This is a genomic window from Actinoallomurus soli, assembly GCF_024055715.1.
GTDB lineage: Bacteria > Actinomycetota > Actinomycetes > Streptosporangiales > Streptosporangiaceae > Actinoallomurus > Actinoallomurus soli.
Genome location: NZ_JAMXMV010000001.1, coordinates 400,214 through 511,866, shown reverse-complemented (window position 1 = coordinate 511,866; position 111,653 = coordinate 400,214). Strand labels below are relative to the sequence as shown.

The following is a 111,653-nucleotide window of genomic DNA, read 5'->3' as shown; positions in this document are numbered from 1 at the left end:
AACGCCTGAAGCGTCTCGAAGACCATCCTGCCGATGAGGAAGAGCAGGAAGAGGTACAGCGGGATGCTCAGGTAATTTCCAAGGTTCACGAACACTCTCGCTTGTGGCTGTCAGCTCTGATTGAAGAACCCTCGTTCTGCCATACGGGCCTTGTCCTCGGCGGTCACCTCGACATTGGCTGGGGACAACAGGAACACCTTGTTCGTAACACGCTCGATGCTTCCGTGCAGGCCGAATATGAGACCAGCCGCGAAGTCGACGAGACGCTTCGCGTCACTGTCGACCATCTCGGTGAGGTTCATGATCACCGGGGTGCCCTCCCGGAAGTGCTCGCCGATCGTGCGGGCCTCGTTGTAGGTCCTGGGGTGAAGCGTAGTGATACGAGCGAGGTCGGACACCGCGGACTCCCCAACTGGGGGGCGCCGCTCGGGTCCGAACGGCTTCTGCTCCTCCACAGCGGGCACCTGGACTCCGGTAGGCTGCCCGGCGGAATCGTCGGAACCGCGCTCGGCCCGGCGCCGCTCGACGGCCTCGTCGTCGTAGACGTCGTAGTCATCGTAATCGTCGTCGTAGCGGTCGTCCTCCACGAGGCCGAGGTAGACCGCCATCTTGCGCATCGCGCTGGCCATACGCCCCCTCCGTCGTCCGCCGACAGGAGATCCCTGCGGGAAGCTTCCGCTAGCTGATCGGTTACGTTTGAGCGCGGACTCCAAGGTCCACGGTGGGGACATTACCTGACGATTGCCCGTCGTCCTCCGAGCAACGCCGTACCGACTCGCACGTGTGTCGCACCACACGCGATCGCTTCTTCCAAATCGCCGCTCATTCCGGCAGAAATCATGCTCGCTCCCGGATGAGCCGCGCGCAGGGCGGCGGCGACCTCCGCGAGCCGGCCGAACGCCGCCGCCGGATCGCCGCCCAGGGGCGCCACCGCCATGACGCCCCCGAGGGTGAGGCCGGGTGCGGAGGCGATCGCGTCGGCCAGCGCCGGGACGCCGTCGGGCCGGGTGCCGCCCCGGCCCTCGGCGTCGTCGAGCGCCACCTGGACGAGACAGCGGAGCGACCGGTCCATCCCGGTCGCGGCGCGGGACAGCGCCGTCACGAGACGCTCCCGGTCGACGGAGTGGACGACGTCGGAGTAGGAGGCCACCGAGCGGGCCTTGTTGGTCTGCAACTGCCCGACGAAGTGCCACGTGAGCGGCAGATCACGGCAGTCGGCGGCCTTGGCCGACGCCTCCTGGTCGCGGTTCTCGGCGACGTCGGTGACACCCAGCCCGGCCAGCAGGCGAACGTCCGAGGCGGGGAAGGTCTTCGTCACCGCGATGAGGGTGACCTCCGCGGCGGAGCGGCCGACCGCGGCACACGCCTTGGCGACGCGTTCACGGACGGCCGCGAGGTTGGCGGCCAGGTGCTCTTCTCGGCTGGACATCACTGGTCGTGCATCACTGGCTGGGCATCGTCACTTGAGGAAGTCGGGGACGTCGAGGTCGTCGTCCTCGTCGAAGACGACGGGGCGGCGGCGGATCGGGTCGGTGCCGAGGCGCGCCGCGGTCGGCTCGGTGGCCGGCCGCGGCACCTTAGGGCGGACCGCTGACTCGCCGGAGGCCGGGCGCGGCGGCGTCGCTCCGCCGTCGGTCGCGCTCTCCGCCGGCTTTTCGGCCACCGGCTCGGGCTTGGTGTCCGCGGGCTTGGACGGCTCGGCCTTCGGCTGGTCCGGCTTCGCCTCGACCGGCTTGCCCTCCACCGCCGGCGAGGACACGCCCGGCTCCCGGTGCGGAGCGGGGGCCGGAGCCGGTACGGCCGAGACCCGCGGCGGCGCGGGCGGTGGCGTGGCGGGCGGGGTGACCGGGCGGGGCGGCGTCACGGGCGGGGTCGCCATGGCGGGGCGGGGCGGCGACAGCCGCTTCGGCTCCGCCTGGGGCACCGGGGCGTTCTGCGGCCGGATCTCGTCGAAGCCCGCGGCGATCACCGTCACCCGGACCTCGTCGCCCAGGGCGTCGTCGATGACGGCGCCGAAGATGATGTTCGCGTCGGGCGCGGCCGCGTTGGACACGAGCTGCGCCGCCTCGTTGATCTCGAACAGGCCGAGGTCGGACCCGCCGGAGATCGACAGCAGGACGCCGTGGGCGCCGTCGATGCTGGCCTCCAGCAGCGGGCTGGAGATGGCCATCTCGGCGGCGGCGACCGAACGGTCGTCCCCGCGTGCGGAGCCGATGCCCATGAGCGCGGAGCCGGCTCCGGACATCACCGACTTGACGTCGGCGAAGTCGAGGTTGATCAGACCCGGCGTGGTGATCAGGTCGGTGATGCCCTGAACACCGGAGAGGAGCACCTGGTCGGCCGCCTTGAACGCGTCCAGCACGCTCACCTGGCGATCGGAGATCGACAGCAGCCGGTCGTTCGGGATGACGATGAGGGTGTCGACCTCGTCGCGGAGCGTCTCTATGCCGGCCTCGGCCTGCATCGCGCGCCGCTTGCCCTCGAAGCTGAAGGGGCGGGTCACCACGCCGATCGTCAGCGCGCCCAGGGAGCGGGCGATGTTGGCCACCACCGGAGCGCCTCCGGTGCCGGTGCCACCGCCCTCTCCGGCGGTGACGAAGACCATGTCGGCCCCCTTGAGGACCTCCTCGATCTCCTCGCGGTGATCCTCGGCCGCCTTGCGCCCGACGTCGGGGTTGGCGCCCGCGCCGAGACCACGGGTGAGTTCACGGCCGACGTCGAGCTTGACGTCGGCGTCGCTCATCAGCAGCGCCTGGGCGTCCGTGTTGATGGCGATGAACTCGACACCCTTGAGCCCCTCTTCGATCATCCGGTTGACGGCGTTGACGCCGCCGCCGCCGATGCCGACGACCTTGATGACCGCCAGGTAATTCTGCGGTGCTGCCACGACGAGGGGCCCTTCCGCTCGCTCTATCGAACCGGCCGGCGTACCACCGCTCCGGTGTTTCTTACTGAATCCACCTACATTGTTGGGCCGGAACCCTCACCCTCAAGTTGAGACTTAGAGTTATGTCAACCTAGGGCTGATACGGACAGTAGGGGCGCCCCACTGCAGGGTCAACTAACCCGGCCCTGAGTACACCGGCGTGTCGCGACACCCCAGTCATCCCACTTCATCCGATCCGGTGCGCGCCGTTCCCACCGGTCGCGCGAGGACAAGTGTCCCGCGCCTGAGGATCGTTCGCTACTCGAAGGCACCGGAGCGCGGCCGCCGCGCCCTCCCCACGCCTTCCGGCTACTTCGTGGTGACGACCTCCGGGGAGCTGACGTCGATCGTCTGGACCCCCCGCCGCGGCGACGCGCCCAGCAGGCCGTGCAGCAGCCGGAGCTTCTCCGGCCCGCGCTCCGCGGCGCCCCACACGACGGTGACGCCGTCCGCCAGCCGCAGGCTCACCGCCTCGGTCGACGGGACGTCCACACCGACCACCTGGCGGCCGAGCCACGAGGGCAGTCCCTGGACCACGGACAGCCCGGCCCGCAGCGCCGGGTCGCTCTGCGTGGGATTCGCCACATCGATCACCGGCAGCCCGCGCGGGCGCGCGGCGGACGTGACGACGGTCACGCCGTACCGGTCGATCTGGAGGTACCGGTTGCCGCGCTGGGCGACGACGATCGGCGTCCGCTCCCGTACGACGATCCGGACCGTGGTCGGCCACCGGCGTTCGACGCGGGCGGTCTCCACCGCCTGCACCATCTCCACCCGATCGCGGACGACGCCGGTGTCGAGCCGGGCCAGGGGCTCGCCCAGGCGCACCCGCGCCGCGGCGAGCACCTCCTCACGAGAGACGAGCCGCTCACCGGTCACGTCGATGTGCCGGACGACGAGCAGCCGTGAACCCAGCAGGACCCAGGTCGCCGTCCCGAGCACGCCCGCGACGAAGAGGCCGACGAACAGGACCTTCCACCGGTTGGGACGACGGCGGGCGGGCCGCGACGGCCGGACCGGCGCGCCCGCGTCCGGAACGCCGGGATCCGTTCCCACGGCGCCCGGCACGTCCTCGGCCTCCATCGTCACGCCTCCTCACTCGTTCCGCGACGCCCGCGACCGAGCGGGAGTCCGCCCCGGATGAGCCGCCGCTCAGGCGCCGAGCAGCCGGAGGATCTCCGGACCGAGCCTGGTCACGTCGCCGGCGCCCATCGTGATGATGACGTCCCCGGGAGCGGCCATGGCCGCGACACGCCCGGCGACCGCGCTTTCGTCGGGCTCGTACGTCACCCGTCCGTGCGGGACCGCCTTGGCGACCAGCTCCCCCGTCACGCCCGGGATGGGGTCCTCGCGCGCCGGGTAGACGTCGAGGACGACCGCCTCGTCGGCGAGCCCGAGCGCGGCGCCGAACTCGTCGGCGAAGAACCTGGTGCGGCTGAACAGGTGCGGCTGGAAGACCGCGACGATGCGGCCGCCGCCGAGCTCCTCGACGTAGTCGCGGGTGGCCCGCAGGTCGGCGGCGAGCTCGGTCGGGTGGTGGGCGTAGCTGTCGAACACCTTGACGCCGCCGATCTCGCCCTTCGGCTCCAGCCGTCGCCGCGCCCCGCCGAAGCCGGCCAGGCCCTCGGCGACCGCGGCGGCGTCGACGCCCAGCTCGACGGCCACGGCGTACGCCGCGGCGGCGTTCTGGGCGTTGTGGCGGCCGGGGACGGCCAGCGTGAGCTCCCGCCCCGCCACCGTGAACCGCGAGCCCAGCCCGCGCGGCGTGAAGCCCTCGACGCGGTAGTCCGCGCCGGGCGCCTCGCCGTACGTGCGCACGGTGAGCCCGCGCCGCGCGCCGGTCTCGCCCAGAGCGCGGGCCCCGGGGTCGTCGGCGCAGACGACGAGCAGGCCGCCCGGCTCGATCCGCCCGACGAAGTCGGCGAAGGTCTCCTTGACCTGCTCGAAGCCGCCGTAGTTGTCGAGGTGGTCGGCCTCGACGTTGGTGACGATCGCGGCGTGCGGCGTGAACATCAGGAACGAGCCGTCGCTCTCGTCGGCCTCCGCGACGAACAGATCGCCGGAGCCCTCCCCCGCGCCCAGGCCGGTGGTGACCAGCTGGCCGCCGATGCAGTACGACGGGTCGGCCCCGGCGTGCTGCAGGGCGACGGTCAGCATCGAGGTGGTCGTGGTCTTGCCGTGCGTGCCCGCCACCGCGACGGCGCGGCGGCCGGCCATCAGCGACGCCAGCGCCGCCGCGCGGTGCAGGACGCGCAGCCCCCGCTCGCGGGCGGCGGCCAGCTCCGGGTTGGTCTCGCGGATGGCGGTCGAGACGACGACCGTGGCGGCGTCGCCGAGGTGCTCGGCGGCGTGCCCGACGTACGTCGTCGCGCCGAGCTCCCGCAGCTCGCGCAGCAGGTCGGAGTCCTTGGCGTCGCTGCCGGAGACCGGGATGCCGCGTCCCAGCATGATGCGCGCGATCCCGGACATGCCCGCGCCGCCCACTCCGACGAAGTGGACCCTGCCCAGCCGGTCGGCGGGAACGACCTCCACGGGCGTGACGAGACTCATGCGGGAACGACCTCCACGGGCGTGACGGGACTCATGCGGTCGGTCCCTGCGCGACGACGCGGGCGACGAGGCGGGCCAGGGCGATGTCGGCGTCCCGGCGGCCCATGCGCGCGGCGGCCTCGGACATCACCGCGACCCGCTCGGCGTCGCCGAGGATGGGCAGGACGTTCGCGCGGATCCAGTCGGCGGTCAGCTCGCCGTCCTCGATGAGCAGGCCGCCGCCTCCCCGGACGATCGGCTCGGCGTTGAGCCGCTGCTCGCCGTTGCCGATCGGCAGCGGGACGTACGCCGCGGGCAGCCCGACCGCGGTCAGCTCGGCGCAGGTGATGGCGCCGGCCCGGCACATCGCGAAGTCGGCCGCGGCGTACGCGAGGTCCATCCGGTCGCAGTACGGCAGCATGATGTAGGCCGGGTCGTCGGGGGTGAACTCCGGCTCGGCGAGGTTCTTCGGGCCGACGATGTGCAGGATCTGGATGCCGGCCTGCCGCAGCTGCGGGACGGCCTCGCCGACCGCCCGGTTGAGCGAGCGGGCGCCCTGCGAGCCGCCGAACACCAGCAGCGTCGGCAGGTCCGAGCGCAGGCCGAAGTGGGCCCGCGCCTTGTCGCCCATGCCCAGGCGGTTCAGCGTGGAGATCTCGCGGCGCAGTGGGATGCCGACCACCTCGGCGTGCGGCAGCGGCGTGTCGGGGGCCGCCACCGCGACGTGCTCGGTGAAGCGGGCGCCGAGCCGGTTGGCCAGGCCGGGCCGCGGGTTCGCCTCGTGCACGACGATGGGGATCTTGCGGCGGCGCGCGGCGAGGTAACCGGGGGTCGCGACGTACCCGCCGAAGCCGACCAGCACCTCCGCCTGCGTGCGGTCGAGGATGGCCGCCGCGGCGTTGATCGCGCCGGCGAGCCGGCCGGGCACGGTCAGCAGGCGGGGCGTGAGCGTCCGCGGCAGCGGGACCGGCGGGATCATCGCGAGCTCATAGCCCCGCTGGGGCACGATGCGGGACTCCAGGCCCCGCTCGGTGCCCAGACAGGTCACCTGAACGCCGGGATGCTCCCGGCGCAACGCGTCGGCGAGGGCCAGGGCGGGTTCGATATGTCCGGCTGTGCCGCCACCGGCCAGGACAACCCTCATGCTCGCGCTCCTGCTCTAATCGACTCGCTCCGTCACGGGTGCAACACCCTCAGCGCTTTGCCAGGCCCAGCCAGCTTAGAGCCATCACGGCCGGTCCCGGACCACGTGCGGCGAGGGCCTGCCGGGCGCCGGGCTCGCGCTTGGCGAACGACAGCAGCATGCCCAGCACGAACAACGTCGGGATGAGGGCGGACCCACCGTACGACACGAGAGGCAGCGGAATGCCCGTAATGGGGAGGACGCCGATCACCGCGCCGATGTTGATGATGGCCTGACCGATCAGCCAGGCGGTCGCGCCGGACGCGGCGAGCCGCATGAACGGGTCCTTGACCCGCCGGGCGATCCGCAGGCCGGCGTACGCGAGCACGCCGAACAGGCCGAGGACGATGAGCGTGCCGATCAGGCCGAGCTCCTCGCCGATGATGGCGAAGATGAAGTCGGTCTCGGGGTGGGGCAGGTAGTTCCACTTCGCCCGGCCCTCGCCGAGCCCGGTGCCGAGCACGCCGCCCGAGGCGATGGCGTACAGGCCCTGGAGCCCCTGGTAGTTGGTGGTGAGCTGGTTGCCGGACTGGTCGAGGAAACCGGTGAGCCGCGCCAGGCGGTACGGCTCGACGAGGATGAGGATGGCGACCAGGACGCTCGTGAGACCGGCCATGCCGACGAAGAGCCGGCCCGGCGCTCCCACGACCCACATGAGCGACAGGAAGATGATCAGCAGCACCATGGTCGTCCCGAGGTCGCTGCCGAGCATGATGAACAGCACGAGGACGCCCGTGCCCGGCAGCAGCGGGATCAGCAGCTGCCGCCAGTCGGTGAGCTGGCGCAGCTTCTCCTTGCGGGCCAGCAGGTCGGCGCCCCACAGGACGAGGGCGAGCTTGGCCGGCTCCGAGGGCTGCAGCTGGAACGGGCCGCCGAAGCTGATCCACCGCTGCGCGCCGTTGGCGCTCTGCCCGAGGCCCGGGGTCAGCGCGACCGCGAGGGCCAGCGCCGACAGCAGCATCAGGGGGTAGGCCGCCGTGCGGAAGGTCTTCGCCGGGAGCCGGGCGGCGAGCCACATCAGCGGCAGGCCGATGCCGACCCACAGCGCCTGCTTCTCGAAGAGGGTGAACGCCGACCCGGTGTTCTGGTACTGGCGGACGCTGGAGGCCGACAGCACCATCACCATGCCGAGGGCCAGCAGCAGCAGCGAACTGCCGAGCACCAGGTAGTACGAGGTGAGCGGGCGGTCGAGCAGGCCGGCGACCCCGGACGCCCAGGCGCGCGGCCCCGACCGCGGCTCCTCCTCGTCGACGTAGGCCCCGCTCAACGGTCGGCTCCCCTCCTCATGCGGTCCCCGCGGACGCGGGGCTCACTCGGCGAGCCGCCCCACGGCCGCCGCGAACGCCTCTCCTCGCGCCGGATACCCGGTGAACATGTCCATGCTGGCTCCCACGGGTGCCAGCAGCACGGTGTCCCCGGGCCGCGCCAGCCGGGCCGCCTCGGTGACGACGCGGTCCATCGCACCAGTGTCGGTGTCGGCGACGTCCACGACCGGGACATCCGGGGCGTGTCGTGCGAGTGCCTCGGCGATCCGCGCGCGGTCGGCGCCCATCAGGACCACCCCGCGCAGCCGGTCCGCGCACGCCTGGACGAGCTCGTCGACGTCGGCGCCCTTGAGGAGCCCGCCGGCGATCCACACGATCGAGCGGAAGGCCGCCAGGGACGCGGCCGCCGCGTGCGGGTTGGTGGCCTTGGAGTCGTTCACGTAGTCCACGTCGGCGACCGTGGCGATGTGCTCGATCCGGTGCGGGTCGGGCCGGAACCGGCGCAGGCCCTCCCGTACCGCCTCCGGCGGCACGCCGTACGCGCGGGCCAGCGCGGCGGCGGCCAGGGCGTTGGCGACGTTGTGCGGGGCGTAGGGCCGGACGTCGGCCAGCTCGGCCAGCTCGACCGCCTCGCGCACCGGGTCGCCCGTGAACGCCCGGTCCACGAGGAGCTCCTCGACGACGCCGAGCCGGCCGGGGCTGGGCACGCCGAGCGTGAAGCCGATGGAGCGCTCGGCGTCCGCTCCGAGGCGTACGGACCACTCGTCGTCGGCGTTGACCACGGCGAGGGTGCCCGGCGCGAAGATCTTGCCCTTGGCGGCGGCGTACTCCTCGAAGGAGCCGTGCCAGTCGATGTGGTCGGGCGCGACGTTGAGGACGGTCGCGGCGAGCGGGCGGACCGAGCTGGACCAGTGCAGCTGGAAGCTCGACAGCTCGACGGCCAGCACGTCGTACGGCTCCGGGGACGCGCCCTCGCCGCCGGCGACCACCTCGACGATGGGGGTGCCGACGTTGCCGACCGCGATCGTCCGGTGCCCGGCCGCCTCGAGCATCCGCGCCAGCATCCGCACGACGGTGGTCTTGCCGTCGGTGCCGGTGATGGCCAGCCAGGGCGGCGCGTCCGGCCCGCGCAGCCGCCAGGCGAGCTCGACCTCCCCGATGACCTCGACACCGGCCTCGGCGGCGGCCCGCAGCAGCGGGGCGGTGGGACGCCAGCCGGGGGAGGTGACGACCAGCTCGGTGCCCGCCGGCAGCGTGTCGCCGTCGCCCAGGCGCACCGTGACGCCGGGAACGGCGGCCTTGGCCAGCAGCGACTCGTCGTCCCGCGCGTCGACGAGCGTGACGTCGGCGCCGCGGGCGGCCAGGACGCGGGCGGCGGCGCGGCCGGACAGGCCGGCGCCCGCGACGCACACCCGCAGGCCGTTCCAGGCGGTCATCAGTTCGGCATCCATTCGATGTAGAACAGCGACAGACCCGCCGCCACGCACAGCAGGGAGATCAGCCAGAACCGCACCACGATCGTCGTCTCGGCCCAGCCGGACAGCTCGAAGTGGTGCTGCAACGGCGCCATCTTGAAGACCCGTTTTCGGGTCAGCTTGAACGACCCGACCTGGATGATCACCGATAGCGTGATGAGGACCGGCAGCCCGCCGAGGATGATGAACAGCAGCTCGGTGCGGGTCATCACGGCCAGGCCGACGATCACGCCGCCGAGGCCGAGCGAGCCGGTGTCACCCATGAAGATGCGGGCCGGCGGGGCGTTCCACCACAGGAAGCCCACGAGAGCGCCCAGCACGGCCGCCGCCACGACCGCCAGGTCCAGCGGATCCCGGACCGTGTAACAGGTCGGACCCAGCCCGACGTAGAAGCAGCTGTTGCGCAGCTGCCAGTTGCCGATCAGGACGTACGCCCCGAGCACCGTGCCGACCGCGCCGCCCGCGAGGCCGTCCAGGCCGTCGGTGAGGTTCACCGCGTTGGACGTGCCCGCGATCATCAGCAGCGCCCAGATCACGAAGAGGTACGGGCCGATCGGCGGGCCGAAGTCGCGCAGGAACGACAGGTACGGATTGGCCGGAGTGGCCCCGTAGGCGTTCGGGAAACGCAGCGACAGCAGCGCGAACACCACGCCGACGATGATGATGCCGATCATCTTCGCGCCGCTGCGCAGGCCCAGACTGCGCTGCTTGAAGACCTTGATGTAGTCGTCGACGAACCCGACCAGGCCCAGGCCGGTCATCAGCAGCAGCACCAGCGCCCCGGACACCGTCGGCTGGGTCCCCGTCGCCACGTGGGCGACGAAGTAGCCGATCAGCGACCCGATGATGAACACGGTGCCGCCCATGGTCGGGGTGCCCCGCTTGCTGAGGTGCGCCTCGGGCCCCTCCTCGCGGATCATCTGGCCGTACCCGAGACGGCGGACCACGCGAATCCACACCGGCGTGCCGAGCAGCCCGATGATCAGGGAGAGGGCCGACGCGACCAGGATGGTCCTCACGCCTCCTGCCCCCCTTCGGGCATCTCCAGCACTGCCTGGGCGACCTTCTCCAACCCGGCGACGCGCGAGCCCTTCACCAGCACGACGTCACCCGGCCGCAGTCTCTCGCCCAGCGCGGCCACCGCCGCGTCGGCATCCTCGACCCGCACGCCTTCTCCCGTCCATGACCCCACTTGTCCAGCACCCTTCAGCACGGACGCGGCGGTCTCGCCGACGGCGATCAGACCCGTCAGGCCGCCCCGCGCCGCGTGGGTACCGATCCTCTCGTGCTCACTCACCGTCGTCGCACCCAGCTCCGCCATTTCGCCGAGCACGGCGAAGGCGCGCCGGTCACGGGCCATGTGGACCAGCGTGTCGAGCGCGGAGCGTACCGACTCGGGGTTGGCGTTGTACGCGTCGTTGATGACGGTCACGCCGTCGGGCCGCTCGGTGACCTCCATCCGCCAGCGGCTGGCCGGCGTCGCCTCCGACAGCACCTCGGCGATGTCGGCGGCCGGCATGCCCAGCTCGTGCGCGACGGCGGCGGCGGCGAGCGCGTTGCTCACCGTGTGCGCCCCGTACAGCCGGAGCGCGACCGGCGCGGAGCCCCCCGGCGTGACCAGGGTGAAGCGCGGCCGGCCGGCGTCGTCGAGGGACTCGTCCTCGGCGCGCACGTCCGCCTCCGGCACCCGGCCGAACAGCGTGATCCGCGCCGAGGTGCGCGCCGCCATCGCCCGTACGAGGGGGTCGTCGGCGTTGAGCACGGCGACGCCCTCCGGCGACAGCGACTCCACCATCTCGCCCTTGGCCTTCGCGACGACCTCGCGGCTGCCGAACTCGCCGATGTGGGCACTGCCGACGTTCAGCACGACGCCGATGTCGGGCCGCGCGACGCGCGCGAGATGGGCGATGTGCCCGAGCCCGCGGGCGCCCATCTCCAGCACGAGGTAGCGCGTGCCCTCGTCGGCGCGCAGGACGGTGAGCGGGTGGCCGATCTCGTTGTTGAACGACCCGGGCGGCGCGACGGCCGGCCCGAGCCGTCCGGTGAGCCGCGCGAGAAGGTCCTTGGTCGAGGTCTTGCCCGCCGACCCGGTGACGCCGATCACGGTCGTCTCGGGCAGCCGGTCGACCACCGCGCGGGCGAGCGCGCTCAGGGCGGTCAGGACGTCGTCGACGACGACCGCGGGCACGCCGACCGGCCGTTCGGCGAGCACGGCCGCCGCGCCGGCCTCCGCCGCCTGTGCGGCGAAGTCGTGCCCGTCCGCGTGCTCCCCGCGGAACGCGACGAACAGCGCGCCGGGCTCGGCCTGGCGCGAGTCGATGACGACGGGTCCGCTCACGACCGTCTCAGGTGACGCACCGTCCAGCCTGCCCCGGGTGATCTCCGCGATCCTCGCGAGCGAGAGTGGGATCAAGTCTGCTCCTTGCCGGAAGTCCGAATCGTCCGTCGGTGCCGGGGCGCGCGGCGCCGCGCGCGCTCACCGGTCATCGTGTCGCTCCCGGCGTTCGCGCAGCATGCGCCGCATGACCTCGCGGTCGTCGAAGGGGAGGACCGCACCGCCGACATACTGCCCCTGTTCATGACCTTTGCCGGCCACGACGACGACGTCGCCGCGCCGGGCCCGGCCGGCCGCGAGAGCGATCGCCGCGGCCCGGTCGGGCTCCACGATCACGTGCGCGCGCTCGCTCTCCGGCACGGTGAGTATCCCCTCGACCATAGCGGTGAGGACGGCCCAGGGGTCCTCGGAGCGCGGGTTGTCGTTGGTGAACACCGCGACGTCGGCCAGACGGGCGGCGAGTTCTCCCATGACAGGACGTTTGCCGGTGTCGCGGTCGCCGCCGCAGCCGAGCACGATGATCAGGCGCCCGTCGTCGGCGACGAGCGGCCGCAGGGTCTCCAGGACGGCCTGGACGGCCCCGGGCTTGTGCGCGTAGTCGACCAGCGCGGTGAACTCCTGGCCCTCGTCCACGCGCTCCAGCCGCCCGGGGACCCCGGCGATGCCGCCGACGCCGCGCACGGCGGTCTGCAGGGCGATCCCCGACTCGACCAGCGCCACGACCGCGCCGAGCGCGTTGGCGACGTTGAACGGGCCGGGCAGCGGCAGCCGTACGTCGGCCTCCACCCCGCCGGGGCCCACCACCCGGAAGTCGCTGCCGTCGGCGCGCAGGCGGACGTCGGCCGCGCGCCACTCCGCGCCGGCGGCACCGGACGGGGAGAAGGTCGTGATCGGGATGCCCGCGCGCTCGACCAGCCGCCGGCCCCAGGAGTCGTCCACGTTGACGACGCCGATCCGGCTGTACTCCGGGGTGAACAGCCGCGCCTTGGCGGCGAAGTAGTCCTCCATCGTCGGATGGTGGTCGAGGTGGTCCTGGGACAGGTTCGTGAACACGGCGACCTCGTAGAAGGCGCCGCCGACCCGGCCGAAGTCCAGGGCGTGACTGGAGACCTCCATGGCCGCCGCCGTCACGCCGCGCTCGCGCATCAGCGCGAACAGGCCGTGCAGGTCGGTGGCCTCCGGTGTCGTCAGCGCGCTGGGCAGCACCTCGCCGCCGACGCGGATCTCGATCCCGCCGACCAGGCCCGTCTCGTGACCGGCGGCCCGCAGCCCCGCCTCCAGCAGGAACGTGGTCGTCGACTTGCCGCTCGTGCCGGTGACGCCCAGCAGGGTCAGGTCGCGCACGGGGTCGCCGTAGACCCAGGACGCGACCCTGCCGAGCACCGCGCGCGGGTCGTCCACGACGAGCACCGGCAGTCCCGACTTCTCCGCCCGGATCCGGCCCTCCCGGTCGGTGAGGATTCCGGTGGCGCCGGCCTCGGCCGCCTGCGCGGCGAAGACCGCGCCGTGGAAGCGGCTGCCGGGCAGCGCGGCGTACAGGTCCCCCGGCAGGACCTTCCGGGAGTCGTGCGTCACACCGGTGACCATCCCCTGCGGCGGCTCGGTCGCCTCGCGCAGGCCGAGGAGGGAGATGAGCCCGGACAGCGGGCGGGCGGGAACGGTCTTGGGTCGCATGAGATCGGGATCGGGTCTGTTGGACACGGCGGAGAGGGTACCGCCGGTCACCCCTGGTCTGGGGTGATACGGATCTTCTGGGACCGGCCCGAGCTCGGCGGGACGCGCCGGCTCTGCAGCGCGAAGCTCATCACATCCTTGAACACCGGGGCGGCCACCTCACCACCGTAGTAGCCGTTCTGCGGCTTCTGCAGCACGACCTCGACGACGAGCTGCGGGTTCTCGGCCGGGGCGAAGCCGACGAACGTCGCGGTGTACCCGCCGCCGTCGTAGTTCCCGGTGCGGGGGTTGACGCGCTGCGCGGTGCCGGTCTTGCCCGCGACGCGGTAGCCGGGGATCTGCGCGGCGGGCGCGGTGCCCTCCTTGGTGATGACCCCTTCGAGCATCTTGGTGATCTCGGCGGCGGTCGTGCCGCTGATCACCCGGTGCTGGGCCGGCTTGGCCGCCGGGGTGAGGTTGCCGTGCTCGTCGGTGGTGCCGGCGACGAGGTTGGGGGTCACGCGGATCCCGTGGTTGGCGATCGTGGCGTAGACGCTGGCGACCTGCAGCGCGTTGACCGAGACCGACTGGCCGAACGCGAGGGAGTAGCGGTCGGTGCCCCACCACTGGCTCGGCGGCTTCAGCGAGCCGGCCGCCTCGCCCGGCAGGCCGATCCCGGTCTCCTGGCCGTACCCGAACGCCCGCATGTACTGGTAGAGCTGCGTCGGCGACAGCCGGTCGCTGGCCATGATGGTGCCGACGTTGCTGGACCTGGCGAGCACGCCCCCGAAGGTGAGGGGCTCGGTCTTGTGCGGCTCGGAGTCGTGGAACGTCCGGTCGAACTTCGTGATGTGGTCCGGCACGTCGAACACGGTGTCCGGCGTGACGTGGCCGGCCTCCAGCGCCGCCGCGGCGGTGACCACCTTGCTGGTGCTGCCGGGTTCGAAGTCGTCCTGCACGACCCGGTTGCCCCAGTCGCTCTCGGGGTACTTGCCGTAGTTCGCCGGGTCGAAGGACGGCGCCGTCGCCATCGCCAGGATCTGACCCGACCGGGGATCCATGACGATGACGCTGCCGCTCTGGGCCTTGGTCGCCTTGACCTGCTTGGCGATCGCGTCCTGCGCCTTCCACTGGATGTCCTGGTCGAGGGTCAGCCGCAGCCCCTTGCCGGGGATCGGCTTGAGCTGCTGGTCCTCCCCCATGGGGATCCGCTGGCCCTTCTCGCTGACCTCGACCTTCTGCCAGCCGTTGCGGCCCTTGAGCAGCTTGTTCATGCTGGACTCCAGGCCCGCGGCGCCGTCGCCCGCCGCGTTGACGAAGCCCACGACGTTCGCGGCGAGGGAGCCGCCGGGGTAGTCCCGGCGGTACTCCTGCTGCGTGCCGATGCCGGGGAGGTTCATCGCGGTCACCATGCGGGCGCGGTCCGGCTGGACGTGGTGGATGAGCTCCCGGTAGCGGTCCATGTTCGACCGGGGGGTGAGCTTCTTGAGCAGCGTGGCCGGGTCGAGCCCGAACATCGACGCGAGCGTCGTCGCGATCTTGTTCCGGAGGTCCGTGTGGTTCTTCTGCTCGTACTGCTGGATCATCGACGGGTCGGCGTAGATGACGCGGGCGTCGACGGTCTCGGCGATGGGCTGGCCCTGCGAGAACGTGATGGCGCCGCGCACCGCGGGCAGCGGGACCCGGTTGAGCCGCTGGCGGATGGCCGCCTCGGCGTAGCCCTTCGACTCCAGGCCCTGGAGCTGGACGAGACGCCCGGCGAACAGCGACAGCACGAACGCCACGAGCAGCAGGCCGACGTTCAGCCGCTTGATCGGGTCACGCCGGACGATGCGGCGCCGCAGCAGCGCCGGCCGTCGCGGCGGGCCCGGCGGGCGGCCGCCGCGGGCACGCCGGGCGGCGGGGTCGGCGCCGCCCCGGACGCTCGGACGCCCGGTGGACGCCTGCCCACGACCGGTCTGGCCACGGGCGCCCTGCCCACGGGCACCCTGGCCACGGCCGGTCTGCCCGGGGCCGCTCGTGCGGCGCGGACCTCCGGGCGGGGAAGGAGCGGCCGGTCCGCGGCCACGCCGGGAGGTCACCGCGTGCCGCCTCCCTGCCGGGGAGCGGCCGTGTTCGTCTTCGGGGCGCTGCCCTGGCGCTGCGGAACGGCGCCCTGGCGCGGAGCGGCCTTCGACGTGCCGGTGGTGCCCTGGCCCGGCGCCGGACCGCCGGCCGGCGGCACGAGCGCGCCGGGCGCGCCGGTGACGGCTCCGGCCGCGGCGGCGGCCACCGCCTCGTCGGATACGCCCTGCGGCGGGGCGCCGACCTCGGTCACCCGTCCCGTTCGCGCGTCGATGAAGGCGGTGCCCTGTGGGTCGACCATGCCGAGACTGCGGGCCTTCTGGTGCAGCACCCCCGGATCCTGCTCCCGTGCGATGTCGGACTTCAGCGCCTGCTCGCGCTCGCCCAGCTGCCGGTTGTCGCGCTGCAGCTCGCTGAGCGTGAAGGCGTCCTGGGCGAGGACGGTGTTGAGCAGCAGGAGGCTGACGAGCGCGCCGCCGAGCAGGCCGACGACGAGCAGGACGAACGGCGCGCGGGCGCGCGGTGGCGCGGACGTCCGTGGCCGCCGCGTGGCGGACTCGGGCCGAGTCGCCGGTGAGCGGCTCGGCGCCGTGCGCGTCCGCTCGGGCGGCCGGGTCGCCGGCCTCCTGGCCGCCGTCCGCGCGGCGCCGGTGTTCGCCGGAGCACTCGCCGAGGTGCCGGTGGTCCGGTCCGCGGCGCTCGCCCCCCTGGACGCGGTCTTCCCGCTCGCTGCGACGCGCGCCCGCGCGCCGGCGGGCGCGGCCTTCGTCTTCGCCTTGGCCGTCTTCGCCCTGGCCGCCTTGGTGGTCTTCGTGGTCTTGGCCGCCTCGGCCGACTTGCCCGGCGGCTTGGCCGGCTTGGCCGTCCTGGTGGACGTGCCGCGCGGTGCCGCCTTCTCCTTCCGGCCGGCGTCCCTTCCGGCATCGCCCGACCGGACGGGCGCGTCCGCGCGCCGACGGCGACGCCGGGTCTCCGGCGGCGGAGTCGTGATGGTCATGCGATGCCTCCTGCTCCACTCCGCCCGCTCGGCGGCTTCTCACCGAGGGGCATCGCGCCGATGCCTCGCGGACGTCGCTCCGCCCGGATCCGCTCGGCGGCACGCAGGCGTGCCGAGGCGGCCCGGGGGTTGATCGTGGTCTCGTCGTCGGCCGGTCGCTCCGCCCCCCGGGTGAGGAGACGGAACCGGGGCTGCGCCTCCGGCAGCGGGACCGGCAGGTCGGGTGGGGTGGTGTCGGTGGTGCGCTCGGCCAGCGCGCGCTTGACCAGCCGGTCCTCCAGCGAGTGGTAGGACAGGACGGCGATGCGCCCGCCGACGGCCAGGGCGTCGAGGGCGGCGGGCACCGCGCGCTCGAGGGCGGCCAGCTCGCCGTTCACCTCCATGCGCAGGGCCTGGAAGGTGCGCTTGCCCGGATGCCCGCCGGTGCGCTGCGAAGCGGCGGGGATGGCGCCGCGGACGACGTCGACGAGGCGGGCCGTCGACGTGAACGGGGCGCGCCCCCGCTCACGGACGATCGCCTCGGCGACGCGTCGCGCGAACCGCTCCTCGCCGTAGTCGCGCAGGATGCGCGTCAGGTCGGCGGCCGAATAGGTGTTGACCACCTCTTCGGCGGTGAGCCGCTGGGTGCGGTCCATCCGCATGTCGAGCGGTGCGTCGTAGGAGTAGGCGAAACCGCGCTCGGCCTCGTCGAGCTGCGGGGACGAGACCCCCAGGTCGAAGAGGACGGCGTGCACGTGCGGAACGCCCAGGTCGGCCAGGACCCGCGGGATCTCGTCGTACACGGCGTGCACGAGCGTGAACCGGCCGGCGTACGGCTCCAGGCGGCGCCGGGATCGCTCCAGCGCCGTCGTGTCGCGGTCGAGCCCGATGAGCCGCGCCCGCGGGTGCGCGGCGAGGATGGCGGTGGCGTGCCCGGCGAGGCCCAGGGTGGCGTCGACGTAGATCGCGTCCTCATCGGAGGGCGCCGACAGGGCCGGTGCGAGCAGCGCCAGGATCCGGTCGAGCATGACCGGTACGTGGCGCGCGCGCGAGCCCTCCTCGCGCTCGTCGTCGCCGTGCATGAAACCCCCCTCAGGACGCCACTGCTCGCGGACAGCGCTGAGACCGCGCTCGCTGTCGCCCGCCACCCCTGAGAGAGAATCGATCAGGAACGATCAAGGCGGCCGGTGTGGCCGTCTGCCCCGTATGGAAGACGCCACCCCTCCTGCTCGGCGGCTCACCGCTCAATGGCTTACGCCGGCCCCCTTCGGGATTTCGCCCGGCCAGGTCCCCATCCGCTGCTCCGTGAGGAAGAGCTGTGCAACGGCCATCTGGCACCGGGGAAGGTGCGCCAGCTGGGAGCGGGTGGAGACCTCGCCGAACGGATCCGATCACCGGCGATGGTGCGTCAAAGAATCCCGGGCAGCACCTCCTCCGACAGGTCGGAGAACTGTTGCTCCTGGTCGTCCAGGTAGGTCTCCCACGCGGTGGCGTCCCAGATCTCCAAGCGCGTGTTGGCCCCGATGACGGCGCAGTCGCGGGTCAGGCCCGCGTAGCGCCGGAGCGTCGGCGGGATGGTGATCCGGCCCTGCTTGTCGGGGACCTCGTCAGAGGCGCCGGCGAAGAAGACCCGGCTGTAGTCCCGCACTGCCTTGGCGGTGACCGGTGCGGTGCGAAGCGCCTCGGTGATGCGCTGGAACTCGGCCTCGGGGAAGACGTAGAGGCAGCGTTCCTGGCCCTTCGTGATCACCAATCCCCCTGACAGCTCCTCGCGGTACTTCGCCGGCAGGAACAGTCGTCCCTTGTCGTCCAAGCGCAGGGTGTGAGTGCCGAGGAACATCGGCCCCCACCTCCCGCTTCGCGGGGTCGATGCCCTCCCCCACGGCGCCCCACTGTACTCCACTCTCCCCCACGGTCAACGACCAAAACACCGGTCACGCGGCATCTCGCCCCGCGTACGGCCAGGTCAGAAGAGGGCGCCGCCGGGGGGTGCCACAGACCCCGTCAGAGCCGCCCGGCGCGTCGGTCAAGACCCGTCGGCGGCCCCTCGGGCGGGGCCGGGGAGCGCCGGGTGGGGGAAAGTGGAGGACCGCCGAGGTCACGGTCCGCCACCGGCCGGACACCCGCCGCGCCGGTGGGGTCGAGACGCCGCCGCGAAGGAGTCTCACGCGCTGCCTAAGAGATCGCCGCGGTCATTCCTCAGCCATCGCCGTGACCGGCCCCGACGACGTACTGTCAGTACGACATATCGGGTGGGAGTGCCCATCCACGGCCGGTGTGGCGATGCGACACCCGGCCGTACGGGTGGCCCGAGGAGGGGTAAGTGTCAGTAAGCACGCACGGCGGGATCGGCCGGGGACTGGACGGGCTGGCCCAGATCTCGAGCAAGATCCTCGGAGCCATCGAGTCCGTCATCGAGGGCAAGCCCGACGTCGTACGCCTCGCGCTGACCGTTCTCCTCGCCGAGGGCCACCTCCTCATCGAGGACGTCCCCGGCGTCGGCAAGACGATGCTGGCCAAGGCGCTCGCCAAGTCGATCGACTGCTCGGTGCGGCGGGTGCAGTTCACACCGGACCTGCTGCCGAGCGACATCACCGGGGTCAGCGCCTACAACCAGGAGCTCCGGGAGTTCGAGTTCAAGCCCGGCCCGGTGTTCGCGAACATCGTGGTGGGCGACGAGATCAACCGCGCGTCGCCGAAGACGCAGTCCGCGCTGCTGGAGTGCATGGAGGAGCGCCAGGTCACCGTCGACGGCCGCACGTACCCCCTGGACGCCCCGTTCATGGTGATCGCCACGCAGAACCCGGTGGAGATGGAGGGGACCTATCCCCTCCCGGAGGCCCAGCGGGACCGGTTCACCGCCCGGATCGCGATGGGCTATCCGGAACCGGCCGCGGAGCTGGAGATGCTCGACGTGCACGGCGGGCCGTCCCCGCTGGACCGGCTGCAGCCCGTGGCCCGGGACGGCGACGTGCGGGCGATGATCGAGGTGGTCCGCGAGGTGCACGTCGCGCCCGGGTTGCGCGGGTACGCCATCGCGCTCGTCACCGCCACGCGGAACCACCCCGAGCTGCGCCTGGGCGCCTCACCGCGGGCGACGCTCCAGCTCGTCCGGGCCGCCCGCGCCTACGCGGCCCTGGACGACCGGGATTACGTCCTCCCCGACGACCTGCAGCGCCTCGCGGTGCCCGTGCTCGCGCACCGGCTCCTGCCGACGGCCGAGGCCCAGGTCCAGCGCCGGTCGGCCGAGCAGATCGTCGCCGAGCTCGTCGAACGCGTCGCGGTCCCCGATCACCGGCGCTGACATGGCGGGGACGCTGAGCGCGCTGACGACGCGGGGCCGTTCGTTCGTCGCGGCCGGGGCCACCGCGATCGCGTGTTCGTTCGTCCTGGGCGAGCGGGACCTGCTCCGCGCCGGCCTGCTCATCCTGGCCCTGCCGCTGCTGTCCGTGCTGGTGGTCTCGCGGACCCGCTACCGGCTGACCTGCTCGCGCCGGGCGAGCCCGACCCGCTTCGCCGCGGGCGGCGAGGCCCGGGTGAACGTCCTGCTGGAGAACGTCTCGCGGCTGCCGACCGGGATCCTCCTCGTCGAGGACCAGGTGCCGTACACGCTGGGCGGGCGCGCGCGGTTCGTCATCGACCGGATCGAGCCGGGCGGCGCGCGGGAGATGGCCTACCGGGTACGGGCCGACGTCCGCGGCCGGTACCCCGTCGGGCCGCTGACCGTACGCCTGGCGGACCCGTTCGGCCTGGTCGAGCTGGCCCGGTCGTTCTCGGCGGCGGACGTCATCACCGTCACGCCCGCGATCGTGCCCCTCCCGGCGGGCCGGCCGACCGGCTCGTGGACGGGAGGCGGTGAGAGCCGGGCCCGGCTGGTGGCCGGCGCCGGGGAGGACGACGTGACGCCGCGCGAGTACCGCCACGGCGACGACCTCCGGCGGGTGCACTGGCGGTCGACGGCGCGCCGCGGCGAGCTGATGGTGCGCCGCGAGGAACAGCAGTGGCAGACCAGCGGCACCCTGTTCCTCGACACCCGCCGGACGGCGCACTGGGGGAACGGCCCCGGCGCGTCGTTCGAGCAGGCGGTGTCCGCGGCGGCCTCGATCGGGCTGCGGCTCGGGCGGGAGGGGCTCGGCCTGCGGTACGTCACCGACGAAGGCGTGGCGCTCGCCCCCTCCGCGACGTTCGAGGGGACGCTCCTGGACCTCCTCGCCGTCGTCCGCACGTCGCGGGGCCGGTCGCTGCGGCCCGGCCTGGCGGCCGTGCGCGAGACGGCGAACAAAGGCGACGGCCTGATCGTCGGAGTGTTCGGACGGCTCACTCCGGAGGACGCCCGGGAGATCGCCGGGGCCGGGCACGGGACCGCCGCCCGCGTCGCCGTGGTCATCGGGGAGGAGGGCGCGGACCCGGAGGTCGCCCGGCTCCTGCGCGCGGCGGGGTGGCGGATCGTCCCCGTCCCCTCGGCCGCCGCGCTGCGGACGGCATGGCCCGACGACGGGGGACGGCCCGGGCGGCCGGAGCGGACGGAGGCGCGATGAGGATACGGCTGACGATCGTGGCCTGCGTGGCGACGCTGCTCGCCTCGATCGCGCTCTACCCGCTGTTCAAGACGGCGGGGTGGTTCGGCAGCGGGCTGGGCGCGGTGCTCACCGTCGGCGGGGCGGGCCTGCTGACCCGGCGCTTCCGCCTGCCCGCCGTGGCCTGTCTCCTGATCTCCGTCGTGGCGCTCGTCTTCTACCTCAACGTGCTGTTCGCCGCCGGCGACGCGTTCCTCGGAGTGGTCCCGACCCCCCGGTCGCTGTCGTCTCTGGCGGAGCTGGCCCGCGACGGGTGGCAGGACTCGTTCCGCTACGCCCCGCCCGTGCCGGTGCTCCCGGGAGTGGAGCTGCTGAGCACCGGCGGCATCGGGCTGGTCGCGATCCTCGTCGACCTGCTCGCCGTCCGCCTGCGCCGCGCCGCCCCGGCCGGTCTGCCCCTGCTGGCGATGTACGCGCTGCCGGCGCGGTTCCGCGAGGAGAGCGCCGGCTGGCTGGTCTTCCTGCCGGGCGCGGCCGGATACCTCGCGCTCCTCGTGGCCGACTCCCGTGACCGCCTCTCCGGCTGGGGCCGCCCGGTGTTCTCCCGCCACTGGTCGGACGACGTGCGGCTCCGTGACCGCCCCGACTCGAGCCCGCTGGCCGTGACGGGACGGCGGATCGGGCTGACCGCCGTCGTCCTGGCGGTCGTGGTCCCCCTGGCGGTGCCCGACGTCGATCCGCACTGGCTGCCCGACGCGGACGGAAACGGCCCGGGCGGGCTCACCACGGTGACCACCCCGGATCCGCTGGTCAGCCTGAAACGCCAGCTCGTACGGGCGGACGACGCCGTCGTCCTCACCTACCGCACGTCGGACGACGCGACACCGGACTACCTGCGGATGTACTCGCTCGACCGGTTCGACGGCGACGGGTGGACGTACTCCACGATCCACGGGGACAAGAACGCGCGCGTCGACGGCAAGACCCTGCCCGCGGCGCCGGGTCTGAACCGGGACTCCTCCCTCCTCCGCCCGGTGACCACCAGCGTCAGGATCGACGCGCACGTACGCGGCATGAGCGTCCTCCCGGCCCCCTACCCGCCGACCAAGGTGTCGATCAAGGGCGACTGGCGGGTCGACGCCCCCACGCTGATGATCTTTTCGCCGCACGAGACGGCGGGCGGCCGGGCCTACACGGTGTCGAGCGTGCGTCCCTCGCCGACGTACCAGCAGCTGGAGGCCGCCGTCCCGGTTCCCGACGACGTCGCCTCGCGCTACCTCGCGGTGCCGGCCCCGATGTCGGTGGGGAGGGACGTCATCGCGCTGGCGCACCGGTTGACCGCGACGGCGTCGACGCCGTACGACCGGGCCGTCAAGCTGCAGGAGTGGTTCACCAAGCCCGGCAACTTCAAGTACAGCCTCGACGCGCCCTCCCCCCGTAACGCCGGGGCGCTCCGCGACTTCCTGTTCGGCAGCCGGACCGGATACTGCGAGCAGTTCGCGGCGTCGATGGCGCTGCTGGCCCGGATCGTCGGCATCCCCGCGCGCGTCGCGATGGGCTACACCTCCGGTGAGCGGCAGGCGGACGGCAGCTGGATCGTACGGACCAAGGACACGCACGCCTGGCCCGAGCTCTACTTCGCCGGCGTCGGCTGGCTGCGGTTCGAGCCGACCCCGGCGGGCGGTACGGGCCAGGGCAGCGCGACCGTGCCGGAGTACACCAGCCCGCTGCTGCTCCCCGGCGCGCCGACGAGCGGTTCCACGAGCCGGCTGCCCTCGACGGGTCAGGCCACGGGCGGCCGCTCGACCACCGGCCACGGGTCGGTTCCGCGTCGCCGCGCCGACCCGCTCGACCCGGCCGGCGCGGCCGGACCGCTCGCCGCGCCCCGCCACGGCGGCCCGCCGATCGGCCGGCTGCTGGCCCTGCTGGCGCTCCTTCTCCTCCTGGTCTCGGCCCCCGCGGCGCTGCACCGCCTGGCGCGGGTCCGCCGCTGGGCGCGCGCGGCCACCGAGGCCGACCTGGCGCACGCGGCATGGGAGGAGTTGCGGATCGCCGCGGTGGACCACGGGCTGCCGTGGCGGACCGGGGACAGTCCCCGGGCGGCGGGGCGACGGCTCACCGAGGCGCTGTCGCTGGACGAGCCGTCCGCCGAGGCCCTGAACCGGCTCGTACGGGCCGAGGAGCTCGCCAGGTACGCGCCGGCGCCCGGCCCCGGCGCGGGCCTCCGCGAGGACGCGTTCACGGTACGGGCCGCGTTCGCCGCCGCGGCGGGCCGGCGCGGCCGGTGGCGGGCCCGGGTGCTGCCGCCGTCCTCGGCGGCCTTCCCGCGCGGCGTGGCCGGCCGGGCGCTCGACGCCTTCGACCGGATCGACTCACTCGTCCTGCGCCGGCGACGCCACTCCGCGGGCTGACCGCCCGGCGGACCCGGCAGGCCGTCCGCTCAGGGGCACGCGGTCGGCGAGTCACCGCCCGAGGGCGTACCGGGGGGAAGCGCGTCACCGCCCGGCGGTGTGCCGGGCGGTGACGTAAGTCTTCGGGGGTCAGAGCTCTCCGTGGCGGCGGCGCCAGCGCTCTTCCAGACGCTCCATGAACCCGCCGCCGGCCGCCTTCTGCCGCCTGCCCCGCCTGCGCGGTGCCTCGGCCACGCCGTTCATCCGCTTCCAGCTGGTCAGCCCCCACGCGCAGCAGGTGACCATGAGCAGGAACCCGGCCACGCTGATCACGATGCTGATCGGCATCGTGTTCACGATGACGCCTGCCAACACCACGAACAGGCCCAGTGCGGAGCCGATCGCGGCCTTCCAGATCCTGCGCCTGTAATGCACCTGCGGATCGGTCGAGCGGACCGCCGAAGCGAACTTCGGATCCTCGGCGTACAGCGCGCGCTCGATCTGGTCGAGCATGCGCTGCTCGTGGTCAGAGAGCGGCACGGCGCCTCCCAAAGACAGCCCCGCGAGGGGGAATCCCACGCCGGACGGGGACATGGCTATCGGTGATATGCCCAGAATACGAGCCCTGACGACCGGGGGAAAGAAAACGTTCGCCTGTGGACAGGAGGATCGTCAAGTCATCACCCCTGATCACTCGGCGTCGTCACATGTTTCACATGAGCCTCACTGGTCGTCACCGGTCTCTCGACCGTGGCGAGCATCACGCCCGCCGTCCGGGCGGACCAGGGCGGCGGGGCGTACGGCGCCCGCGCCGAACCGGCGGACGGCCAGGTCCATGGCCGCCTCCGCCTGACGCCAGCCGACCTCCGGCTCGTCCAGGGTCAGCTGCCGCGGGGTCGTCGCGGCGGGCACGAGGTTCTCGACCCGCACGCCCACCAGCCGCAGGGGGACGCCCTCCAGCCCGGACGCCTCGTACAGCGCGCAGGCGGTCGCGTAGACCTCACGCGCCACGTCGGTCGGCTCGGGGAGCGTACGGGCGCGGGTCAGGGTGGTGAAGTCCGGCCTGCGGAGCTTGACCGCCACGGTGCGGCCCGCCTGGTCGCTTCCGCGCAGCCGCGCGCCCACCCGGTCGGAGAGCCGCAGCAGCTCGCGCCGGATCGCCTCCGGGTCGGCGATGTCGTGGTCGAAGGTCTCCTCCGCGCCGATGCTCTTGTCCGGCACGCTCGCCGTCACCGACCGCGGGTCCCGGCCCCAGGCCAGGTCGTGCAGGTGCCGGCCGGCCGCCTCGCCGACCTCGCGCCGGAGGGTGTCGACCGGCGTCCGCGCGAGGTCGCCGACCGTGCGCAGGCCGAGGCGCCGGAGGGTCTCCTCGGTACGCTCCCCCACGCCCCACAGGGCCGCGACGGGCAGCGGGTGCAGGAAGTCGACGACCCCGTCCGCCGGCACGACGAGCAGGCCGTCCGGCTTGCACCGGGTCGACGCGAGCTTGGCCACGAACTTGGTGCTCGCGACCCCGACCGAGCAGGTGATGCCCTGCCGCGCGAAGACCTGCTCCCGGATCATCCGGCCGATCTCGGCGGGCCGGCCCAGCCGGCGCAGCGCCCCCGCCACGTCGAGGAACGCCTCGTCGAGCGCGAGCGGCTCCACCAGCGGCGTGATCGAACGGAAGATCTCCATGACGCCCGCCGACACGGCGGCGTACCGGGCGTGCCGGGGCGGCAGCACGACCGCCTGCGGGCAGAGCCGCCGGGCGCGGCTCATCGGCATCGCCGAGTGCACCCCGAACGCCCGGGCCTCGTACGAGGCGGCGGCCACGACACCGCGCGGCCCCGCCCCGCCCACGACGACCGGGCGGCCGCGCAGCTCCGGGTGCTCCAGCAACTCGACACTGACGAAGAAGGCGTCCATGTCCACGTGCAGGACCGTGCAGCCGGTGTCGTCCCCCGGCGGCCCGGGCTGCGGCCCCGGCCGGTGCAGCTGCTGCTTCCTGCTCAATGGTCGCTCACTGGAGACTACCGGCGGTAGGCCAGGGCGTGGAGCTGGGTGGCGACGTCCTTCAGGACGGGGTGCATGGAGACGGCACGCTCCAAGGCGACGAGCTCGTCGGCGGCCCCGCGCTCGCCGTCGATGATGCCGCTGGGAACCAGGTCGGCGAACACCCGGACCCCGTGCACCGGCCCCGACCGCAGGCCCGCCGCGTCGATCAGCTCGGCCAGCATCCCGGAGGTGAACCGGCGCGGAACCGGGTCACGGTCGCCCCAGCGGCCCTGCGCGCTGGACAGGACGCGGCGGGCGTCCTCGAAGTGCCCGGCGAGCGCCCGGTGGAGCACCGCGGCGACCTGGTTGGCGGCCAGCACGCTGACCGCTCCGCCGGGCCGTACGGTGCGGGCGATCGCGGCCAGCGCGGTGGCCGGGTCGTCGACGTACTCCAGCACGCTGTGGCAGATGACGAGGTCCGCGCTGTCCGGGCCCACGACGTCCAGCAGGCCGTCGGCGTCGCCCTGCGCGGCACGAACCGCGACCCCGGCCTCGGCGGCGCGGCGCTCGAGGCCGGCGAGGGCGTCCGGGCTGGCGTCGACGACCGTGACGCGGTGCCCGAGCTCGGCCAGCGGCACGGCGAACCCGCCGGTGCCGCCGCCCGCGTCGACGACGTCGAGCCGGTCGCGCCCCGACTCCTTGGCGGTCTCGTCGAGGACATCGCGCAGGATCTCCCACACGACGGCGGTGCGCGTCGACCGCGATCGCGGACGATCGGTCACGGCTCCCCCTCCCGGCTCGGCGCTTCCCCGCCCACCCTAAGACCTCACAGGGCCAGGGAGGGCTTCAGCTCCAACAGCCGCGACAGCAGGCCGTTGACGAACCGGGGCGACTCATCGGTGGACAGGTCGGTGGCCAGGGCGACCGCCTCGCTGACGGCGACGCCGTCGGGGACGTCCTCGCTCCACAGCAGTTCGTACGCGCCCAGCCGCAGGATGTTGCGGTCGACGATGGGCATCCGGTCGAGCGTCCAGCCGACGGCGTACGTGGCGATCAGCTCGTCGAGGCGTTCGCGGCGTGTGGCCACGCCCTCGACGAGCCGGTCGACGAAGTCCTGCTCGGCGAGCCGGTGCTCCGCCTGCCGGGTGCGCCGGTCGAGGACCTCGACCGGCGGCTCACCGCGGACCTCGGCCTCGTAGAGGATTTCGAGGGCGCGTCTGCGCGCCTTGCTCCGTGCGGCCACGGATCAGGCACGACCCAGGTAGTCGCCCGAGCGCGTGTCGACCTTGATCTTCTCGCCGGTCGTGATGAACAGCGGGACCTGGATCGTCGCGCCCGTCTCGACCGTCGCGGGCTTGGTGCCGCCGGTGGAGCGGTCGCCCTGCAGGCCGGGCTCGGTCTCGGTGATCTCGAGCACCACGGCGGCGGGCAGCTCGATGTAGAGCGGGGTGCCCTCGTTGAAGGCGATCACGGCGTTCTGCTCCGGAAGGAGGTAGTTCGCCGCGTCGCCGACCGTCGCCGCCGGGATGTGCGGCTGGTCGTAGGTCTCGGTGTCCATGAAGACGAAGTCCTCACCCTCGCGGTAGAGGTACTGCATCTCCCGCTTGTCGACGTTCGCCACGTCGACCTTGGTGCCGGCGTTGAAGGTCTTGTCGACGACCTTGCCGGACAGGACGTTCTTGAGCTTGGTACGGACGAACGCGCCGCCCTTGCCAGGCTTGACATGCTGGAACTCCTGGACGGTCCACAGCTGGCCGTCGAGGTTCAGCGTCATGCCGTTCTTGAGGTCGTTCGTCGTCGCCACTGTGTGTCGTTCTCCCGCTTCGGCGGTCTGCCGCGTCTAGATGACGAGCAGGTCCTTTGTCGTCTTGGTGAGCAGCTCCGGACCGTCCGCACGGACGACGAGGGTGTCCTCGATGCGGACCCCGCCGCGACCGGCGACGTAGACGCCGGGCTCGACGGTGATGGGAACTCGATCCATCAGTTTACCGGTCTTGTCATACCCCATGAGCGGTGCCTCGTGGATCTCCAGGCCGACACCGTGCCCGAGCCCATGCGGGAAGTCGTCGCCGTGCCCGGCCGCCTCGATCACACCGCGGGCCGCGGCGTCGACCTCCTTGGTCACCGCGTCCGGGCGCGCCGCCGCGACGCCCGCCGCCTGGGCCGCGGCGACGAGCTCGTAGATCTCGCGCTCCCACGCCCCGGCCTCGCCGATCGCGACGGTCCGGGTCATGTCGGCGTGATAGCCGCCCCGCAGGGCGCCGAAGTCCATGGTGACCAGGTCGCCGCGCTCGATCGCGCGCTCGGACGGGACGTGGTGCGGGATCGCGCCGTTGGGGCCGCTCGCCACGATGGTGGCGAACGCCGGCCGGTCCGCGCCGAGGTCGACCATGGCGCGGTCCAGGGCGATCGCGATCTCGCGTTCGGCGACGCCGGGGCCGATCGTGGGCAGCACCGCGTCGAAGGCCTGGTCGGTGATGGCGCAGGCCTCCGCGAGGAGGACGATCTCCTCCTCGTCCTTGACCATCCGGAGCTCCTCCACGGCGTGGCCGAGAGGGACCAGCTCCGGCGCGTCCGGCTCCCCGGCGAGCGCGTCGCGCGCCTCGACGGTGACCTCGTGCGCCTCGAACGCCAGCCGGCCCGTCACCCGTCCGGCCAGCACGCCCGCGGTGGCCCGGTCGATCACGCACTCCAGCTCCGGGCACACGCGCGTGGCCGTGCCGGCGTACCGGCCGTCGGTCGCCAGCACGGCGGTCCCGTCGGCGCGCACGAGCAGCGCGGCGTTGGAGCTGGCCAGCCCGGTCAGGTAGCGCACGTTGACCAGGCGGGTGATGAGGGCCGCGTCGGCCCCGCGGGCGGCGACGAGCCCGGCCAGCCGCGCGCGGCGGGCCTCGTGGATCTCCGGCATGCCCCGAACTCTACGCCCGCGCCGCGGGGCGGAGCCGCCGAGCCCCGAGCACACCGCCCCGTCCCCCGCGCGCTTCGCCGGGCGCCCGCCCCGCCGACCGGGACGCGCCGCTGAACACCCGCACCGACCGCGCGGGCGCGCGATCGCGGCGGCCCGCGTGGTCAGACGGAGGCGGCCAGCTCCCGGACCCGCTCGATCAGCTTGACGCGGGACTCGTGGTCGCCCGCCATCGGCGCGACGTTGAGCGTCGTGACGCCGGACTCCTTCAGCGCCGCGAGCCGGTCGCGGACGAAACCCTCCGAGCCGATCAGGGAGGTCTTCTGCAGCAGCTCGTACGGCACCTTGGCGGCGGCCTCGTCCTTCTTCCCGGCGAGGTAGAGGTCCTGGATCTCCTCGGCCTCCTTCTCGTAGCCGTAGCGCCGGGCGAGGTCGTTGTAGAAGTTGCGGCCCTTGGCGCCCATGCCGCCGATGTACAGCGCGGCCATCGGCCGGCCGAGGTCGAGCAGGCCGTCGACGTCGTCGCCGATCGCCAGGAACGCCTGCGCGACGATGTCCAACTCGCCGAGCGCGGGGTCGCGCTTGGCCTTGCCGCGGGCGAGCGCGTCGCCCCAGACGTCGCCGGCCTTCTCGGGGACGTAGAAGATCGGCTCCCAGCCCTCGGCCAGCTCGGCGGTCATCTCGACGTTCTTCGGGCCGAGGGAGGCGATGAAGATCGGGATACGCTCGCGGACCGGGTGGTTGATCAGCTTGAGCGGCTTGCCGAGGCCGGTGCCCTCCTCGGCGGGGAGCGGCAGCTTGTAGTACTTGCCGTCGTAGACGACGCGTTCGCGGCGCCAGACCATCCGGCAGATCTCGATGATCTCCCTGGTCCGGCCGATCGGCGCGGTGTACGGGACGCCGTGCCAGCCCTCGATGACCTGCGGGCCGGACGCGCCGAGGCCGAGCACGAACCGCCCGCCGGAGACGTAGTCCAGGCCGGCGGCCGTCATGGCGGTCAGCGTCGGGGTCCGCGAGTACAGCTGGAGGATGCCCGAGGCGATCTGCAGGCGCTCGGTCCGCGCCGCGATGAAGCCCATCTGGCTGACGGCGTCGAAGCTGTACGCCTCCGGCACGAACACGATGTCGAGGCCGGCCTTCTCATAGTCCGCCAGCTCGTCGACGGTCTCCGTGAAACCGCCCGCGTAGTTGAGGGACATCCCGATCCGCATGGCGCCGCACCCACCCATCCTGACCTGAACCGCCGAGTAACAGAATCACATTCAGTCATACCGTACCGGCGCGGGCGCGGCACCTCCGGCGTCAGCCCTCGCTCTCCGCGAGGAGCTCGGCGATCGCCTGCAGCGCCAGCACGTACGACAGGAACCCGAAGCCGGCGATCGTGCCGGTGGCGACCCCTGCGACCACCGAGTTGTGGCGGAACTCCTCCCGTGCCGCCGGGTTCGACAGGTGCACCTCGATCAGCGGGGCGGTCCGCTGGGCGATGGCGTCGCGCACCGCGTACGAGTAGTGGGTGAAGGCGGCGGGGTTCAGCACGACCGGGATCCGGCCGTCGGCCGCCTCGTGCAGCCACGAGATCAGCTCGGCCTCGTCGTCGGTCTGGCGCACCTCGGCGTGCAGGCCCAGCCGCCGGGCGGTGTCCCGGCACAGCGCGGTGAGGGCCTCGAAGTCCGCGGCGCCGTACACGTCGGGTTCGCGGCTGCCCAGCCTGCCGAGGTTGGGCCCGTTCAGGACGAAGACCTCACTCATCGACCGCCCGTCCTCCGTCTCTCCTCCGATGGTCACCGGGTCACCCGCTCGTACGCCCGTACGAGCAGGTCCTCGTCCGGATCCTCCAGGCGGCCCGGCTCGGCGACTCCGTCCAGGACCACGAAGCGCAGCCGCGCCCCGCGCGCCTTCTTGTCGATCCGCATGGCGTCGCGCAGCGAGGGCCACACGTCGGGCGAGTAGGAGGTGGGCAGGCCGACGGCGGTGAGGATCTCCCGGTGCCGTTCGGCGTCCGTGTCGCCCAGGCGGCCGGCCAGCCGGGCCAGCTCGGCGGCGTACACCATGCCGATCGCGACCGCGTCGCCGTGCCGGAAGCGGTACTCCTCGACCTTCTCGATCGCGTGGCCCAGCGTGTGGCCGTAGTTCAGGATCTCGCGCAGGCCGCTCTCCTTGAGGTCCTCCGACACGACCCGCGCCTTGACGGCGATGGCCCGCTCGATGAGCTCCAGGGTGTGCGGCCCGTCCGGCCGGCCGGCGGCCTCCGGATCATCCTCGACCAGCTCCAGGATCTTCGGGTCGGCGATGAACCCGGCCTTGATCACCTCGGCCAGCCCGGCGACGTAGTCGGCGCGGGGCATCGTCACGAGCGTCGTCAGGTCGCACAGGACGCCCGCGGGCGGATGGAAGGCGCCGACGAGGTTCTTGCCCTCGGGAATGTCGATCGCGGTCTTGCCGCCGACTGCGGCGTCCACCATGGCCAGCAGCGTCGTCGGCAGCAGCACGACCCTGACGCCCCGCAGCCAGGTCGCGGCGGCGAACCCGGCCAGGTCGGTGGTCGCGCCACCGCCGACGCCGACGACGACGTCGGTACGGGTCATGCCGAGCCGGGCGAAGTCGGACCAGAGCCGCGCGAGCACGGCGACGTCCTTGCCGGCCTCGCCGTCGGGGACGGGGAGGGCGTGGACGTCGTAGCCGGCCTCGGCGAGCGCACCGCACACCGGGCGGGCGATCTCCGGCAGGCCCTCGGCGTGCACGACGGCGACCGTCCTGGCCTCGCCGACGAGCGCCGGGAGCCCCCCGAGCACGCCGGTGCCGATGACGACGTCGTACGGCGTGTCGCCCCCGACGTGGACGCGGGTCACGAGAGCCCCTTCACGATCTCCTCGGCGATGTCGGCGGGTTCCCGGCCGTCCGTGGCGACCGTGAGCGCGGCGAGGCGCTCGTAGACGGGCCGGCGCTCCTCCATCAGCTTGCGGAACTGGCTGCGCGGGTTCAGCACGAGCAGCGGCCGCGCCGCCGCCAGCCCGACCCGCTTGACCGCGTCCGACAGCCCCACCTCGAGGTAGACGACCCCGTGCCCGGCGAGGTCCTCCTGCGTGCCCGGGTCCAGGATCGCGCCGCCGCCGAGGGCGATCACGCCGTCGTGGGTCGCGAGGGCGTCGCGCACGGCGGCGCGCTCCAGCGCACGGAAGTGCTCCTCGCCGTCGTCGACGAAGATCTCCCCGATCGGCTTGCCCGCCGTGGCCTCGACGTCGTGGTCGGTGTCGCGGAACGGGACGCCGAGGCGCTCGGCGACGATCAGGCCGACGGTGGTCTTGCCGGAGCCGGGCGGGCCGATAAGGACGATCTTGGAGTTCACTTGATCACCAGCGTTGAGAGGTAGCCCTGCAGATTACGCGCGGTCTCCTCGACGGAGTCACCGCCGAACTTCTCGACCACGGCGGCGGCCAGCACCAGCGCCACCATCGCCTCGGCGACGACCCCGGCGGCGGGGACCGCGGTGACGTCGCTGCGCTGGTTGATCGCCTTCGCCGGCTCGCCCGTCTTCACGTCGACCGTGTCCAGCGCCCGCGGCACGGTCGAGATCGGCTTCATCGCGGCCCGGACCCGGACCGGATCGCCGGTGGTCATGCCGCCCTCGATGCCCCCGGCGCGCGAGGTGCGGCGCCGGACGCCGTCGGGGGTGTTCTCGATCTCGTCGTGCGCCTGCGAACCCGGACGGCGCGCGGTGGTGAACCCGTCGCCGACCTCGACGCCCTTTATCGCCTGAATGCCCATCAGGGCGCCGGCGAGGCGGGCGTCGAGCCGCCGGTCCCAGTGCACGTGACTGCCCAGGCCGGGCGGCAGGCCGTGGACGACGACCTCGACCACGCCGCCGAGCGTGTCGCCGGCCTTGCGGAGCTCGTCGATGTGGGCGACCATCGCGGCGCTCGTCTCCGGATCGGCGCAGCGCACCGGGTCCGCGTCGATCCGCTCGAGGTCGTCCGGGCCGGGCACCACGCCGTCCGGCGCGGCGATCTCGCCCAGCGCCACCACGTGGCTGACCACCCGGGCGCCCGCGACCTGGGCCAGGAACGCCTTGGCCACCTCGCCGATCGCGACGCGCGCGGCGGTCTCGCGGGCGCTGGCCCGCTCCAGGATCGGCCGGGCGTCGTCGAAGCCGTACTTCTGCATGCCGGCCAGGTCGGCGTGGCCGGGCCGGGGCCGGGACAGCGGGGCGTTGCGCGCCTGCGCGGCCAGCTCGTCCGGGTCGACCGGATCGGCCGACATGACCGTCTCCCACTTCGGCCACTCCGTGTTGGCGACCTCGATCGCCACCGGACCGCCCTGGGTGCGGCCGTGCCGGATCCCCCCGACGATCGTCACCTTGTCCTGCTCGAACTTCATGCGGGCGCCCCGCCCGTGTCCGAGCCGGCGGCGGCGCAGCGCCTCGGCGATGTCGGCCGAGGTCACCTGCACCCCGGCGGGCAGCCCTTCCAGGATCGCGACGAGGGCCGGGCCATGAGACTCCCCCGCGGTCAACCAGCGCAGCATGAGGTGAATCCTTCCATCCCCACGGAAGGCTACGCGCACATGTCCGCAGCGTGAGACGAACCCACTGACACCGCCGTCACGACCGCAGCGGGTTGCGGACGACGACACCGGGGAACCGGGAGAAGTCCCGGTCCATGGTCCACAGCTCGCGTACGCCGTTACTGGCGCAGAGGGCGACGATTCGGGCGTCATGGACCAGTGGCCCAGCGACCTTGCCCTCTCGCAACGTGGCACGGAGGGTCTCCCAGTAGCCGATCCCCTCACCCAGGAGCGCCAGGGACGGCGATCCCAGCCAGGCATCGATCTGCTCTACGGCCTGGTCGGTCGTGCTGGGCGGCGCGTAGATGCGGGGATGCGTCACGACCGAGAAGAATTCATGGACACACGGCCACGGAATCGCCCACGATGCTCGCCCCTCCGCCAACTCGCGAAGGCGCGCAGCCGCGACAGTGTGGAACTCGCTGTCCTGCCGATGCGCGTAGACGAGGATGTTGGTGTCAACGGCGATCACAGTCGATCCCCGTACGCCATGGCGCGCAACTCGGCCCACGAAGCCGTCCGCGCCTCCGGCTGAAGCCCGTCACCACGCACTGAAGCGTCCGGGAGCACGTAGCGACGTCCTTGCTCGCGCCGCGCGAGAACCGCCCGCAGACCCTCCTCGATCATCGATTTGAGCGTGACCCCCTCCTCGTGCGCTATCCGGCGAGCCTCCCGCAGCAGATCATCGGAGATGTCCACGGTCGTCTTCATATGGCGAACCATACCCATGAAGCCATACCGCCATACTCGAACACACTCTGCATGCGAGTGAACACATGACGTCAAAGGAACAGGGTCGATGTCAGGGGTCAGGAGAAGCGGCGGAAGGGGAAGCGGCGGCGGGGGAAGAAGAAGCGGCGGCCGCGGACCCGGGGCAGCCCGACGGCCGGCGGCCGGACGGCCCGGTCGACGCAGATGACACGGCGTCCGTTCCAGTCCACGCCCTCGAAGTAGGGGTCGAAGTGGCAGCCCATCGCGAGTTCGGGCCAGCCGATCCACCCGGTGAACTCCAGGTGGGGGTTCTCCCGGAACGGCCGTCGGCGGCGGAAGAACCGATCCTCGAACGGGGAGTTGCTGTTCTGTGCGTTCGCGCCGTTGTCCTCCGGCGCGATGACGACGGTGTCTCCGCCGCCGGCCGTGGTCGCCGGGCTCGGAGAGTTCGTCGGGCTCGGAGACGGGGACGGCGTGGTCGTCGGACTGGGTGACGGGGCCGGCGACGCGATGACGACGTTGTCCCCGCCGCCGGCCGTGGTCGCCGGGCTCGGGGACGGGGCCGATGGCGCGATGACGACGGTCTCTCCGCCGCCGGCCGTGGTCGCCGGGCTGAGAGACGGGGCCGGCGCCGCGTGCGGGCCCTGTCCCCGGCGCGCCGGTCCGGCCGAGGAGGTGGGGTACGCGGCGGCCGGTGCCGTGTCCCACGACGCCACGGCCGTCAGCAGCCCGGCCGTTCCGGCGGTCAGCACGGCGATCCACCTGCGAGCAGTCAATTGTCGCCCCTCATCCGTTCGATCCCGATGCGACGGGTTCAGCGCTCGGGCACGTCGCGCGGTCGGCATACCCGTCCGGAGCGACAGAGGAATTCATGCGACGGCAAAAGGGCGGTCCCGGCGGTCTCAGCCGTGCGCGAGCACCGCGACCAGCACTCCGGCCAGCATGAACGGCCCATACGGGATCTGGGTCTTGAGCGTCGCGCGGCGGCCGGCCAGCAGCGCGAGCGACCACACCGCCGCCAGCACGTATCCGGCGCCCACCCCGAGAACCCACGTCGGGAGGCCGAGCCAGCCCAGGTAGAGCCCGAGCACGCCCGCCAGCTTCACGTCGCCCAGGCCGATCTGGTTCGGTGCGATGAGCCACTGCAGCGCGTACAGCGCGAAGAGCACGACCATGCCGAGCAGCGCGTGCGTGAACCGCGTGCCGCCCCGGTCGGTGAAGAGGGCCGCGAGGCCGAGCAGCAGCAGGCCGGCGGCGTACGACGGGAGCGTCACCGGGTCGGGCAGCCGCTTGAGCGCGACGTCGATGAACGTCAGCGCGACGCCGACCACGGCGAGGTAGCCGAACGCCGGGAGGTCGGGTGCCGGGCCGACCCGCCACACGACGAGCGCGAGGACGACCACGGCGACCGTGACGACGGCGAGCCGCCGCCGGAGCACCGGCTCGGCCCAGTCGGGAGTGGTCACCGGGCAATCTAACCGCGCCCGTCGGAAGTGGTCACCCGGGCGATCCGACCGCGCCCGTCGGAAGTGGTCACCCGGGCGATCCGACCGCGCCCGCCGGGGGTCGTCGCCCGGGCGGTCTAGCCGCGGGTGACGCCGATCTCGACGCCTCCGGTGACGTGGCCGCGGAGGCGTTCGGCGAGACGGTCCGCGGCGGCCCGTACCTCCTGCGCCCCGGCGCCCTCGGCCAGCCGGAGGCGTACGGCGAGCTCGGCCCGCTCGCCGGGCTCCACGCGCACACCGGTGATGCCGGGCAGGCCGTCGACCGCCCCGTGCACGGCCATCAGGACGTCGGGGTCCTCGTGCGGCGCGGTGATCGCGCCGCCGTTCGCGAGCACGTGCAGCCGGGCGCCCTCGATGGCGTACGGGACGGGGCCCGCCACGTCGACGACGAGCGCGTCGGCGGACTCGCCGACCGCGGCCTGGCACGCCTCCCGGGCGTGCACCGCGACGGGCCGGGCGTCCGGGCGCCAGCGGGCGAGGCTGTCGGTGGAGGTGAAGGCGAGGACCGCACGCCGGCCGTCCTGCCCGACGAGGGTGGGGAGCGCCATCTCGCTCTCCTTCTCCCGCCGCAGGCCGTCGACGGTCTCGTCCTCGGTCAGCACCGCGACGACCGGGACGAGCAGGCGGGTGCCGGCGAGCGCCGCGAGCACGGGACGCTCCCCCGCGCGGCCCTCGGCATAGTCGCTCAGCGCCCGCGCGACCTCGGCGGGCGTCGTCCCGTCGTCGTCGGGGAACTGCGGCTGCGGAATGCGGTGTCCGGACACGGCAGTCCAGCGTATCCGAGTGCCGGCGGCCGGCCCTCAGAGCCGGTGCAGACGCTCGACGGCCTCGTCGATCACCTCGTCGCGCTTGCAGAAGGCGAACCGGACGTACGGGTCGCCGGCGTCGGAGTCGTAGAACACCTGCGTCGGGATGGCGACGATGCCGGCACGCTCGTGCAGCGCGGTGACGAACTCCCGCCCGTCGCCGAACCCGAGCGGGCGCACGTCGACCTGCGCGAAGTAGGTGCCCTGCGGCCGGAACGTCGTGAGCCCTGCGGCGGCGAGCCCGTCACTGAGCCGGTCGCGCTTGGCCCGCAGCGCCACGCGCAGGTCCTCGGCCCACTTCCCCTCCTCGCGCAGCGCGTAGGCGACCGCGCGCTGGTACGGGGCGCTCGCGGTGAACGTGACGAACTGCTTGACCGTCTGCACCGCCCGTACGAACCGCGGCGGGGCGGTGGTCCAGCCGATCTTCCAGCCGGTGACGGAGAAGGTCTTGCCCGCCGAGGAGATGGCGACCGTGCGCTCGCGCATGCCGGGCAGGGTCGCGAGCGGCACGTGCGCGGCCGGGCCGTCGTAGGTCAGGTACTCGTAGACCTCGTCGGTGACGGCGATGAGGTCGTGCTCGCGGCAGACGTCCGCGACGACCTCGAGCTCCTCCCGGGTGAACACCGTTCCGGTCGGGTTGTGCGGGGAGTTGAGCAGCAGCACGCGGGTGCGCGGCGTGACGGCGGCGCGCAGCTCCTCCGGGTCGAACGTGAACCGCCCGCCGTCGGGCCGCAGCGTGACCGGCCGGCGTACGCCGCCGGCCAGGGCGATGATCGCCGCGTACGAGTCGTAGTAGGGCTCGAACACGACGACCTCCTCGCCGGTCTCGACGAGGGCGAGGATCGCCGCCGCGATCGCCTCGGTGGCGCCGACGGTGACCAGGATCTCCTCGGCGGGGTCGTAGGTCAGGCCGTAGCGGTCCGCGCGCTGCGCGGCGACGGCCTCCCGCAGCTCCGGCAGCCCGGGGCCGGGCGGGTACTGGTTCGCGCCGCCCATGATGGCCGCGGCCGCGGTCTCCAGCATCGTGGCGGGGCCGTCGGTGTCCGGGAAGCCCTGCCCCAGGTTGATCGCCCCGGTGCGGATCGCCAGCGCGGTCATCTCCGCGAACACGGTGGTGCCGAAGCCCTGCATGCGGGCGACGAGCGGGTCGTTCTCAAGGGTCACCGGATCAGCGTAAGTGAACGAGGCTCCGGCGCCGGAGATCGATACGGTGGAGGGAGGACGAGATGAGGAGGCCCGTCATGCGGATCGCCCTGTGCCAGATCCCGGTCGGCGACGACCCCAAGGAGAACCTGGAGCATGTCCTGGAGGCGCTCGCGGTCGCCTCGGAGGCCGACCTGGCGATCTTCCCGGAGGCGGTGCAGGTGCGGTTCGGCCGCGCCATGGCCGCGGCCGCCGAGCCCCTCGACGGCCCCTGGGTGACCACGCTGGCCGAGGCCGCGCGCCGGCACCGTACGGCCGTGATCGCGGGCGTCTTCGAGCCGTCGCCGGACGGCCGGGTGTACAACACCGCCGTCGCGATCGACACCGACGGCCGGCGGGCCGGCGCCTACCGCAAGATCCACCTCTTCGACGCGTTCGGGTTCCGGGAGTCGGAGCTGATCGCTCCCGGGGACACGCCGGTGGTCGTCGAGCTGGCCGGGGCGCGGATCGGTCTGATCACCTGCTACGACCTGCGCTTCCCCGAGTTGGCCAGGGCGCTGGTCGATCGCGGCGCCGATCTACTCGCCGTGATCGCCTCCTGGGCCCAGGGCAACTTCAAGGAGGAGCACTGGGTCACGCTCGTCCGCGCCCGCGCCATCGAGAACACCGTCTGGACGGCCGCCGTCGACAAGGCCCCGGACCCGCCGCACGCGCAGGGCGGCGCGATCGGGGTGGGACGCAGCCTGCTCGTGGACCCGATGGGCACGGTCCAGACCGACCTGGGGCCGTTCCCGGGCGTGCGCGTGGTGGAGATCGACGACGTCGTCACCGAACACGTGCGGAAGACCCTCCCGGCGCTGGAACACCGCCGCCCCGACCTGTTCGCCTGACCCGGTACTGCAGGGCGACCAGGACCAGCCCGATCAGGAGCCAGGCGCCGCCGACGATCTTCGCCATCGTGGTCGCCGACACGATGATCCAGATCGAGACGGCGGCGCCCGCGGCCGGCACGAGCAGGTGCGGCAGCCAGGCCCGGCTCCGGTGGCGCACGACGAAGTAACCGGCCACCGATGCGTGCAGCAGGGTGAAGGCGACGAGGGCGCCGATGTTCACGATCGAAACGAGCACGTCGAGGCCGTTGGACAGCCAGGCCGCCCAGATCGACACGACGGCCGCCACGCCCGCCGTCGTGAGGAGGGCGGCCCGTGGCACGCGGGTGCGGGAGTCGACGGTGGCGAGCGCCTTGGGCAGGCCGTGGTCGCGGGCCATCCCGTACATCAGCCGGGAGGCGGCCGCGACCGCCGACATGGCGGAGAACGCCGGCCCGATGCCCTTCACGATGACGAACGTCAGGTGGAGCCAGGACCCGAAGGCCACGTCGGTCATCGTGTAGAAGGCCGTGCCCTGCTCGGCGGGCGCCCCCGCGAGGTGGCCGGGGCTCATGGGCATGAGCAGCCCGGCGAGGTACGTCTGCACGACGAACAGCAGACCGGCGAGGCCCAGGCAGAACAGCACCGCGCGGCCGACCTGGCGCTCGTCGCCGGTGTTCTCCTCGGCGAAGGAGGCGATCCCGTCGAAGCCGAGGAAGGACAGCACGGCGACGGAGACGGCGCCCATGACGGCGGGCGCGGTCATCCCGCCGGCGCCGCCGAACGGCGACGTCCACGGCCGGGAGGGCCCGTGCGTGATCAGGACGACGATCGCGGCGACCACGAAGACCGCGAGGAGCAGGATCTCGATCACCAGCACGACGAACCCGACCCGCGCCGCGACGCGCACGCCGGCCAGGTTGAACGCGGTGGTCAGGACGAACGCGACCGCGGTGAAGACCCAGGCGGGCACCGAGGGCACCTGCGAGTGCAGGGCGATCCCGCAGAACAGGTACGCCACCGCGGGGATCAGCAGGTAGTCCAGCATCGCCATCCAGCCGGCCAGCAGGCCCGCGGGCCGGCCGAGCCCGGCGCTGGCGTAGGCGAACACCGAGCCGGCGTTCGGGACCCGGCGCGACATCTGCGCGTACGACAGGGCGGTGAAGCCCATCGCGATCGTCGCGACCAGGTAAACGAGGGCGACCGCCCCGGAGCTCTTGGCGTCGAGGACGCCGAAGACGCCCACCGGCGCGAGCGGGCCGATGAAGAGCAGTCCGTAGACGATGAGGTCGCGCAGCGACAGGCTGCGGCGAAGTGCCTGCGGCTCCAAGAAAGGTCTCCCGGGGGAATCGGATGTAGCCGTATGTCGGAATGTATCCGCCCGCGATTCGGGACCCCAAAGCGTTTTACCAGGTCAAGGGGTTGACATGACCTGGAACCGCCTCATCGCCCCCGTCAGTCCCAGTGGACCCGGCCGCGCCCGGCCGGCGGGTCGGCGGTCCTCGGCGGCCACCTCCGGAAGGCGGCTCCCGGCGGGCGGGTCGCCGGCCTCGGACCGCCTCCAGAAGCGATCCCCGGCCGACGGGTCGCCGGCCTCAGGCCGTCTTCGGAAGCGATCTCCGGCCGACGGGTCAGCCGGACTTGGCGGCCACCTCCGCGAGGGCGTTGCCGAAGAACTCCCGTGACTGCGCCCCGGACACCGCCCAGGTGCCCTCGAAGACGAAGAACGGGACCCCGGTGACACCGATCGTCCGCGCCACCTCCAGCTGCGCGCCGACCGCCGCGTCGCCCTCCCCCGCCGCGAGGCGCTCCGCGACGTCCGACACCCCGGCCTCGGCGGCGAGCTCGGCGAGCGTCCCGTGGTCGTTCAGGTCCCGGCCCTCGGCGTGGTGGGCGCGGAACAGCCGGCCCACGACGGCGTCCTGGACGCCCGCCTCACCGGCCAGCGCGATCACCCGGTGCGCGTCGCGGGTGTTGGCGCTCAGCGCCTTCTCCGGCGCGTACGGCAGGCCCTCGGCCGCCATCAGCTCCCGCATCCGCGCGTGCGCCTCGGCGACGCGGTCGGCGCCGCCGAACTTTTTGGCGAGGCTGTCGTTCATCAGCCCGCCGCCCGAGGCGCCGGGATCGAGCTGGTACGGCCGCCAGGTGACGTTCACCTCGCCGCCGAAGTCGCGGGCGGCGGCCGTGAACCGCGCCCGGCCCAGGTAACACCAGGGGCATACGACATCCGAGAAAATCTCCACGTTCACAAAGGATCGCAACCGCCCCGGCGGGCCGCGCATTCCACCGGCCCCACAGCGGTCACAGGTGGATACGCTTGGGAACTCGATATCACCGACAATGAGAGACATCCCCATGGCGCTTGAGCGACCCGAGATCGACTTCCCCGAGGGCGAGCCGCCCGCCGACCTGCAGATCACCGACATCACGGTCGGCGACGGTGCCGAGGCCACCCCCGGGTCGACCGTCTCGGTGCACTACGTCGGCGTGGCGCACTCGACCGGCGAGGAGTTCGACGCCTCGTGGAACCGCGGTGAGGCCTTCAGCTTCCCGCTCGGGGCAGGCCGCGTCATCCAGGGCTGGGACCAGGGCGTCGCCGGCATGCGGGTCGGCGGGCGCCGCAAGCTCGTCATCCCGCCGCACCTGGGCTACGGCGACCGCGGCGCCGGCCGCGCGATCAAGCCGGGCGAGACGCTGATCTTCGTCGTCGACCTGCTGGGCGTCAGCTGACGCTCTCCCGCAGGCCCGGACCACGGCCCCGTCACCGGAACCCCGGTGGCGGGGCCGTGGCTCGTCCGGCGGTCAATGCGCGATCCAGACGTGCCGCCGCACCGTCGCGTCGTCGGGGATCATCGCGAGGATGCCGGTGGCGAGGTCGGCGCGGGAGATGTGCACCCCGCCCCGGATGCTGCGGTCGGTCGCGGTGCGGTACCGCCCGGTGCCCTCCTTGTCGGTGAGCCGCGGTGGCCGGACGATCGTCCAGTCGAGGTCGCCACCGCGGACCTCCTCCTCGGCCCGGCCCATGTCGGCGAAGTTGTTCCGGAGGATCCGCTGCAGGATCGGTTTCGCGACGTAGCGCGTCAGGGGGCCGTCGCCGGGGTCGGTGACCATGCCCGCGGCGCTGACCATGAGGAAACGGCGGGCGCCGGTCCTGGTCATCGCCGCGATGATGCCGCGGGCGGCGTCCTGGCAGACGGTCGTCGGGCCGGTGCCGCGATGGCCGAGCGCGGAGACGACGGCATCGGCTGCGGCGACGGCGGGCGTGATGGCGGCCGGGTCCATCACGTCGGCGGTGACCACGTCGAGGCGATCGCGCGCGGGGACGTCGAGCCGCGACGGGTCGCGTACCACGGCCGTCACCTCGTGACCGCGCTCCAGCGCCTGCCGGACCAGTTGGGTGCCGGTTCCCCCGGTCGCCCCGAAGATCGTGAGTCTCATGGATCGTCCGCCCTTCGCGGTCGGTGAGCGTAGAGTCGGCGAGTGGGTGAGTGAGTGCTTACTAACCACCATAATGGAGCAAAGCTCGCAGACCAAGGGGGACCGTGACGACCCGGGATCGCATCCTCGACGCCGCCGCCGGCCTGATGCGCGAACGCGGCGTCGCGCGCACCACCACCAAGGAGATCGCCAAGGCGGCAGGCCTGTCCGAGGCGGCCCTCTACAAGCACTTCAGCGACAAGACGGAACTGATGCTCGCCGTCCTGCGCGAGCGGATGCCCGGCTTCGCCCGCATGGCCCCGCGCCCCGGCACCGGGAGCGTCGCCGAGACCGTCGCCGCGCTGACGCGGGCCATCGCCGACTTCTACCTGGAGGCCCTGCCGATGCTCGGCTCGCTCCTGGGTGATCCGCGGCTCATGGCCGCCCAGCGCGAGTCGCTGCGCCAGTACGGCGCCGGGCCGGAGCACCTGGTCCGCCGGTTCGCCGCCTACCTGCGCGCCGAACGCGACCTCGGGCGGATCCCGGCCGGCGCCGACACCGACGCGGCCGCCGCCCTGCTGACCGGCGCCTGCTTCCAGCAGGCGTTCCTCCAGTACTTCACCGAGGGGCCCGACGCCAGGCCGGTGCCGGACGCGACGGTGAACGCCCTGAGCACCACACTGCTGCGCTCCCTCGGCGCGGGCTGAACCGCCCCTTCCCTCCCTCCCACCGCCCCGCGGCCCGCCACCGCCCGGGAAGTGAAGAAGGTTCGCTCGAACCTGACCGCCACTTTCGGGCATCAACCCCTATGCGGATACTTAAGATCCACTGAGGGGAAGCTGGGATGGATGCGTGAAATGCGGTTGATCGCGTCGTGCGTGCTGGCGGCGGCGATCGGAGTGGCCTCCGGCGTGTGGCCCGACGTCCGGGGACGGGTCGAGGATTCTCACTCGCAGCCCGCGGGTCCGCCCGCGATGGCGCAGGTCATGGCGCCGCCGCACTGGCCCGCGCCGAAGCCCGGCACCTGGCAGGTGTCGTACGAGCGGCGCGGTGACGGCCTGCCGCCGGTGGTCGACCGGATCAAGACGAACGACAAGGTCGTCTTCATCACCATCGACGACGGCTGGGAGCACGACACCCGCTTCGTCGAGGAGGTCCGGACACAGCGGGTGCCGATCATGGTCTTCCTCACCGACCAGGCGGCACGCACCGGCTATGAGTACTTCTGGGCGCTGCAGCACGCCGGCGCGGCGATCCAGGACCACACCATGGACCACGCCGCGCCGTACAACGACATGCGGCGGCTGTCCTCGGAGGCGCAGCACCGGCAGATCTGCGATTCGGCCGACATCGACGCCCGGCAGTACGGGCGGCGGCCCCAGATCTTCCGGCCGCCCGGCGGATCGTACGACCAGGTCACCCGGACGGCGGCCCGCGACTGCGGGATGAAGTCGGTCGTCATCTGGTCCGTGGAGTTCTACAACGGCCTGTCCGGGAAGCTGGCCCGCATGGACGGCGGCTCGGACCTGCGGGCCGGCGACATCATCCTGATGCACTTCCGCCCCGGCCTCGCCGGCGACTTCCAGCGCCTGCTCACCTGGATCCGGCAGGCGGGACTGCGGCCCGCGGCGCTGCAGAACTACCTGCCCCGTTCGCTGGGCGGAGAGGCGGCGGGGTGAGCCATCCCACGTCCACACCCCGGCACGAACAGGTTGGTACCCCCTCGAATCGGGACAGCCTGGTAACCGACGTATCGCCGTTCCAGAGGAACATCCGATGCCACAACTGCGTACTCTGACCGCGGCCGCCCTCGCCGTGCTCACCGCGGGCGGCCTGGCGGCCTGCCACAACGGCGCCCGCACCAGAACGGCCGCGCCGGTCGCCTCACGAGGAGCGGGTGACGGCGCACCGAGCCAGACCCCCGGCCACGGGCCGCCGTCCTCTCCGGCTCCCCCGTCCCCCTCCGCGTCGCCTTCGGCGTCGGCGACGCCGAGCGGATCGCCCACCGCGACCTCCCCCTCGCCGATCCCCCGGTCGCGCGACGGACTGCCCCCGGTCATCAGCCGCATCCCGACCCAGGACAAGATCGTCTTCATCACCATCGACGACGGCTGGGAGAAGGACGCCGACTTCGTCCGGCTGATCCGCGACGAGCGGATCCCCGTGACGCTGTTCCTGGCGAACATGGCGGTCAAGAAGGACTACGGGTACTTCCGCGAGCTCCAGCAGGCGGGCGCGCTCATCGAGGATCACACGATGACGCACCCGTACATGCCCAAGCTGTCGTACAAGCGGCAGAAGCAGGAGATCTGCGACGCGGCCGACATCTACACCAAGCAGTACGGCGCGCGCCCGACGCTGTTCCGCGCGCCGTACGGCTCGACCGACCACGACACGCTACGGGCCGCGCGGGACTGCGGGATGAAGGCCGTCTTCTTCTGGCGCGAGGTGGTCAGCAACGGGAGCATCGCCTACCAGGTGGCCGGCAAGCTGCACCGGGGCGACATCATCCTGGTGCACTTCAACCCGAACATGACCGCCGACTTCAAGCGGATGCTCCGCTCGATCAAGAAGCAGGGGTTCACTCCGGCCGCGGTACGTGACCATCTCCCCCCGCAATATTTCGAGTAGCGCGATGGGCCGGGGTATGGGGGAGAGACGACGAGACGGTCTCGCGGACGACGGCCGCCAGGAGGCGCGGGTGGAGTTGAGCATGTCGGCCTACGTGGTGCTCGGCCTGATCGCCCGGCACGGCCCCATGACCCCGTACGAGCTGAAGGCGCGGGTCGAGGAGAGCGTCGGGTTCTTCTGGCCGATCCCCCACGCTCAGCTCTACCGGGATCCGCCCCGGCTCGCGGAGCTGGGCCTGCTGCGCGAGGAGGCCGAGGAGGGCGGCAGACGGCGGCGCTTCTTCCACCTCACCCCCGAGGGCGAACGGGCGCTGCGCGCGTGGCTGGCGGCGCCCGAGGCGCCCCCGGCCGACAACCGCGACCCCGCGCAGCTCAGGCTGGCGTTCGCCGACCTCGGTGAGCCGGAGGATCTCCTGCGCCTCGCCCGCAGCCAGGCCGAGCGGCACCGGGACAAGGTCGAGCGGTACCGCCGGCGGCGCGCGGCACTGGACGCCGACGGGCCGGGCCGGTCCTGCGACCACACGCTCTCCCTCGGCATCCTCCACGAGCAGGCGCACGCCGCCTTCTGGGAGACCATCGCCGCCGCGGCCGACGACGAGGACGAGCTCCCGGACCCGTCCCCCCGCGACCGCTGGCGCGACAACTGACGCCGGCGCGCCCAGGCGAGCCCGCGCCCTGAGACGACGGCCCGCCGGGACGACGACGGCCCGCTGAGACGGGCGGCGCGTTCAGACGGGCGGCGCGTTCAGACGGGCGGCGCGTTCAGACGGGCGGCGCGTTCAGACACCGACCGGGTGCCAGACGGTCTTCGTCTCCAGGAACGCGGTCATCCGCGCGGTGCCGGGGTCGGCGGACCAGTCGGCGTCGCCGGGGCGGTGCACCCGCTTGAGGTTGTCCGCCGCCGCCCGCTCGCAGTCCGCCGCCAGGTCGCCGGGCGCGCCGGTCAGGTCGATCGCGTTGACGTCCTGGTGCGAGGCCAGCCAGGGGGCCAGCTCGGCGCGGTGGCCGGTGAGCAGATTGATCACGCCGCCGGGCACGTCGGAGGTGGCGAGCACCTCGGCCAGGGTGATCGCCGGGAGCGGCGCGGACTCCGAGGCGACGACGACCGCGGTGTTGCCGGTCACGACGACCGGGGCGAGCACCGAGACCAGCCCCAGCAGCGGCGAGTCGGGGGCGATCACCCCGACGACGCCGGTGGGCTCGGGCGTGGAGAAGTTGAAGAACGGGCCGGAGACGGCGTTGGCCGACCCCGTCACCTGGGCGATCTTGTCGGCCCACCCGGCGTACCAGACCCACCGGTCGATCGCCGCGTCCACCTCCACGGCGGCGGCCGTCTTGCCGAGGCCGGCGCCGCGCAGCTCCTCGACGAACTGGCCGCGCCGCCCCTCCAGCATCTCCGCGACGCGGTAGAGGATCTGGCCGCGGTTGTAGCCGGTCCGCGCCGCCCAGCCGGCCTGCGCCTTGCGCGCGGCCACGACCGCGTCCCGTACGTCCTTGCGGGAGGCCCGCGCGGCGTTGGCCAGGAACCTGCCCTTGGCGTCGTTCACGATGACGGTCCTGCCGGACTCCGACCGGGGGAACGCTCCCCCGATGAACAGCTTGTAGGTCTTGCGAACACTCAACCGCTCGCTCACCGCAGGTACGCCTCCAGTCCGTGCCGTCCGCCCTCGCGCCCGAAACCGGACTCCTTGTACCCGCCGAAGGGCGAGGCGGGATCGAACTTGTTGAAGGTGTTCGCCCAGACGACCCCGGCCCGGAGCCGCTCGGCCGCCCACAGGATCCGCGACCCCTTGTCGGTCCAGATGCCCGCCGACAGGCCGTACGGGGTGTTGTTGGCCTTCTCGACCGCCTCGGCCGGGGTGCGGAACGTCAGCACCGACAGGACCGGCCCGAAGATCTCCTCGCGGGCGATCCGGTGCGACGCCGCGACCCCGGTGAACACGGTCGGCGCGAACCAGAACCCGCGCTCGGGCAGTTCACACGCCGGGGACCAGCGGGTCGCCCCCTCCACCTCGCCGCTGTCGGACAGCTCTCGGATCTTCGCGAGCTGGGCGGCGGAGTTGATCGCGCCGACGTCGGTGTTCTTGTCCAGGGGGTCGCCGACCCGCAGCGTCGCCATGCGCGCCTTCAGCCGGTCGAGCAGCTCGTCGGCGACCGACTCCTGGGCGAGCAGCCGCGATCCGGCGCAGCACACGTGGCCCTGGTTGAAGAAGATCCCGTTGACGATGCCCTCGACGGCCTGGTCGAGGGGCGCGTCGTCGAAGACGATGTTCGCCGCCTTGCCGCCCAGCTCCAGCGTGAGCCTCTTGCCCGTGCCGGCGACCGAGCGGGCGATCTGCCGGCCGACCTCGGTGGAGCCGGTGAAGGCGACCTTGTCGACGCCGGGGTGCTCGACCAGCGCGCGGCCCGTCTCCCCCGCCCCGGTGAGGATGTTCACGACGCCGGGCGGCAGCTCCGCCTGCGCGCAGATCTCGGCGAACGCCAGCGCCGTCAGCGGCGTCGTCTCGGCCGGCTTCAGGACGACCGTGTTGCCGCAGGCCAGCGCCGGCGCGATCTTCCACGCGAGCATGAGCAGCGGGAAGTTCCAGGGGATGACCTGCCCGGCGACGCCCAGCGGCCTCGGGTCGGGGCCGAACCCTGCGTACGGGAGCTTGTCGGCCCAGCCCGCGTAGTAGAAGAAGTGCGCGGCGACCAGCGGCAGGTCGACGTCCCGCGACTCGCGGATCGGCTTGCCGTTGTCGATGGACTCCAGGACCGCCAGCTCGCGGGACCGCTCCTGGATCAGCCGCGCGATCCGGAAGAGGTACTTCGCCCGCTCGGCACCCGGCATCGGGCCCCAGACCGTGTCGTACGCGCGGCGGGCCGCCGCGACGGCGCGGTCGACGTCGTCGGCGCCGGCCTCGGCGACCTCGGCCAGGGTCTCCTCGGTGGCCGGGTTGATCGTCTTGAAGGTGTTCTTCGCCTCCACGAACTCCCCGTCGACGTACAGGCCGTAGGACGGCTTGAGGTCGACGATGTCCCGTGACTCCGGCGCGGGGGCGTACTCGAAACTCATCCGATCAGTCCAGGGTGAAGTAGTCGGGACCGCCGTACACGCCGGTCGTGAGCTTGTGGCGCTGCATCAGCAGGTCGTTGAGGAGGCTGGACGCGCCCAGCCGGAACCAGTCGGGCGTCAGCCAGTCCGGCCCGGCCGTCTCGTTCACGAGCACGAGGTACTTGACGGCGTCCTTGGTCGTACGGATGCCGCCCGCCGGCTTGACGCCCACCTGGCGGCCGGTCGCGGCGCGGAAGTCGCGCACGGCCTCCAGCATGATCAGGGTGACCGGCAGGGTGGCGGCCGGGCTCACCTTGCCCGTGCTCGTCTTGATGAAGTCGGCGCCGGCCAGCATCGCCAGCCACGACGCGCGCCGGACGTTGTCGTAGGTGGCCAGCTCGCCGGTCTCCAGGATGACCTTCAGGTGCGCGTCGCCGCACTCGGCCTTGATCGCGACGATCTCGTCGAACACCTTCCGGTGGTCGCCGGCGAGGAACGCGCCGCGGTCGATCACCATGTCGATCTCGGAGGCGCCGTCGTCGATCGCCCGGCGGGTGTCGGCGAGCTTGGCGTCGAGCGGCGCCCGCCCCGACGGGAACGCGGTCGCGACGCTGGCGACCCCGATCCCCGTGCCGTCCAGGGCGCGGACCGCCTCGCCGACGAGGTCGGAGTAGACGCAGACCGCCGCGACCTTCGGCGCGCTCGCGTCGGCCGGATCCGGATGGGCCGCCTTCGCGCACAGGGCCCGCACCTTGCCGGGGGTGTCCGCGCCTTCGAGCGTCGTCAGGTCGACCATCGAGATCGCCAGGTCGATCGCGTACGCCTTCGCCGACTTCTTGATCGAACGGGTCGCCAGCCGCGCGGCCCGCTCCTCCGCTCCCACCTGGTCCACCGGCGGCAGACCGTGCAGGAAGCCGCGGAGCTCGGCCGGTGATACGGCCGTGTCTGCGAAGGTCGACAGGTCAGGCACGTCTCCCCCTGTGTTCGAGTGTCGATCGAGGTTAGCGCCGCCGTGCGGAAGATGCCCACCGGGAGTCGCGCGATCGCCCCAAGATTCAACAACCTACGCATAACGGACGGCAACACCACGACGACCAGCCTCAGCGTCGCAGGCGTGCGCTCACCCCGCTTCGCCGAGGTCCACGCCGAGTTGGCGGGCCGCCGCGTCGACGGTCTGCTCGAGTAGGACGGCGATCGTCATGGGGCCGACGCCGCCGGGCACGGGGGTGATGAGGCTCGCGCGGGTCCGGGCGGTCTCGAAGTCCACGTCCCCGACGTTGCCGGGATTGGACCCGGCGTCGATCACGACGGCTCCGGGTGACGTCCTCGCCCCGGTTGACGCCCTCCCCCGCCTGAAGGCGGGGGATTCCAACCCGATCCCTACCCGCAGGAGAGAACAGGTTGAGGTTCGCGGTTCACAGCCCCGCCCAACGGCTGGAGGGCTCCCCGCGCTGTCACCGTCCGCCCGACGGCGATGTCTCTGATGTTCTTGGCCGCGTTCACATCCGCGTGATCGACATGCCCGCAGGCGCGACAACGAAAAACCGCTTGGCTCTCGCGGCTCTCCGCAGCGCAGTGCCCACAGGCATGACAGGTCTGAGACGTGTACGCGGGATTGACCTTCTCCACCCGGCCCGGCGCCTTCTGCTCCAGACGGGTCACGAGCAGACCCCAACCGGCGGCGTGGATGGAGCGATTCAGCCCGGCCTTGGCGCGCACGTTCGTGCCCGGCGCGGCGGTCGTGCCGCGCGCGGACCGCACCATGTTCTTGACCTTCAGGTCCTCGACCCCGATCAGATCGAACCGGCGGGCCAGATCAGTGGAGGTCTGCTCCACCCAGTCCTTACGCCGATCGCTCTCACGCGCCTTCAACCGGGCGATCACGGCCTTGACCCGGGCGCGGCGGTTCGACCCGCGCTCCGCGCACGCCAGCCGGCGCTGCAACCGCCGCATACGGCTGGCCTCGGTGGCACGCAGACCCGGCACCGACAGCCGCTCGCCGGTGGACAAGGCCGCCGAGACCGCCACCCCACGATCAACGCCGACGACCTCACCCGTACCCGGCCCCTCGACGGGCGGCGGGATCACCGCGAAGCACACATGCCAGCGCCCCGCCCGATCCCGCCTCACCCGAAACGACTTCGCGATGCCAGACACCTGCCGGGACCAGCGGAACCGCACCCAGCCGACCTTCGGAATCCACACCTGCCCGACCTTGCGGGACAACCGGCGCACATCCCAGGCCTTGCCGCGCTGCCCGACGATCCGGAACCCCTCATGCACGCCCGCCTTGCGCCAGGTCGGCCGCCGGTGCGTCCCGGCGAAGAAGTTGCTCATGGCCTGGGCGAAGTCACGCAACGCCTGCTGCTGCACCGTCTGCGACCCCGCCCCCAGCCACGCAAACGCCTTCCTCGCCTCGGTCAACTGACGCGACTGCTCCGCATAACCCGGCGCACTCTGCCGGCCCGGCCGCCAATGCCGATGCTGCTCCACCGCGAGATTCCACACATAACGGGCGTGCGAGCAGTGCTCCAGCAGCGCCTGCTCCTGGGCGGGCGTGGGCGCAAGCCGGAACCGCATGCCCGCACCCTAACCACCACCGCCGACACTCCGAGGAGGGAACGGCGTTTCCTCCCCGGCCTGAAGGCCGGGGTCTCCACGCCGAGAAGCCGATGAACCGCGGCCGCCCGACGGCCGCGACCAGGATGTCGGCCTGCCGCACGATCGAGGGCAGGCCGACGGTACGCGAGTGGCAGTACGTGACCGTGGCGTCCCCGGCCAGCAGCATCATCCCGACCGGCCTGCCGAGGATGGCGCTGCGGCCGACCACGACGGCGTGCCGTCCGGCGAGTTCGACGTCGTACTCCTCCAGCAGCCGCATGATGCCGCCAGGGGTGCAGGACGCGAAGCCCGGCAGCCCGAAGCTCATCGCGCCGAACGACTGCAGTGTGAGACCGTCGACGTCCTTGTGCGGCGCGATGGCCTCGAACGCGGCGCGCTCGTCGATGTGCGGCCCGGCCGGGTGCTGCAGCAGGATGCCGTGCACTCCCGGGTCCTGTGACAGGGCGGTGACGGTGTCGACCAGTTCGGCCGTGGTGGTCGTGGCCGGCAATCCCACGTGCCGCGAGGCGATGCCGGCCTTCTCGCACCGGGCGCGCTTCATGCGGACGTACGTCACGGACGCGGGGTCGTCGCCGACCAGCACGGTCGCCAGGCACGGCGGCGTGCCGGCCTCCCGGGTGATCCGCGCGGCCCTGGCGGCGCTGCGCTCGACGATGCGGCGGGCCGGGCCGGCGCCGTCCATGAGACGGGCGGTCTGCGGCTGGGTCATGGCTGCTCCCGAACGGTCGAGGTGACTCGGCCCAGGCGCACGACCCGACGTGTGTGCGGGCCGCTCCCCGGTGGTGCTCCACCTCAGCGCCAGTCGCGGCCCGAGTCGTACCGTACCGCCCTTCGGTGGTCACCGGCGTCCACCGCCGATAGGCGGCGGGAAACGCCAGGGGAACCGCTCCGGCGCCGATAATCGGTTCGCGTCTCCTCAACGGCTCAGTACGGTTGCCGGGTGATCATTGGAGCGACCTGGGCGATCGGGGCGGAGCCGGTCGGGACGGCGGGGCTGCTGCGGACCTACTTCACGGACGTCGCCTCGCGGTACTACGGCAGGCCGGCCACCGAGGCCGAGGTCGACGCCGCGATGGCCGAGGACCCCAGCGACGATCTGGCCTGTTTCCTGGTGGGGCGGTACGACGGGGTGCCGTCGGGCTGCGTGGGTGTGCGGCTGATCGCTCCGGGCGTCGCGGAGCTGACCCGGCTGTACGTGCTCCCGGCGGCGCGGCGTACCGGCGGCGGCCGCGCGCTGCTGGAGGCGGCCGAGAGCGCGGCCGTCCGGCTCGGCGCGCGCACGATGCGCCTCGACACCCGCCGCGACCTGGTGGAGGCCCGCGCCCTGTACGCCGCCGCCGGATACGAGGAGATCGAGCCGTACAACGACGGCCCCTACGCCGACCACTGGTTCGAGAAGCACCTCGGCCGCTGAGGAGCGAGGACGCGACGTGAGCGGCGGATGGACGGCCGAGCTGGTCCTGAGCGGGGTCGTCCTGGCGGGCGCGTCCGTGCAGCGGCTCGCGGGCATCGGCTTCGCGCTGGTCGCGGCGCCCGCGCTCGTGCTGCTCCTCGGCCCCGCGCAGGGGGTCCTCCTGTCGAACGCGGCGTCCGGCGCCATCAGCCTGATCGGCCTGGCCGACGGATGGCGGCGGGTGCGGCTGCGGGCGATGGTGCCGCTCGTCGCCGCGGCCGCGTGCGCCGTTCCCGCCGGGGCGTGGGTGGCCGCACGCCTGCCGCAGGACGTGCTGCTCGCCGGGATGGGCGCGCTGGTGAGCGCGGCGGTGCTGCTCGTGGCGTACGGCGCCCGGCTGTCCGCCCTGCGCGGCCCCTCCGGGGCGCTGGCCGCCGGGGCCGCCAGTGGCTTCATGAACTCCGCGGCCGGTGTCGGCGGACCGGCGATGTCGCTCTACGCGGTCAACGCCGACTGGCCGGTGCGCGAGTTCGTGCCGAACGCCCAGTTCTACGGCGTCACCGTCAACGCCCTGTCCCTCCTGGTCAAGGGCGCCCCTCGGCTCACCTCCCCGGCCTGGCTGCTGGTCGCGGCCGGCATCGCGGGCGGCGCCGTCGCCGGGAAGGCGCTCGCGGACCGGATACCGGAGGCACGGGCGCGCCGGCTCGTGCTGCTGCTCGCGCTCGCCGGCGGCCTCACCACGTTGGCCAAGGGCCTGTGGGAGCTCACCGCTCACTGAGCGTCGGCGGTCGCCGCGTCCTCCGGCAGGCGGCGAGCGGCGACGACCAGTCGGCCGACGCGGCACCGCAGCCCAGCGCAGGTGCCGGCGCGCCGCTACGGCCGCTCAGCGCAGGTGGCCGGACGCTCGCAGGTCGTCGAAGATGAGCTGATCGACCGGGGACACCCGGTCGCGGTCGGCGTAGGAGAGCCAGACGACCTCCTCGATCTCGCTGCTGGGCGCGAGGGTGCCGCGGTAGTCGCCGGTGTAGCAGGTCATCCTCACCGTCACGCCGTCCGGCTGGCCGTGCGCCTGCGCCTCGTACGTGCCCAGGTGCGCCACCGTCTCGGGCACGATGAGGACGGTGAGCTCTTCCCGGACCTCGCGGGCCAGGGTCTGCGCGTCGCTCTCCCCCGCCTCGCGCTTCCCACCGGGGAAGTAGTAGGCGTCCTTGCCCCGCGAACGCGTGCTGAGGACCCTGCCGTCCTCGACCCTGACCCACGCCACCTTGTCGATGACCGACATCCCGCCTGCGCTCCGATCCCCGGACGACTCTGACCCGCCCGAATCTACCGAGCGGGGAACGCGCCGTTCGGAGGCGGTCGTCGCCGGCCGCGGTACCGGAACCGGGCGGGGCCGGGCGGCTCGGGCGTCTCGTGCCCTCCGGCGCGTCACCGGCCGCCCGCGCCTCTACCTGGTCATCGTGCGTCTCCGCCGCTCCCGGGACGGCGCTCCGGGGCGCCGGGGACGGCGTCGCGCTCGCCGGGGGCGATGACGCCCGCGCCGGTGTCGCGCGGGGTGCGCTGGACGGCGTTCAGGACGTGGTAGCCCAGCAGCACGGCGACGGTGCCGAGGGCGATGCCCTGCAGCGGGAAGTCCCCGGTGATCTTCAGGGTGACGTTGCCGATGGCCAGGATGAGGCCGGCCGCGACGGGCACGAGGTTCACCGGGTCGCCGAAGTCGACGCGGTTCTCGATCCAGATCTTGGCGCCGAGCAGGCCGATCATGCCGTACAGCACGACGGTGATGCCGCCGAGGACGCCGCCGGGGGTGGCGGCCACCAGCGCGCCGAACTTCGGGCACAGGCCGACGAGGATCGCGACGATCGCGGCGACGTAGTAGGCGGCGGTCGAGTAGATCCGCGTGGCGGCCATGACCCCGATGTTCTCGGCGTACGTCGTGGTCGGGGCGCCGCCGACCGCGGTGGCGAGCACGGTGGTGGCGCCGTCGGCGGCGATGGCGCGGCCGAGGTACGGGTCGAGGTCGGCGCCGGTCATCGCGGCGACGGCCTTGACGTGGCCGGTGTTCTCCGCGATCAGCGCGATCACCGGGGGCAGCGCCACGAGGATGGCCGAGGTCTTGAAGTCCGGGGCGTGGAAGTGCGGGAGGCCGAACCAGTCCGCGCCCTTCACACCGCTCAGGTTCACGCGGAAGTGGGAGGTGACCTTGCCGGTGCCGTCGGGGGCGGTGATCCGGCCGGCCGTCTCGTCCAGGATCCACGACAGCACGAAGCCGAAGACCAGGCCGATGAGGACCGCGATCCGCGACCAGAACCCGCGCAGGACCACGGCGCACAGGACGACGACGGCCAGGGTGGCGAGCGCGACCCACTGGTCCTGCGGCCAGTAGGTGTCGGCGACGACGGGCGCGAGGTTGAAGCCGATCAGCATGACCACCGCGCCGGTGACCACGGGCGGGAAGATCCGGTGGATGACCTGCGCGCCCAGGACGTGGATGACCACGCCGACGACGGCCAGGACCGCGCCGGCGACGAGGATCGCGCCGGTCACCTGGGCGGTGCCGCCGCCGGCCGCGCGGATGGACGCGACGGCGCCGACGAAGGACGCGCTGCTCCCGAGGTAGCTCGGCACCTTTCCGGCGGAGACGAGCAGGAACAGGATGGTCGCGATCCCGGACATCAGGATCGCCAGGTTCGGGTCGAGTCCCATCACGACCGGGAACACGAACGTGGCGCCGAACATGGCGACCACGTGCTGGGCGCCGATGCCGACGGTGCGGCCCCAGGACAGGCGCTCGTCCGGGCCGACGACCTCGCCGGGCGCGGGGGTGCGCCCGTCGCCGTGCAGTTTCCAGCCGATCGCCATCAGTCCTCCCGGGGGGTCACCGCGGGCGTGACGCACCGGCCCGCCCGCGCTGTGGAGCCGAACGCCTGCCCGGCCCGTGCGCGGGCGGTCGGGCCTCAGATCCCCCGCATCCGCAGGACGTGCAGCGCGAGCGTCAGGTTGAGGCGCAGATGGGCGTCGTCGGTGAACGGGCCCAGCAGGCGCTCCAGCTTACCGATGCGGTAACGGAGCGTGTTGTAGTGGAAGTGCAGCCGGCGGGCGGTCTCGGCGACGTTGAGGTTGGTCTCCAGCAGCACCTGCAGGGTGCGCCGCAGGTCGACGGCCTCGGAGTCCTGGTCGCCGGCGAGCTCGCCGAGGGTCTCCTGGACGAAGGCGTGCAGCTCGGCGGTGTCCTCGACCAGGCTGAGCAGCCGGAAGACGCCGAGGTCGTCGAAGTGGACGACGGCCCCGTCGCCGTTCATCTGACGCCCGACGCGCACCGCCCGCAGCGCCTGGTCGTACGCGGACGGCAGGCCGCAGGGCTGCTGGGCCACGCGGCTCACGCCGGTGGAGAAGGTCCGGTCCTGGTCGGCGAAGACGGCGGCGGCGTCCTTGGCCAGCGCCGGTGCGTCGCAGGCGTCGGCGGCGACGACCGCGGCGACCACGCCCGAGAAGCCGGCCACCGCGCCCTTGCGGTCCCGGCGCCGGACCGCCGAGGTCCACGCGGCCACCAGGCGGTCCTGGAGGACGCGCTCCTCCGGCACGCGCGCCGGCCCGTGGTCGAGTTCGGCGACGACCACGGTGGCGGGGCGGCCGAGGTCCCAGCCGAAGCTCGCGCTGTGGGCGATCACGCGCTCGTCCGCTCCGGACCGGCCGGTGAGGACGTCGCGCAGGAAGTAGGCCCGGTACTTGCTCTCGACCGCCGACACGGCGTGCTGCCGGGTGAGGACGAGGGCGACGACGGTGGCCACGCGTTCGAGGATGCCGGCGTCGGCCGCCGGGACGCCGAGCACCGCCATCCGCCCGTGGGTGAACCCGCCCGCGACGACGGGCACGACGATGGGGCCGCCGGATCCGGTCCCCGGGTCGCCGTCCGTGACCGGGCCGCCGGGTACGGGCGCGGTCTCCCCCCGCGCGGCGTCGGCGGGCCACGCCGCGGGGGCGCCGGCCGGTGGGACGTGATCGACGACGGCCCGCGCCTCGGGCTCGCCGGCCGGCGGGAGGTCCGAGAGCGCGTCCCGCAGCCGGGTCAGGAGCGCGTCGTCGCCGGAGGCCGCGAGCTGCCGCCCGTCGCCGTCGAGGACGGTCACCGCGGCGCCCAGGAGCTCGGCGACCTCGTCGGTCACCTCCTGCAGGCCGCCGCCGCACAGCACGATCTGCACGAGGGCGCGGTGCACCTCCTCCCCGCGCGCCAGGACGGCGGCCTGGCGGTCGAGGATGCGGGCGAGGACCTGGTTGAGGATGTCGTCGAACCCGGCGTCCTCGGGCAGCCGGATCAGCGGGAAGTCGAGCCGGTCGGCCTGTTCGAGCATCTCGTCCGGCAGGCGGTCGAGGTAGCGGCCGGGTTTGACGGCGAGGGCCGTCAGGTCGCGGGCGTCGAGGTCGGCGACGAGCCGGCCGAGGTTCTCGGGGATGTGCCGCAGCGGATAGCCGGTGGTCAGCAGGAGTTCGTTCGGCTTGACCCAGCCGCGGACGTCGGGGACCTCGATGACGTTGAGGCGCTGCACGACGCGGTCGAGACCGCCCGCGCCGGCGACGAGCCGGGCGCCCGCCAGTGCCGACAGGCCCAGAACCTCTTCGACGGACAGTCCGTACGCCGGGGTGCCGGAGCCGGTGGAACGCAGAGCCGGAGGACGAGATCCGCACGAAGACGACATAGCCGCCCAATCTGCCGAAGTTGACCCCCGAGTAACGATCACACGATGACGAGAAATACGAACGCTGGCAACCATCCTTGTCAGGATTCTCCATACGGCCATGGCCCGGGCCGGTTTACGTTCACGACCGTGACCGGCCCCGGCCGGGGCCGCGACCGGGCCTGAGCGACCCGCGTCCGGTACGCCGAGGGCGGTCCGACCCATCGCACCGCGGGAGGTCCGGATGAGGGCGTCCACCACCGCGGGGCGGCGACGCGGCCCGCGCACCGCCCCGGCCCTGAGCCTGCCGGGCGCCGCCAGCCTCGGCGTCCGCGCCGTGCTCGGCGGTCCCCGGCGCACCGCCCGCGCGGTCGCGGTGTTCCCCGCGACGACCTACCTGAGGGTCGACGGGCCCGCCGAGCCGATCGTCGTCGCGCTCGTCACCACGGACGCCGTGCGACCGCCGAACGCCGTCGTCCTGGCCGTCCCCGCGCGGCAGGAGCCGTTCCGCGGCGTCCGTGAGGGGGACGTGGCGTTCGTCGGTGAGGGCGGCGTGGAGGTCGCAGCCCGGCTCCGGGTACGGATCCGGCGCTGGTGGGACCCGACCCCGGTGCTCGGCCCGCTGTCGCTCGCCCGGCTGGCGCACGGGGCCCGCGCGCTCGGCGACCTCGCCGGGCCCTGGGGACTGAGCGGGCATCCCGTGCCGGACGTCCTCGCCGACAGCTGCGCGGCCGGGGACCTCGCCCACGCCGTCGACGCGGCGGAACGGATCGTCGGGCTCGGTCCGGGCCTCACCCCGAGCGGCGACGACGCGCTGGCCGGTCTCCTGCTCGCGCTGCGCCTGCTCGGCGGGGCGGTCCCCGGCGGGAGCCGGGCCGTACGGCTGGCCGACTGGATCGGCGCCGCCGTCACCGCGTACGCGTGCGAGCGCACGACCGCCCTGGCGGCGACGCTGCTGCAGTGCGCCGCACGGGGGCAGGCGAGCGTGGAGGCCGCGGCCGTACTGCGCGGCATCGCCGGCCAGGAGGACCTCGCACCCGCCGCACGCCGCCTCGTCGAGGTCGGTCACACGTCCGGCAGCGACGTCGCCTGGGGCCTGCTGACCGGCTGCCGCGCCGCCCTCGCGCTGAGCGGCCCGCACCGGGACGGGCGGACCGCCGCTCCCGGTGAGCCGTGACCGGGGACCGGTGGCCACAATCGACCCATGACACTTTCCGGGAACCAGTACGAGATCGCCGCCGGCCCGTACGCCGCCGTCGTCACCGAGCAGGGCGGTTCGCTGCGGGCACTGTCGAGGGACGGCCGGCCCCTCGTCCTCTCGCACGACGCGGACGTGCAGCCGCCCGCCGCGTCGGGGCAGCTGCTGGCGCCGTGGCCGAACCGGATCGACCGCGGACGCTACGAGTTCGGCGGCGAGGCGTACCAGTTGCCGATCAACGAGCGGGCGCTCGACAACGCCATTCACGGCCTCGTACGCGAGGGCGCGTGGACGGTCGCCGAGCACGAGCCGCACCGGGTGCTCCTCGCGTACCGGCTCCTCGGCCACTCCGGCTATCCGTTCCGGCTGAATCTGACCGTCGAGTACTCCCTCGACGCCGAGGACGGCCTGACCGTACGCCTGTCGGCACGCAACGCCGGCTCGCGGCCCGCGCCGTACGGGCACGGCGCGCACCCGTACCTCACCCTGGGCCGGCCGCTCGACGAGTGCTCCCTGACCGTCACCGCCGACCGGTATCTGGAGGTCGACGAGCGCGCCGTTCCCGAACCCGCCCCACGGGACGTCGCCGGAACCCCGTACGACCTGCGGGACGGGCGGCGGCTCGGCGACCTGACGATCGACAACCCCTTCACGGGCCTGCGCCGGGACGCGGACGGGCGCGCGTGGGTGCGCCTGGAGGACGGGACCCGCGCGGTCGCGCTCTGGGCCGACGAGGCGCACCCGTGGCTGGAGATCTTCACCGCCGACACGGCGCCCGGGGACATGCGCCGCGCGGGCGTGGGGGCCGAGCCGATGACCTGCCCGCCGAACGCGTTCGTCACCGGAACGGACCTGATCACGCTCGAGCCGGGCGCGGAGTTCGGCGGCTCCTGGGGGATCGTCGGCGACTGATCTTCGCGTCGGCGCGAACCGACCGGCGCGAGCGGCGATCACATCTCCCGAAGGCGTTGCACCGGCCCGGGCCCGTCAGCGGCGAACGCCGCCGCCGGGCGGGCCCGGATCGATAACGTTCCTCATCCGACGCGGTGTCTCTGGAAGGTATTCATGAAGCTGACCCTGTCCTCCGTCGACGACCTGAGCGCCCGGGTGGAGGAGGCGCGCGCGGAGCACGACCGCCGGTACCGCGGCCGGCCGGACCAGCGCCGCCCCGTGCACACCCTGTACGTCCCGGCCGACCGGTTCACCGCGACCACCCCCGCCGACCTGGGCAAGGAGGCGCTGCGACTACTGGAGACCCACGTCGCGGACGGCGCCTCGGCGGCGGGCGCCTTCGGCATCGACGCGACTCTGGCCGAGACCGTACGGGAGCGGGTCGCCGCGAAGCTCGCCCGCGAGCCGGTGGAGGACCTGCGCATCGACTTCGAGGACGGGTACGGCGTCCGCGACGACGCGGAGGAGGACGGCCACGTCGCCGCGGCCGTCGAGGCGGTCGCCCAGGCGTACGAGGCGCGGTCCCTCCCCTATTACTGGGGGCTACGGGTGAAGTCGTTCGCGGACGGCGGGCATCGCCGGGCGATGCGGACCCTCGACGGCTTCCTCACCGGGCTGGCCGAGCGTCTCGGCCGCCTGCCGGGCGGCTTCCTGGTGACGTTCCCCAAGATCGTGACGCCCGAGCACGTGCGGATCTTCACCGACTTCCTCACCCGCTTCGAGGCGGAGATCGGCCTGCCGGAGGGGCTGTTGCGCCTGGAGGTCCAGATCGAGACCCCGCAGTCGGTCGCCCGTCTCCCGGAGATCGTGGCCGCCGCCGGGGACCGCCTCGGCGCGGCGCAGCTCGGCGTGTACGACTACACGGCCGCGTGCGGGCTGCCGCCGTCGGAGCAGCGGCTGGACCACCCGGTCTGCGACCACGCGCGCCACGTCATGCAGGTGACCCTCGCCGGCACCGGCGTCCGCCTGTCCGACGGGGCGACGAAGATCGCTCCGGCCGGTGACGGCACCAAGGACGTGTACAAGGCCTGGCGTCTGCACGCCGGTCTCGTGCGCTACTCCCTGCTGAACGGTTTCCAGCAGGGCTGCGACCTGCACGTCGCGCAGTTGCCGAGCCGCTACGCCGCGGTGTACGCCTCCCTGCTGAACGGCCTCGACGACGCCGTCGAGCGCCTGCGGGCCGACCGCGCCGGGGAGACCGACGGCGCCTTCGACGGGCCGGGAACCTCCGCGGCGGTGACCGCCCGGCTGCGGCACGCGGTCGACTGCGGTGCGATCGACCGGGAGGACGTCAGCGACCTGATCGGCTGATCGCGGGTGGTGGGCCGCCCTACCGGTCCACCACCGCGCCCGGCCGGGGCAGCGGCACACCGTCGTCGACGAGCCGGTCGTCGACGCGGTCGTCGGCGCCCATGAACTGCCGCAGATCCGCGATCGCCATGGTCTGCTCGCGCATCTTGGCCATGATGTCGCGGAGCGTGTGGACGACGACCAGCGTGGCCTCCGCCTGGGCGAGCGTCGCGTGGACCTGGGCCGCCGCCGTGTCCGGAGGCGTGCGGGCCAGGGCGTTCTCGGCCTTGAGCAGGTGGGAGGCGGCGCTGTCATTGTGCGTGACCCAGTGGTAGCCGGGTTCCTCCGGCCAGGCAGACGTCATAGCGGGCTGCTCACCTCTCCAGCCGGAGCCACCGACCCGGCGATCTTGTCGGACCGTACACGTCCCCGCGCGTCAGTATGACGCGCGAGCCCCGTCCCCGGTTGGCCTGTCGGAGATCTTGATCCGGCCGCCGCGGCGCGCCCTCACGGCCGGCCGAGACGCCTGAGGTCCTCGGGGGTGTCGATGTCGTCGGCGGCGGCGACGTCCTCGCAGGGCACGGCGACGACCAGGTCGGGACGGGCGCGGAGGAAGGCGCGGGCGCCGGCGTCGCCGGACGCGCCGGCCGCCGCCTCTCCGAAGTGCTCGTGCGCGATGAGGACGGGGTTCCGCGGCAGGCCCGCGTAGGTGGCGACCGCGACCCGCGCTCCGGCGTCGTACGCCGCGCGGAGGCGGCGCACCGCCTCCGCGGTCACCCGCGGCTGGTCCACCAGGGCGATGACGACGGCCGGGCAGTCGTCCGCCAGCGCCGACAGCCCCAGGCGCAGCGACGAGGCCATGCCCGTGCGCCAGTCCGGGTTGTGGACGACCACCGCGCCGGCCACGTCGATCGCGGCGGCGCCGGTGACGACGACGATCGGAGTGCAGCCCGCCTCGTGGAGCATCCGGACCCCACGGTCGACGAGCCGCTCCCCGCCGATCTCGACGAGCGCCTTCGGTGTGCCGAGCCGCCGCCCCTCTCCGGCGGCCAGCAGCAGCCCGGCCGGTGCGCCCGCGTGCCTGATCCCCATCCCGGGAGGGTATCCGCCCGTGTGGTCCACGTCACGCGACGACGTGGCGGTCGGAACGGCCCGCCGGGGTCCGCGCGACGGCACCTCCCCCTCGCGGTCAGCGGTGGGCCGCGATGGGCGGGAGCACGCCGTGGGCTGCGGAGTGCGGTGCCGCCGCCGTTCCCCCGGCCACCGCCGCGCCGATGAGCGCCGTCACGACGAGCCGGCGTACGACGGTCTTCCGGGCGTTCTGCATGATGTTCGGCCTTCTTCTCGGCTTCTGCGGACTCTTCCGAGTCTGCGGCCGGGCGCGCGCTCGCGCAGTAGGGTCAGGTCGACTCTTGGACGGTGGTGACAACCCCCCTGAACTCCCTCGCCGGAGGTCACTCCCCGTGGATCCGGCCCTCCGTCTCGCTGAGGGGGCGTCCGGTGCCGCCCCAGCGGAGCTCGATGAGCTCGGCCGCGACCGAGATCGCGGTCTCCTCCGGGGTACGGGCGCCGATGTCCAGGCCGATGGGCGAGCGCAGCCGGGCGATCTCGTCCTCGGTCACCCCGGCCTCGCGGAGCCGTTTCAGCCGCTCGTCGTGGGTGCGCCGGGAGCCCATCGCGCCGACGTAGCCCGCCGGGGTGCGCAGCGCCACCTCCAGCAGCGGAACGTCGAACTTCGGGTCGTGGGTGAGCACGCAGATCGCCGTGCGCTCGTCCACCTCCGTCTCGGCGAGGAACCGGTGCGGCCACTTCACGACCACCTCGTCCGCGTCGGGGAAGCGCTTGGCGGTCGCGAAGACCGGCCGGGCGTCGCAGACGGTCACGTGGTAGCCGAGGAACCTGCCGACGCGCACGACCGCCGCCGCGAAGTCGATCGCCCCGAACACCAGCATCCGCGGCGGCGGCGCGAAGGAGTGCACGAAGACGGACAGTTCGTCCCCACGGCGCTCGCCGTCCGGCCCGTAACGCCGGACGCCGGTAAGGCCCTGGGCGAGCATCCCGCGGGCGTCGTCGTCCACCGCGGCGTCCAGGCGTTCGAGCCCCAGCGAGCCCGCCACGCGGTCGGGCCAGACGACCCGCCGCGCGCCGATCTCCCGGGGGCCCGCGACGACCGTGACGACCGCCACCGGCTCGTGGCGTTCGACGGACGCCACGACGTCCGCGAACTCCGGGTAGGTCGCGGGGCCGACCGGCTCGACCAGCACGTCGAGGATGCCGCCGCAGGTGAGACCGACGGCGAAGGCGTCGTCGTCGCTGACGCCGTACCTCCGCACCACGGGCCGTCCCGTGTCCATGACCTCCCGCGCCACCTCGTACACCGCGCCCTCGACGCAGCCGCCGGACACGCTCCCCACGGCCTCACCCGCGGTCGAGACCGCCATCGCGGCGCCCGGCGGCCGTGGTGCGCTGCGGAACGTGTCGACCACGGTGGCCAGGCCGAACGTCTCCCCCGCCGCGTACCAGGCGCCGATCTCGCCGAGGACGTCACGCATCGCCGATCACTCCCGCCAGTTCTTCGAGCGCGGCCAGGCTGTGGCCGGCCACGAAGTCGTCGACGTGCGGCAGGGCCGCCGCCATCCCGGCCGTGAGCGGTTCGTACCCGGGCCGGGCCTTGTGCGGGTTGGCCCACACGACCCGGTGGGCGAGCCGCCGCAGTCGCGCCATCTGCGCACCCAGGAGCGTAGCGTCGCCGCGCTCCCAGCCGTCCGAGGCGACCACGACGACCGCGCCCCGTACCATCCCCCGCTGCCCGAACCGGTCGAGGAACTCCTTCAGCTCCTCGCCCAGCCGCGTACCGCCGCTCCAGTCGGGGATCGCGGACGACACCGCCGCCATCGCCGCGTCGGGTTCGCGGTGCCGCAGCTCACGGGTGACCCGGGTCAGCCGCGTGCCGACCGTGAAGACCTCGGTGCTGCGCGGGGCGCAGCGCAGGGCCGCGTGCGCGAACCGCAGCAGCACGTCGGCGTACGGGCTCATGGACCCGCTGACGTCGATGAGGAGGACCACGCGGCGGGGACGGGTCCGGTGCGCGCGGTGGTGCGGCCGGGAGACCTCCCCGCCGCGCCGCAGGATCGAGCGGACCGTACGGGCCGGGTCGACGCGTCCACGGCTCGCGGGGGCGAACCGCCGGGACCGGCGGCGCGCCGAGACGTTGTCGAGCAGGGCGACGAGCCGCCGCACCTCGTCCCGCTCGGCCGCGCTCAGCCGGGCGACGTCACGTCTGCGCAGAATCTCGGCCGCGCTCGCGGCCGTTACGCTCGGGTCGCCGCTCCCCTCCGCCCCGGCCGTCTCGGACCCGGCGGCGGGCCGGGCGACCGGTGCCGGCCGCCGGGGCGCGCGGCGCACGGAGGCGGTCTCCCCGGAGAAGTACGCGGCGAAGCAGCGGTCGTACCGCGGCAGGTCCGCGGGGTCCGCGCACAGGGTGAGCCGGCCGGCCCAGTACACGTCGCGCGGGTTCCGCACGTCGAGGCGGTCGAGCGCGCCGATCATCGCCTGGAACCGCTCGGGGTCGGCGTTCACTCCGGCGGCGCGCAGCGTACGGGCGAAGCCGGTCAGCGTCTCGACGAGGTCGCGCGGCACGTCCATGGTCAGGACCCGTCGAGCAGCACGTCCAGGCCCTTGGCGACGCGCTCGGTGTCCTCCCGGTACTTCAGCACGGCGCCCAGCGTCACGGCCGCGGTGTCGGGATCGAGCTCCCGGGCGCCGAGCGCGACCAGCGCCTCGGTCCAGTCGAGGCTCTCGGCGATCCCCGGCGTCTTCAGCAGGTCGAGGCCCCGGAGCCGCGCCGCCGCACCGGCGACCTGGCGGACGAGCCGCTCGGACGCCTCCGGCAGCCGCCGCCGGATGATCGCGACCTCGCGGTCGAACGCCGGATGCTCCAGCCAGTGGTAGAGGCAGCGGCGCTTCAGGGCGTCGTGCACCTCCCGCGTGCGGTTGGAGGTGACGATGACCACGGGCGGGCGCTCGGCCCGTACGGTGCCCAGCTCGGGGATCGAGATGGTGAAGTCGCTCAGCACCTCCAGCAGGAACGCCTCGAACTCGTCGTCGGCGCGGTCGATCTCGTCGACCAGGAGCACGCTCGGGCGCTCCGCCGAGGAGGTCTCCAGCGCCCGCAGCAGCGGCCGGGCGACGAGGAACCGCCGGTCGTACAGCTCCGACTCCAGCCGCTGCACGTCGGTCACGCCGGCGGCCTCGGCGGCGCGCAGGTGCAGCAGCTGGCGCGGGAAGTCCCAGTCGTACAGCGCCTGCGCGGCGTCCAGTCCCTCGTAGCACTGCAGCCGGATGAGGGGGACGTCGAGCACGGCGGCGAGCGTCTTGGCGAGTTCGGTCTTGCCGACCCCGGCCTCGCCCTCCAGGAACAGCGGGCGGCTCATGCGCAGGCTCAGGAAGCAGGCCGTGGCGAGCCCCTCGTCGGCGAGGTACGCGTGCCCGTCCAGGGCCTCGCCCAGGGCCGCCGGCGAGGCGAAGCCGGACGCCGGAAACGCGGTGGAATGCGGCACGCCTCAAGGCTACTTCGCCCGTGCGATCTCGTTCCGCCCATCGTCCTTCCGCCGGCCGGCCGCGCGCTCCTGTGCCGCCACGACGGCGTCGGCGTGCTCCTCGGTCCAGCGGCCGAACGCCTCGATCGGTTCGAGCAGGCCGCGGCCGGGCGCGGTCAGCTCGTACTCCACCCGGGGCGGCGCCTCGGCGTACGCGCGCCGGAGCACCAGCCCGTCGTCCTCCAGCCGGCGCAGCGTCTCGGTGAGGACCTTGCCGCTGATGCCGCCGATCGCCCTGCGTAGCTCGACCGGCCGCCCGGGCCCGCGGCGCAGCGCGTAGATGACGACGGCGTTCCAGGTGTTCGCCAGCAGGTCGAACGCCAGCCGCGTCTGGCAGTCGGCGAGAAGATCCCGGTCCATTCCCTGTCCTTACCGCATCGGCCGGGCACCGTTCGGTGCACTTCGAAGGGTCTAGCGTCGCGCCCATGCGAATCGGAATCCTCGGAGCGGGGAACATGGCCGGCGCGCTCGGCGCCCAGTGGGTGCGCGCGGGGCACGAGGTGCTCGTCGGCGCGCGGGATCGGGACAAGGCCGTGCGGCGCGCCGCGGACATCGGGCCGGGCGCCCGCGCGGGCGGCCTGCGCGAGGCGGCCGCGTTCGGAGAGGCGACGCTGCTCGCCGTGGCGTACGAGGGCGTGGCGGACGTCCTCGGGCAGGTCGGGGACGTCCTGCGCGGGCGGACGGTGATCGACTGCATGAACGGCATCGTGCATCCGGACGTCACGCTCGCCACCGGAACCGGCCCGTCCGTCGCCCGGCGAGTCGCCGACGCGACCGGCGCCCACGTGGTGAAGGCGTTCAACCTGTGCCCCGACGCGATGTGGCGGATGACGCCGCCACAGGTCGACGGCCGCCCGCTGACCGTGCCCGTCTGCGGCGACGACTCCGGCGCCCTGGCGACGGTACGGACGCTGATCGACGACCTGGGCTGCGTCCCGGCCGTCGCCGGCGGCCTCGACCGGGCCGGCGTCCTGGAGGCCACCGCGGCGTACGTCATCGGCCTGCACATCACCGGGATCGACCCGCGCTCGGCCCTGCCCTCCCTCTCGTAAGAGCGAAGCGGCCCGAGCGGGGCGGTCATCTCGCTCGGGCTCCGCTCGTCCCGGTGACCCGGGCGAAGTCCCGGATCAACCCGTTGTCCGCGCCGGCGGGCCAGACCGGGGCGCAGACGACCGGCGGCAGGCCGGCCACCGGCACGGTGAGGACGCGGGGGTTGTCCGGGCGCAACGAGGCGACCGTCAGGTGGACCACGTCTCCCTCCGCGACCATGACGATCGCCTCCTCCAAGGACGCCGACGTGTGCCGGCGCACCCGGCGGAGCGGGACGCCCGCGGGGGTGGCCGGCGGTATCCACAGGTCGGCGAGCTGCTCCGGCATGCCGCGGGGATACAGGATGTCGTGGCCGGCCAGCTCCTCGGCGTCGACGACGGCGCGCCGGGCCAGCGGGTGCCCGGCCGCCACCAGCACCGCCCGCTCCTCGCGCAGCCACGCCGGGCCGACGGCGAACCCCATCGCCCGGATCGGCGCGGAATCGGCGGGCAGCCAGCCGACGAAGACGTCCACCGGCCAGTCGTCGCCCCAGCGGGTCGGGTCGGTGTTGGGCAGCGCGGAGCGCACCACGGCGCAGTGCGGATGGGCCCGTTCGAACGCCCGGATCGGCCCGTCGACCGCCGTGGCGGGCAGGCTGGTCGCGACGCCGACGCGGAGCACCTCGGCGCTCGCGCCGCGCCGCGCCTCCTCCAGCGCCCGTTCCATCCGGTCGTACGCCGGCCGCAACTCGGCGTGCAGGCGTTCGCCCAGCGGTGTGAGCCGGACGTGCCTGCTCGTGCGCTCGAACAGCGGAGCGCCGACCCGGCGCTCCAGCGCGCGCACCGCTTGGCTCACGCGCGGCGTGGACACGCCCAGCCGCGCCGCCGCACGGCCGAAGTGCAGCTCGCGGGCGACCTCCAGGAACGCCTCGATCTCCCGCATCTCCATGCGCTCATTGTGACGCCTGACTTAACGATCGTGGCGCGATCCGTCATTGATCGGCCTTCCCCGCGCGGTCAGCCTGGAATGGCTATGGGACTCGAAGAGCAAATACCCGGCGGTTTCCTGCTCACGACCGTCGAGGCGGTGGCCGGCCTGGCGCGCAGGTCGTCGATGTGGCCGATGACGTTCGGGCTCGCGTGCTGCGGCATGGAGTTGATGGCCGTCGGCGACCCGCGTCATGACTTCTCGCGGTTCGGCATGGAGCGCCCGTCGGGGTCGCCCCGGCAGGCGGACCTCATGGTCGTGGCCGGGCGCGTGAGCCAGAAGATGGCCCCGGTGCTGCGGCGGCTGTACGACCAGATGGCCGCGCCGAAGTGGGTCATCGCCATGGGCGTGTGCGCCTCGTCGGGCGGCATGTTCAACAACTACGCCGTCGTCCAGGGCGTCGACCACATCGTGCCGGTCGACATCTACCTGCCCGGCTGCCCGCCGCGCCCGGAGATGCTGCTCGACGCCATCGCCAAGCTGCACGACAAGATCGGCAACACGAGGCTGGGCGCGCACCGGCGCGCGGAGATCGTGGCCGAGGAACAGGCCCGCCTCACGGGACTCCCCCTGGCCGACGCCTGCTCGACCGCCCGCTGAGGCCTCCGCGACCGCGATCAACGTCGTGAGCGCCGAGGATGTTCGTCGTTGGATCGACGAACATCCTCGGCACTGAACGGCTGTCTGCGGCGATCCGGGCCGCCGCCCGGCACGGCGAAGCGGCACCCGGACCCGTCGTCGGCGGGGGCGTCAGGCGGCGGTGCGTTCGCCGGCGGGCCGGCGGCGGAGGCTGGCCTGCTCAAGGGCCGGCGGCACGTGGCTCTGGTCGAGCGTGCCGACGTCGGTGCCCGGCGGGACGATCTCGTCGATCCGGTCGAGGATGTCGTCGGTGAGCGCCACGTCGATGCCGGCGAGAAGGTCGTCGAGGTGGCTCATCGTGCGCGGCCCGACGATCGCGCTGGTCACGCCGGGATGAGCGATCACGAACGCCATGGCCAGGTGGGTCAGCGGCAGGCCCGCCTCCTCGGCGAGCACGATGAACCGCTCGACCGTTTCGAGACGGCGCTCGTCGCTGACGTGCTTGACGAAGGCGGCGCGGCGGAGTTCGTTCCGCCCGCCCTTGCGGACGCGCCCGGTGAGCAGTCCCTGCCCGAGCGGGCCCCACACCAGCGTGCCCACCCCGTAGCGCTGGGCGACCGGCAGCACCTCGCGTTCGATACCGCGGCTGAGCAGCGAGTACGGCGGCTGCTCCGTGCGGAACCGTGCCAGACCGCGCCGTTCGGCGACCCACTGGGCTTCGACGATGTCGGACGCCGGCATGCCGGACGTCCCGATCGCACGGACCTTCCCGCTGTGGATCAGGTCGGAGAGCGCGGAGAGTGTCTCCTCGATGTCCGTGGTGGGGTCCGGCCGGTGGATCTGGTAGAGGTCGATGTGGTCGGTCTGCAGGCGGCGCAGCGAGTTCTCGACCGCGGTGACGATCCAGCGCCGCGAGGCACCCTGCCGGTTGGGGTCGCCGCCCATCGGGCGGCTCACCTTGGTCGCGAGGACGACATCGTCCCGCCGCCCCTTGAGCGCCTTACCGACGATCTCTTCGGAGTCGCCGTAGGCGTCGGCGGTGTCGATGAGGTTGATCCCCGCGTCCAGCGCCTTGTGAATGATCCGGGCCGAGTCGTCGGGGTCGGGGTTGCCGACGGACGTGGCGAACATCAATGCGCCCAGCGCATAAGGACTGACCTTGATCCCGGTCCGGCCGAGCGTGCGGTACTGCATGCGGAATCTTCCTCCGGTCTCAATGGGCGGCGACGCCGGCGACTCCGCGGAAGGCGGAGGCGGCTGTCGGGCGGATGCCGTACGTCACGGCGTCTCTCCCGTGCTCGGCTCGGCGCACCTGCGGAGGGCCGCCGGTCCGCCGAGCCGGCTTCCAGCGTGCGGCGGTACGGGCGCCGGCGGGAGAGACGTCCTTATCCGGGGACGCGCCGTCCCTGGCTGCGCCCGGCGGTCCAGGGCATGGTGGAGGCGTGGACCGAAGCGAACTGGCCGACTTCCTGCGCCACTGCCGCGCCCGGCTCGCCCCTGCCGATGTGGGGCTGTCGCAGGGCGCGCGGCGCCGCACTCCGGGACTGCGCCGCGAGGAGGTGGCGCAGCTGGCGGGCATGTCCACCGACCACTACACGCGCCTGGAGCAGGCCAGGGGCTCACGCCCGTCCCGCCAGATGCTCGCCGCCGTCGCCCGCGCGCTGCGGCTGACCGGCGACGAACGAGATCACCTCTTCCACCTGGCCGGCGAGGAGCCTCCGCGCGACCGGCCGACGACGGCGCACGTCCGCCCCGGCCTGCTGCTCGTCCTCGACCGGCTGACCGACACTCCCGCCCGGGTGGTGAGCGACCGCGGCGACGTCCTCGCGCAGAACGCGATGGCCAGGGCGCTTCACGGGGACGCGTCCGCCCGTCCCGAGGCGGAGCAGAACGTCGTCTGGCGCTACTTCACGGACCCCTCCGCGCGGGAGCTCTTCCCGGCCGAGGACCGTGACCGTGCCGCCCGCACGGCGGTGGCGGATCTGCGCGCCACACTCGCCCGCCGCCCGGATGACGCGCGCCTGGCCGGGCTCGTACGCCGGCTCCGCGCCCGCAGCGAGGAGTTCTCGGCGCTGTGGGACGCCCACGACGTCGCCGTGCGCCGCTCCGACGTCAAACGCTTCGTGCACCCCGTCGTCGGCCTGCTGGAGCTGGACTGCGAGGTGCTGCTGAGCCCGGAGCACGACCAGCGGCTGGTCGTCTACACCGCCCGCCCGGGCAGCGAGTCCTACGAACGGCTGGAACTCCTACGCGTGGTCGGCCTCCAGGAACTGACCCCAGGCTGAATCGCGACCGGTAACAGTGGAGCGCTCCCCAGCGCACGCATATGGATACGCTCCGTGTACGGGAATTCGGAGATACGGATCAGCCGGTCAGGGTCTGGGCGAGGAGGAGGACGTTCAGGCCGCTGATCAGGGCGGCGACGCCGACGCCGGCGGCGATCGTGGCGCGGCGGTTGACCAGGTCGCCCATCAGGGTGCGGCGGCTGGTCAGGACGACGAGCGGGATCAGCGCGAACGGGATGCCGAAGGACAGCGCGACCTGGCTCAGGATCAGGGCGTGGGTCGGGTCGATGCCGACGGCGAGGATCAGGAAGGCCGGGGCCATGGTGGCGAGCCGGCGCGCGAGGATCGGCACGCGACGGCGCAGGAAGCCGGCCATGATGATCTGGCCGGCGTACGTCCCCACGCTGGAGGACGCCAGTCCGGAGGCCAGCAGGGCGAGCGCGAAGGCGAGTGCCGCGCCGGGCCCGATGAGGCGTCCGAGGCCGCCGTGGACGGCCTGCAGGCCGTCCGGATCGGAGCTCCCGTGGAACACGGCGGCCGCCACGGCCAGCATCGCCATGTTGACCAGGCCGGCGACGCCCAGGGCCACGGCGGTGTCCATCCGGCTGGAGCGCAGGGCCAGGCGGCGCCCGCCGGTCGCGCCGTGCTCGCGGGTGAGCGCCGAGTGCAGGTAGATGACGTGGGGCATCACGGTCGCGCCGACCATGCCGGTGGCGAGCAGCAGGCTGTCCGTGCCCGCGAGGCGCGGCACGAGCCCCTGGACGGCCCTCACCGGCGAACCGGCCCGCAGCGCCTGGTAGACGAAGCCGGCGAGGATCACGGCGAGCAGGCCGCCGATCACCGCCTCGAAGCGATGCCGGCCGCGTGGGGCCAGCGCGAGCAGCACGAGCGAGACCGCTCCGGTGATCGCCGCGGCGGGCACGAGCGCCATGCCGAACAGCAGGTTCAGGGCGATCGCGCCGCCGAGGAACTCGGCGAGGTCGGTGGCGACGGTGACGAGTTCGCCCTGCACCCAGAGCACCCGGACCAGGGGCTTGGGCAGGTGGTCGCGGCAGAGTTCCGGGAGGCTGCTCCCGGTGGCGATGCCGAGCTTGGCGGACAGCGCCTGGACGAACATCGCGAGGAGGTTGGCGAGCGCGATCACCCACAGCAGCAGGTAGCCGTAGCGGGCGCCGCCGGACATGTTCGTGGCGAAGTTCCCCGGATCGACGTAGGCGACCGAGACGACGAACGCGGGTCCGCACAGGCCGGCCAGTCGCCGCAGCCGCTGAGCCGGCCGGAACGGCCCGGTGCCGTCGATCAGCGGTCGCACGGTGGTGGTGACCGCCACCGGCGGCGGCGGGCCGGTGAGGCTCGGCCCCGAGCGCGAGAGGTCGACGGTGGCGGCCGGGGCCGCCTCGGCCGGCGTGTCCTGGTATTCGCGGGGATCGAGCACGGCGGTCGCCCTCCGGTCCTCGGGTCGGGCCGGGCGGCGGAGACCTCCCGGAAGGAGCCTTCGCCGCCCGTGGCCGCCGTCAGGTCAGCTTCTCCTTGAGCTTGCCCATCGGCCCGGTCTCCGTGCCGAGCGCCGGCCCCTTGGGCTCTCCCTGGCTGCCGTCGTACGTCACGTACAGGAGCGGGTCCGGCGGCGGGGCCGAGGCGACGTCGCCGAGCGGCTCCGGATCGGTGAGGTAGGTGAACTCGTGCTGGCCGTCCGGCTGCGGCCCGGACGCCCAGCCGCCCTCCAGGCCCTCCCGGCCCTCGGACAGGTCCCAGATCCCGGCGGCGTGCTCGACGTACTCCTCGTCGAACAGCGCGCTCGGCGCCACGACGTCCTCCAGGCCGTCCGACTGGAGTTCCTCGATCGCCTTGAGCCACAGGTTCTGGTGCAGCGTGTCCCGGGCGAGGTTGAACTTGAGCATGTTCTTCACGCCCGGGTCGTCGGTCATGTTGTAGAGCCGCGCGGTCTGCACCCGTCCCTGCGCCTCGGCGGCCGCGTTGACCCGGAAGTCGGCCAGCAGGTTCCCGCTGGCGACGATGAACCTGCCGTTCCACGGGTAGCCGTTGCTGTCGGCGGGGAGCGCGCCGCCCCCGGCGACGATGGCCTGCTGCGGGTCCATTCCGCCGATGACGGCCCCGATCACGGGGTCGGCGAGGGCGGCCTTGGTGGTGGCGGTCGCCGGCGCGCCCTCGAGCAGCCGGGCCACCATGGTGGCGAGCATCTCGACGTGGCCGATCTCCTCGGTCGCGACGTCCATGACCAGGTCCTTGTACTTGCCGGGCATCCGGATGTTCCAGCCCTGGAACAGGTACTGCATCGCGACGGTCATCTCGCCCCACGCCCCGCCGATCAGCTCCTGGAGCTTGTGGGCGAACACCGGATCGGGCTTCTCGGGCCGGGCCTCGAACTGAAGACGCTTGGTGTGCCGGAACATGGACCATTCCTCCCGTGCACCGCGAGTGCTCTGAGCCGCACGGGTTCCGCCGGATGCGGGTACGGGTCTCGCGGATCGGACAGGACGCTAGGAGGCACGCGTCTCACGGCCGTCACGGCCGCGTTCCGCGCTGACAGGGTCGGCCGGTCGAGGGAAAACCGAGTGACATAGGCGGGTCACGAGCGGGCAGGGCAGCGTCTGGTGAAACCCTCTGACCTGCGGCTCAGTCCTGGAGCTGACATGAAGGCGACAGCCCCTCCCCGGCCCGGCGCGGGAGAGTTCTCGGTGCACCTGCTCGGCTGCTTCGAGCTGCGCCGAGAACAGGTGCCGCTGCCGGTCAGCCCCGCGGCGCAGCGGCTGCTGGCCTACCTCGCCACCCGGACGGGCATGGTCACCCGGCCCGCGACCGCGGCAACGTTGTGGCCGGACTTCCCGGACCGCCGGGCCGCCGCGAACCTGCGCTCCACGCTGTGGCGCCTGCGCCAGGAGCGGGCCGGCGGGCCGGTCCACTGCACTCCGTACGGCATCGAGTTGCATCCCGACGTCCTCGTGGACGTCGAGGTCATCCGGGTGCGGAGCGCCGAGCTCCCCACGGCCGGTGACGACGACTGCGGGCTCGATCCGTCGGTGCTGAGCCAGGACGTCCTGCCGGACTGGCCCGACGAGTGGCTGCTGCCGACGCGGGAGTGGTTCCGGCAGGTCCGCCTGCACGCCCTGGACGCGCTGTGCGCCCGGCACCGCAGGTGCGGCCGCTTCGACGCGGCGCTGGACGCGGGCATGCGCGCGGTCGCCTGTGAACCGCTGCGGGAGAGCGCCCACCGGGCCGTCGCCCTGGTGCATCTGGACGAGGGCAACCCCGCCGAGGCCCTGCGGCAGTACGAGGTCTACCGGCGGCTGCTGCACGCCGAGCTCGGCCTGCCGCCGTCGCAGCGCTTCCGCTGCCTGATCGCGCCGCTGCTCGGCCGCCCCCTCGACGTGGTTACCTGAGGGTGGCTCCGAGGTGAGAGCGACCTCGCCGGCCGGGCGTGACGCCGCGGTGACGAACCGGTCCCGTACGGCCCGCCGCGGGCTCAGTGGTTCGTGGCCTCGCCGCGTTCGTGGATCAGGGCGGCCAGCTCGGCGAGGGCGCGGTTGGCGCGCTCGCCGTCGGATGCCTGGATGCCCAGGATCGCGACGGTCGAGCCGTCGGCGAGGTCGAGGGTGGGCCAGGGCGCGCCCTCGGACATCGTCACGCCGAGCAGCTCCGCCCACTCGTACTCGTGCGTGCGCAGGCCGTTGACGACCGTGACGCCCTCGTCGTCGGCGGTCACCCGGCTGCGGGCGAGGATGTGCAGGACCCCGGCGACGGCCAGCCCGATCACGACCAGGCCGATCCGGTCGCCGAGGCCCCAGGGCGACGGCATGGCCACGGCGAGGAGGATCATCCCGAGGACGACCACCGCCGCGAGGACGTACGGGACGATCCTGGCCCGCCGGGGTCGCCACGTCGCCGTGGTCATGAAGGAGCCGCCTTACGGATCAGTCGACGATCTTGCTGATCGGGATCTCGAGGATGTCGCGGGCGCCCGCCGCCTTCAGCGCCGGGATCAGGGTGTTGACGCCGTGCTTGGCGACGACGCTCTCCACGGCGTGCATCTCGCCGCCGGCGAGGGGCGTGACGGTCGGAGACGACATCGACGGGATGATGTCCAGGACGCTCTGCAGCGCGCCGTTCTCGACGTTCAGCTTGAGCAGGACGTTGCCGCGGGCCCGGATCGCGCCCTGCAGCAGCAGCGCGATGTCCTCCATCGCCGCCCGCTTCTCGGCGTCCTCGTACGCCTCGCGGTTGGCGACCAGCTCGGTGTAGCTGGTCAGGAGGGTGTCGAGGATGCGCAGGCCGTTCTTGCGCAGCGACGAGCCGGTCTCGGTGAGGTCCACGATCACGTCGACGATGTCGGGGACCTTCGCCTCGGTCGCGCCGTACGACGGGACGACCCGCGCCTTGACGCCGTGCTGGGCGAGGAACCGCTCGGTGAGGGCGGGGAACTCGGTGGAGATCCGCACGCCCTCGGGCAGGTCGGAGACGGTCTGCCAGGGCGCGTCGTTCGGCACGGCCATGATGACGCGCACCGGGTTGGACGTGGCCTTGGAGTACTTCAGCTCACCGAGGGAGACGACGTCGGAGTCGGTCTCGGTGATCCAATCGCGGCCGGTGATGCCGAGGTCGAACAGGCCCTGTTCGAGGTAGGTCGGGATCTCCTGCGGGCGCAGGACGCGGACCCGGTCGATCCGCGGGTCGTCGATCGAGGCGCGGTAGTCGCGGTCGGAGGCCCGGCGGACGGTCAGGTCGGCGGCGTCGAACAGCTCGAACGTCGCCTTCTCCAGGGAGCCCTTGGGCAGCACGAGTGACAGCACGGTTCAGCAGACCTTTCTTCGGATGATGGGGTTCGCGGCGTCGACGCTCAGGAGCCCAGATGCTCCGCGTCGTGCCGCGCGTGACCGTGGTGCCGAAGACCTCGCAGGGTCAGTGCCGTATCGAGTGCGGCCACGGTCGCCTCCATCCCTTTGTCCTCGTGGCTGTGATCCAGCCCGCAGCGGTCCAATGCCTGGTCGAGCGTCTCACATGTTAGTACCCCGTTGCCCACCGGGGTGCCCTCATCCAGGGCGACCCTGGTCAGGCCCGCGGTGACCGAGTCGCAGACGTAGTCGAAGTGCGGGGTCTCGCCGCGGATCACCGCGCCCAGGCAGACGACCGCGTCGTTGTCGCGGGCGAGTTGCTGGGCGACGACCGGGATCTCCAGCGCGCCCGCGACCCGTACGACGACCGGGTCGGCGACCCGGCACTCCTTGGCCGTGGCGACGGCCCGTTCCAGAAGCCGGTCGGTGATCCGCGCGTGCCACCGGGTGCAGACGATCCCCAGCCGCAGCCCTGAGGCGTCGACGAAGGTCTCCCCCGGGCGTCCGATCCCACTCACTGACGAACCTTTCTCATCCCAGATCTCCGATCTCGTGGCCCAGCCGGTCGCGCTTGGCGGTGAGGTAGCGCCGGTTGTGCTCGGTGACGAGGACGGGCAGCGGGACGCGCCCGCGCACCTCGACGCCGAAGCGCTCCAGTCCCGCGACCTTGGCCGGGTTGTTGGTCAGCACCCGGACGGAGCGGACGCCCAGGTCGAGGAGCATCTGCGCGGCGTTGCCGTACTCGCGGGCGTCGACCGGCAGGCCGAGTTCGAGGTTGGCGTCGACGGTGTCGGAGCCGTCGTCCTGACGCTGGTACGCCCGCAGCTTGGCCACCAGGCCGATGCCCCGCCCCTCGTGCCCGCGCAGGTACAGCACGACGCCACGGCCCTCGGCGGCGATCGCGGCCATCGCGGAGTCGAGCTGGGTGCCGCAGTCGCAGCGCTCCGAGCCCAGCACGTCACCGGTCAGGCACTCGGAGTGCGCCCGTACGAGGACGTCCTCGCCGTCGCCCACGTCGCCGTAGACGAGCGCGACGTGCTCGCCGTCGTCCAGGTGGCTCGAGTAGCCGATCGCGCGCCACGTGCCGTGACGGTTCGGGATGCGGGTCTCGGCGGCCCGCTCGACCATCTGCTCGGTGCGCTTGCGGTACTCCACGAGCTGCTCGATCGAGATCAGCTTGAGGTCGTGCTCCTTGGCGAAGATCTCCAGCTGCGGCAGCCGCGCCATCGTGCCGTCGTCGTTGACGACCTCGGCCAGCACCCCGGCCGGGGTGAGCCCGGCCAGCCGGGCCAGGTCGACGGCGGCCTCGGTGTGCCCGCGGCGCCGCAGCACCCCGCCCTGGCGGTAGCGCAGCGGGAAGATGTGCCCGGGGCGGACCAGCTCGTACGGCTCGGTCGCCGAGTCGGCGAGCGTGCGGATCGTGTGGGCGCGGTCGGTGGCGGAGATGCCGGTGGTGACGCCGTCGCGGGCGTCGACGCTCACGGTGTACGCCGTGCGCATGCGCTCGTGGTTGTGCGCGGTCATCAGCGGAATCTGCAGCCGGTCCAGGTCCTCGCCCTCCATGGGCACGCAGATCACGCCGCTGCTGTACCGGATCGTGAAGGCGACCAGCTCCGGCGTCGCCTTCGACGCGGCGAAGATGATGTCGCCCTCGTTCTCCCGGTCGGCGTCGTCGACGACGACCACGGCCTTGCCGGCCGCGATGTCCGCGATCGCCTCTTCGACGCTGTCCAGACTCATGCCGCCACCACCTCGGGCTCGGTGTTCCGCCGCTGCCGGCGGTACTGCTTCAGCCAGTCGCGCAGACCGGCCATGACGAGGACGAAGAAGATGCCGTACGCCGCGCCGGAGACGTACAGCCCGGACTTGAAGGCCAGGGGGACGCCCACCAGGTCGACGAGGACCCAGATGACCCAGAAGTCGACGAGCGCCCGGCTCTGCGCGTACGTCGCGACCGCGCTGCCGACGAAGATGTACGCGTTGGCCAGCGGGGACCAGGAGATCTGCAGCCACGGGATGTTCGCGAACAGCAGGGCCACTGCGACGGTGCCGACCGCGAGCGTTCCGATGAGCGCCAGGCGCTCCCGCCCGGTCGCGGGGCGCACCGGCAGTTCCCGGCTCTCCCGCAGGCCCCGCAGCCACCGGACCCAGCCGTACGAGGCGAGCAGGAGGAACATCACCTGCTTGAGCGCGTTGCCGGGCGCGTGCGCGCTGACCGAGGCGACCAGCAGCAGGACCGCGCCGGTGAGCTGCACCGGCCAGGTCCAGATCGTGCGCCGCATCGCCAGCCAGACCGTCCCGAGGGACAGGACGTTGCCCACCAGGTCGGTCCACAGGACCTTCTCGCCGAGGACGGTGATCCCCGCCTGTGTCCAGGAGCTCACTCGACCGCTCCCGCCGTGACGAGCCGCTCGACGTACTTGGCGACGACGTCGACCTCGAGGTTCACCGGGTCGCCGGGGCCCTTGCGGCCCAGGGTGGTCAGCTCCAGCGTCGTGGGGATCAGCGCGATGGTGAAGGCGTCGTCGCGCGCCTCGACGACGGTCAGGCTGACGCCGTCGACCGTGATCGAGCCCTTCTCGACGACGTAGCGGGCGAGCCTCGGCGGGAGCTCGACGGTCACGACCTCCCAGCGCTCGCCCGGCTCGCGGGAGACGATGCGGCCGACGCCGTCGACGTGGCCCTGGACGATGTGCCCGCCGAGGCGGTCGGCGGCCCGGACGGGACGTTCGAGGTTGACCGGCGACCCCGGCTCCAGCGCGGCGAGGCTGGACCGGTCCAGGGTCTCCTTCATGACGTCGACGGTGAAGGCGTCGCCCTTGAGGTCGGTCACGGTGAGGCAGACCCCGTTGACCGCGATGGACGCGCCGTGCGCGGCGTCGGAGACGACGAGCGGGCCGCGCACGGTGAGCCGGGCGGAGTCCCCCGCCGGTTCGAGCGCGACCACCTCGCCCAGTTCCTCGACGATTCCGGTGAACATTCAGTTCTCCCTTCGGGCCGCTACCGGCCGGGTGGGGGGTTCGACGGCCGGCCTGACCGCGGTGACCCGCAGGTCGTCGCCGATCCGGGTGACGTCGTCGATCTGGAGGTGATGAGCTTCGGTGAGCGTGGTGACGCCGGCGTCGCCGAGGGCGGCCGGGCCCGAGCCGAGCAGGCGGGGGGCGAGGTAGGCGACGATCCGGTCGACCAGGCCGGCGGCCACGAAGGAGCCGGCCAGTGTCGGGCCGCCCTCGAGGAGGACCGAGACGATCTGCCGGTCGTACAGCTCGGCGAGCAGTGCGGTCAGGTCGAGACCGCCGTCGCCGTACGGCAGGCGCACGACGGCGGTGCGGCCCTCCAGCGCCGTGGCGGCGGCGTCCTCGCCCACGGCGACCAGGGTGGGGGCCTCGTCGTCCAGGACCCGGCTCGTCAGCGGCGTACGCGCGCGGGTGTCGGCGATGACGCGCAGCGGCCTGCGGGGGGTGCGCCGGTGGTCGTGCCGGTGGACCCCGCGCACGGTGAGGTGGGGATCGTCGGTGAGCACGGTGCCGGATCCGGCGACGATCGCGTCGCAGCGGGCGCGCAGCTCGTGGACGTCGTGCCGGGCCTCGGGGCCGGTGATCCACCGGCTGGTGCCGTCGGCGGCGGCGGACCGGCCGTCCAGCGTCGCGGCGTACTTCCAGGTCACGTGGGGCCGGCCCAGCCGGGTGCAGGTGAGCCACTCGGCGTTGACGCGCTCGGCCTCGGCGGCGAGCAGCCCCTCCTCCACCTCGACCCCCGCCTCGGCGAGCCGGCGGGCGCCGCCGCCCGCGACGGGATCGGGGTCGGCGACCGCGTAGATGACGCGCCGGACGCCGGCCTCGATGATGGCCTCGGTGCACGGCCCGGTACGGCCCTGGTGGTCGCAGGGTTCGAGGGTGACGAGGAGGGTGCCGCCCTCGGCGCGGCCGGCGGCCTCGCGCAGCGCCACGACCTCGGCGTGCGGACCTCCGGCGTACGCGTGGTGTCCCTCGCCCGCGACCTGTCCGTCGGCGTCGAGGACGACGCAGCCGACGACGGGATTGGGGCTGGTCTCACCGCGGGCGCGGGCGGCGAGCGCCAGCGCCCGGCGCATCGCCCGCTCCTGCGCGGGATGAACGATCACCCGGGCCTCCCTGATCAGGCTCCGGGTGCGCGGCAAGGCCGCAGTGGCCATGCCCGACAGGGCACGGCCGCGTGCTGCCTCCCATCCGGACTTTAACCGTCGGTCCCGGAATTCCACCGGGTCAACCGGCCGATGGTTTCGGCCGGGTCGCGGACTGTCACCGCCGGTTCGGACTTTCACCGACCCCGGAGCACGCTTTCACTGACTCACAACCAGTGTGCCATGCCGGGCATTCCGCGCCACATGTGAGCATGCACACGCCTCCGAATTCTGCCAACCAATCGCTTGCTTGACAAGCCTGGCGGGACCGAGGCGATGACGGCTCCCGCCCTTCTGGTTCCATAGGGGTCGAATGTGGTTCTAGTGGAGAGACGAAGGCGGGGCCGATGACGCAGCGAACGGAGTGGATGGAGCCTGGAGCGTTCCAGGTCGCGCCTGGTGTGCACCGGATCCCGCTGCCGCTTCCCAACGACGGCCTGCGCGCCGTCAACGTCTACGCGATCACCGGCGAGGACGGCCTGGTGCTGATCGACGGCGGCTGGGCGCTGGAGGAGTCCCGGCGGCGGCTGGAGACGGCGCTGAAGGAGCTCGGGCACGGTCTCGGCGACATCACCCGCTTCCTCGTCACCCACGTCCACCGCGACCACTACACGCAGGCGGTCGCCGTCCGCCGGGAGTTCGGCACGCGGGTCAGCCTCGGCATCGGCGAGCGGCACACGCTCGAACTGCTGACCCGGCCGGCGCGCCCGGAGGAGTCCCCGCAGCTCGCGCGCCTCCTCGCCTGCGGCGCGGGCCCCCTCGTCGAACGCCTCAAGGCCGCCTGGAGGGAGGGCGGCCAGGACCGCCTCGACTGGGAGATGCCCGACGACTGGATCGACGGCCGCACCGCCGTGCCGCTCGGCGACCGCGAGCTCCTCGCCGTCCCCACGCCGGGCCACACGCGCGGGCACCTCGTCTTCGCCGACCTCGGCGCCGGGCTGATGTTCGCCGGGGACCACGTCCTGCCGCACATCACGCCGTCCATCGGCTTCGAGAGCGCCCCGGACACCTCCCCGCTCGGGGCGTACCTCGACTCCCTGCGGCTCGTCCGCGAGATGCCCGACCTGCGGCTGCTGCCCGCGCACGGACCGGTCACCGACAGCGTCCACGCCCGCGTCGACGCCCTCCTGGAGCACCACGCCGAGCGGCTCGACGCGAGCGCCGCCGCCGTCACGGCGGGTTCGGGCACGGCGTACGAGACGGCGCGCGCCCTCACCTGGACCCGGCGGGGCCGCGCCTTCGACGACCTCGACCTGTTCAACCAGATGCTGGCGACCACCGAGACCCAGGCGCACCTGGAGGTGCTCGTCACGCAGGGCCGCCTGCGCGGCCGCGCGGACGGCGACGGCGTGGTGATCTACGAGACGGCGTGAGTCAGGAGGCGTACGCGCCGCTCGCGCGCTCGCGCAGGGAGCGGACGGCCTCGGCGGGGTCGTCGGCGGAGTAGACCGCCGAACCCGCCACGAAGACGTCCGCGCCCGCCTCGGCGCAGCGCTCGATCGTCTCGGCGTTCACCCCGCCGTCGACCTGCAGCCAGACGTCGAGGTCGCGGCCCTTGATGAGGTCGCGGGCCCGCCGCACCTTCGGCAGGACCACGTCGAGGAACGACTGGCCGCCGAAACCGGGCTCGACCGTCATGACGAGCAGCATGTCGATCTCGGCGAGCAGGTCGGCGTACGACTCGACGGCCGTGCCGGGGTTGAGCGCCAGCCCCGCCCGTGCGCCCGCCGAGCGGATCGCCCGGAGCGTACGGATCGGCGCGCTCGCGGCCTCCGCGTGGATGGTCACGCTGCCCGCGCCCGCCTCCGCGTAGCCGGGCGCCCACCGGTCGGGGTCCTCGATCATGAGGTGGCAGTCCAGCGGCAGAGGCGTGACCTTGAGCAGCGACTCGACCACCGGAAGCCCGAGCGTGAGGTTGGGCACGAAGTGGTTGTCCATCACGTCGACGTGGATCCAGTCGGCGTTGGACACCGCCGTCACCTCGTCGGCGAGACGGGAGAAGTCGGCGGACAGGATGCTGGGAGCGATTTGCACGGCCATGATGCCGACAAGTCTAGAGACGGCCGTCCTCGGGCGGGCGGGCGGCGTCGAGGTCGGCGGCGGCGGACCTCAGCGCCTCGACGGTGACCGCGATGGACGGGCGGCGTACGCTCGCGGTCCGCACGACCGCGTAGACGTAGCGGGTCATCGAACGTGGCAGGCGGCGCACCGCGATCCCCGGCACGCCCACGGTGAGGGCGAGGCTCGGGACGGCGGCGACGCCGACGCCACGGGCGACGAGCCCGAGGATCGTGCCGAGCCCCTCGAACTCCCACGGCACCGACGGGGCGCCGCCGACGTCGGACAGGAGCCGGTCGAACGCCTCGCGCGAGGGCTCGCCGGGCGGCGCCGCCATCCACGGCTCCTCCCGGAGCCGCCGCAGGTCGAGCCGCACGTCCGGGTCGGCCGCCCAGTGGTCGGACGGCACGACCAGCACGACCGGGTCGTGCATGAGGAGCGTGAACCGCAGGCTGCCGCCCCCGCGCGTCGGCAGCCGGCCCGTCCAGTCGTCGATCAGCGCGACGTCGACCTCGCCGGACCGCACCTGCGGCAGGCCGTCGCCGGAGGTCTGGCGGAGCTGGAACGTCAGGCCCGAGTGCCGGCGCAGGCTGTGCGCCAGCGCCGGGGCGAACGCCACCGCCGCGGTGGGGAACGCGGTGAGGACCACGTGCCCGGAGGGCTCGGGCTCGGCCATGTCCGCCTCGGCGAACTCGATCATCCGCAGGATGCGCTCGGCGTGCCGGACGAGCCGACGGCCGGCGTCGGTCAGCTCGGCGCTGCGCGCGGTGCGGTCGAGGAGGGTCGCGCCGGCCTCCCGCTCGAGCACGGCGAGTTGCTGGGACACGGCCGACGCGGTGTAGCCCAGGGCCTTCGCGGTGGCCGCGATGCTGCCGCGCTCGGCGAACTCGCGCAGCAGGCGGAGCCGCCGGACGTCGAGCATAAGCACATCTTATGCAGACCAGCGGAAAGCCTCGCTTGTGATGATGCCGGGGAACGCTGAACGATGAAGGGGCACGGCGCCGCGCACGACCACTTTTCCGACCGGAAGCTCCCTTGGAGTCGTTCGATATGTCAGTCGCCATCTCCGCGACTCTCGCCGCCAATGAGGCGCTCGACCGCCGCCGTCGCGCGGGCCTGCCCGTCCTTCCCCTGGCCTTCGGAGAGGCCGGGCTCAACGTCCACCCGGGTCTGGAGCGCCGGCTCGGCGCGGCGGCCGGCCGCGGCGCCTACGGACCGGTCGCGGGCAGCGCCACCCTGCGGGACGCCGCGGCGGGGTACTGGCGCCGCCGGGGGCTGTCCGCGGACCCCGACCTGGTCGTGGCCGGCCCCGGCAGCAAGCCCCTCCTGTACGCCCTCCTGCTGGCGGTGGGCGGAAGCGTCGTCGTCCCACGGCCCAGCTGGGTCAGCTACGCCGCCCAGACCCGCCTGATGGGCGCCGAGCCGGTCTTCGTCCCCATCCGCCCCGGCGAAGGCGGTGTTCCCGATCCCGGCGCGCTGGCCGGGGCCGTGGCACGGGCGAGGGCCGCCGGCCACGTGGTCCGCAGTGTCGTCGTCACGCTCCCCGACAACCCGACGGGCACGCTGGCGCCCCCGGACACGGTCCGCCGCCTCTGCGAGGCCGCCCGCGAACTCGACCTGGTGATCATCGCCGACGAGATCTACCGCGACCTCGTCTTCGACCAGCGCGGCGACTTCCCCTCGCCCGCGCGCTTCGCGCCGGAGCGGACGGTGATCACCACGGCCCTGAGCAAGAGCCTCGCGCTCGGCGGCTGGCGGATCGGCGTGGCGCGGCTGCCCGGGGAGCTGCACGGCCTGCGGGACCGGCTCGCCGGAGTGGCCAGCGAGATCTGGTCGAGCGCGTCCGGCCCGGTCCAGGAGGCGGCGGCCTACGCCTTCACCGAGCCGCCGGAGATCGCCGACCGGATCACCGCCAGCCGCCGCCTGCACGCGGCCGTGGCGACCGCGATGGCGGAGCGGTTCGCGAGCGCCGGGGCGCGCGTGGCGGCGCCCCAGGGCGGGTTCTACTGCTACCCGGAGTTCGCCGGGCCGGTCCGCGACCACCTGCGCGAACGCTTCGGGATCCGGACCTCCGCCGACCTGGCGGACCTCCTCCTCGAAGAGCACGGCGTCGGCGTGCTGCCCGGCAGCGCGTTCGGCGACCCGCCGGAGGCGCTGCGGGTCCGGGTGGCCAGCAGCCTGCTGTACGGCGACACCCACGAGCAGCGCGACGCCGCCCTGGGCGCGCCCGACCCGCTCGCCCTGCCCTGGGTCGCGGACGCCCTGGACCGTGCCGCCGAGGTGCTCGCGGAGCTGACCTCCGAGGTCCGCGCGGCGGTCCCGGTGTCCGCCTGAGCCCGCCGCCGGGGACGCCGGACGCGGCGGCACAGGAGGGGGTCAGGCCGCACGAGGCCGGCCAGGCGCGCGTCACTTCACTGGGGGCGGTCTCAGGCCTCCGGCGCGCGAGGCGCGGCCTAGGCGCGGCGGCGCAGGAGGGCGAGGAACATCGCGTCCGTGCCGTGCCGGTGCGGCCAGAACTGGGCGTACGGGCCGTCGCCCAGGCCCGGCACCTCCTTCAGGTGCGCGGGCGCGTCCAGTCGTTCGACGTCGTCGCGGCCGCGCAGGACGTCGTCGACGACGACCCGCGTCTCGGCCAGGTGCGGGGAGCAGGTGACGTACGCGACGACGCCGCCGGGCCGCACGGACTCCAGCGCCGACGTGAGCAGCCGCCGCTGCAGGGGGCCGAGCTCGGCGACCGCCTGGGGTCCGCGCCGCCAGCGCGCCTCCGGGCGGCGGCGCAGCGCGCCCAGGCCGGTGCAGGGCGCGTCGACGAGCGCCCGGTCGAACGAGCCGGGCCGCCAGGCGGGCCGGGTGCCGTCCACGACCGCCGCCGCGCCCGCCGCGTCGACGCTGCCGGCGACGAGCCGGGCGCGGTGCGGCTGGACGTCGCAGGCGAGCAGGTGCGCGCCGCGCTCCCCCGCCAGTCCCGACAGCAGGCCGGCCTTCCCGCCGGGCCCCGCGCACAGGTCGAGCCAGCGGCGGTCCGGGCCCTCGATCGCGACCCGGGTGAGGGCCAGCGCGACGAGCTGGCTGCCCTCGTCCTGGACGGCGGCGCGGCCCTCGGCCACCGCGGGGACCGAGCCGGGATCGCCTTCGGGGAGGTACGCGGCGTACGGGGAGTACGCGGCGGGCTCGCCGCCGAGCTCGGCGACGGTCGCGCGGCCCGGGCGGGCCACGAGGGTGACGCGGGGGCGTTCGTTGTCGGCGGCCAGCAGCGCCTCGACCTCGGCCGGTCCGGCCGCGTCGCGCAGCGCGTTCACGATCCAGCGCGGGTGGCTGTGCACGACCGCCAGCCGTCCGGTCTCGTCCTCGGGCGCCACGATGCCCAGCCACGTGTCGAGGTCGCGGGCGGAGACCTTGCGGAGCACCGCGTTGGCGAACTTGGCCTGGCCGGGCCCGGACACCGAGCGCGCCAGGTCCACGGCCGTGCCGACGGCGGCGTGCGCGGGGATGCGGGTGCGCAGCAGCTGATGGACGCCGAGCCGCAGGACGTTGAGCAGCGGCCGGTCGATCTTGGCGACGGGCCGGTCGCTGCACACGTCGAGCACCGCGTCGTACGTGCCGCGCCCGCGCAGCGTGCCGTAGGTCAGCTCGGTCGCCAGCGCGGCGTCCCGGCCGGTCAGACCGCGCTCGCGCAGCAGGGAGGGCAGCAGCAGGTTGGCGTAGGCGTCGCGCTCGTCGACCGCCTGCAGGACGTCGTACGCGGTACGGCGGACGGGATCGCGCGGGCGGCGGCGCTGCGGCGGGCGGTTCGGCCGGCCTCCCTGGCCGGGCTCGCGACGGGATTGCCGGGGAGGCATCAGGTCAGTACGTCCTCATCGGTCGGGTGGACGCCGCGGGCCCAGGCGGCCGCGTCCATGCGCTGCTTGCCCTGCGACTGGACCTGCCCGAGCAGCACCGGATGAGTGCCCGTCCCGGCGAGGACCTCGCGCTTGGTGACCCGCAGGCGGCCGGGCGCGAGCGGCTCCGCGTCCGGAGCGGGCCGGACCGGGCCCAGTTTGAGCCGCTCGCCGCGGAAGGTCGTCCAGGCCCCCGGCGCGGGCGTGCAGGCCCGTACGCGCCGGTCGACGTGCAGGGCGGCCTTGGACCAGTCGACCCGGGCGTCCTCCGGGGTGAGCTTGGCGGCGTACGAGACGCCGTCGGCGGGCTGCGGGCGCGGCTCCAGCGAGCCGTCCTCGATGCCGTCCATCGTGGCGACGAGCAGGTGCGCGCCGGTCCCCGCCAGCCGGCCCAGCAGGTCTCCGCTGGTGTCCTCGGGCAGGATCGGCTCGGTCACCACGCCGTACACGGGCCCGGTGTCGAGGTCCTCCTCGATCTGGAACGTCGCCGCGCCGGTGATGTCGTCGCCGTGCAGCACGGCGTGCTGCACGGGCGCCGCGCCGCGCCAGGCGGGCAGCAGCGAGAAGTGCAGGTTGACCCAGCCGTGCCGCGGGATGTCCAGTGCCGAACGCGGGATCAGCGCGCCGTACGCCACGACCGGGCAGCAGTCCGGCGCGATCTCCCGCAGCCGGTCCAGGAACTCCGGGTCCTTCACCTTGGCGGGCCTGAGCACCTCCACGCCCGCCTCGGCCGCCCGCTGCGCGACCGGGCTCGGCGTGAGCCGGCGCCCGCGTCCGGCGGGCGCGTCCGGGCGGGTGACGACCGCGACGACCTCGTGGCGGGACTCCAGCAGCGCCTCGAGGGCGGGCACCGCGGTGTCCGGGGTTCCGGCGAATACCAGGCGCACTAGCGGTCTCCGTCCGCGCTCACAGGGCCTTGCCGAACGTACGGTGCGGGGAGTCCTTCACGATGGGCTTCGGCTCGCCGAACCACTCGGCCTCCCGGATCGCCTTCATCGCGGCCTTGCGCTGCTCCGGGTCCAGCCGGTCGATGAAGATGATGCCGTCGAGGTGGTCGGTCTCGTGCTGGACGCAGCGGGCCAGCAGCTCGGTGCCCTCTACCGCGATCGGCTCGCCGTACATGTTGAAGCCCTTGGCGACCACGCCGAAGGCGCGCTTGGTCGGGAAGACCAGGCCCGGCAGCGACAGGCACCCCTCGTCGCCGTCCTGCTGCTCCTCCGACAGGTCGAGCGTGGGGTTCACGACATGGCCGAGCTGATCGTCGACGTAGTAGGTGAAGACCCGCAGGCCGACGCCGAGCTGCGGCGCCGCCAGCCCGACGCCCGGAGCGTCGAGCATGGTGTCCGACAGGTCCTTGACCAGCGTCCGGAGCTCCTTGTCGAAGTCCTTCACCGGATCCGCCGGGGTCCGCAGGACCGGGTCACCGAAGAGGCGGATGGGCTTGACTGCCACGTACGGCTCCGTTCGACGTTCTGGGGCTGGAGGATCCAGTCTACGGAGGTCGTGCCACCGCACGCGCTCAGATCAGCTCCAGCGGATCGATCCGCACGCGAACGACCTCGGTGACCTTTCGTGCGCTCCGCGCGGCCTGGGCGGCCTTGAGGCACCGGGCCAGCACGGCGCCGCGGGCGCGATCCACCCGGACGAGGGCGCGCTCCTGACCGTCGCCGACCTCGACCGGCCCCAGCACCTCGGCCTCCGGCGGCAGGGCCGCCGCCTCCAGCAGATCCCGTACGGCCTGCGGCGTGCCGGTCACGGACGCCATGCGGACGGCGGGCGGGAAGCCGAGCTCCCGGCGTTCGGCCAGCTCCCGCTCGGCGAACGTCGCGGGGTCCCACCGGATCAGCGCCTGCACCGGGGCCAGGGCGCCGTCGGCGAGCACGACGACGGGGCCGCCGGGGCGTACGAGGGCGGCGGCGTCCGTCCACCGGCGCAGCGTCTCCTCACCGGCCCGCAGGTCGGCACGGCCGAGCAGCACCCAGCCGTCGAGCAGGAGCGCCGCCGCGTATCCCTCCGCCGGCACGGGCTCCGCGCCGGGCGTCGCGACGACCAGCGCGGGCTCGGCGCCCACGGTGGCGAGCACGCCGTCCCGCCCCGAGGTGCGGATCGGCACGCCGGGGAACGCCCGGCCCAGCTCCTCCGCGGTCCGCCGGGCGCCCACCACGACCGCCCGTACGTGCCCGCTCCCGCACTCCGGGCAGCGCCAGGCCCCGGCGATGCGGCCGCACCACCGGCAGTACGGCGCGGCGTGCCCCGAGGTCAGTGCGAGGGGCCCCTCGCACTCCGGGCAGCGCGCCGGTCCCCGGCAGCGGGCGCAGGCCAGGGCCGGGACGTAGCCGCGGCGCGGCACCTGCACGAGCACCGGCCCCTTCTCGAGCCCCTGCCGGGCCGCCCGGAACGCCAGATGCGGCAGCCGCGCCGTGCGGGCGGCCTCGTCGCGGGCGAGTTCGGCGTCGTCCCCGGCGGGCCGGACGTACGGCATCGACCGCCGCAGCCGGTCCCGGTCCGGGACCAGCGGATGCGCCCAGCCGGTCTCCAGGAGCTGCGTGGCGTCGGTGGTGCGCGTGAACCCGCCGATCAGCGCGCCGGCCCCGGCCCGGTGGGCGCGCAGCGCGAGCACCTCGCGGGCGTGCGGGTACGGCGCGTGCGGCTCGGCGTGGACGTCGTCGCCGTCGTCCCAGAGCACGACGAGGCCGAGGTCGCGCACCGGGGCGAACATCGCGGCGCGCGTTCCGACGACCGCGGTCGCCTCGCCGCGCAGGACGGCGAGCCAGCGCCGGTAGCGCTCGGCCGGGCCGAGCTCGGCGGTGAGCGCGACGTGACGGCCCGGCTCCAGGGCGGTCCCGAGGGCCGCGTCGACCCGCGCGACGTCACGGCCGTCGGCGACCACGATCAGCACTCCGCGACCGCCGTCCAGGGTGGCGCGCGCGGCGCCGGCGACGGCGCCGGTCCAGTCCGCGCCCGGCAGCGCGGTCCACACCGCGCGAGGCGCGCGCCCCTCTCTCAGGGCGGCGAGGAACGACGGCCCCGCCCGGTACGCGTCCCACGTCCCGAGCCCATCGTCGCCGGGCGCACCCGCGCCGTCGGCGCCCGACACGACGGTCGCGGCGGCGGGACCCGCGGGCGCGGCGTCCGGGCCTGGGCTCGTCGTGTCCGGGCGCGCGGTCGCGGCGTCCGGATCCTCGACCGCGGCGTCCGTGCCCGCGATCTCCGCGCCCGAGGTCCCGGCCGCGGCGTCCGTGCCCGCGGTCTCGGCGGCCGGGCGTGCCGTCCCCGCCTCCGTGCCGGCCGTCTCCGCGACCGGGCGTGCGGTCTCCGCGTTCACGCTCGCGGACGCGGCGCCGGCGACTGCGGGGCGGCGCTCCGCCTCGACGCGGGCGTGCCGGGGCGGGACGGCCAGGCGCAACACGTCGGACAGGGTGCCCGCGTACCGGTCGGCCACCTCACGGGCGAGCGCGGCGATCTCGGGGGTGAGCACCGGCTCGGGAGAGATCACGCGTTCGAGGAAGGACAGCCGCCCGTCGTGGTCGCTGTCCTCGGCGCGCTCCAGCAGGAACCCGTCGACCAGCTGACCGGCGAACCGCACCCGTACCCGGCAGCCGGGCACGGCCTTGTCGTCCAGCTCGGACGGGACGAGGTAGTCGAACGACCGGTCCAGGTGCGGCAGGGGAACGTCCACGACCACCCTGGCGACCTTGAGCGTCTCCGCGGGCCGCCGCGCGCCCTTCCGTGCCTTTCCGGAGCCCTTACGCTCGGGCGGCCGGACGACGGCCGTCAGGCCGTCCATGCCGGGAATCTGGGGAGTGGTCCCGGAGCCCCCGCCGTCGTTCGCCACTCCCCCGTCCTACCAGACGCCGGGCGTGCCCGGCGCCGCGCGCCGGGCGCGTCCCGGGACCGGTCATGTGCCTGAGACGGACGCGGCCACCTTCTTGGGCACGACCATGCGCCAGGCGTCGACGACGAGCTCGCGCATCTCCGGCTCGTCGATCGCGGCCAGGCTTACCTCCACCCAGTTGAAGCGCTGGTCGGAGAGGCGGGGCAGGCGGAACTTCTCCGGCTCGCCCGCGACGAGGACGGCGCGCTCCTCCTTCGGGAACGCGAAGCCCATCCACTCCTCGTCGGCGGAGATCGCGACGTACACGATCCTCCCGACGCGGAACTTCACGCGGTCCCTGATGAGATGTTCCTCGGTGCGCGGCAGCGCCGACGCGACGCGCCGTACGTCCTCGACCGTGACCAATCCCGCCCCGCCTCTCCCGCACGGTCCGTTTCGGGCTAGCAGTCCGGCGCGGCGCAGGTCATCTCGACGTCCTGCGCGGCCTCGTCGACGCGGGACCGGCCCGGCGGTCCCTCCGGGACGTGAGGCCGTTCGAGCCGGGCGGCGACGGCCAGCGCCCGCAGGGAGTGCGTTCTCACCAGACTCTGCCGGGGGCCGCCCGACCGGGTTCGGCGCTCGGGGATGCTGCTGTTCACCGATGACCTCCAGGGGTGGGGAACGTCACAGCGACCACAAAGGGGTCACATGTGTCTCTAATACCCCACAGCGCAAGATCATTCGTGGATATTCCGATAAGTGAATGAATCTTCAGTCTTCTTCTAGCGGGACGCCGTGAACGTCACGGGCAGCTGCCGCAGGCCGCGCAGGCCGCCGACCTGGCGGGGCAGCTCTCCGTACGGCACGGCGAGGGCGAGGTCGTCGAGCCGGCGCAGCGCCGTCCCGATGGCGATCCGCCCCTCCAGCCGGGCCAGGGGCGCGCCGAGGCAGTAGTGGACGCCGTGCCCGAACGCCAGGTGGGCGCCGGCCTGACGTGCGACGTCGAGGCGGTCCGCGTCGTGGAACTCGACGGGGTCGCGGTCGGCGATCGCCGTCGCGACGATGACCGTCGCGCCCCGCGGAACGCGCACTCCGCCGATCTCCAGATCCTCCGCCGCGACGCGCAGGACGCCCGGGTCCACCGGCCCGTCCCAGCGCAGGAACTCCTCGACGGCGCCCGGCAGCAGGGCGGGGTCGTCACGGAGGAGCTTGAGCTGACCGGGGTGGGCGAGCAGCGCCGCGATCCCGTTGCCGATCAGGTTCACGGTCGTGACGTAGCCGGCGACCAGCAGCAGGAACGCCATCGCGACCAGTTCGCCCTCGTCGAGCCGCCGTTCCTGGTCCCTGGCGGTGATCAGCGCGCCGAGCAGGTCGTCGGCGGGATCGGTCCGCTTGGCCGCCAGGAGCCCTTCCAGGTACGACCACATGCGCCGCCACGCCCGGTCCATCGCCGCGAGGTCGGGCCGGTCGGGGTGCTGGGCGAGCATGACGTTCGTCCACTCCTGGAAACCGTCGCGGTCCTCCGGAGGCACGCCGAGCAGTTCGCTGATCACGGTGACCGGCAGGGGCAGCGCGAAGTCCTCGATCAGGTCGGCCCGCCCGGCCGGCACGATCGCGTCCAGCAGCCGGTCGGCGATCTCCTGCACGCGTGGTTCGAGCTCCGCGACCCGGCGTGCCGTGAATGCCTGGGACACGAGACGGCGCAGCCGCGTGTGGTCGGGCGGGTCGAGGCGGATCATGCTGCGCATCGCGCCGTCCCGCTCCGCGGCGGGCAGCTGTTCCAGGAGCCGGGGGTCCGTCGCCAGGCGGAGGTCGCTGCTCAGCCGAGGGTCCGTGAGCGCCTCGCGCGCGTCGTCGTAGCGGGTGACCAGCCACGCCTCCAGCCCGCGCACGGTGACGACCCGGCGGACCGGGCCGCCCTCGCGGAGCCGGCGGTAGAACGGGTACGGGTCGGCCACGAAGGCCGGATCCTCGTACGGGAACACGATCGACTCGCTCATCCGGCCCCCCGACCCGGTCACGACGGCGAGGTCCGCCGCCCGTACGACCTGGTCTCCCCGCCCGGCGCGGCCCTCAAGCTTCCACGACCACGGCGGCGGCCCCACCTGCCGGGCGCCGGCGGTGAGGACCGCCTTCCGCGCGTCCAGAGGTCACCGGCGAGGCCCCTGCCCGGGGAAGCGGCGAGGCCGCCCCGGACGGATGTCCGGAACGGCCTCGTACGAGAGTGGAGCGGGTCAGCGACCGGCGGCCGACTTCAGGGCGTCGGCGCGGTCCGTGCGCTCCCAGGAGAAGTCCGGCTCCTCGCGGCCGAAGTGGCCGTACGCCGCGGTCTGGGAGTAGATCGGGCGCAGCAGGTCGAGGTCGCGGATGATCGCGGCCGGGCGGAGGTCGAAGACCTCGAGGACGGCCTCCTGGATCTTCTCGACCGGGAGCTTCTCGGTGCCGAAGGTCTCGATGAACAGGCCGACCGGGTGGGCCTTGCCGATCGCGTACGCGACCTGGGCCTCGCAGCGGTCGGCGAGGCCGGCGGCGACGACGTTCTTGGCGACCCAGCGCATGGCGTACGCGGCGGAGCGGTCCACCTTGGACGGGTCCTTGCCGGAGAAGGCGCCGCCGCCGTGGCGGGCCATGCCGCCGTAGGTGTCGATGATGATCTTCCGGCCGGTGAGACCCGCGTCGCCCATCGGGCCGCCGATCTCGAAGCGGCCGGTCGGGTTGACCAGCAGGCGGTAGCCCTCGGTGTCGATGTCGAGCTCGGCGACGACCGGGTCGACGACGTGCTCCTTGATGTCAGGGGTCAGCAGGTCGCTGAGGCTGATGTCGGGAGCGTGCTGGGAGGACACGACGACCGTGTCGAGCCGGACCGCGCGGTCGCCGTCGTACTCGATCGTGACCTGGGTCTTGCCGTCCGGGCGGAGGTAGGGCACCACGCCGCTGTTGCGGACGGCGGACAGGCGCCGGGCCAGCCGGTGCGCGAGGGTGATCGGCAGCGGCATGAGCTCGGGGGTCTCGCGGCAGGCGTAGCCGAACATCAGGCCCTGGTCGCCGGCGCCCTGCCGGTCGAGCTCGTCCGCGCCCTCGCCCTCGCGGGTCTCGTACGCGTCGTCGACGCCCTGCGCGATGTCGGGCGACTGGGCGCCGATGGACACCGACACGCCGCAGGAGTGGCCGTCGAAGCCCTTGCTCGAGGAGTCGTAGCCGATCTCGAGGATCTTCTCCCGGATGACGCCGGGGATGTCCACGTACGTCTCGGTGGTCACCTCACCCGCGACGTGAACCTGCCCGGTCGTGATCAGCGTCTCGACGGCGACGCGGCTGCGCGCGTCGTCCTTCAGCATCGCGTCGAGGATCGCGTCACTGATCTGGTCGGCGATCTTGTCCGGGTGACCTTCCGTCACGGACTCGGAGGTGAACAGGCGACGAGACACGTAGGTGTACTCCTTGCAGCGGCTGCTGACTGACGTAGCAGGATTGTCTGGTTTCCGGTCGCGAAGTCTAGCCCGGCCCGCTCCAGCGACGCTTGAGGCGTGGGAGGGCCGGTGGCTTTACTGTAGCCGTCCGGCCACCTGATCCCATACGACGTCGGCGAGCGCCTCCTTCGAGCCGCGCGGCACGTCGACGGACGCGCCGCCGGCCGAGAGGATCACGGCGGCGTTGTCGGGGGCGCCGAAGGTCAGCCGCTCCCCCACCTCGTTGACGACGAGCAGGTCACAGCCCTTGCGGGCGAGTTTCTCCCGGCCGTTGCGCAGCACGTCGTTGGTCTCGGCGGCGAATCCGACGATCACCTGCCCGGGACGGCGCGCGGTGACCAGCTCGACGAGGACGTCGGGGTTCTTGACCAGGCGGATCGGGTCCGGTTCGGCACCGTCCGTCTTCTTTATCTTCATCTCGCGGTAGTCGTCCGGCCGGAAGTCGGCCACCGCGGCGGCCATCACGACGGCGTCGGCCTCGCCGGCCGCCTTGAGCACCGCGTCGCGGAGCTCGAGCGCCGAGCCGACGCGGACGACCTCCGCGCCCGCCGGGTCCGGCAGCGCGACGTTCGCGGCGACCAGCGTGACGCGGGCGCCGCGTGCGAGCGCGGTCCGCGCCAGTGCGTGGCCCTGCAGGCCGGACGAGCGGTTCCCGATGAACCGCACCGGGTCGATGGGCTCGCGGGTGCCGCCCGACGACACGACGACGTGGCGGCCGGCGAGGTCGGCCGGCAGGTCTCCCCGGGCCAGGACCAGTCGGGCGACGTCGAACAGCGCGTCCGGATCGGGCAGCCGGCCCTTGCCGGAGTCGGCGCCGGTCAGCCGGCCCACGGCCGGCTCGATCACGACACAGCCGCGTGAGCGCAGCGTCGCGACGTTGGCCTGGGTCGCGGGGTGCTCCCACATCTCGGTGTGCATCGCGGGCGCGAACACCACCGGGCAGCGCGCCGTCAGCAGGGTGTTGGTCAGCAGGTCGTCGGCGAGGCCGTGCGCCGCCCTGGCGAGCAGGTCGGCGGTGGCCGGGGCGACGAAGACCAGGTCGGCGCCCTGCCCGAGGCGCACGTGCGGCACCTCGGCGACGCCCGACCAGACCTCGGTCGTCACCGGCTCGCCGGACAGCGCCGCCCACGTCGGCTCGCCGACGAAGCGCAGCGCGTCACGCGTCGGGATGACCCGGACGTCATGGCCGGACTCGGTCAGCCGCCGGAGCAGCTCACAGACCTTGTACGCGGCGATGCCGCCGCCCACCCCGAGGAGCACGCGGGGCCGCCCGGAGGACGCCGGGACCTCACTCACCGGCGTGCCCTCTCCCAGAGCGCGGCGCGGCGCCCGTGGGACGACGCCCGCGCGTCGGGGGCGCGACGCACCCCGGGGCCGCCGGAGACAACTCAGGCGCCTTCGATGGCCTCGGAGTGAAGCAGGCCCTCACGGACCTCGCGCAGCGCGATCGACAGCGGCTTCTCCTGGACCTGGGTCTCCACCAGGGGACCGACGTACTCCAGGAGGCCCTCGCCGAGCTGGGCGTAGTAGGCGTTGATCTGGCGGGCCCGCTTGGCCCCCATGATCACGAGGCTGTACTTGCTGTCGACGATCTTCAGCAGGTCGTCGATCGGCGGGTTGGTGATGCCTTCGGCACCAGGGGCATTCGATGCCACTCCTGCGCCTTCCGCTAGTCGGAGTTCGGTGGTTGTGCAGCCAGCAAGGCTACCAGCTCGGCGCAGACGTCCTGGACCGACGTGTTGACCAGCGTGATGTCGAACTCCTTCTCGGCCGCCAGTTCGGTACGGGCGGCGTCGAGCCGGCGTTCGATCACGTCCGGCGGCTCGGTGCCACGGCCGACGAGCCGCCGGACGAGTTCGTCCCACGACGGCGGCGCGAGGAACACGAACAGCGCCTCCGGCATGGCCGCATGCACCTGGCGGGCGCCCTGCAGGTCGATCTCGAGCAGGACCGGCACGCCGGCTTCGAGGTGCTCCAGCACCGCGCGGCGCGGCGTGCCGTAACGATTGCCCGCGAACTCGGCCCACTCGAGCAGCTCCCCCTCCGCGACGAGCCGATCGAACTCGGCGCCGTCGGCGAAGAAGTAGTGCACACCGTGGACCTCGCCAGGACGAGGGGCACGAGTTGTCACCGAGACCGACAGCCACACCTCCGGGTGGGCACGCCGGATCTCGGCGACGACCGTGCTCTTGCCGACGCCGGACGGCCCGGAGAGGACCGTCAGGCGCCTGGACGGGATGGAGCCGCCCGCCACGGGGGTGGCGGAACCGGCCGCGGCGGTCCGCCCGCCGCGCCCGTCCGAGGCGAGTCGATCAGCGATTTCCACCGCCGCCGAACTCACGCTCGAGAGCGGCGCGCTGGTTCGCGCCGAGACCCCGCACGCGGCGGGACTCGGCGATACCGAGCCGCTCCATGATCTGCTTGGCACGGACCTTGCCGACGCCAGGCAGGGACTCCAGCAGAGCCGACACCTTCATCTTGCCGATGACGTCGTCGGCCTGCCCATCCTTCAGAACCTCAGCGAGGGAGGTACCCCCGTGCTTGAGCCGGTCTTTGACCTCGGCACGCTCTTTGCGAGCCTTTGCAGCCTTTTCCAGGGCTGCGGCGCGCTGTTCAGGGGTTAGGGGCGGAAGCGCCACGCCGGGTCACCTCGTGTTTCCACTCGATTGAGTCGGACGGCTTGGGAACCTAGCGAGTTCAGGGCCCATAAAGCAACGTGAAAGGCCATATAGCCCTGTTTTAAGTTACCGATGTCACTCTATGCGGCGCCCTCATCACTCACTGTATTGAAAGTAGGGGGTTCTTACACCCCGAACCGTACGACGGCCTGGCGTTTCTTGCGAGGGGAAAACGGGTCAGTCAAGCGGTCCCGACACCCCGCGTCCGGACCGGCCGGGCGGTCCCGGTCCGGCGGCACCGGACGCGGGTCGGATGGGGAGCGCGACCCGGTCCGCCGGAGTGTCCCGGACGGGTGACCGCGACCCGATCCGCCCGAGTGGCCCGGACGGGCCGCGCGCCCCGGTCCGCCCGAGTGTCCCGGACGGGTGGCCGCGCCCCGGTCCGCCCGAGTGTCCCGGACGGGCCGCGCGCCCCGGTCCGCCGGAGCGGCCCGGTGGGTCAGGCGACCCGGTTCCGCCGGAGTGCTCCCGGACGGATCAGGCGACCCCGGTGCGGCGGAGCGCCGCCGCGATTCCCGCCGCCGCCGCGCCGGGGTCCGGGGCGCCGGTGATGGGCCGGCCGATGACGAGGAGGTCGGCTCCGGCCGCGAGGGCCTCTTCGGGGGTGGCGACCCGCGCCTGGTCCTGGGTCGCGGCTCCCGCGGGCCGTACGCCCGGCGTGATGAGGGTGATGTCCGGCCCGACCTCCGCCCGTACGTCCGCGACCTCACGGGGGGAGCACACGAGCGCCTGGGCCCCCGCTCCGACCGCCAGAGCCGCCATACGGCGCACGACGTCCGCGGCCGACCCTCCGAGTCCCATCCCGGCCAGATCGGCCTCTGAGAGCGATGTGAGGACCGTGACAGCCGCGATCTTGGTCTGCGGGGCCGCCTCGACGGCCGCGCGGATCATCGCGGTGCCGCCGCCGGCGTGCACGGTGAGGTACGCCGGCTTGAGCCGGGACACCGCGTGGGCGGCGCCCGCGACGGTCGCCGGGATGTCGTGGAGCTTCAGATCGAGGAAGACCTTGACGCCGCTCGCGCCGCGGACGCTGGCGACGACGTCGGGGCCGTACCGCAGGTACAGCTCCAGGCCGACCTTGACGGTACTGACGTGCGGGGTGACCAGCGCGGCCCAGCGCGCGGCGGTCTCGAGGTCCGCCGCGTCGAGCGCGACGGCGATGGGAGCGGTGTTCACTGGGTGGTCTCCTGTTCGATCGGCTCGGTCGAGCCCGCGCCGGCGGCGTCCCCGGCGACCGCCAGGCCGACGTTGGGGTCGATGCGGCGGTGGACGCTCCCCGCCGGTTTGTGTGCGAGCCCCACGACGTCGACGAGCCGGTCGATGCCGCGCTCCTTCAACGCCCCGTCGAGCTCGCGCAGGACCCGTACGCACGCGGACGGGTCGTGCAGGGTGGCCGTGCCCACGGCGACGGCCGACGCGCCCGCCAGGACGAACTCCAGGGCGTCCAGACCGGTCCGGATCCCCCCGATCCCGATGATGGGCACCTCCGGCAGCGCGGCGTGCACCTGGTAGACGCAGCGGACGGCCACGGGGCGAATCGCCGGTCCGGACAGCTCGCCGGTGACGCCGGCGAGCGCGGGACGGAGCGTGGTGGTGTCGATGGCCATGCCGTGCAGCGTGTTGATCATCGACAGGCCGTCCGCCCCGGCGTCGGCGCACGCCATGGCGACGCCGACGATGTCGGTGACGTCGGCGGACAGCTTGGCGAACACGGGCAGCCGGCGCGGCGCGCTCGCGCGCACGGCGCGTACGAGGCGGGCGGCGGCCGACGGGTGGGCCGCGAAGGTCGAACCCCGGTTCTCGACGTCGGGGCAGGAAAGGTTGATCTCCACGGCGGCGACGCCGGGCGCGTCGCCGAGCAGGCGGGCCACCTCGGCGTACTCCCCCACGCTGCCGCCGGCGATCGACACGATGACGCGGGCGTCCCGCTCGGCCAGCCAGGGCAGGTCGCGGCTCAGGAACGTCTCGATCCCCGGGCCCTGCAGCCCGGCGGCGTTCAGGACGCCGGAGGGGGTCTCGGCGAGCCGGGGCGCGGGCCGGCCTGCCCGCGGCCGCGGGGTGATCGACGGCGTCACGAGCGCGCCGAGCCGGCCCACGTCGAAGAAGCGGCCGAGCTCGCGTCCGGTGCCGCCGCAGCCGGCCGCCGTCAGGACCGGGTTCGGCAGCGTGAGGCCGCCGAGGCGGGTCTCCAGGTCGGTCGTCATGAGACCTCCTTCGTCGGCCTCATGACCAAGGTGCCGTGCCTATCGATTCCCCCGCTTCGCTCGGTCATGTGAGACTTCCGGGAAGCAGCGAGCGGGGGGCGCCGTAGGCGTCGAACGGGATCGTGCCGAGGTCGTCCCAGCGGACCCGCTCGCCGCGGAACACCGGGCCCTCCACGCACGAACGCGCCATGTGGGTCACGCCCTCGTCGTCGATGACCGGGAGCACGCACGCCTGGCAGACGCCGGTGCCGCAGGACATCGGCTCCTCGACCGCCACCTGGACGGGCAGGTCGTAGCGGACGGCGATCCGGGACACCGCCCGCAGCGTCTCGGTCGGGCCGCAGGCGTAGAGCACCTCGGCGCCGACCTCCTCGACGACGGCCGCCAGGAGGTCCTCGGGACGCCCCCGGTGGCCGAGCGAGCCGTCCTCGGTGACGACGGACGTGGAGTCGCCCGCCCGGCGCGCCGCGCGGGTGCCGTACACGTGGTCGGACTCGGCGCCGCCGAGCACGAAGTGGACCGTGCACTCGCGCTGGCGCAGCACGGCGGCGAGCGGGAACAGCGCCGCCCCGGAGTGCCCCTCGCCGACGAGGACGCAGCGCACGGGGTGGCGCGGCAGCGGGAAGGGGCGGCCGAGCGGGCCGGCGACGTCGAGGATGTCGCGCGGCCGCAGCGCGGCCAGCCACTGCGTGCCGGCGCCGCGCACCGCGAAGACGACCTCGACGGTGCCGCCGTAGTCGGGCTTGACCTCGCGGACGAAGAAGCAGCGCCTCGTCAGCATGCTCGACCGTTCACCGCCGACGGCCAGGGCGACGAACTGCCCCGGCCGGAAGCGTTCGGCGATGCCCGGGGCCACCAGCGTCATCGCGTGGTAGGCCCCGGTCCGCCGGATCGTCAGGACCGTTCCGGGCACCTGTACCGGTGCGACCGGTGAGTCGGTCAACTGTCCTCCTCGCCACCCCAGAGGTGCTGGGCGTGCTCCTGCAGCGACCGGACCCCGATGACGCCCGCCGACGTCGCCTCGATGCCCTGGACGGCCGCGCTGAGCGCCTGCACCGTGGTGAGGCAGGGCACGCCGCGGAGCACCGCGGCGGTGCGGATCTCGTACCCGTCGAGCCGCGGCCCGGACTGGCCCGGGCTGCCGAACGGCGTGTTCACGATCAGGTCGACCTCGCCGTCGAGGATGCGCCGTACGATCGTCGGCTCGCCGTCCGGCCCGGGGCCGGCGCTGTGCTTACGCACGATCTTGGCACGCACGCCGTTGCGCCGCAGGACTTCGGCGGTCCCCTCGGTGGCCAGGATCTCGAAGCCGAGGTCCGCCAGCCGCTTCACCGGGAAGATCATGGCCCGTTTGTCGCGGTTCGCGACGGAGACGAACGCCCGGCCCTTCGTCGGCAGCGAGCCGTACACCGAGATCTGCGACTTGGCGTACGCCGTGCCGAAGACCGTGTCGATGCCCATGACCTCGCCGGTGGAGCGCATCTCCGGGCCGAGGATGGTGTCGACGCCGACGCCCTCGGGGGTGCGGAACCGGTCGAACGGCAGCACCGCCTCCTTGACCGAGATCGGCGCGTCGAGCGGCAGGTGCCCGCCGTCGCCGGTCGCGGGCAGCACGCCCTCGGCGCGCAGCCGGGCGATGCTCTCGCCCATCATCACGCGGGCCGCCGCCTTGGCCAGCGGGACGGCCGTGGCCTTGGACACGAAGGGCACCGTACGGGAGGCGCGCGGGTTGGCCTCCAGGACGTACAGGACGCCCGCCGAGAGGGCGTACTGGACGTTCATGAGGCCGCGCACGCCGATCTCGCGGGCGAGGGCCTCGGTGGAGGTGCGGATGCGGTCGATGTCCTCGCGGCCGAGGGTGATGGGCGGCAGCGCGCACGCCGAGTCGCCGGAGTGGATGCCGGCCTCCTCGATGTGCTCCATGACGCCGCCGAGGTAGAGCTCCTCGCCGTCGTACAGCGCGTCGACGTCGATCTCGATGGCCTCGTCGAGGAACCGGTCGACGAGCACGGGGTGCTCGGGGTTCCACTGGCCGCCGCCGGCGCGCTCGATGTAGTCCTTGAGCGTGTCCTCGTCGTAGACGATCTCCATGCCGCGCCCGCCGAGGACGTACGACGGCCGGACGAGCACCGGGTAGCCGATCTCGGCGGCGATGGCCGCCGCCTCCTCGTACGTGGTGGCGGTGCCGTGCTTGGGCGCGGGCAGGTCCGCGCGGGCGAGGACCTGGCCGAACGCGCCGCGCTCCTCGGCGAGGTGGATGCTCTCCGGCGAGGTGCCGACGACCGGCACCCCGGCGTCCTTGAGCTTCTGCGCCAGGCCCAGCGGCGTCTGCCCGCCGAGCTGCACGATCACGCCCGCGACCTCGCCGGTCTCCTGCTCGGCGTGCACGACCTCCAGGACGTCCTCCAGGGTGAGCGGCTCGAAGTAGAGCCGGCCGGAGGTGTCGTAGTCGGTCGAGACCGTCTCGGGGTTGCAGTTGACCATGACGGTCTCGTAGCCGGCCTCGGCCAGCGTGAACGAGGCGTGCACGCAGCTGTAGTCGAACTCGATGCCCTGCCCGATGCGGTTCGGGCCGCTGCCGAGGATGATGACCTTGGGCTTGTCGCCCACGGGCACCTCGGTCTCCTCGTCGTAGGTCGAGTAGAGGTACGGCGTGCGGGCCTCGAACTCGGCGGCGCAGGTGTCGACGGTCAGGTAGACGGGCCGGATGCCCAGGGCCTGCCGCAGTTCGCGGACGACCTCGGCGGAGGTGCCGCGGATCTCGGCGATCTGCTCGTCGGAGAAGCCGTGCCGCTTCGCCTCGCGCAGCGCCTCGGGGTCGAGCTGGTCCTCGGCGAGCGGCGCGGCGACCTCGTCGAGGGCCGCGATCTGGTCGAGGAACCACGGGTCGATGTGGGTCGACTCGTACAGCTCCTCGACGGTCGCGCCCAGCCGCATCGCCTGCTGGACGGCGCGCAGCCGCCCGTCGTGCGGCCGGCGGGCCTCCTCGATCAGCTCGGCCTTCCGTACGGCCCGCTCGTCCTCGGAGAGCGCGTCGGGGCCCGGAGCCCAGGAGAAGGAGCTGCCGGCCTTCTCCAGCGACCTGAGGGCCTTCTGCAGGGCCTCGGGGAAGGACCGGCCGATCGCCATGGCCTCGCCGACCGACTTCATGTGGGTCGTGAGCGTCTTGTCGGCCGCGGGGAACTTCTCGAACGCGAACCGCGGCGCCTTCACCACGACGTAGTCCAGGCTCGGTTCGAAGCTGGCCGGGGTCTCCCGGGTGATGTCGTTGCGGATCTCGTCGAGGGTGTACCCGACGGCGAGCTTCGCCGCGATCTTGGCGATCGGGAAGCCGGTCGCCTTCGACGCCAGCGCGCTGGAGCGCGACACGCGCGGGTTCATCTCGATCACGATCATCCGGCCGGTGGCCGGGTCGATCGCGAACTGGATGTTGCACCCTCCGGTGTCGACGCCGACGGCGCGGATGACGTCGATGGCGACATCCCGCATCCGCTGGTACTCCCGGTCGGTCAGCGTCATCGCCGGCGCGACGGTGATCGAGTCGCCGGTGTGGACGCCCATCGGGTCGAGGTTCTCGATGGAGCAGACGACCACGACGTTGTCGTTGCGGTCGCGCATCAGCTCCAGCTCGAACTCCTTCCAGCCGAGGATCGACTCCTCCAGGAGCACCTCGCTGGTCGGGCTGGCGGCGAGGCCGGCGCCGGCGATGCGGCGCAGGTCGTCCTCGTCATAGGCCATGCCGGACCCGGCGCCGCCCATCGTGAACGACGGGCGCACGACCATCGGGTACCCGAGCGTTCCGGCCGCGGCGAGGCAGTCGTCCATCGAGTGGCAGATCACGCTGGCCGCGGACTCGCCGCCGATGTCGGCGACGATCTTCTTGAACCGCTCGCGGTTCTCCCCCGCCTGGATGGCGTCGACCTTGGCGCCGATCAACTCGACGCCGTACCGCTCCAGGACGCCGGACTCGTGCAGGGCCACGGCGGTGTTCAGCGCGGTCTGGCCGCCCAGCGTGGGCAGCAGCGCGTCGGGACGCTCCTTGGCGATGACCTTCTCGACGGTGTCCGGGGTGATCGGCTCGACGTACGTCGCGTCGGCGATCTCCGGGTCGGTCATGATCGTCGCGGGGTTGCTGTTGACGAGGGCCACGCGCAGGCCCTCGGACTTCAGGACCCGGCACGCCTGCGTGCCGGAGTAGTCGAACTCGGCGGCCTGGCCGATGACGATCGGGCCCGAGCCGATGACGAGAACGGATTTGAGGTCGGTACGGCGCGGCATCAGGTTCCCTGTCCGGAGGCGACCGCGACGGCCACAAGGGCCAGCACGGTCAGGGCGGCGGCGACGGTGGAGAGGATGAGGGCCAGCGGTGCCGGGGGTCGAGCCCGTACGACGGCGTCGTTCGGGTCGACGGGCACGTGGCCGTGGGAGGCGGTGTCGGAGGCGTGGTCCGCCTCGTGGCCGGATGCGTCGGTCATGGGCCCTCCTTCGCCGGAGAGGCGACCAGAGGCACTGTGCTCATGACTCGCTCGCTGCGCTCGGTCATGAACGGTCCATGAGGTCGCAGAAGCGGTCGAACAGGCCCGTCGCGTCGTGCGGGCCCGGGGCGGCCTCGGGGTGGTACTGCACGCTGAACGCGGGCCGGTCGAGCAGCCGCAGCCCCTCGACGACGCCGTCGTTCAGGTCGACGTGGCTGACCTCGGCCCGGCCGAACGGCGTGTCGAACGGGCCGTCGAGGGGCGCCTCCACCGCGAAGCCGTGGTTGTGGCTGGTGATGTGCACCCGGCCGTTCGCGCGGTCCTGCACCGGCTGGTTCACGCCGCGGTGGCCGAAGCGCAGCTTGTACGTGCCGAGGCCCAGCGCGCGGCCCAGCATCTGGTTGCCGAGGCAGATGCCGAACACCGGCGTTCCGGTGTCGAGCACCCCGCGCATGGACTCGACCGCATAGCCGCAGGCGGCCGGGTCGCCGGGCCCGTTGCTGTAGAAGACCCCGTCCGGCTCGAGGGCGAGGATCTCCTCGGCGGTCACGGTCGCGGGCAGGACGTGCACCTCGCAGCCGCGCTCGGCCATGCGCCGGGGCGTCATCGCCTTGATGCCCAGGTCGATCGCCGCGACCCTGTGCCGCACCGCGCCCTCGGGCCGCACGACGTACGGCTCGGGCGTGGACACGACGCGGGCCAGGTCGGCGCCGATCATGTCGGGGCTGTCCAGCACGCGCTCCAGGAGCGCCTGCGGGTCGGTCTCGGTCGTGCTCACGCCGGCCCGCATGGCGCCCTTGTCCCGCAGGTGCCGGGTGAGCGCGCGCGTGCCGTTGATCGCGATGCCGACGACGCCGTAGTCGCGCAGCTCGTCGTCGAGCGAACGGCGGGCCCGCCAGTTCGAGACGACGCGGGACGGCTCGCGGACGACGTACCCGGCGACCTGCACGCGGCCGGACTCGGGGTCCTCGTCGTTGACGCCGGTGTTGCCGATGTGCGGCGCGGTCATCGTGACGATCTGCCGGTGGTACGACGGGTCGGTCAGCGTCTCCTGGTACCCCGTCATGCCGGTGTTGAAGACGATCTCCCCGAACGCCTCTCCCTCGGCCCCGTAGGCGGTGCCGTGGAAGGTCCGGCCGTCCTCCAGGACGAGCAGCGCCGGCTTGGTCGCGCGATTCAAATCGGTTTCCCTTCCAGAACGGTGGGACGGCCGCGCAGGAACGTCGCCTGCACCCGGCCCGGCAACTCCAGCCCGGCGAACGGCGTGTTCCGGCTCTTCGACACGAAGCCCCTCGGGTCGACGGCCGTGCGCACGGACGGGTCGTACAACGTCAGGTTGGCCGGGGCCCCGACCTCGATCGGGCGGCCCTGGCCGCTCAGGCGGCCGATGCGCGCCGGGCGGACCGCCAGGCGGTCCGCGACGCCGGCCCAGTCGAGCAGGCCGGTCTCTACCATGGCCTCCTGCACGACCGACAGGGCCGTCTCCAGCCCGATCATGCCCATCGCCGCCGGGGCCCACTCGGTCTCCTTGGCCTCGGCCGGGTGCGGGGCATGGTCGGTGGCGACGCAGTCGATCGTGCCGTCGGCGAGCGCCTCGCGCAGCGCGTCGATGTCCGCCTTGGTGCGCAGCGGCGGGTTCACCTTGTAGACGGGGTCGTACGTCTCGGCGAGCTCGTCGGTCAGCAGCAGGTGGTGCGGGGTGACCTCGGCGGTCACCTGCCAGCCCTTGCTCTTGGCCCACCGGATGATCTCGACCGATCCGGCGGTGGACACGTGGCAGACGTGCAGCCGGGACCCGACGTGCGCGGCGAGCAGGCAGTCGCGGGAGATGATCGCCTCTTCGGCGACGGCGGGCCAGCCGGCCAGGCCGAGCCGCCCGGAGACCTCGCCCTCGTTCATCTGCGCGTGCTCGGTGAGCCGGGGCTCCTGCGCGTGCTGGGCGACCACGCCGTCGAACGCCTTGACGTACTCCAGCGCGCGGCGCATCAGCACCGCGTCGGACACGCAGTGCCCGTCGTCGGAGAACACCCGCACGCGCGCGGCCGAGTCGGCCATCGCACCGAGTTCGGCGAGACGCTCGCCCTCCAGGCCGCGGGTGACCGCGCCGACCGGGTGGACGTCGCAGTGACCGGCCTCCCGGCCGAGCCGCCAGACCTGCTCGACGACGCCGGCCGTGTCGGCCACCGGCTCCGTGTTGGCCATGGCGTGCACGGCCGTGTATCCGCCGGCCGCCGCGGCGCGGGTGCCGCTCTCGACCGTCTCGGCGTCCTCACGGCCGGGCTCGCGCAGGTGGGTGTGCAGGTCGACCAGGCCCGGCAGAGCGATCAGGCCGTCGGCGTCGACGACCGTGGCGCCTGCGGCCGTGAGGCCGGCGCCGACCTCGGCGACGACGCCGTCGCGGAGCAGGATGTCGGCGGGCGCGCCACCGAGGATCCGCGCGCCCTTGATGAGGTGCATCACGCGTCTTCCCTTCTCGAAGCGTCGCCGCCGCGTTTGGCGTCCCCGTTCGGCGAGACGGCCCCGGCGGGGGTCACGTCGCCGCCGATCGCCGGCTCCGAGCCGCCCAGGAGGAGGTAGAGCACCGCCATCCGGACGGTGACGCCGTTGGCGACCTGCTCGACGATGGTCGAGCGCGGCGAGTCGGCCACCTCCGCGGCGATCTCGACGCCGCGGTTCATCGGGCCTGGGTGCATCACGATCGCGTGGTCCTGCAGCGCGGCGAGACGGCGGGCGTCCAGGCCGTACCGGCGGCTGTACTCCCGGACGGTCGGGAAGTACGCGGCGGTCATCCGCTCCTGCTGGACCCGCAGCATCATCACGACGTCGCTCTTGGGCAGCACCGCGTCGAAGTCGTACGCGACCTCGCACGGCCAGGTGTCCACCGACACCGGGAACAGCGTCGGCGGTGCGACCAGCGTGACCTCCGCGCCGAGCGTGTTCAGCAGCAGCACGTTGGAACGCGCCACCCGGCTGTGCAGGATGTCGCCGACGATCGTGACGCGGCGGCCGTCGAGATCGCCGAGCCGCCGCCGCATGGTGTAGGCGTCGAGCAGCGCCTGGGTCGGGTGCTCGTGCGTGCCGTCCCCGGCGTTCACGACGCTGCCGCGCACCCAGCCGGCGAGCCGGTGCGGCGCGCCGGAGGCGTTGTGGCGGATGACGACGCCGTCGGCGCCCATCGCCTCCAGGGTCAGCGCGGTGTCCTTGAGGCTCTCCCCCTTGGACACGCTGGAGCCCTTGGCGGAGAAGTTGATCACATCCGCCGACAGCCGCTTGGCGGCCGCCTCGAACGAGATCCGGGTGCGCGTGGAGTCCTCGAAGAAGAGGTTGACGACGGTGCGCCCGCGCAGCGTGGGCAGCTTCTTGATCGGGCGGTCTGCGATCCGCGAGAGCTCTTCGGCGGTGTCGAGGATGAGCAGCGCGTCGTCCCGGGTGAGATCGGCCGCCGAGATCAGGTGGCGCTTCACTTGGGGACCTCCAGCACGACGGCGTCCCGGCCGTCGGTCTCGGCGAGCAGCACCTTGACCTTCTCGCGGGCGCTGGTCGGAAGGTTCTTGCCGACGTAGTCGGCGCGGATGGGCAGCTCCCGGTGGCCTCGGTCGACCAGGGTGGCGAGCTGCACGGCGCGCGGACGGCCGAGGTCGTTCAGCGCGTCGAGGGCCGCCCGTACGGTGCGGCCGGAGAACAGGACGTCGTCGACCAGGACGACGACGCGGTCGTCGACGCCCTCGGGCGGAAGCTCGGTGCGGCCCAGCGCGCGGGCGGGGCGCATGCGCAGGTCGTCGCGGTACATCGTCACGTCGAGGGAACCCCGCGGAACGGGCTCGCCCTCGACCTCGGCGATCCGCCCGGCCAGGCGGGCGGCCAGGGTGACCCCGCGTGTCGGGATCCCGAGCAGGACGATGTCGCGGCCGCCCTTGGTGCGTTCGAGGATCTCGTGGGCGATCCGGGTGAGCGCCCGCCGGATGTCGGGGGCCTCCAGAACGGTCTTGTGACTCACATCACTATCGGGTGACGGTCCGTGCGCGGGCACGGAGGCAGCACTCACCTCGATAACCTCCTTTCCCGCCTCACGGGACGGGCCTTAAAGGACGTTGGGCGCTATCACGTTAGCAGCCCGGGTAGTCTGCCCCCGACACCGGGACCGGCACGTTTCCGCTGGTGACGACGCTGCGCAAGCGAGCCGCCGGACGCCGGGCCGCGGGTGTGGCAAGCTTTTACCCGGCGGCCGGCGGCCTGTGCGGCGCGTGGTCGCCGGGCCGCGCGAGCCCCGCCGCACAAGGGTTTCCGCACTCTCCGGACCCCTCTTCGGAGCCCTCGCGGACCCCGACTGTTTCGCCGCTTTTTTCCAATCGGCTTGACCTGGGGCGCTACCCGTTTTACCGTCACTGTCCGTAACCATCCCAGGAGATGGACCCCTCGGGCAGTCGGCCCCCGGCCGGCTGAGAGTGCGCCCCACGGCACACCCGTCTCGGGGCAGGCGGGAGCCACCCGTCCGGGTCCCCCTCCCGGGGCCACTATCGACGACGAGAAAGTGAGCCTGGGGGCCGCACGATGCCGTCTGAATACGCTAAGGCTCTCGGCGCGAGGCTTCGCGCCATCCGCACCCAGCAGGGCCTGTCCCTGCATGGCGTGGAGGAGAAATCCCGTGGCCGCTGGAAGGCCGTCGTCGTGGGTTCGTACGAGCGGGGCGACCGCGCCGTCACCGTTCAGAAGCTGGCCGAGCTCGCCGAGTTCTACGGCGTGCCGGTGTCCGAGTTGCTCCCCGGCGGAGCCGCGCCGAGCCCGCTGGGCCCGACGCCGAAGCTCGTGATCGACCTCGAGCGACTCCAGCAGCTTCCGAAGGACAAGGCCGGTCCACTCGCCCGTTACGCCGCGACGATCCAAAGCCAGCGGGGCGACTACAACGGAAAGGTCCTGTCCATCCGGCAGGAGGATCTGCGTTCGCTCGCGGTGATCTACGACAAGTCACCGACGGAGCTCACCGAAGAGCTCATCGGCTGGGGCGTCCTCGACCCCGAGGCACGCCGCGCGGTCGAAGCGTTCTGATCCACCTTCCGGTCCGAACGCGGCCCTCCCCTGGGCCGCCGCATGACCGATGCTCGTGACGGAGCCCGCCCGGAACCCCACCGGGCGGGTTTCTTCATGCCGGGGAAGGACGCGGCCCAGGCGACGCGGCCCGAGCGACACGGCCCAGGCGACGCGGCCCGAGCGACACGGCCCAGGCGACGCGGCCCGAGCGACACGGCCCAGCTCGCCCCTCGACGGCCACCGGCCACGCGGTCACGCCCGGCGCCCGCCCCAGGCGTTACGCCTCCGGCCCTGCGCCACTCCGCCGCCGTCGCTGCCATCCTGACGTCGGCATGGACCACCAAAACCGGCGAACCAGTCATCGCCGCGACAACGACGGCGGCAAAGCGACCACCACGGCGGCGAAGGCATCGAGTGTGGCGGGACGCGCGTCCAGCAGAGCGCGGGTGGGTACCGCGCAGCCGGCCACACCACCGCCGTAGCGGCCACGTCGCCGCCGTAATGGCCATGTCGCCGCCGGCGTTGACGCGACATGACTGGATCGCCCGATTTCGGCGGGTCGACGTCGGCGTCGATGTGGCTGATCGATCCCTCCGGACGGCAGCCACACATGACTCAAGCAGGGAGAACATGCCTCAGACGCGAGCTCTTCCGTACTGATCGAGGTGGGGCCGCCTGATCACGCGGCGCTGCTTCATGAACCGATCGGCCGCCCAATCCGCGCTGCAAGCTGATCGATCAGCCACGTCGACGTCGGCGTGGACCCGCCAGGACCGGCGAACCGGTCGTCGCACGTCAACGATGGCGGCAACGTGGCCATGACGGCGGCGGTCCGACCATCACGGCGGTGAAGGGCACCGTGAGGCCGCACTCGCGGGAGACGGCGCCGCGCGGGGCCCGCCGTCTCGGGGGGAGGTCGACGGCGGGACCCGCGGGCGTCGATCGGGCTCCCGCGCCTGCGGAGCCCGTTCTCAGAGGGGTCTCAGCCGGCGGCGGGCAGCATGGGCTGGCCCGGCACGCCGAGGGTGGTCTCGACGAGCGACACGAAGATCTCCGCGTCGTGCAGCAACTCGTCGGCCTCGTCCGCGGTGACCGCGCGCGGCAGGCCGGCCTCCGCGGCGGCGCGCTTGTCGGCGCCGGCGGCGAAGAACGCCGCCCACTCACGCAGGGCGGGCTCGGCCTCCGGCAGCAGCACCCAGACGCTGCGCGGCCTGCCGCGCGTCCGGGAGCCGGGGTCGGCTCGCTCGGCGAGCACGGCGGCGGCGGCGCGCAGCGCAGCGAGGTGCGCCGCGACGTAGCGCAGCGCCGGGGCGGCCGACTCGGCGGCCTCGATCAGCCCGCGCCGTGCCGTCTGGAGGAGTGACATCGCCGATGCGGCGGGCCTGCGCCGGGGTGCCGGCCGCAGAGGGACGGAAGTTGACGACCTTGCGGACATGACATGCCTCCTTCCGCTGGGCGAGCCCGAAGGCCCAGGGGAGGCCGGGCGAAGCGCTTCCCCTCGCCCCGCCCGGCCGTCGCATCCCGCCCGGCATCGCGCTGCCCGCGAGACGTCCCCTCGGCGCGGGCCGCGAGTCCCACGCCGTACTCGAACACAGGTTCGAGCATGCATCTCAGTAAAGCGGCCACGGCCTCATTCGTCAACGTGTTCGAATAGGTGTGTCTTCGCAGTTCGAAACCCCTTACCCCGCTCCTCGACGCGGGCCGTAGGGTGCTCCCATGCATCCCAACGTCGAACGCGTCGCCGCCCGCCTGCGCGAGCTGGGCGCCACCGGACAGGTCCGGGAGCTGCCCGAGGCGGCGCCCACCGCGGTGGCGGCCGCGGCCCAGCTCGGCTGCGACGTCGGCGCCATCGCCAACAGCCTGATCTTCGCCGCCGACGGCGAACCCCTCCTCGTCCTCACCAGCGGCGCGCACCGCGTCGACACCGCCGCGCTGGCCGAGCGGATCGGCGCGGAGAAGATCAAGCGGGCGGACGCGGAGTTCGTCCGGGCGGCGACCGGTCAGCCCATCGGCGGGGTGGCCCCTCTCGGGCACCCGAGCCCGATCCGGACCCTCGTCGACACGTGGCTGGCCAAGTACGACGTCGTGTGGGCGGCGGCCGGGCATCCCCACACGATCTTCCCCACCTCGTACGAGGAGCTGCTCCGCCTCACCGGCGGCACGCCGACCGACGTCGACTGATCGCCGCCGCCCGTCCCGCAACACGCCGGCCGGAGCCGGCCGATCGCGTCCCCTTGCCCTTCGCGCCCCTGCCGTGACCGGACCTGGACGGTCCGTGACCCGATCGGGTCCGGGTCGCCGGGGACAACCGCCGAAAGGCGGTGATACAACGGTCACCTGAGGCTCAAGCGCACTCTCCGGAGCGGGTGCCCCATGGCTGGACAGGACGGTCTGCGTGCCGGTGCGGCGCGTGACAAGGATTTCGTCGGCATCGACACCGCCGCGATGGCTCGGCTCATCCAGCAGATGACGAGCGCGTCGGACGCCATCACCGCCTGGCTGCGCACGAACGCCGCGCTGCCTCCGAGCGTTCCGCGCACCGGCCTGCACCAGGCCGCGGCCGTGGAGAGCTGGGCCCGTGCCCAGCCGGGGATGCTCAGCCGGCGACGGAGCTACGCGATCGCCCATCTGAGCAAGGGCGCCGTCGACATGCCGCGGGTCGGCACCGGCCACCTCGGCGCGCGGACGGGCGGTACGACGTCGGCCGGGGCGGGCCACACCGTCGGGCACTTCCCCGACGCGCACGCCGCGACCAGAGCGGGATCCGCCGACGCGGCCGCGATCCACGCCGCGGTGACGGCCGGCCACCCGATCCCGGCGGCCGTCTGGAAACGGCTGACCGCCGACGCGGACGACCCGGACTACGTCAAGGGCCTGTACGCACGGCTCGGCCCGGCCGGCGCCGCGGACCTGATCGGGGCCGCGCTGGGCCACGAGGCGCGCCTGGCGGCCGTCAGGGAGTCGCTGGGCCTGGCCAGCCATCACCTCCGGATGTCCGAGACGTGGCTGCGCGACCTCCTCGATGAGGCGAGCCGCAAGGGCGTGCACGACGACGCGGTGGGCGTGCTGGAGCACGCCGGGCTCGACCGGCGCGCGAAGGTCGCCCTGGCGCACATCGGCCTGACGCACCTGGGCGCGGTGCCGCCGGGCCACCGCGTCCCCGTGCCGGATCCCCCGCACGAGGCGATGCTCCGCCCCGCCGCGGCGGACCCCGAGGCCGCGGCCGAGTTGCACGCGCGCCACTCCGAGGCCGTGCGCGGAGCGCTGGCGGCCTTCCCGGCGTCCCCGGCGCTCCAGCGCCTCAGCGCGCAGGGCGACGACACCGTACGCCTGGTCGCTCCTCCTCCGGTCGCTCCCCCGACGGAGGAGGCCTCATGAGCGAGCGCAGCGAGCGCTTCATGGGCACGGCCCCTCTGGTCGCTCCCCCGACGGAGGAGGGCTCATGACCGCTTATCCGCCCGCGCCGGCCACCGTACGGCCGCCGACGGCGCAGTCCCCGGGGCAGGGGGTGCCCCTGCAGCAGCCGAATCCGGCGTACGTCGAGCTGTTCGCCGCGTACGAGCGCGCGTACGCGAGCGCCCACTCGCTCGAGGCGGCGCTGGACCCGCCGATCCGCACGGTCGGCGACGCCTGGGTCGGGCCCGCGGCGCGCGGCTGGCAGCGTGAGCTGGAGACGGAGCGCGGCCGGCTCAAGAAGGCGGCTGCCCAGATTCTGTGGGACATTTACGACGCACTGTCGAAAGTCCCGCCTTACCTACCAAAGTGAGCCTTGTGAAATCAGCTTTCGGAGCCCGGCGGGAGACCACCCCGCAGATACGGGAGATCGACCGGCGCGGCTTCTTCCGGCGGCTCGACGCGATGCTGGCGACCTACGCCGCGGCGATGGAGCCGCCCGCCGACCAGATGCCGGGCCGGCGCACGATCATGGAGCGCCACGCCGCGTATCCCGGTTTCCGGGCGTTCGTCGCCGGGCGCCGGCGCGACGTTAGCGGCTTCGCGTACGGCTTCCGCGGTGAGCCCGGGCAGTGGTGGCACGACGTGGTCCACGCCGCGCTCGCCGACAAGGGCGGCCGGGAGCACGCCCAGGCGTGGATGGGCGACACGTTCGAGGTCGCCGAACTGCACGTTCACCCCGACAGCCAGGGCCAGGGGCTCGGCCGCAAACTGATCACCACGCTGTGCGCGGACCGCCCGGAGCGCACCGTCGTGCTGTCCACGCTCGACGCCGAGACGCCCGCCCGGAACCTGTACCGCTCGCTCGGCCTGACGGATCTGCTCACCGGCTTCCGGTTCCCGGGCGGGGGGCCGCTCTACGCGGTGATGGGCGCCCGGCTCCCGCTGAGTTCCAGGCGGTCGTAGACCTCGCGCGTCGCCGTCGACTTGTTGAACGTGATGAAGTGGATGCCCGGCACACCCTCGTCCAACAGGCGCCGGCACAGCTCCGCCGCCTGTTCGATGCCGAGCCGGCGCACCGCCTCTGGGTCGTCGCCGACGGCCTCGAACCGCTCGGCCAGCTCCGGCGGGAAGGGCGCGCCGGACAGCTGCTCGGACCGCTCGATCGTGCTCAGCTGGGTCACCGGCATGATGCCGGCGAGGATCGGCACGTCACAGCCCTGCGCGGCGACCCGGTCGCGCAGCCGCAGGTAGTCCTCGGCCCGGAAGAACATCTGCGTGATCGCGTAGTCGGCGCCGGCCTGGCACTTGCGCACGAAATGCCGGGTGTCGCTCTCGATGTCCGGCGACCGCGGGTGCTTGTACGGGAAGGCGGCCACCCCGACGCTGAAGTCCCCCGACGACTTGATCAGCCGCACGACGTCCTCGGCGTACTCGACGCCGTCGGGGTGCTTGACCCACTCCCCCATCGGGTCGCCGGGCGGGTCGCCCCGCAGCGCCAGCAGATCCCGGACACCGACGGCGGCGAACTGGCCGATCAGCCGCCGCAGCTCCCGGATCGAGTGGTTCACGGCCGTGAAGTGCGCGACGGGGGTGAGGGTCGTGTCGGTCGCGATCCGCTCGACGATCTCGACGGTCCGGTCACGGGTGCCGCCGCCGGCACCGTACGTGACCGAGACGAACGTGGGACGCAGCACCTCGAGTCGGCGGATCGCCTGCCACAGGTTGCGGGCGCCCTGCTCGGTCTTGGGGGGAAGGAACTCGAAGGAGAACGTCGGCTCGCCCGCGGCGAGCACTTCCCGGATCGTGGGGCGAGCGAAGGTCATGCAGACCAGCGTAACGGGACGACCCCGGAGGACCACTAGTCTCGACCTCATGACCCCCAGTCGCGTACGTAAGGAGGTCGACGAGGCGCTGCGCGCCTTCGTCGACCGGCAGCGCCCGGTGCTGAGCGCCGTCGGTGACGACATGGCCCCCATGGTGACGGCGCTCGACGCGCTCCTGGCGGGAGGGAAGCGGCTGCGTCCCGCGTTCTGCTACTGGGGCTGGCGCGGCTCGGGCGGCGGAGACTGCCCGGAGATCTTCACCGCCGCGGCCTCCCTGGAGCTGCTGCAGGCCAGCGCGCTGATCCACGACGACGTGATGGACGGCAGCGACACCCGGCGGGGCCAGCCCTCGGCGCACCGCCGGCTCGAGGCGCTGCACGCCGCGTCGGGGTGGCGTGGCTCGGCGGAGGCGTTCGGCGCGGGCGCGGCGATCCTCCTCGGCGACGTGTGCCTGTCCTGGAGCGACGAGATGTTCCAGGGCAGCGGCCTCCCGCAGGACGCGCTGCGGCGCGGGCGGCCCATCTTCGACATCATGCGCACCGAGGTCATGTGCGGGCAGTACCTCGACCTGGTCGGGCAGGCGCGAGGGGGCGGCGTCGACGGCCACGCCATGGTCGAGGCGGCCCTCCGGGTCGTCCGCTTCAAGGCCGCCAAGTACACGATCGAGCGGCCCCTGCAGCTCGGCGCGGCGCTGGCCGGGTCCGAGGAGATGGCGGCCCTGTCGGCGTACGGCATGCCGCTGGGCATCGCCTTCCAGCTGCGCGACGACGTCCTAGGCGTCTTCGGCGACCCGGCCGAGACCGGCAAGCCGGCGGGAGACGACCTGCGCGAGGGCAAGCGCACCGTCCTGATCGCGCTGACCCTCGAACGCTCGTCCCCGGCCCAGGCCGAGACCGTGGAACGGCTGCTCGGCGACCCCGGCCTCGACGCGGACGGGGTCGAGCGGCTCCGGGCGATCATCGTGGAGACCGGCGCGCTGGACGCCTGCGAGCGGATGATCGACCGGTACGCCGACGAGGCGTCCGGCGCGCTCACGAGCGCTCCGCTCACGGCGGAGGCCCGCGAGGCGCTCTCGGACCTGACGATCGCCGCCACCGCGCGACGCGTCTGACCGCGCAGCGCCTCTCACCGCACTCCGCGTCCGACCGCACTCCGGGTCTGACCGTAGGCCGCGTCTCATCCGGCATCACCGGGAAACCACATTCGCCGGACAAAACGCGTTTCGCTGGTTAACAATGGGGGCATGACCGATCGATTGACCGCATGAAGCTCGACACGCCGTACCCGCCGCGTATCGCCGAACCCGTGGCCCGAGTGCGCGTCTCCGCGCCCGCGCCGC

Annotated in this window: 113 protein-coding genes, 2 pseudogenes and 2 riboswitches (2 of these 117 running past the window's edge); of the genes and pseudogenes, 27 read left to right on the top strand and 88 right to left on the bottom strand. The window is 73.2% G+C overall.

Going from position 1 to position 111,653, the window contains the following annotated elements:
* From NDW01_RS02450 to mraZ, 16 genes are all read right to left on the bottom strand, one after another.
* Positions 1–89, bottom strand: partial view of a YggT family protein gene (locus NDW01_RS02450; RefSeq protein WP_252783080.1) — the start only. The gene continues 193 nt to the left of window position 1, outside the view; the window shows 89 of its 282 coding nt (coding positions 1–89); its start codon is at positions 87–89; its stop codon lies off the left edge, out of view.
* A 21-nt stretch (positions 90–110) separates the two neighbouring features.
* Positions 111–629, bottom strand: coding sequence for a cell division protein SepF (locus NDW01_RS02445; RefSeq protein WP_252816108.1), 519 nt, complete (start codon positions 627–629; stop codon positions 111–113).
* A gap of 101 nt (positions 630–730) precedes the next feature.
* Positions 731–1,429 carry a YggS family pyridoxal phosphate-dependent enzyme gene (locus tag NDW01_RS02440; protein ID WP_252816106.1) on the bottom strand — a complete coding sequence of 233 codons (699 nt, stop codon included), beginning with the start codon at positions 1,427–1,429 and terminating at the stop codon, positions 731–733.
* A 30-nt stretch (positions 1,430–1,459) separates the two neighbouring features.
* The gene (ftsZ, locus tag NDW01_RS02435) at positions 1,460–2,887 is read right to left on the bottom strand and encodes a cell division protein FtsZ (protein WP_252816104.1); all 1,428 of its coding nucleotides are present in this window, start codon (positions 2,885–2,887) and stop codon (positions 1,460–1,462) included.
* A gap of 348 nt (positions 2,888–3,235) precedes the next feature.
* Complete coding sequence (locus NDW01_RS02430) at positions 3,236–4,009, bottom strand: cell division protein FtsQ/DivIB (RefSeq protein ID WP_252816102.1); 774 nt, start codon at positions 4,007–4,009, stop codon at positions 3,236–3,238.
* A gap of 69 nt (positions 4,010–4,078) precedes the next feature.
* Positions 4,079–5,476 carry a UDP-N-acetylmuramate--L-alanine ligase gene (murC, locus tag NDW01_RS02425; protein WP_252816100.1) on the bottom strand — a complete coding sequence of 466 codons (1,398 nt, stop codon included), beginning with the start codon at positions 5,474–5,476 and terminating at the stop codon, positions 4,079–4,081.
* A gap of 31 nt (positions 5,477–5,507) precedes the next feature.
* Positions 5,508–6,599: an undecaprenyldiphospho-muramoylpentapeptide beta-N-acetylglucosaminyltransferase gene (murG, locus tag NDW01_RS02420; RefSeq protein ID WP_252816098.1), complete on the bottom strand. Its 1,092-nt coding sequence runs from the start codon at positions 6,597–6,599 to the stop codon at positions 5,508–5,510.
* A 49-nt stretch (positions 6,600–6,648) separates the two neighbouring features.
* Entirely contained in the window at positions 6,649–7,905 is a 1,257-nt protein-coding gene (ftsW, locus tag NDW01_RS02415) for a putative lipid II flippase FtsW (protein WP_252783068.1), read from the bottom strand.
* Between the two features lie 42 nt (positions 7,906–7,947).
* Positions 7,948–9,354, bottom strand: coding sequence for a UDP-N-acetylmuramoyl-L-alanine--D-glutamate ligase (murD, locus tag NDW01_RS02410; RefSeq protein WP_252816097.1), 1,407 nt, complete (start codon positions 9,352–9,354; stop codon positions 7,948–7,950).
* Positions 9,339–10,397 carry a phospho-N-acetylmuramoyl-pentapeptide-transferase gene (mraY, locus tag NDW01_RS02405; protein ID WP_252783065.1) on the bottom strand — a complete coding sequence of 353 codons (1,059 nt, stop codon included), beginning with the start codon at positions 10,395–10,397 and terminating at the stop codon, positions 9,339–9,341. Before mraY ends, murD begins: the two co-directional genes overlap by 16 nt.
* Entirely contained in the window at positions 10,394–11,791 is a 1,398-nt protein-coding gene (locus tag NDW01_RS02400; protein ID WP_252816094.1) for a UDP-N-acetylmuramoyl-tripeptide--D-alanyl-D-alanine ligase, read from the bottom strand. Before NDW01_RS02400 ends, mraY begins: the two co-directional genes overlap by 4 nt.
* Positions 11,792–11,854: 63 nt before the next feature.
* On the bottom strand, positions 11,855–13,387 hold the full coding sequence (locus NDW01_RS02395) for a UDP-N-acetylmuramoyl-L-alanyl-D-glutamate--2,6-diaminopimelate ligase (protein ID WP_252817340.1): 1,533 nt from the start codon (positions 13,385–13,387) through the stop codon (positions 11,855–11,857).
* A 47-nt stretch (positions 13,388–13,434) separates the two neighbouring features.
* Positions 13,435–15,198 (bottom strand): peptidoglycan D,D-transpeptidase FtsI family protein, encoded by a 1,764-nt coding sequence (locus NDW01_RS02390; protein ID WP_454923412.1) that lies wholly within the window; start codon positions 15,196–15,198, stop codon positions 13,435–13,437.
* Between the two features lie 245 nt (positions 15,199–15,443).
* A complete protein-coding gene (locus NDW01_RS02385) occupies positions 15,444–16,427 on the bottom strand; it encodes a hypothetical protein (protein ID WP_252816091.1) in 984 nt (327 codons plus the stop codon).
* Positions 16,424–17,488: a 16S rRNA (cytosine(1402)-N(4))-methyltransferase RsmH gene (gene rsmH / locus NDW01_RS02380; protein WP_252816089.1), complete on the bottom strand. Its 1,065-nt coding sequence runs from the start codon at positions 17,486–17,488 to the stop codon at positions 16,424–16,426. Before rsmH ends, NDW01_RS02385 begins: the two co-directional genes overlap by 4 nt.
* Before the next feature lie 326 nt (positions 17,489–17,814).
* Positions 17,815–18,246 (bottom strand): division/cell wall cluster transcriptional repressor MraZ, encoded by a 432-nt coding sequence (mraZ, locus tag NDW01_RS02375; protein WP_252783056.1) that lies wholly within the window; start codon positions 18,244–18,246, stop codon positions 17,815–17,817.
* 507 nt (positions 18,247–18,753) lie between these two features.
* Here mraZ and NDW01_RS02370 point away from each other — a divergent pair.
* Genes NDW01_RS02370 through NDW01_RS02360 form a run of 3 tightly spaced genes read left to right on the top strand, consistent with a single transcriptional unit; the run spans position 18,754 to position 23,334 of the window.
* On the top strand, positions 18,754–19,710 hold the full coding sequence (locus NDW01_RS02370; protein WP_252817339.1) for an AAA family ATPase: 957 nt from the start codon (positions 18,754–18,756) through the stop codon (positions 19,708–19,710).
* A 1-nt stretch (position 19,711) separates the two neighbouring features.
* Positions 19,712–20,944: a DUF58 domain-containing protein gene (locus NDW01_RS02365; protein ID WP_252816088.1), complete on the top strand. Its 1,233-nt coding sequence runs from the start codon at positions 19,712–19,714 to the stop codon at positions 20,942–20,944.
* Positions 20,941–23,334, top strand: a complete 2,394-nt coding sequence (locus NDW01_RS02360) for a transglutaminase TgpA family protein (RefSeq protein WP_252816086.1) — start codon at positions 20,941–20,943, stop codon at positions 23,332–23,334. Before NDW01_RS02365 ends, NDW01_RS02360 begins: the two co-directional genes overlap by 4 nt.
* A gap of 129 nt (positions 23,335–23,463) precedes the next feature.
* Here the strand turns inward: NDW01_RS02360 and NDW01_RS02355 are convergent, their stop codons facing one another.
* The 17 genes from NDW01_RS02355 to NDW01_RS02275 all read right to left on the bottom strand — a co-directional run bounded on the left by NDW01_RS02355 (position 23,464) and on the right by NDW01_RS02275 (position 36,941).
* Entirely contained in the window at positions 23,464–23,826 is a 363-nt protein-coding gene (locus NDW01_RS02355; protein ID WP_252816085.1) for a DUF3040 domain-containing protein, read from the bottom strand.
* Positions 23,827–24,036: 210 nt separating this feature from the next.
* Positions 24,037–25,308 carry a DNA polymerase IV gene (locus NDW01_RS02350; protein WP_252816083.1) on the bottom strand — a complete coding sequence of 424 codons (1,272 nt, stop codon included), beginning with the start codon at positions 25,306–25,308 and terminating at the stop codon, positions 24,037–24,039.
* A 17-nt stretch (positions 25,309–25,325) separates the two neighbouring features.
* The gene (locus tag NDW01_RS02345; RefSeq protein WP_252816081.1) at positions 25,326–26,072 is read right to left on the bottom strand and encodes a methyltransferase domain-containing protein; all 747 of its coding nucleotides are present in this window, start codon (positions 26,070–26,072) and stop codon (positions 25,326–25,328) included.
* 44 nt (positions 26,073–26,116) lie between these two features.
* Entirely contained in the window at positions 26,117–26,533 is a 417-nt protein-coding gene (gene nusB, locus NDW01_RS02340) for a transcription antitermination factor NusB (protein ID WP_252783046.1), read from the bottom strand.
* 3 nt (positions 26,534–26,536) lie between these two features.
* Positions 26,537–27,094 carry an elongation factor P gene (gene efp / locus NDW01_RS02335; RefSeq protein ID WP_252816080.1) on the bottom strand — a complete coding sequence of 186 codons (558 nt, stop codon included), beginning with the start codon at positions 27,092–27,094 and terminating at the stop codon, positions 26,537–26,539.
* Positions 27,095–27,130: 36 nt separating this feature from the next.
* A complete protein-coding gene (locus tag NDW01_RS02330) occupies positions 27,131–28,198 on the bottom strand; it encodes a M24 family metallopeptidase (protein ID WP_252816078.1) in 1,068 nt (355 codons plus the stop codon).
* Positions 28,199–28,359: 161 nt separating this feature from the next.
* Positions 28,360–29,406 carry an LLM class F420-dependent oxidoreductase gene (locus NDW01_RS02325; protein WP_252816077.1) on the bottom strand — a complete coding sequence of 349 codons (1,047 nt, stop codon included), beginning with the start codon at positions 29,404–29,406 and terminating at the stop codon, positions 28,360–28,362.
* 91 nt (positions 29,407–29,497) lie between these two features.
* The gene (aroQ, locus tag NDW01_RS02320; protein WP_252783040.1) at positions 29,498–29,944 is read right to left on the bottom strand and encodes a type II 3-dehydroquinate dehydratase; all 447 of its coding nucleotides are present in this window, start codon (positions 29,942–29,944) and stop codon (positions 29,498–29,500) included.
* 32 nt (positions 29,945–29,976) lie between these two features.
* Positions 29,977–31,044, bottom strand: a complete 1,068-nt coding sequence (gene aroB, locus NDW01_RS02315) for a 3-dehydroquinate synthase (RefSeq protein WP_252816074.1) — start codon at positions 31,042–31,044, stop codon at positions 29,977–29,979.
* A complete protein-coding gene (locus NDW01_RS02310; protein ID WP_252816072.1) occupies positions 31,041–31,541 on the bottom strand; it encodes a shikimate kinase in 501 nt (166 codons plus the stop codon). Before NDW01_RS02310 ends, aroB begins: the two co-directional genes overlap by 4 nt.
* Entirely contained in the window at positions 31,538–32,716 is a 1,179-nt protein-coding gene (aroC, locus tag NDW01_RS02305) for a chorismate synthase (protein WP_252816070.1), read from the bottom strand. The genes NDW01_RS02310 and aroC overlap by 4 nt, the downstream gene beginning before the upstream one ends.
* A gap of 76 nt (positions 32,717–32,792) precedes the next feature.
* Entirely contained in the window at positions 32,793–33,227 is a 435-nt protein-coding gene (locus NDW01_RS02300; RefSeq protein ID WP_252816068.1) for a type II toxin-antitoxin system VapC family toxin, read from the bottom strand.
* Positions 33,224–33,466, bottom strand: a complete 243-nt coding sequence (locus NDW01_RS02295; protein WP_252816066.1) for a type II toxin-antitoxin system VapB family antitoxin — start codon at positions 33,464–33,466, stop codon at positions 33,224–33,226. The genes NDW01_RS02300 and NDW01_RS02295 overlap by 4 nt, the downstream gene beginning before the upstream one ends.
* A 98-nt stretch (positions 33,467–33,564) precedes the next feature.
* A complete protein-coding gene (locus NDW01_RS02290) occupies positions 33,565–34,242 on the bottom strand; it encodes a hypothetical protein (protein WP_252816065.1) in 678 nt (225 codons plus the stop codon).
* Between the two features lie 126 nt (positions 34,243–34,368).
* The gene (locus NDW01_RS43670; protein WP_252816063.1) at positions 34,369–34,932 is read right to left on the bottom strand and encodes a prepilin peptidase; all 564 of its coding nucleotides are present in this window, start codon (positions 34,930–34,932) and stop codon (positions 34,369–34,371) included.
* 116 nt (positions 34,933–35,048) lie between these two features.
* Positions 35,049–35,735, bottom strand: coding sequence for an SseB family protein (locus NDW01_RS43665; protein WP_252816061.1), 687 nt, complete (start codon positions 35,733–35,735; stop codon positions 35,049–35,051).
* 36 nt (positions 35,736–35,771) lie between these two features.
* Positions 35,772–36,941: a pyridoxal phosphate-dependent aminotransferase gene (locus NDW01_RS02275; RefSeq protein ID WP_308211618.1), complete on the bottom strand. Its 1,170-nt coding sequence runs from the start codon at positions 36,939–36,941 to the stop codon at positions 35,772–35,774.
* A gap of 77 nt (positions 36,942–37,018) precedes the next feature.
* On the opposite strand from NDW01_RS02275, the gene NDW01_RS02270 reads away from it, so the two are divergent.
* Positions 37,019–37,810, top strand: coding sequence for a carbon-nitrogen hydrolase family protein (locus tag NDW01_RS02270; RefSeq protein ID WP_252816060.1), 792 nt, complete (start codon positions 37,019–37,021; stop codon positions 37,808–37,810).
* Here NDW01_RS02270 and NDW01_RS02265 read toward each other — a convergent pair.
* Both NDW01_RS02265 and NDW01_RS02260 read right to left on the bottom strand, forming a co-directional pair.
* Complete coding sequence (locus tag NDW01_RS02265) at positions 37,746–39,119, bottom strand: APC family permease (protein WP_252816059.1); 1,374 nt, start codon at positions 39,117–39,119, stop codon at positions 37,746–37,748. The two genes, NDW01_RS02270 and NDW01_RS02265, sit on opposite strands and share 65 nt — an antisense overlap.
* A gap of 301 nt (positions 39,120–39,420) precedes the next feature.
* Positions 39,421–40,032 (bottom strand): DsbA family oxidoreductase, encoded by a 612-nt coding sequence (locus NDW01_RS02260; RefSeq protein WP_252816058.1) that lies wholly within the window; start codon positions 40,030–40,032, stop codon positions 39,421–39,423.
* Positions 40,033–40,144: 112 nt separating this feature from the next.
* Between NDW01_RS02260 and NDW01_RS02255 the strand changes: the two genes are divergently transcribed.
* A complete protein-coding gene (locus NDW01_RS02255; protein WP_252816057.1) occupies positions 40,145–40,519 on the top strand; it encodes an FKBP-type peptidyl-prolyl cis-trans isomerase in 375 nt (124 codons plus the stop codon).
* A gap of 72 nt (positions 40,520–40,591) precedes the next feature.
* Here NDW01_RS02255 and NDW01_RS02250 read toward each other — a convergent pair whose 3' ends face one another.
* A complete protein-coding gene (locus NDW01_RS02250; RefSeq protein ID WP_252816056.1) occupies positions 40,592–41,227 on the bottom strand; it encodes an NAD(P)-dependent oxidoreductase in 636 nt (211 codons plus the stop codon).
* Positions 41,228–41,331: 104 nt separating this feature from the next.
* Between NDW01_RS02250 and NDW01_RS02245 the strand changes: the two genes are divergently transcribed.
* The 4 genes from NDW01_RS02245 to NDW01_RS02230 all read left to right on the top strand — a co-directional run bounded on the left by NDW01_RS02245 (position 41,332) and on the right by NDW01_RS02230 (position 44,483).
* Positions 41,332–41,913 carry a TetR/AcrR family transcriptional regulator gene (locus tag NDW01_RS02245; RefSeq protein ID WP_252816055.1) on the top strand — a complete coding sequence of 194 codons (582 nt, stop codon included), beginning with the start codon at positions 41,332–41,334 and terminating at the stop codon, positions 41,911–41,913.
* A gap of 150 nt (positions 41,914–42,063) precedes the next feature.
* Positions 42,064–42,885, top strand: coding sequence for a polysaccharide deacetylase family protein (locus NDW01_RS02240; protein WP_252816054.1), 822 nt, complete (start codon positions 42,064–42,066; stop codon positions 42,883–42,885).
* 97 nt (positions 42,886–42,982) lie between these two features.
* The gene (locus NDW01_RS02235; RefSeq protein ID WP_252816052.1) at positions 42,983–43,837 is read left to right on the top strand and encodes a polysaccharide deacetylase family protein; all 855 of its coding nucleotides are present in this window, start codon (positions 42,983–42,985) and stop codon (positions 43,835–43,837) included.
* 82 nt (positions 43,838–43,919) lie between these two features.
* Positions 43,920–44,483, top strand: coding sequence for a PadR family transcriptional regulator (locus tag NDW01_RS02230; protein WP_252816050.1), 564 nt, complete (start codon positions 43,920–43,922; stop codon positions 44,481–44,483).
* Between the two features lie 132 nt (positions 44,484–44,615).
* On the opposite strand, the gene NDW01_RS02225 is transcribed toward NDW01_RS02230, so the two are convergent.
* The 6 genes and pseudogenes from NDW01_RS02225 to NDW01_RS02200 all read right to left on the bottom strand — a co-directional run.
* On the bottom strand, positions 44,616–45,470 hold the full coding sequence (locus NDW01_RS02225) for an aldehyde dehydrogenase family protein (RefSeq protein ID WP_252816048.1): 855 nt from the start codon (positions 45,468–45,470) through the stop codon (positions 44,616–44,618).
* Entirely contained in the window at positions 45,467–46,891 is a 1,425-nt protein-coding gene (locus NDW01_RS02220; protein ID WP_252816046.1) for an aldehyde dehydrogenase family protein, read from the bottom strand. Before NDW01_RS02220 ends, NDW01_RS02225 begins: the two co-directional genes overlap by 4 nt.
* 4 nt (positions 46,892–46,895) lie before the next feature.
* Positions 46,896–47,840, bottom strand: coding sequence for a deoxyribose-phosphate aldolase (gene deoC / locus NDW01_RS02215; protein WP_252816044.1), 945 nt, complete (start codon positions 47,838–47,840; stop codon positions 46,896–46,898).
* A gap of 150 nt (positions 47,841–47,990) precedes the next feature.
* Complete coding sequence (locus NDW01_RS02210) at positions 47,991–48,242, bottom strand: hypothetical protein (RefSeq protein ID WP_305883744.1); 252 nt, start codon at positions 48,240–48,242, stop codon at positions 47,991–47,993.
* A gap of 8 nt (positions 48,243–48,250) precedes the next feature.
* Complete coding sequence (locus NDW01_RS02205) at positions 48,251–49,450, bottom strand: RNA-guided endonuclease InsQ/TnpB family protein (protein ID WP_252816043.1); 1,200 nt, start codon at positions 49,448–49,450, stop codon at positions 48,251–48,253.
* A 100-nt stretch (positions 49,451–49,550) separates the two neighbouring features.
* A pseudogene (locus tag NDW01_RS02200) lies at positions 49,551–50,174 on the bottom strand (bifunctional 5,10-methylenetetrahydrofolate dehydrogenase/5,10-methenyltetrahydrofolate cyclohydrolase); the annotation flags it as partial.
* A gap of 49 nt (positions 50,175–50,223) precedes the next feature.
* Positions 50,224–50,308: riboswitch (ZMP/ZTP riboswitch) on the bottom strand.
* A 124-nt stretch (positions 50,309–50,432) separates the two neighbouring features.
* Here NDW01_RS02200 and NDW01_RS02195 point away from each other — a divergent pair.
* Both NDW01_RS02195 and NDW01_RS02190 read left to right on the top strand, forming a co-directional pair.
* Complete coding sequence (locus NDW01_RS02195) at positions 50,433–50,906, top strand: GNAT family N-acetyltransferase (protein WP_252816040.1); 474 nt, start codon at positions 50,433–50,435, stop codon at positions 50,904–50,906.
* A gap of 16 nt (positions 50,907–50,922) precedes the next feature.
* Positions 50,923–51,663, top strand: coding sequence for a sulfite exporter TauE/SafE family protein (locus NDW01_RS02190; RefSeq protein WP_252816039.1), 741 nt, complete (start codon positions 50,923–50,925; stop codon positions 51,661–51,663).
* A 105-nt stretch (positions 51,664–51,768) separates the two neighbouring features.
* Here NDW01_RS02190 and NDW01_RS02185 read toward each other — a convergent pair whose 3' ends face one another.
* The 3 genes from NDW01_RS02185 to NDW01_RS02175 all read right to left on the bottom strand — a co-directional run bounded on the left by NDW01_RS02185 (position 51,769) and on the right by NDW01_RS02175 (position 55,582).
* Positions 51,769–52,167 (bottom strand): NUDIX hydrolase, encoded by a 399-nt coding sequence (locus NDW01_RS02185; protein WP_252816037.1) that lies wholly within the window; start codon positions 52,165–52,167, stop codon positions 51,769–51,771.
* Between the two features lie 173 nt (positions 52,168–52,340).
* Positions 52,341–53,747: a uracil-xanthine permease family protein gene (locus NDW01_RS02180; protein WP_252816035.1), complete on the bottom strand. Its 1,407-nt coding sequence runs from the start codon at positions 53,745–53,747 to the stop codon at positions 52,341–52,343.
* Positions 53,748–53,842: 95 nt separating this feature from the next.
* Positions 53,843–55,582: a PucR family transcriptional regulator gene (locus tag NDW01_RS02175; RefSeq protein WP_252816032.1), complete on the bottom strand. Its 1,740-nt coding sequence runs from the start codon at positions 55,580–55,582 to the stop codon at positions 53,843–53,845.
* Between the two features lie 223 nt (positions 55,583–55,805).
* Here NDW01_RS02175 and NDW01_RS02170 point away from each other — a divergent pair, with 223 nt between their 5' ends.
* The 3 genes from NDW01_RS02170 to NDW01_RS02160 all read left to right on the top strand — a co-directional run bounded on the left by NDW01_RS02170 (position 55,806) and on the right by NDW01_RS02160 (position 59,021).
* On the top strand, positions 55,806–56,738 hold the full coding sequence (locus NDW01_RS02170; RefSeq protein WP_252816030.1) for an oxamate carbamoyltransferase subunit AllH family protein: 933 nt from the start codon (positions 55,806–55,808) through the stop codon (positions 56,736–56,738).
* A 27-nt stretch (positions 56,739–56,765) separates the two neighbouring features.
* Complete coding sequence (locus NDW01_RS02165; RefSeq protein WP_252816028.1) at positions 56,766–57,671, top strand: aldose 1-epimerase family protein; 906 nt, start codon at positions 56,766–56,768, stop codon at positions 57,669–57,671.
* A gap of 153 nt (positions 57,672–57,824) precedes the next feature.
* Positions 57,825–59,021: a DUF6986 family protein gene (locus NDW01_RS02160; protein WP_252816027.1), complete on the top strand. Its 1,197-nt coding sequence runs from the start codon at positions 57,825–57,827 to the stop codon at positions 59,019–59,021.
* Positions 59,022–59,040: 19 nt separating this feature from the next.
* Here the strand turns inward: NDW01_RS02160 and NDW01_RS02155 are convergent, their stop codons facing one another.
* From NDW01_RS02155 to NDW01_RS02125, 7 genes are all read right to left on the bottom strand, one after another.
* Complete coding sequence (locus tag NDW01_RS02155) at positions 59,041–59,364, bottom strand: hypothetical protein (protein ID WP_252816025.1); 324 nt, start codon at positions 59,362–59,364, stop codon at positions 59,041–59,043.
* Between the two features lie 143 nt (positions 59,365–59,507).
* The gene (locus NDW01_RS02150; RefSeq protein ID WP_252816023.1) at positions 59,508–60,092 is read right to left on the bottom strand and encodes a nucleotidyltransferase family protein; all 585 of its coding nucleotides are present in this window, start codon (positions 60,090–60,092) and stop codon (positions 59,508–59,510) included.
* Positions 60,093–60,189: 97 nt separating this feature from the next.
* Positions 60,190–60,327, bottom strand: coding sequence for a hypothetical protein (locus NDW01_RS02145; protein ID WP_252816020.1), 138 nt, complete (start codon positions 60,325–60,327; stop codon positions 60,190–60,192).
* Between the two features lie 127 nt (positions 60,328–60,454).
* On the bottom strand, positions 60,455–61,552 hold the full coding sequence (locus tag NDW01_RS02140) for an XdhC family protein (RefSeq protein WP_252816018.1): 1,098 nt from the start codon (positions 61,550–61,552) through the stop codon (positions 60,455–60,457).
* On the bottom strand, positions 61,545–62,645 hold the full coding sequence (locus NDW01_RS02135; RefSeq protein WP_252816016.1) for a vWA domain-containing protein: 1,101 nt from the start codon (positions 62,643–62,645) through the stop codon (positions 61,545–61,547). The genes NDW01_RS02140 and NDW01_RS02135 overlap by 8 nt, the downstream gene beginning before the upstream one ends.
* Positions 62,646–62,647: 2 nt before the next feature.
* On the bottom strand, positions 62,648–63,559 hold the full coding sequence (locus tag NDW01_RS02130) for an AAA family ATPase (RefSeq protein WP_252816014.1): 912 nt from the start codon (positions 63,557–63,559) through the stop codon (positions 62,648–62,650).
* 9 nt (positions 63,560–63,568) lie between these two features.
* Positions 63,569–63,958: a winged helix-turn-helix transcriptional regulator gene (locus tag NDW01_RS02125; RefSeq protein ID WP_252816012.1), complete on the bottom strand. Its 390-nt coding sequence runs from the start codon at positions 63,956–63,958 to the stop codon at positions 63,569–63,571.
* A 65-nt stretch (positions 63,959–64,023) separates the two neighbouring features.
* On the opposite strand from NDW01_RS02125, the gene NDW01_RS02120 reads away from it, so the two are divergent.
* Positions 64,024–64,650, top strand: a complete 627-nt coding sequence (locus NDW01_RS02120) for an NADPH-dependent F420 reductase (RefSeq protein ID WP_252816009.1) — start codon at positions 64,024–64,026, stop codon at positions 64,648–64,650.
* Positions 64,651–64,675: 25 nt separating this feature from the next.
* Here the strand turns inward: NDW01_RS02120 and NDW01_RS02115 are convergent, their stop codons facing one another.
* Positions 64,676–65,575 (bottom strand): LysR family transcriptional regulator, encoded by a 900-nt coding sequence (locus tag NDW01_RS02115; RefSeq protein WP_252816007.1) that lies wholly within the window; start codon positions 65,573–65,575, stop codon positions 64,676–64,678.
* A gap of 84 nt (positions 65,576–65,659) precedes the next feature.
* Between NDW01_RS02115 and NDW01_RS02110 the strand changes: the two genes are divergently transcribed.
* On the top strand, positions 65,660–66,214 hold the full coding sequence (locus NDW01_RS02110) for a NuoB/complex I 20 kDa subunit family protein (protein WP_252816005.1): 555 nt from the start codon (positions 65,660–65,662) through the stop codon (positions 66,212–66,214).
* A gap of 150 nt (positions 66,215–66,364) precedes the next feature.
* Here NDW01_RS02110 and NDW01_RS02105 read toward each other — a convergent pair whose 3' ends face one another.
* Positions 66,365–67,387: an aldo/keto reductase gene (locus NDW01_RS02105; RefSeq protein ID WP_252816003.1), complete on the bottom strand. Its 1,023-nt coding sequence runs from the start codon at positions 67,385–67,387 to the stop codon at positions 66,365–66,367.
* Between the two features lie 248 nt (positions 67,388–67,635).
* On the opposite strand from NDW01_RS02105, the gene NDW01_RS02100 reads away from it, so the two are divergent.
* Positions 67,636–68,478, top strand: coding sequence for a helix-turn-helix transcriptional regulator (locus tag NDW01_RS02100; RefSeq protein WP_252816001.1), 843 nt, complete (start codon positions 67,636–67,638; stop codon positions 68,476–68,478).
* A gap of 79 nt (positions 68,479–68,557) precedes the next feature.
* Here the strand turns inward: NDW01_RS02100 and NDW01_RS02095 are convergent, their stop codons facing one another.
* Positions 68,558–69,913 carry an Nramp family divalent metal transporter gene (locus NDW01_RS02095; protein ID WP_252815999.1) on the bottom strand — a complete coding sequence of 452 codons (1,356 nt, stop codon included), beginning with the start codon at positions 69,911–69,913 and terminating at the stop codon, positions 68,558–68,560.
* Positions 69,914–69,992: 79 nt separating this feature from the next.
* Complete coding sequence (locus NDW01_RS02090) at positions 69,993–70,892, bottom strand: manganese catalase family protein (RefSeq protein WP_252815997.1); 900 nt, start codon at positions 70,890–70,892, stop codon at positions 69,993–69,995.
* A gap of 240 nt (positions 70,893–71,132) precedes the next feature.
* On the opposite strand from NDW01_RS02090, the gene NDW01_RS02085 reads away from it, so the two are divergent.
* Entirely contained in the window at positions 71,133–71,879 is a 747-nt protein-coding gene (locus NDW01_RS02085) for an AfsR/SARP family transcriptional regulator (RefSeq protein ID WP_252815995.1), read from the top strand.
* A gap of 83 nt (positions 71,880–71,962) precedes the next feature.
* Here NDW01_RS02085 and NDW01_RS02080 read toward each other — a convergent pair whose 3' ends face one another.
* The 7 genes from NDW01_RS02080 to ribD are packed head-to-tail and all read right to left on the bottom strand — an operon-like array spanning position 71,963 to position 77,451.
* Positions 71,963–72,391, bottom strand: a complete 429-nt coding sequence (locus NDW01_RS02080; protein ID WP_252815993.1) for a PH domain-containing protein — start codon at positions 72,389–72,391, stop codon at positions 71,963–71,965.
* Between the two features lie 19 nt (positions 72,392–72,410).
* On the bottom strand, positions 72,411–73,286 hold the full coding sequence (gene hisG, locus NDW01_RS02075; RefSeq protein ID WP_252815991.1) for an ATP phosphoribosyltransferase: 876 nt from the start codon (positions 73,284–73,286) through the stop codon (positions 72,411–72,413).
* A gap of 47 nt (positions 73,287–73,333) precedes the next feature.
* On the bottom strand, positions 73,334–73,846 hold the full coding sequence (ribH, locus tag NDW01_RS02070) for a 6,7-dimethyl-8-ribityllumazine synthase (protein WP_252815989.1): 513 nt from the start codon (positions 73,844–73,846) through the stop codon (positions 73,334–73,336).
* A gap of 13 nt (positions 73,847–73,859) precedes the next feature.
* Positions 73,860–75,068 carry a bifunctional 3,4-dihydroxy-2-butanone-4-phosphate synthase/GTP cyclohydrolase II gene (locus NDW01_RS02065; RefSeq protein ID WP_252815988.1) on the bottom strand — a complete coding sequence of 403 codons (1,209 nt, stop codon included), beginning with the start codon at positions 75,066–75,068 and terminating at the stop codon, positions 73,860–73,862.
* Complete coding sequence (gene pnuC / locus NDW01_RS02060) at positions 75,065–75,712, bottom strand: nicotinamide riboside transporter PnuC (protein WP_252815986.1); 648 nt, start codon at positions 75,710–75,712, stop codon at positions 75,065–75,067. Before pnuC ends, NDW01_RS02065 begins: the two co-directional genes overlap by 4 nt.
* On the bottom strand, positions 75,709–76,308 hold the full coding sequence (locus tag NDW01_RS02055) for a riboflavin synthase (protein ID WP_252815984.1): 600 nt from the start codon (positions 76,306–76,308) through the stop codon (positions 75,709–75,711). The genes pnuC and NDW01_RS02055 overlap by 4 nt, the downstream gene beginning before the upstream one ends.
* Positions 76,309–77,451 carry a bifunctional diaminohydroxyphosphoribosylaminopyrimidine deaminase/5-amino-6-(5-phosphoribosylamino)uracil reductase RibD gene (gene ribD / locus NDW01_RS02050; protein ID WP_252815982.1) on the bottom strand — a complete coding sequence of 381 codons (1,143 nt, stop codon included), beginning with the start codon at positions 77,449–77,451 and terminating at the stop codon, positions 76,309–76,311.
* Between the two features lie 67 nt (positions 77,452–77,518).
* Positions 77,519–77,649: riboswitch (FMN riboswitch) on the bottom strand.
* 188 nt (positions 77,650–77,837) lie between these two features.
* On the opposite strand from ribD, the gene NDW01_RS02045 reads away from it, so the two are divergent.
* The gene (locus NDW01_RS02045; RefSeq protein ID WP_252815979.1) at positions 77,838–78,863 is read left to right on the top strand and encodes an MBL fold metallo-hydrolase; all 1,026 of its coding nucleotides are present in this window, start codon (positions 77,838–77,840) and stop codon (positions 78,861–78,863) included.
* A gap of 1 nt (position 78,864) precedes the next feature.
* Here the strand turns inward: NDW01_RS02045 and rpe are convergent, their stop codons facing one another.
* Positions 78,865–79,530 (bottom strand): ribulose-phosphate 3-epimerase, encoded by a 666-nt coding sequence (rpe, locus tag NDW01_RS02040; protein WP_252782959.1) that lies wholly within the window; start codon positions 79,528–79,530, stop codon positions 78,865–78,867.
* A gap of 13 nt (positions 79,531–79,543) precedes the next feature.
* Positions 79,544–80,470 carry a LysR family transcriptional regulator gene (locus tag NDW01_RS02035; RefSeq protein WP_252815977.1) on the bottom strand — a complete coding sequence of 309 codons (927 nt, stop codon included), beginning with the start codon at positions 80,468–80,470 and terminating at the stop codon, positions 79,544–79,546.
* A gap of 128 nt (positions 80,471–80,598) precedes the next feature.
* Between NDW01_RS02035 and NDW01_RS02030 the strand changes: the two genes are divergently transcribed.
* Positions 80,599–81,882, top strand: coding sequence for a pyridoxal phosphate-dependent aminotransferase (locus NDW01_RS02030; RefSeq protein ID WP_252815975.1), 1,284 nt, complete (start codon positions 80,599–80,601; stop codon positions 81,880–81,882).
* Positions 81,883–82,001: 119 nt separating this feature from the next.
* Here NDW01_RS02030 and NDW01_RS02025 read toward each other — a convergent pair whose 3' ends face one another.
* From NDW01_RS02025 to pyrR, 21 genes and pseudogenes are all read right to left on the bottom strand, one after another.
* A complete protein-coding gene (locus tag NDW01_RS02025; RefSeq protein WP_252815973.1) occupies positions 82,002–83,387 on the bottom strand; it encodes an RsmB/NOP family class I SAM-dependent RNA methyltransferase in 1,386 nt (461 codons plus the stop codon).
* Complete coding sequence (fmt, locus tag NDW01_RS02020; RefSeq protein WP_252815971.1) at positions 83,387–84,313, bottom strand: methionyl-tRNA formyltransferase; 927 nt, start codon at positions 84,311–84,313, stop codon at positions 83,387–83,389. The genes NDW01_RS02025 and fmt overlap by 1 nt, the downstream gene beginning before the upstream one ends.
* A 19-nt stretch (positions 84,314–84,332) precedes the next feature.
* Positions 84,333–84,878 (bottom strand): peptide deformylase, encoded by a 546-nt coding sequence (gene def / locus NDW01_RS02015; RefSeq protein ID WP_252815969.1) that lies wholly within the window; start codon positions 84,876–84,878, stop codon positions 84,333–84,335.
* 67 nt (positions 84,879–84,945) lie between these two features.
* Positions 84,946–87,213 carry a primosomal protein N' gene (locus NDW01_RS02010; protein WP_252815967.1) on the bottom strand — a complete coding sequence of 756 codons (2,268 nt, stop codon included), beginning with the start codon at positions 87,211–87,213 and terminating at the stop codon, positions 84,946–84,948.
* Between the two features lie 111 nt (positions 87,214–87,324).
* Positions 87,325–87,666: an MmcQ/YjbR family DNA-binding protein gene (locus NDW01_RS02005; protein ID WP_252815965.1), complete on the bottom strand. Its 342-nt coding sequence runs from the start codon at positions 87,664–87,666 to the stop codon at positions 87,325–87,327.
* A gap of 35 nt (positions 87,667–87,701) precedes the next feature.
* Entirely contained in the window at positions 87,702–87,899 is a 198-nt protein-coding gene (locus tag NDW01_RS02000; RefSeq protein WP_252815963.1) for a hypothetical protein, read from the bottom strand.
* A 123-nt stretch (positions 87,900–88,022) separates the two neighbouring features.
* Positions 88,023–89,240, bottom strand: coding sequence for a cytochrome P450 family protein (locus NDW01_RS01995; RefSeq protein WP_252815961.1), 1,218 nt, complete (start codon positions 89,238–89,240; stop codon positions 88,023–88,025).
* 234 nt (positions 89,241–89,474) lie between these two features.
* On the bottom strand, positions 89,475–90,668 hold the full coding sequence (gene metK / locus NDW01_RS01990; protein ID WP_252782946.1) for a methionine adenosyltransferase: 1,194 nt from the start codon (positions 90,666–90,668) through the stop codon (positions 89,475–89,477).
* Between the two features lie 117 nt (positions 90,669–90,785).
* Positions 90,786–92,006 carry a bifunctional phosphopantothenoylcysteine decarboxylase/phosphopantothenate--cysteine ligase CoaBC gene (gene coaBC, locus NDW01_RS01985; protein ID WP_252815959.1) on the bottom strand — a complete coding sequence of 407 codons (1,221 nt, stop codon included), beginning with the start codon at positions 92,004–92,006 and terminating at the stop codon, positions 90,786–90,788.
* Between the two features lie 92 nt (positions 92,007–92,098).
* On the bottom strand, positions 92,099–92,365 hold the full coding sequence (gene rpoZ / locus NDW01_RS01980; protein WP_252782944.1) for a DNA-directed RNA polymerase subunit omega: 267 nt from the start codon (positions 92,363–92,365) through the stop codon (positions 92,099–92,101).
* A 14-nt stretch (positions 92,366–92,379) separates the two neighbouring features.
* On the bottom strand, positions 92,380–92,964 hold the full coding sequence (gene gmk / locus NDW01_RS01975; protein WP_252817335.1) for a guanylate kinase: 585 nt from the start codon (positions 92,962–92,964) through the stop codon (positions 92,380–92,382).
* 58 nt (positions 92,965–93,022) lie between these two features.
* Positions 93,023–93,349 (bottom strand): integration host factor, actinobacterial type, encoded by a 327-nt coding sequence (mihF, locus tag NDW01_RS01970; protein WP_252782942.1) that lies wholly within the window; start codon positions 93,347–93,349, stop codon positions 93,023–93,025.
* 516 nt (positions 93,350–93,865) lie between these two features.
* Positions 93,866–94,564: an orotidine-5'-phosphate decarboxylase gene (pyrF, locus tag NDW01_RS01965; RefSeq protein WP_252782941.1), complete on the bottom strand. Its 699-nt coding sequence runs from the start codon at positions 94,562–94,564 to the stop codon at positions 93,866–93,868.
* Positions 94,561–95,592 carry a dihydroorotate dehydrogenase gene (locus NDW01_RS01960; RefSeq protein ID WP_252815956.1) on the bottom strand — a complete coding sequence of 344 codons (1,032 nt, stop codon included), beginning with the start codon at positions 95,590–95,592 and terminating at the stop codon, positions 94,561–94,563. The genes pyrF and NDW01_RS01960 overlap by 4 nt, the downstream gene beginning before the upstream one ends.
* A 64-nt stretch (positions 95,593–95,656) precedes the next feature.
* The gene (locus tag NDW01_RS01955) at positions 95,657–96,457 is read right to left on the bottom strand and encodes a dihydroorotate dehydrogenase electron transfer subunit (protein WP_406567685.1); all 801 of its coding nucleotides are present in this window, start codon (positions 96,455–96,457) and stop codon (positions 95,657–95,659) included.
* A gap of 74 nt (positions 96,458–96,531) precedes the next feature.
* On the bottom strand, positions 96,532–99,870 hold the full coding sequence (gene carB / locus NDW01_RS01950; RefSeq protein ID WP_252815952.1) for a carbamoyl-phosphate synthase large subunit: 3,339 nt from the start codon (positions 99,868–99,870) through the stop codon (positions 96,532–96,534).
* The gene (locus NDW01_RS01945) at positions 99,870–100,067 is read right to left on the bottom strand and encodes a hypothetical protein (RefSeq protein WP_252782935.1); all 198 of its coding nucleotides are present in this window, start codon (positions 100,065–100,067) and stop codon (positions 99,870–99,872) included. The genes carB and NDW01_RS01945 overlap by 1 nt, the downstream gene beginning before the upstream one ends.
* A 64-nt stretch (positions 100,068–100,131) precedes the next feature.
* Positions 100,132–101,247: a glutamine-hydrolyzing carbamoyl-phosphate synthase small subunit gene (gene carA, locus NDW01_RS01940; protein WP_252815950.1), complete on the bottom strand. Its 1,116-nt coding sequence runs from the start codon at positions 101,245–101,247 to the stop codon at positions 100,132–100,134.
* The gene (locus NDW01_RS01935; protein WP_252817333.1) at positions 101,244–102,524 is read right to left on the bottom strand and encodes a dihydroorotase; all 1,281 of its coding nucleotides are present in this window, start codon (positions 102,522–102,524) and stop codon (positions 101,244–101,246) included. The genes carA and NDW01_RS01935 overlap by 4 nt, the downstream gene beginning before the upstream one ends.
* A gap of 98 nt (positions 102,525–102,622) precedes the next feature.
* Positions 102,623–103,531: pseudogene (locus NDW01_RS01930) on the bottom strand (aspartate carbamoyltransferase catalytic subunit); the annotation flags it as partial.
* Positions 103,528–104,064: a bifunctional pyr operon transcriptional regulator/uracil phosphoribosyltransferase PyrR gene (gene pyrR / locus NDW01_RS01925; RefSeq protein ID WP_252782933.1), complete on the bottom strand. Its 537-nt coding sequence runs from the start codon at positions 104,062–104,064 to the stop codon at positions 103,528–103,530. The pseudogene NDW01_RS01930 and the gene pyrR, both read right to left, overlap by 4 nt.
* 554 nt (positions 104,065–104,618) lie before the next feature.
* On the opposite strand from pyrR, the gene bldD reads away from it, so the two are divergent.
* Entirely contained in the window at positions 104,619–105,113 is a 495-nt protein-coding gene (bldD, locus tag NDW01_RS01920; protein ID WP_252782932.1) for a transcriptional regulator BldD, read from the top strand.
* Between the two features lie 964 nt (positions 105,114–106,077).
* On the opposite strand, the gene NDW01_RS01915 is transcribed toward bldD, so the two are convergent.
* Positions 106,078–106,461, bottom strand: coding sequence for an SAV_6107 family HEPN domain-containing protein (locus NDW01_RS01915; protein WP_252782931.1), 384 nt, complete (start codon positions 106,459–106,461; stop codon positions 106,078–106,080).
* Between the two features lie 350 nt (positions 106,462–106,811).
* Between NDW01_RS01915 and NDW01_RS01910 the strand changes: the two genes are divergently transcribed.
* The 4 genes from NDW01_RS01910 to NDW01_RS01895 all read left to right on the top strand — a co-directional run bounded on the left by NDW01_RS01910 (position 106,812) and on the right by NDW01_RS01895 (position 109,454).
* Positions 106,812–107,276: a YbaK/EbsC family protein gene (locus NDW01_RS01910; protein ID WP_252815948.1), complete on the top strand. Its 465-nt coding sequence runs from the start codon at positions 106,812–106,814 to the stop codon at positions 107,274–107,276.
* A gap of 192 nt (positions 107,277–107,468) precedes the next feature.
* Positions 107,469–108,473, top strand: coding sequence for a hypothetical protein (locus NDW01_RS01905; protein WP_252815946.1), 1,005 nt, complete (start codon positions 107,469–107,471; stop codon positions 108,471–108,473).
* A 64-nt stretch (positions 108,474–108,537) separates the two neighbouring features.
* Positions 108,538–108,861, top strand: coding sequence for a hypothetical protein (locus tag NDW01_RS01900; protein ID WP_252815944.1), 324 nt, complete (start codon positions 108,538–108,540; stop codon positions 108,859–108,861).
* Positions 108,862–108,866: 5 nt separating this feature from the next.
* A complete protein-coding gene (locus NDW01_RS01895; RefSeq protein WP_252815943.1) occupies positions 108,867–109,454 on the top strand; it encodes a GNAT family N-acetyltransferase in 588 nt (195 codons plus the stop codon).
* Here the strand turns inward: NDW01_RS01895 and metF are convergent.
* The gene (gene metF / locus NDW01_RS01890; protein WP_252815941.1) at positions 109,406–110,314 is read right to left on the bottom strand and encodes a methylenetetrahydrofolate reductase [NAD(P)H]; all 909 of its coding nucleotides are present in this window, start codon (positions 110,312–110,314) and stop codon (positions 109,406–109,408) included. The two genes, NDW01_RS01895 and metF, sit on opposite strands and share 49 nt — an antisense overlap.
* Positions 110,315–110,363: 49 nt before the next feature.
* Here metF and NDW01_RS01885 point away from each other — a divergent pair, with 49 nt between their 5' ends.
* Together NDW01_RS01885 and NDW01_RS01880 are read left to right on the top strand one after the other, a co-directional pair.
* Complete coding sequence (locus tag NDW01_RS01885) at positions 110,364–111,425, top strand: polyprenyl synthetase family protein (protein WP_252815939.1); 1,062 nt, start codon at positions 110,364–110,366, stop codon at positions 111,423–111,425.
* Between the two features lie 152 nt (positions 111,426–111,577).
* Positions 111,578–111,653 carry the 5' portion of a hypothetical protein gene (locus tag NDW01_RS01880; RefSeq protein WP_252815937.1) on the top strand. Its footprint extends 95 nt past the window's final position, so only the first 76 of its 171 coding nucleotides appear in the window; the start codon lies at positions 111,578–111,580; its stop codon lies beyond the right edge, outside the window.

Coding starts and splice junctions, on each gene's coding strand:
- NDW01_RS02445 (WP_252816108.1), bottom strand. CDS start 629: ATGGCCAGCGCGATGCGCAAGATGGCGGTCTACCTCGGCCTCGTGGAG.
- NDW01_RS02440 (WP_252816106.1), bottom strand. CDS start 1,429: ATGTCCAGCCGAGAAGAGCACCTGGCCGCCAACCTCGCGGCCGTCCGT.
- NDW01_RS02430 (WP_252816102.1), bottom strand. CDS start 4,009: ATGGAGGCCGAGGACGTGCCGGGCGCCGTGGGAACGGATCCCGGCGTT.
- murC (WP_252816100.1), bottom strand. CDS start 5,476: ATGAGTCTCGTCACGCCCGTGGAGGTCGTTCCCGCCGACCGGCTGGGC.
- murG (WP_252816098.1), bottom strand. CDS start 6,599: ATGAGGGTTGTCCTGGCCGGTGGCGGCACAGCCGGACATATCGAACCC.
- murD (WP_252816097.1), bottom strand. CDS start 9,354: ATGGATGCCGAACTGATGACCGCCTGGAACGGCCTGCGGGTGTGCGTC.
- NDW01_RS02395 (WP_252817340.1), bottom strand. CDS start 13,387: ATGCGACCCAAGACCGTTCCCGCCCGCCCGCTGTCCGGGCTCATCTCC.
- NDW01_RS02385 (WP_252816091.1), bottom strand. CDS start 16,427: ATGACCATCACGACTCCGCCGCCGGAGACCCGGCGTCGCCGTCGGCGC.
- rsmH (WP_252816089.1), bottom strand. CDS start 17,488: ATGCACGGCGACGACGAGCGCGAGGAGGGCTCGCGCGCGCGCCACGTA.
- mraZ (WP_252783056.1), bottom strand. CDS start 18,246: ATGTTCCTCGGCACTCACACCCTGCGCTTGGACGACAAGGGACGACTG.
- NDW01_RS02365 (WP_252816088.1), top strand. CDS start 19,712: ATGGCGGGGACGCTGAGCGCGCTGACGACGCGGGGCCGTTCGTTCGTC.
- NDW01_RS02360 (WP_252816086.1), top strand. CDS start 20,941: ATGAGGATACGGCTGACGATCGTGGCCTGCGTGGCGACGCTGCTCGCC.
- NDW01_RS02355 (WP_252816085.1), bottom strand. CDS start 23,826: ATGCTCGACCAGATCGAGCGCGCGCTGTACGCCGAGGATCCGAAGTTC.
- NDW01_RS02330 (WP_252816078.1), bottom strand. CDS start 28,198: ATGCCGGAGATCCACGAGGCCCGCCGCGCGCGGCTGGCCGGGCTCGTC.
- NDW01_RS02325 (WP_252816077.1), bottom strand. CDS start 29,406: ATGCGGATCGGGATGTCCCTCAACTACGCGGGCGGTTTCACGGAGACC.
- aroQ (WP_252783040.1), bottom strand. CDS start 29,944: ATGAGTGAGGTCTTCGTCCTGAACGGGCCCAACCTCGGCAGGCTGGGC.
- aroC (WP_252816070.1), bottom strand. CDS start 32,716: ATGCTGCGCTGGTTGACCGCGGGGGAGTCTCATGGCCCGGCCCTCGTC.
- NDW01_RS02295 (WP_252816066.1), bottom strand. CDS start 33,466: ATGAAGACGACCGTGGACATCTCCGATGATCTGCTGCGGGAGGCTCGC.
- NDW01_RS02270 (WP_252816060.1), top strand. CDS start 37,019: ATGCGGATCGCCCTGTGCCAGATCCCGGTCGGCGACGACCCCAAGGAG.
- NDW01_RS02255 (WP_252816057.1), top strand. CDS start 40,145: ATGGCGCTTGAGCGACCCGAGATCGACTTCCCCGAGGGCGAGCCGCCC.
- NDW01_RS02250 (WP_252816056.1), bottom strand. CDS start 41,227: ATGAGACTCACGATCTTCGGGGCGACCGGGGGAACCGGCACCCAACTG.
- NDW01_RS02240 (WP_252816054.1), top strand. CDS start 42,064: ATGCGGTTGATCGCGTCGTGCGTGCTGGCGGCGGCGATCGGAGTGGCC.
- NDW01_RS02235 (WP_252816052.1), top strand. CDS start 42,983: ATGCCACAACTGCGTACTCTGACCGCGGCCGCCCTCGCCGTGCTCACC.
- NDW01_RS02230 (WP_252816050.1), top strand. CDS start 43,920: ATGTCGGCCTACGTGGTGCTCGGCCTGATCGCCCGGCACGGCCCCATG.
- NDW01_RS02220 (WP_252816046.1), bottom strand. CDS start 46,891: ATGAGTTTCGAGTACGCCCCCGCGCCGGAGTCACGGGACATCGTCGAC.
- NDW01_RS02205 (WP_252816043.1), bottom strand. CDS start 49,450: ATGCGGTTCCGGCTTGCGCCCACGCCCGCCCAGGAGCAGGCGCTGCTG.
- NDW01_RS02185 (WP_252816037.1), bottom strand. CDS start 52,167: ATGTCGGTCATCGACAAGGTGGCGTGGGTCAGGGTCGAGGACGGCAGG.
- NDW01_RS02180 (WP_252816035.1), bottom strand. CDS start 53,747: ATGGCGATCGGCTGGAAACTGCACGGCGACGGGCGCACCCCCGCGCCC.
- NDW01_RS02175 (WP_252816032.1), bottom strand. CDS start 55,582: ATGTCGTCTTCGTGCGGATCTCGTCCTCCGGCTCTGCGTTCCACCGGC.
- NDW01_RS02170 (WP_252816030.1), top strand. CDS start 55,806: ATGAGGGCGTCCACCACCGCGGGGCGGCGACGCGGCCCGCGCACCGCC.
- NDW01_RS02165 (WP_252816028.1), top strand. CDS start 56,766: ATGACACTTTCCGGGAACCAGTACGAGATCGCCGCCGGCCCGTACGCC.
- NDW01_RS02160 (WP_252816027.1), top strand. CDS start 57,825: ATGAAGCTGACCCTGTCCTCCGTCGACGACCTGAGCGCCCGGGTGGAG.
- NDW01_RS02155 (WP_252816025.1), bottom strand. CDS start 59,364: ATGACGTCTGCCTGGCCGGAGGAACCCGGCTACCACTGGGTCACGCAC.
- NDW01_RS02150 (WP_252816023.1), bottom strand. CDS start 60,092: ATGGGGATCAGGCACGCGGGCGCACCGGCCGGGCTGCTGCTGGCCGCC.
- NDW01_RS02145 (WP_252816020.1), bottom strand. CDS start 60,327: ATGCAGAACGCCCGGAAGACCGTCGTACGCCGGCTCGTCGTGACGGCG.
- NDW01_RS02140 (WP_252816018.1), bottom strand. CDS start 61,552: ATGCGTGACGTCCTCGGCGAGATCGGCGCCTGGTACGCGGCGGGGGAG.
- NDW01_RS02135 (WP_252816016.1), bottom strand. CDS start 62,645: ATGGACGTGCCGCGCGACCTCGTCGAGACGCTGACCGGCTTCGCCCGT.
- NDW01_RS02125 (WP_252816012.1), bottom strand. CDS start 63,958: ATGGACCGGGATCTTCTCGCCGACTGCCAGACGCGGCTGGCGTTCGAC.
- NDW01_RS02120 (WP_252816009.1), top strand. CDS start 64,024: ATGCGAATCGGAATCCTCGGAGCGGGGAACATGGCCGGCGCGCTCGGC.
- NDW01_RS02115 (WP_252816007.1), bottom strand. CDS start 65,575: ATGGAGATGCGGGAGATCGAGGCGTTCCTGGAGGTCGCCCGCGAGCTG.
- NDW01_RS02110 (WP_252816005.1), top strand. CDS start 65,660: ATGGGACTCGAAGAGCAAATACCCGGCGGTTTCCTGCTCACGACCGTC.
- NDW01_RS02105 (WP_252816003.1), bottom strand. CDS start 67,387: ATGCAGTACCGCACGCTCGGCCGGACCGGGATCAAGGTCAGTCCTTAT.
- NDW01_RS02090 (WP_252815997.1), bottom strand. CDS start 70,892: ATGTTCCGGCACACCAAGCGTCTTCAGTTCGAGGCCCGGCCCGAGAAG.
- NDW01_RS02085 (WP_252815995.1), top strand. CDS start 71,133: ATGAAGGCGACAGCCCCTCCCCGGCCCGGCGCGGGAGAGTTCTCGGTG.
- NDW01_RS02080 (WP_252815993.1), bottom strand. CDS start 72,391: ATGACCACGGCGACGTGGCGACCCCGGCGGGCCAGGATCGTCCCGTAC.
- NDW01_RS02065 (WP_252815988.1), bottom strand. CDS start 75,068: ATGAGTCTGGACAGCGTCGAAGAGGCGATCGCGGACATCGCGGCCGGC.
- NDW01_RS02055 (WP_252815984.1), bottom strand. CDS start 76,308: ATGTTCACCGGAATCGTCGAGGAACTGGGCGAGGTGGTCGCGCTCGAA.
- NDW01_RS02045 (WP_252815979.1), top strand. CDS start 77,838: ATGACGCAGCGAACGGAGTGGATGGAGCCTGGAGCGTTCCAGGTCGCG.
- rpe (WP_252782959.1), bottom strand. CDS start 79,530: ATGGCCGTGCAAATCGCTCCCAGCATCCTGTCCGCCGACTTCTCCCGT.
- NDW01_RS02035 (WP_252815977.1), bottom strand. CDS start 80,470: ATGCTCGACGTCCGGCGGCTCCGCCTGCTGCGCGAGTTCGCCGAGCGC.
- NDW01_RS02030 (WP_252815975.1), top strand. CDS start 80,599: ATGTCAGTCGCCATCTCCGCGACTCTCGCCGCCAATGAGGCGCTCGAC.
- NDW01_RS02025 (WP_252815973.1), bottom strand. CDS start 83,387: ATGCCTCCCCGGCAATCCCGTCGCGAGCCCGGCCAGGGAGGCCGGCCG.
- NDW01_RS02010 (WP_252815967.1), bottom strand. CDS start 87,213: ATGGACGGCCTGACGGCCGTCGTCCGGCCGCCCGAGCGTAAGGGCTCC.
- NDW01_RS01995 (WP_252815961.1), bottom strand. CDS start 89,240: ATGAGCGAGTCGATCGTGTTCCCGTACGAGGATCCGGCCTTCGTGGCC.
- NDW01_RS01960 (WP_252815956.1), bottom strand. CDS start 95,592: ATGACGACCGACCTGGAGACCCGCCTCGGCGGCCTCACGCTGCCGAAC.
- NDW01_RS01955 (WP_406567685.1), bottom strand. CDS start 96,457: ATGACGCTGGTGGCCCCGGGCATCGCCGAACGCTTCCGGCCGGGGCAG.
- carB (WP_252815952.1), bottom strand. CDS start 99,870: ATGCCGCGCCGTACCGACCTCAAATCCGTTCTCGTCATCGGCTCGGGC.
- NDW01_RS01945 (WP_252782935.1), bottom strand. CDS start 100,067: ATGACCGACGCATCCGGCCACGAGGCGGACCACGCCTCCGACACCGCC.
- NDW01_RS01935 (WP_252817333.1), bottom strand. CDS start 102,524: ATGCACCTCATCAAGGGCGCGCGGATCCTCGGTGGCGCGCCCGCCGAC.
- bldD (WP_252782932.1), top strand. CDS start 104,619: ATGCCGTCTGAATACGCTAAGGCTCTCGGCGCGAGGCTTCGCGCCATC.
- NDW01_RS01915 (WP_252782931.1), bottom strand. CDS start 106,461: ATGTCACTCCTCCAGACGGCACGGCGCGGGCTGATCGAGGCCGCCGAG.
- NDW01_RS01910 (WP_252815948.1), top strand. CDS start 106,812: ATGCATCCCAACGTCGAACGCGTCGCCGCCCGCCTGCGCGAGCTGGGC.
- NDW01_RS01905 (WP_252815946.1), top strand. CDS start 107,469: ATGGCTGGACAGGACGGTCTGCGTGCCGGTGCGGCGCGTGACAAGGAT.
- NDW01_RS01900 (WP_252815944.1), top strand. CDS start 108,538: ATGACCGCTTATCCGCCCGCGCCGGCCACCGTACGGCCGCCGACGGCG.
- metF (WP_252815941.1), bottom strand. CDS start 110,314: ATGACCTTCGCTCGCCCCACGATCCGGGAAGTGCTCGCCGCGGGCGAG.
- NDW01_RS01885 (WP_252815939.1), top strand. CDS start 110,364: ATGACCCCCAGTCGCGTACGTAAGGAGGTCGACGAGGCGCTGCGCGCC.